The organism is Schaalia georgiae DSM 6843, assembly GCF_000429245.1.
GTDB classification, from domain to species: Bacteria; Actinomycetota; Actinomycetes; order Actinomycetales; family Actinomycetaceae; genus Pauljensenia; species Pauljensenia georgiae.
Genome location: NZ_AUBM01000009.1, coordinates 115,344 through 218,980, shown reverse-complemented (window position 1 = coordinate 218,980; position 103,637 = coordinate 115,344). Strand labels below are relative to the sequence as shown.

The 103,637-nt window shown below is 70.0% G+C and carries 88 protein-coding genes, 2 tRNA genes, 1 other RNA gene and 2 pseudogenes; 59 read left to right on the top strand and 34 right to left on the bottom strand.

Annotation, left to right across the window (positions count from 1 at the left end; translation table 11 throughout):
* Positions 1-168: 168 nt before the first annotated feature.
* Positions 169-1,482 (bottom strand): tRNA adenosine(34) deaminase TadA, encoded by a 1,314-nt coding sequence (gene tadA, locus G447_RS12015; RefSeq protein WP_243442310.1) that lies wholly within the window; start codon positions 1,480-1,482, stop codon positions 169-171.
* Positions 1,483-1,547: 65 nt separating this feature from the next.
* Between tadA and upp the strand changes: the two genes are divergently transcribed.
* The 3 genes and pseudogenes from upp to G447_RS12870 all read left to right on the top strand — a co-directional run bounded on the left by upp (position 1,548) and on the right by G447_RS12870 (position 3,224).
* A complete protein-coding gene (gene upp, locus G447_RS0105495) occupies positions 1,548-2,186 on the top strand; it encodes a uracil phosphoribosyltransferase (protein WP_026430341.1) in 639 nt (212 codons plus the stop codon).
* Between the two features lie 754 nt (positions 2,187-2,940).
* A pseudogene (locus G447_RS12875) lies at positions 2,941-3,000 on the top strand (YagU family protein); the annotation flags it as partial.
* An 80-nt stretch (positions 3,001-3,080) separates the two neighbouring features.
* Positions 3,081-3,224 (top strand): hypothetical protein, encoded by a 144-nt coding sequence (locus G447_RS12870; protein ID WP_424141091.1) that lies wholly within the window; start codon positions 3,081-3,083, stop codon positions 3,222-3,224.
* 157 nt (positions 3,225-3,381) lie between these two features.
* Here the strand turns inward: G447_RS12870 and G447_RS0105485 are convergent, their stop codons facing one another.
* The 5 genes from G447_RS0105485 to G447_RS0105465 form a co-directional block, all read right to left on the bottom strand.
* Positions 3,382-4,227, bottom strand: coding sequence for a MetQ/NlpA family ABC transporter substrate-binding protein (locus G447_RS0105485; protein WP_026430340.1), 846 nt, complete (start codon positions 4,225-4,227; stop codon positions 3,382-3,384).
* Positions 4,228-4,304: 77 nt separating this feature from the next.
* On the bottom strand, positions 4,305-5,018 hold the full coding sequence (locus G447_RS0105480; protein ID WP_005869823.1) for a methionine ABC transporter permease: 714 nt from the start codon (positions 5,016-5,018) through the stop codon (positions 4,305-4,307).
* A complete protein-coding gene (locus G447_RS0105475) occupies positions 5,015-6,034 on the bottom strand; it encodes a methionine ABC transporter ATP-binding protein (protein ID WP_026430339.1) in 1,020 nt (339 codons plus the stop codon). The genes G447_RS0105480 and G447_RS0105475 overlap by 4 nt, the downstream gene beginning before the upstream one ends.
* Before the next feature lie 110 nt (positions 6,035-6,144).
* A complete protein-coding gene (locus G447_RS0105470) occupies positions 6,145-6,531 on the bottom strand; it encodes a fluoride efflux transporter FluC (RefSeq protein ID WP_026430338.1) in 387 nt (128 codons plus the stop codon).
* Positions 6,528-6,968: a CrcB family protein gene (locus G447_RS0105465; RefSeq protein WP_026430337.1), complete on the bottom strand. Its 441-nt coding sequence runs from the start codon at positions 6,966-6,968 to the stop codon at positions 6,528-6,530. Before G447_RS0105465 ends, G447_RS0105470 begins: the two co-directional genes overlap by 4 nt.
* A gap of 247 nt (positions 6,969-7,215) precedes the next feature.
* On the opposite strand from G447_RS0105465, the gene gluQRS reads away from it, so the two are divergent.
* On the top strand, positions 7,216-8,145 hold the full coding sequence (gluQRS, locus tag G447_RS0105460) for a tRNA glutamyl-Q(34) synthetase GluQRS (RefSeq protein WP_026430336.1): 930 nt from the start codon (positions 7,216-7,218) through the stop codon (positions 8,143-8,145).
* A gap of 147 nt (positions 8,146-8,292) precedes the next feature.
* Here the strand turns inward: gluQRS and G447_RS0105455 are convergent.
* Positions 8,293-8,365 (bottom strand) — tRNA-Arg (locus G447_RS0105455).
* 184 nt (positions 8,366-8,549) lie between these two features.
* On the opposite strand from G447_RS0105455, the gene G447_RS0105450 reads away from it, so the two are divergent.
* Complete coding sequence (locus tag G447_RS0105450) at positions 8,550-9,116, top strand: YbaK/EbsC family protein (protein WP_026430335.1); 567 nt, start codon at positions 8,550-8,552, stop codon at positions 9,114-9,116.
* 209 nt (positions 9,117-9,325) lie between these two features.
* Here G447_RS0105450 and ffs read toward each other — a convergent pair.
* The 3 genes from ffs to G447_RS0105440 all read right to left on the bottom strand — a co-directional run bounded on the left by ffs (position 9,326) and on the right by G447_RS0105440 (position 10,414).
* Positions 9,326-9,421: signal recognition particle sRNA small type (ffs, locus tag G447_RS12005), an RNA gene on the bottom strand.
* 372 nt (positions 9,422-9,793) lie between these two features.
* Positions 9,794-9,878, bottom strand: a tRNA-Ser gene (locus G447_RS0105445).
* A 110-nt stretch (positions 9,879-9,988) separates the two neighbouring features.
* The gene (locus G447_RS0105440) at positions 9,989-10,414 is read right to left on the bottom strand and encodes a hypothetical protein (RefSeq protein ID WP_005872628.1); all 426 of its coding nucleotides are present in this window, start codon (positions 10,412-10,414) and stop codon (positions 9,989-9,991) included.
* Positions 10,415-10,574: 160 nt separating this feature from the next.
* Here G447_RS0105440 and G447_RS0105435 point away from each other — a divergent pair, with 160 nt between their 5' ends.
* Positions 10,575-11,936, top strand: coding sequence for a uracil-xanthine permease family protein (locus G447_RS0105435; RefSeq protein WP_026430334.1), 1,362 nt, complete (start codon positions 10,575-10,577; stop codon positions 11,934-11,936).
* 91 nt (positions 11,937-12,027) lie between these two features.
* Here the strand turns inward: G447_RS0105435 and G447_RS12260 are convergent, their stop codons facing one another.
* Entirely contained in the window at positions 12,028-12,228 is a 201-nt protein-coding gene (locus tag G447_RS12260) for a hypothetical protein (protein WP_131295693.1), read from the bottom strand.
* Between the two features lie 1,196 nt (positions 12,229-13,424).
* Between G447_RS12260 and G447_RS0105430 the strand changes: the two genes are divergently transcribed.
* The 13 genes from G447_RS0105430 (at position 13,425) to G447_RS0105370 (ending at position 26,745) form a co-directional block, all read left to right on the top strand.
* Positions 13,425-13,874 (top strand): MarR family winged helix-turn-helix transcriptional regulator, encoded by a 450-nt coding sequence (locus G447_RS0105430; RefSeq protein ID WP_026430333.1) that lies wholly within the window; start codon positions 13,425-13,427, stop codon positions 13,872-13,874.
* On the top strand, positions 13,871-14,701 hold the full coding sequence (locus tag G447_RS0105425; RefSeq protein WP_005872647.1) for an ABC transporter ATP-binding protein: 831 nt from the start codon (positions 13,871-13,873) through the stop codon (positions 14,699-14,701). The genes G447_RS0105430 and G447_RS0105425 overlap by 4 nt, the downstream gene beginning before the upstream one ends.
* On the top strand, positions 14,698-15,366 hold the full coding sequence (locus tag G447_RS0105420; RefSeq protein WP_026430332.1) for an ABC transporter permease: 669 nt from the start codon (positions 14,698-14,700) through the stop codon (positions 15,364-15,366). The genes G447_RS0105425 and G447_RS0105420 overlap by 4 nt, the downstream gene beginning before the upstream one ends.
* Complete coding sequence (locus G447_RS0105415) at positions 15,363-16,064, top strand: ABC transporter permease (protein WP_026430331.1); 702 nt, start codon at positions 15,363-15,365, stop codon at positions 16,062-16,064. The genes G447_RS0105420 and G447_RS0105415 overlap by 4 nt, the downstream gene beginning before the upstream one ends.
* Positions 16,061-16,960 (top strand): ABC transporter substrate-binding protein, encoded by a 900-nt coding sequence (locus G447_RS0105410; RefSeq protein ID WP_026430330.1) that lies wholly within the window; start codon positions 16,061-16,063, stop codon positions 16,958-16,960. Before G447_RS0105415 ends, G447_RS0105410 begins: the two co-directional genes overlap by 4 nt.
* A 196-nt stretch (positions 16,961-17,156) precedes the next feature.
* The gene (locus G447_RS0105405; protein WP_026430329.1) at positions 17,157-18,755 is read left to right on the top strand and encodes a peptide ABC transporter substrate-binding protein; all 1,599 of its coding nucleotides are present in this window, start codon (positions 17,157-17,159) and stop codon (positions 18,753-18,755) included.
* Between the two features lie 294 nt (positions 18,756-19,049).
* Entirely contained in the window at positions 19,050-19,976 is a 927-nt protein-coding gene (locus G447_RS0105400) for an ABC transporter permease (RefSeq protein WP_005872680.1), read from the top strand.
* A complete protein-coding gene (locus G447_RS0105395) occupies positions 19,969-20,937 on the top strand; it encodes an ABC transporter permease (protein ID WP_026430328.1) in 969 nt (322 codons plus the stop codon). The genes G447_RS0105400 and G447_RS0105395 overlap by 8 nt, the downstream gene beginning before the upstream one ends.
* Positions 20,938-20,978: 41 nt before the next feature.
* Entirely contained in the window at positions 20,979-22,868 is a 1,890-nt protein-coding gene (locus G447_RS0105390) for a dipeptide ABC transporter ATP-binding protein (RefSeq protein WP_051226258.1), read from the top strand.
* A 186-nt stretch (positions 22,869-23,054) separates the two neighbouring features.
* On the top strand, positions 23,055-23,948 hold the full coding sequence (locus G447_RS0105385; protein ID WP_026430326.1) for an ABC transporter ATP-binding protein: 894 nt from the start codon (positions 23,055-23,057) through the stop codon (positions 23,946-23,948).
* Between the two features lie 25 nt (positions 23,949-23,973).
* The gene (locus G447_RS0105380) at positions 23,974-24,753 is read left to right on the top strand and encodes an ABC transporter permease (protein ID WP_005872665.1); all 780 of its coding nucleotides are present in this window, start codon (positions 23,974-23,976) and stop codon (positions 24,751-24,753) included.
* 112 nt (positions 24,754-24,865) lie between these two features.
* A complete protein-coding gene (locus G447_RS0105375; protein WP_026430325.1) occupies positions 24,866-26,107 on the top strand; it encodes a histidine kinase in 1,242 nt (413 codons plus the stop codon).
* A complete protein-coding gene (locus tag G447_RS0105370; RefSeq protein WP_026430324.1) occupies positions 26,104-26,745 on the top strand; it encodes a response regulator transcription factor in 642 nt (213 codons plus the stop codon). Before G447_RS0105375 ends, G447_RS0105370 begins: the two co-directional genes overlap by 4 nt.
* A gap of 209 nt (positions 26,746-26,954) precedes the next feature.
* Here the strand turns inward: G447_RS0105370 and G447_RS0105365 are convergent, their stop codons facing one another.
* From G447_RS0105365 to G447_RS12470, 6 genes and pseudogenes are all read right to left on the bottom strand, one after another.
* Complete coding sequence (locus G447_RS0105365; RefSeq protein ID WP_026430323.1) at positions 26,955-27,692, bottom strand: VanZ family protein; 738 nt, start codon at positions 27,690-27,692, stop codon at positions 26,955-26,957.
* Between the two features lie 292 nt (positions 27,693-27,984).
* Entirely contained in the window at positions 27,985-28,704 is a 720-nt protein-coding gene (locus tag G447_RS0105360) for an HNH endonuclease family protein (protein ID WP_026430322.1), read from the bottom strand.
* A 171-nt stretch (positions 28,705-28,875) separates the two neighbouring features.
* On the bottom strand, positions 28,876-30,435 hold the full coding sequence (locus G447_RS0105355) for an amino acid permease (RefSeq protein ID WP_341532731.1): 1,560 nt from the start codon (positions 30,433-30,435) through the stop codon (positions 28,876-28,878).
* A gap of 193 nt (positions 30,436-30,628) precedes the next feature.
* Positions 30,629-31,330, bottom strand: a complete 702-nt coding sequence (locus G447_RS0105350; protein WP_005872672.1) for a trimeric intracellular cation channel family protein — start codon at positions 31,328-31,330, stop codon at positions 30,629-30,631.
* Between the two features lie 348 nt (positions 31,331-31,678).
* On the bottom strand, positions 31,679-32,821 hold the full coding sequence (locus tag G447_RS0105345) for a VIT1/CCC1 transporter family protein (RefSeq protein WP_026430320.1): 1,143 nt from the start codon (positions 32,819-32,821) through the stop codon (positions 31,679-31,681).
* Positions 32,822-32,934: 113 nt separating this feature from the next.
* A pseudogene (locus G447_RS12470) lies at positions 32,935-33,201 on the bottom strand (YtxH domain-containing protein); the annotation flags it as partial.
* 300 nt (positions 33,202-33,501) lie between these two features.
* Between G447_RS12470 and G447_RS11140 the strand changes: the two are divergent.
* A complete protein-coding gene (locus tag G447_RS11140) occupies positions 33,502-34,239 on the top strand; it encodes an alpha/beta hydrolase (RefSeq protein ID WP_026430319.1) in 738 nt (245 codons plus the stop codon).
* Positions 34,240-35,671: 1,432 nt separating this feature from the next.
* Here G447_RS11140 and G447_RS0105330 read toward each other — a convergent pair.
* Positions 35,672-36,802 (bottom strand): PfkB family carbohydrate kinase, encoded by a 1,131-nt coding sequence (locus G447_RS0105330; RefSeq protein WP_051226257.1) that lies wholly within the window; start codon positions 36,800-36,802, stop codon positions 35,672-35,674.
* Between the two features lie 171 nt (positions 36,803-36,973).
* Between G447_RS0105330 and G447_RS11135 the strand changes: the two genes are divergently transcribed.
* The 4 genes from G447_RS11135 to G447_RS0105310 all read left to right on the top strand — a co-directional run bounded on the left by G447_RS11135 (position 36,974) and on the right by G447_RS0105310 (position 43,725).
* Complete coding sequence (locus G447_RS11135; protein WP_081697866.1) at positions 36,974-41,899, top strand: DUF3418 domain-containing protein; 4,926 nt, start codon at positions 36,974-36,976, stop codon at positions 41,897-41,899.
* Positions 41,896-42,408: a SprT-like domain-containing protein gene (locus tag G447_RS0105320; protein WP_026430317.1), complete on the top strand. Its 513-nt coding sequence runs from the start codon at positions 41,896-41,898 to the stop codon at positions 42,406-42,408. The genes G447_RS11135 and G447_RS0105320 overlap by 4 nt, the downstream gene beginning before the upstream one ends.
* 65 nt (positions 42,409-42,473) lie before the next feature.
* Positions 42,474-43,010, top strand: a complete 537-nt coding sequence (locus G447_RS0105315; RefSeq protein ID WP_005867705.1) for a phosphoribosyltransferase — start codon at positions 42,474-42,476, stop codon at positions 43,008-43,010.
* Between the two features lie 10 nt (positions 43,011-43,020).
* The gene (locus G447_RS0105310) at positions 43,021-43,725 is read left to right on the top strand and encodes a nucleoside/nucleotide kinase family protein (RefSeq protein ID WP_026430316.1); all 705 of its coding nucleotides are present in this window, start codon (positions 43,021-43,023) and stop codon (positions 43,723-43,725) included.
* Positions 43,726-43,776: 51 nt separating this feature from the next.
* Here the strand turns inward: G447_RS0105310 and G447_RS0105305 are convergent, their stop codons facing one another.
* Positions 43,777-45,444, bottom strand: coding sequence for a VirD4-like conjugal transfer protein, CD1115 family (locus tag G447_RS0105305; protein WP_026430315.1), 1,668 nt, complete (start codon positions 45,442-45,444; stop codon positions 43,777-43,779).
* 386 nt (positions 45,445-45,830) lie between these two features.
* Here G447_RS0105305 and G447_RS0105300 point away from each other — a divergent pair, with 386 nt between their 5' ends.
* The 9 genes from G447_RS0105300 to G447_RS0105260 all read left to right on the top strand — a co-directional run bounded on the left by G447_RS0105300 (position 45,831) and on the right by G447_RS0105260 (position 55,261).
* Positions 45,831-46,724, top strand: coding sequence for a hypothetical protein (locus tag G447_RS0105300; protein WP_026430314.1), 894 nt, complete (start codon positions 45,831-45,833; stop codon positions 46,722-46,724).
* A gap of 30 nt (positions 46,725-46,754) precedes the next feature.
* On the top strand, positions 46,755-46,967 hold the full coding sequence (locus G447_RS0105295; protein WP_005867694.1) for a hypothetical protein: 213 nt from the start codon (positions 46,755-46,757) through the stop codon (positions 46,965-46,967).
* 69 nt (positions 46,968-47,036) lie between these two features.
* Positions 47,037-47,453 carry a PrgI family protein gene (locus tag G447_RS0105290; protein ID WP_005867688.1) on the top strand — a complete coding sequence of 139 codons (417 nt, stop codon included), beginning with the start codon at positions 47,037-47,039 and terminating at the stop codon, positions 47,451-47,453.
* Positions 47,446-49,833 (top strand): VirB4-like conjugal transfer ATPase, CD1110 family, encoded by a 2,388-nt coding sequence (locus G447_RS0105285; RefSeq protein ID WP_005867686.1) that lies wholly within the window; start codon positions 47,446-47,448, stop codon positions 49,831-49,833. The genes G447_RS0105290 and G447_RS0105285 overlap by 8 nt, the downstream gene beginning before the upstream one ends.
* Positions 49,834-49,845: 12 nt before the next feature.
* Complete coding sequence (locus G447_RS0105280) at positions 49,846-51,414, top strand: C40 family peptidase (protein WP_026430313.1); 1,569 nt, start codon at positions 49,846-49,848, stop codon at positions 51,412-51,414.
* Between the two features lie 58 nt (positions 51,415-51,472).
* Positions 51,473-52,717 carry an RCC1 domain-containing protein gene (locus tag G447_RS0105275; protein ID WP_005867702.1) on the top strand — a complete coding sequence of 415 codons (1,245 nt, stop codon included), beginning with the start codon at positions 51,473-51,475 and terminating at the stop codon, positions 52,715-52,717.
* Between the two features lie 6 nt (positions 52,718-52,723).
* Positions 52,724-53,593 (top strand): VirB6/TrbL-like conjugal transfer protein, CD1112 family, encoded by an 870-nt coding sequence (locus G447_RS0105270; protein WP_026430312.1) that lies wholly within the window; start codon positions 52,724-52,726, stop codon positions 53,591-53,593.
* 68 nt (positions 53,594-53,661) lie between these two features.
* Positions 53,662-54,396, top strand: coding sequence for an NAD-dependent protein deacylase (locus G447_RS0105265; protein WP_026430311.1), 735 nt, complete (start codon positions 53,662-53,664; stop codon positions 54,394-54,396).
* A gap of 316 nt (positions 54,397-54,712) precedes the next feature.
* Positions 54,713-55,261, top strand: coding sequence for a GA module-containing protein (locus G447_RS0105260; protein WP_165569168.1), 549 nt, complete (start codon positions 54,713-54,715; stop codon positions 55,259-55,261).
* Between the two features lie 304 nt (positions 55,262-55,565).
* Here G447_RS0105260 and G447_RS0105255 read toward each other — a convergent pair whose 3' ends face one another.
* Positions 55,566-55,886 carry a hypothetical protein gene (locus G447_RS0105255; RefSeq protein WP_026430309.1) on the bottom strand — a complete coding sequence of 107 codons (321 nt, stop codon included), beginning with the start codon at positions 55,884-55,886 and terminating at the stop codon, positions 55,566-55,568.
* 169 nt (positions 55,887-56,055) lie between these two features.
* Between G447_RS0105255 and G447_RS0105250 the strand changes: the two genes are divergently transcribed.
* From G447_RS0105250 to G447_RS0105240, 3 genes are all read left to right on the top strand, one after another.
* Positions 56,056-57,795: a cytochrome c biogenesis protein CcdA gene (locus G447_RS0105250; RefSeq protein WP_026430308.1), complete on the top strand. Its 1,740-nt coding sequence runs from the start codon at positions 56,056-56,058 to the stop codon at positions 57,793-57,795.
* A gap of 103 nt (positions 57,796-57,898) precedes the next feature.
* Positions 57,899-58,459 carry a sigma-70 family RNA polymerase sigma factor gene (locus G447_RS0105245; protein ID WP_034476482.1) on the top strand — a complete coding sequence of 187 codons (561 nt, stop codon included), beginning with the start codon at positions 57,899-57,901 and terminating at the stop codon, positions 58,457-58,459.
* Positions 58,456-59,205: an anti-sigma factor gene (locus tag G447_RS0105240; protein ID WP_026430306.1), complete on the top strand. Its 750-nt coding sequence runs from the start codon at positions 58,456-58,458 to the stop codon at positions 59,203-59,205. Before G447_RS0105245 ends, G447_RS0105240 begins: the two co-directional genes overlap by 4 nt.
* A gap of 657 nt (positions 59,206-59,862) precedes the next feature.
* On the opposite strand, the gene G447_RS0105235 is transcribed toward G447_RS0105240, so the two are convergent.
* The 3 genes from G447_RS0105235 to G447_RS0105225 are packed head-to-tail and all read right to left on the bottom strand — an operon-like array spanning position 59,863 to position 62,468.
* A complete protein-coding gene (locus G447_RS0105235) occupies positions 59,863-60,360 on the bottom strand; it encodes a low molecular weight protein-tyrosine-phosphatase (protein ID WP_026430305.1) in 498 nt (165 codons plus the stop codon).
* 13 nt (positions 60,361-60,373) lie between these two features.
* Positions 60,374-61,129 (bottom strand): 5'-methylthioadenosine/S-adenosylhomocysteine nucleosidase, encoded by a 756-nt coding sequence (gene mtnN / locus G447_RS0105230; RefSeq protein ID WP_026430304.1) that lies wholly within the window; start codon positions 61,127-61,129, stop codon positions 60,374-60,376.
* A gap of 52 nt (positions 61,130-61,181) precedes the next feature.
* Complete coding sequence (locus G447_RS0105225; protein WP_026430303.1) at positions 61,182-62,468, bottom strand: hypothetical protein; 1,287 nt, start codon at positions 62,466-62,468, stop codon at positions 61,182-61,184.
* A 109-nt stretch (positions 62,469-62,577) separates the two neighbouring features.
* Between G447_RS0105225 and G447_RS0105220 the strand changes: the two genes are divergently transcribed.
* The 10 genes from G447_RS0105220 to G447_RS0105170 all read left to right on the top strand — a co-directional run bounded on the left by G447_RS0105220 (position 62,578) and on the right by G447_RS0105170 (position 76,697).
* Positions 62,578-64,242 (top strand): L-serine ammonia-lyase, iron-sulfur-dependent, subunit alpha, encoded by a 1,665-nt coding sequence (locus G447_RS0105220; RefSeq protein WP_026430302.1) that lies wholly within the window; start codon positions 62,578-62,580, stop codon positions 64,240-64,242.
* A gap of 1,454 nt (positions 64,243-65,696) precedes the next feature.
* The gene (nrdH, locus tag G447_RS0105215; protein WP_005870597.1) at positions 65,697-65,948 is read left to right on the top strand and encodes a glutaredoxin-like protein NrdH; all 252 of its coding nucleotides are present in this window, start codon (positions 65,697-65,699) and stop codon (positions 65,946-65,948) included.
* 153 nt (positions 65,949-66,101) lie between these two features.
* A complete protein-coding gene (gene nrdI, locus G447_RS0105210) occupies positions 66,102-66,518 on the top strand; it encodes a class Ib ribonucleoside-diphosphate reductase assembly flavoprotein NrdI (RefSeq protein WP_026430301.1) in 417 nt (138 codons plus the stop codon).
* Positions 66,488-68,644, top strand: coding sequence for a class 1b ribonucleoside-diphosphate reductase subunit alpha (gene nrdE, locus G447_RS0105205; RefSeq protein WP_026430300.1), 2,157 nt, complete (start codon positions 66,488-66,490; stop codon positions 68,642-68,644). Before nrdI ends, nrdE begins: the two co-directional genes overlap by 31 nt.
* Positions 68,645-68,829: 185 nt before the next feature.
* Positions 68,830-69,342, top strand: coding sequence for a 4-hydroxybenzoate polyprenyltransferase (locus tag G447_RS0105200; RefSeq protein WP_243442309.1), 513 nt, complete (start codon positions 68,830-68,832; stop codon positions 69,340-69,342).
* A 37-nt stretch (positions 69,343-69,379) separates the two neighbouring features.
* Positions 69,380-71,233: a P-loop domain-containing protein gene (locus G447_RS0105195; protein WP_026430298.1), complete on the top strand. Its 1,854-nt coding sequence runs from the start codon at positions 69,380-69,382 to the stop codon at positions 71,231-71,233.
* A gap of 272 nt (positions 71,234-71,505) precedes the next feature.
* Positions 71,506-72,222, top strand: coding sequence for an ABC transporter ATP-binding protein (locus G447_RS0105185; protein WP_026430297.1), 717 nt, complete (start codon positions 71,506-71,508; stop codon positions 72,220-72,222).
* A 16-nt stretch (positions 72,223-72,238) separates the two neighbouring features.
* A complete protein-coding gene (locus tag G447_RS0105180) occupies positions 72,239-74,779 on the top strand; it encodes an ABC transporter permease (protein WP_026430296.1) in 2,541 nt (846 codons plus the stop codon).
* Between the two features lie 245 nt (positions 74,780-75,024).
* Positions 75,025-75,777: a response regulator transcription factor gene (locus tag G447_RS0105175; protein ID WP_005870589.1), complete on the top strand. Its 753-nt coding sequence runs from the start codon at positions 75,025-75,027 to the stop codon at positions 75,775-75,777.
* The gene (locus tag G447_RS0105170; RefSeq protein ID WP_026430295.1) at positions 75,774-76,697 is read left to right on the top strand and encodes a sensor histidine kinase; all 924 of its coding nucleotides are present in this window, start codon (positions 75,774-75,776) and stop codon (positions 76,695-76,697) included. Before G447_RS0105175 ends, G447_RS0105170 begins: the two co-directional genes overlap by 4 nt.
* Positions 76,698-76,746: 49 nt before the next feature.
* Here the strand turns inward: G447_RS0105170 and G447_RS0105165 are convergent, their stop codons facing one another.
* The 4 genes from G447_RS0105165 to G447_RS0105150 form a co-directional block, all read right to left on the bottom strand.
* Positions 76,747-77,268, bottom strand: coding sequence for an OmpA family protein (locus tag G447_RS0105165; RefSeq protein WP_026430294.1), 522 nt, complete (start codon positions 77,266-77,268; stop codon positions 76,747-76,749).
* Between the two features lie 5 nt (positions 77,269-77,273).
* The gene (locus G447_RS0105160) at positions 77,274-77,879 is read right to left on the bottom strand and encodes a hypothetical protein (protein ID WP_026430293.1); all 606 of its coding nucleotides are present in this window, start codon (positions 77,877-77,879) and stop codon (positions 77,274-77,276) included.
* 182 nt (positions 77,880-78,061) lie between these two features.
* Complete coding sequence (locus G447_RS0105155; RefSeq protein WP_051025745.1) at positions 78,062-78,943, bottom strand: patatin-like phospholipase family protein; 882 nt, start codon at positions 78,941-78,943, stop codon at positions 78,062-78,064.
* Between the two features lie 184 nt (positions 78,944-79,127).
* On the bottom strand, positions 79,128-79,679 hold the full coding sequence (locus tag G447_RS0105150; RefSeq protein ID WP_026430291.1) for a GtrA family protein: 552 nt from the start codon (positions 79,677-79,679) through the stop codon (positions 79,128-79,130).
* Positions 79,680-79,912: 233 nt separating this feature from the next.
* Between G447_RS0105150 and G447_RS0105145 the strand changes: the two genes are divergently transcribed.
* From G447_RS0105145 to G447_RS0105130, 4 genes are all read left to right on the top strand, one after another.
* On the top strand, positions 79,913-82,228 hold the full coding sequence (locus G447_RS0105145) for a S9 family peptidase (protein ID WP_026430290.1): 2,316 nt from the start codon (positions 79,913-79,915) through the stop codon (positions 82,226-82,228).
* Between the two features lie 149 nt (positions 82,229-82,377).
* Positions 82,378-83,595: a ribonuclease H family protein gene (locus G447_RS0105140; protein WP_026430289.1), complete on the top strand. Its 1,218-nt coding sequence runs from the start codon at positions 82,378-82,380 to the stop codon at positions 83,593-83,595.
* 224 nt (positions 83,596-83,819) lie between these two features.
* Positions 83,820-85,127, top strand: a complete 1,308-nt coding sequence (locus tag G447_RS0105135) for an alpha/beta fold hydrolase (RefSeq protein WP_026430288.1) — start codon at positions 83,820-83,822, stop codon at positions 85,125-85,127.
* Between the two features lie 19 nt (positions 85,128-85,146).
* The gene (locus G447_RS0105130; RefSeq protein ID WP_026430287.1) at positions 85,147-85,686 is read left to right on the top strand and encodes a hypothetical protein; all 540 of its coding nucleotides are present in this window, start codon (positions 85,147-85,149) and stop codon (positions 85,684-85,686) included.
* A gap of 100 nt (positions 85,687-85,786) precedes the next feature.
* Here G447_RS0105130 and G447_RS0105125 read toward each other — a convergent pair whose 3' ends face one another.
* The 3 genes from G447_RS0105125 to G447_RS11710 form a co-directional block, all read right to left on the bottom strand.
* A complete protein-coding gene (locus G447_RS0105125) occupies positions 85,787-86,884 on the bottom strand; it encodes a tetratricopeptide repeat protein (protein ID WP_026430286.1) in 1,098 nt (365 codons plus the stop codon).
* Between the two features lie 191 nt (positions 86,885-87,075).
* Entirely contained in the window at positions 87,076-88,572 is a 1,497-nt protein-coding gene (locus G447_RS0105120) for an AAA family ATPase (protein WP_026430285.1), read from the bottom strand.
* A 46-nt stretch (positions 88,573-88,618) separates the two neighbouring features.
* On the bottom strand, positions 88,619-89,296 hold the full coding sequence (locus G447_RS11710; protein WP_026430284.1) for a hypothetical protein: 678 nt from the start codon (positions 89,294-89,296) through the stop codon (positions 88,619-88,621).
* Positions 89,297-89,507: 211 nt separating this feature from the next.
* On the opposite strand from G447_RS11710, the gene nrdF reads away from it, so the two are divergent.
* The 8 genes from nrdF (at position 89,508) to pknB (ending at position 100,368) form a co-directional block, all read left to right on the top strand.
* The gene (gene nrdF, locus G447_RS0105110; protein WP_005870425.1) at positions 89,508-90,467 is read left to right on the top strand and encodes a class 1b ribonucleoside-diphosphate reductase subunit beta; all 960 of its coding nucleotides are present in this window, start codon (positions 89,508-89,510) and stop codon (positions 90,465-90,467) included.
* Positions 90,468-90,691: 224 nt separating this feature from the next.
* Positions 90,692-91,396 carry an FhaA domain-containing protein gene (locus G447_RS0105105; protein ID WP_005870423.1) on the top strand — a complete coding sequence of 235 codons (705 nt, stop codon included), beginning with the start codon at positions 90,692-90,694 and terminating at the stop codon, positions 91,394-91,396.
* A complete protein-coding gene (locus G447_RS0105100) occupies positions 91,393-91,899 on the top strand; it encodes an FHA domain-containing protein FhaB/FipA (RefSeq protein ID WP_005870431.1) in 507 nt (168 codons plus the stop codon). Before G447_RS0105105 ends, G447_RS0105100 begins: the two co-directional genes overlap by 4 nt.
* A 1-nt stretch (position 91,900) precedes the next feature.
* Complete coding sequence (locus tag G447_RS0105095; RefSeq protein WP_026430283.1) at positions 91,901-93,226, top strand: PP2C family protein-serine/threonine phosphatase; 1,326 nt, start codon at positions 91,901-91,903, stop codon at positions 93,224-93,226.
* Positions 93,226-94,623: an FtsW/RodA/SpoVE family cell cycle protein gene (locus tag G447_RS0105090; RefSeq protein WP_026430282.1), complete on the top strand. Its 1,398-nt coding sequence runs from the start codon at positions 93,226-93,228 to the stop codon at positions 94,621-94,623. Before G447_RS0105095 ends, G447_RS0105090 begins: the two co-directional genes overlap by 1 nt.
* Positions 94,620-96,074: a peptidoglycan D,D-transpeptidase FtsI family protein gene (locus G447_RS0105085; protein ID WP_005870421.1), complete on the top strand. Its 1,455-nt coding sequence runs from the start codon at positions 94,620-94,622 to the stop codon at positions 96,072-96,074. Before G447_RS0105090 ends, G447_RS0105085 begins: the two co-directional genes overlap by 4 nt.
* Positions 96,071-98,389, top strand: coding sequence for a serine/threonine-protein kinase (locus tag G447_RS11705; RefSeq protein ID WP_243442308.1), 2,319 nt, complete (start codon positions 96,071-96,073; stop codon positions 98,387-98,389). Before G447_RS0105085 ends, G447_RS11705 begins: the two co-directional genes overlap by 4 nt.
* Positions 98,362-100,368 carry a Stk1 family PASTA domain-containing Ser/Thr kinase gene (gene pknB, locus G447_RS0105075; RefSeq protein ID WP_026430281.1) on the top strand — a complete coding sequence of 669 codons (2,007 nt, stop codon included), beginning with the start codon at positions 98,362-98,364 and terminating at the stop codon, positions 100,366-100,368. Before G447_RS11705 ends, pknB begins: the two co-directional genes overlap by 28 nt.
* Positions 100,369-100,532: 164 nt before the next feature.
* Here pknB and G447_RS0105070 read toward each other — a convergent pair whose 3' ends face one another.
* From G447_RS0105070 to G447_RS0105055, 4 genes are all read right to left on the bottom strand, one after another.
* On the bottom strand, positions 100,533-101,171 hold the full coding sequence (locus G447_RS0105070; protein WP_026430280.1) for an anthranilate synthase component II: 639 nt from the start codon (positions 101,169-101,171) through the stop codon (positions 100,533-100,535).
* Positions 101,172-101,430: 259 nt separating this feature from the next.
* Positions 101,431-101,586, bottom strand: a complete 156-nt coding sequence (locus G447_RS12365; RefSeq protein WP_005871744.1) for a hypothetical protein — start codon at positions 101,584-101,586, stop codon at positions 101,431-101,433.
* Between the two features lie 15 nt (positions 101,587-101,601).
* Positions 101,602-102,363 (bottom strand): class E sortase, encoded by a 762-nt coding sequence (locus G447_RS0105060; RefSeq protein ID WP_026430279.1) that lies wholly within the window; start codon positions 102,361-102,363, stop codon positions 101,602-101,604.
* Positions 102,356-103,057: a DUF881 domain-containing protein gene (locus G447_RS0105055; RefSeq protein WP_026430278.1), complete on the bottom strand. Its 702-nt coding sequence runs from the start codon at positions 103,055-103,057 to the stop codon at positions 102,356-102,358. The genes G447_RS0105060 and G447_RS0105055 overlap by 8 nt, the downstream gene beginning before the upstream one ends.
* A gap of 165 nt (positions 103,058-103,222) precedes the next feature.
* On the opposite strand from G447_RS0105055, the gene G447_RS0105050 reads away from it, so the two are divergent.
* Positions 103,223-103,486: a cell division protein CrgA gene (locus tag G447_RS0105050; RefSeq protein WP_026430277.1), complete on the top strand. Its 264-nt coding sequence runs from the start codon at positions 103,223-103,225 to the stop codon at positions 103,484-103,486.
* Positions 103,487-103,637 lie beyond the last annotated feature (151 nt).

The following is a 103,637-nucleotide window of genomic DNA, read 5'->3' as shown; positions in this document are numbered from 1 at the left end:
CGCTGCGGATTGCTGCCCGGATCGCGGGGATATCGTCGGGCACCAGCACCAAGTCCGCGCTTATCCCGTGCCCGGCCAGCAGGGAGAGGGCGAGGGGGCCGGAGCGGTCCTCGGCCTCGCCCCTGGCGCACCGGTCGGAGACGGTGATGACGCGGGCGGCAAGACCCATCAGTGACGCGCGTTGGACGCGTCGCGGGGCTTGCGGACGGGGCGCCTCACCCGGATGCCGGCTGTCACGGGATCGGCGTCGGAGAACTGGCGGCTCGACAGCTCGTACTCGATGCGCTGGGGGCGTTGGGGGCGCTCGGGCTGGAACGCCTGCGGAAGCGGGCGGTCCTGGGCGCGCGTGGGGCGGGGCGAGCGCACGGCGCGCTGGGCGAAGCTCGGCGGCTCGGGCGCCTCCTGGCGCGACTGGGGAGCCGCGGGCGGGCGCGGGGGCTCGGCGACTCGGGACCGCTGCGCGGAAGCCGGCGGACGGGGAGGCGCGGGGACGTCCTCCGCTTTCCCCGACGCGGGGGCTCCACCGACCGGCGCCTTGGCTGCGGATTGTTCGGGAGCCTCGTTCGGACGCGGGGCGGTACCCTCGCCGCTGGTTTGCCGGGACGCGGCGGACGCGCTGGCGCGCCCCGACGGGAGGTCGTCACCGAGGGACAACGACTTCGGCTGCGCGGGCGTGTGCAGGCCCGCGGGCACGGAGGCAACGGGCTGTACGCGCACGGGCCTGATCGCGGGCACGGAACGCGTGACGGGACCAAGGGCGGCAGGGGCAGAACTGGGCGAGGACGCCCTGTGCGCGCCGCCGCTCCTGCCCTGGCCGGCGCGCCGGTGCTCAGCGCCCTCAGCGCGGCGCGAGTCCGCCCGGCGCGGTGCCGACGGGGCCCCGGGGACTTGAAGGACGGGGGGCGCCCCGTTGGCGCGAGTGTCGGCGCCCTCCTCGGGGGCCACCGCCTCAACGGCGGGCTCATCGACCCCGGGCTCAGCCACGCGCGAGGGGGCCGACATGACGGGCATCTGCGCAGCGGAGCGCTTGCCCGCGAAGAAGGAGCGGAGCTGCATCGCGGCCTCGTGGCCGAGCACGCCGCCTACGACCTCGACCTGGTGGTTGAGGCGGGAGTCGCGCAGGACATCGCGCACGGAGCCCGCGGCCCCGGCCTTGGGGTCCCAGGCGCCGAAGACGACGCGGTCGACGCGGGCGGACACGATCGCCCCCGCGCACATGGTGCACGGCTCCAGGGAGACGACCAGCGTGCAACCGACCAGGTTCCAGCGCTTGAGGGTGCGGGCGGCGTCGCGCAGGGCGACGATCTCGGCGTGCCCGGCGGGGTCGCGGTCCTTCTCGCGGCAGTTCCAGCCCTTGCCGACGACCCTGCCCAGCGTGTCGAGCACGACGGCCCCGACGGGCACGTCGCCGGTTTCACGGGCGCGGTCCGCCAGGTAGAGGGCCTTGCCCATGGCCTCACGGTAGCGGTCAGTCAATGTCACATGTCCTAGCGTAGCGGCAATGCGCGCTATCTGGAACTTCAAGTGCTATGAGGTAGCCTTGAACCATGCGCATTCACGTTGCGGACCATCCGCTCATCGCCCACAAACTCACCGTTCTGCGCGACCGCCAGACCCCCTCCGCCACTTTCAGGCAACTGGTGGACGAACTCGTCACGCTGCTGGCCTACGAGGCGACGCGCGAGGTGGCGGTCACCGAGACCGCGATCAACACCCCCGTCGCGCCCACCGTCGGCCGCAAGCTCTCCGAACCCCGACCGATCGTCGTTCCCGTGCTGCGCGCGGGCCTGGGCATGCTCGAGGGAATGACCCGCCTGCTGCCCACTGCCGAGGTCGGGTTCCTGGGCATGCGCCGCGATGACGACACCTTGGAGATCGAGACCTACGCCAACCGCCTGCCCGATGACCTGTCGGGCCGCCAGTGCTACGTGCTGGACCCGATGCTCGCCACCGGACACACGATGGTCGCCGCCACGAACTACCTCTTCGAGCGGGGGGCCCGCGACGTGACCTGCGTGTGCATCCTGGCCGCCCCCGAGGGCATCGAGACCCTGGAGAAAGCCGTCGGCGACCGCGCCGACGTCACCGTGGTGGTCGCCGCCGTCGACGAGCGCCTCAACGACAAGTCCTACATCGTCCCGGGCCTGGGGGACGCGGGCGACCGCCTTTACGGCATCGTCGACTGACGTGCCGGGCCCACCCGCCACGGCTGGGACGGGCGGGCCCCAATATGCGGCCGTTCGCCGCGCCTGGCTGGGACACGGGATGCGGCCGCGGGCTGCGCAAGCCCCCTGGTCGGGACGGCCGCACGGGCACACTCCCTGGTGCCGGGCCCACCTTGGTCGGGACGGAGGACGCGGCGGCAGGCTGCGCCAGCGCGGAACGCCCACCGGGTTCGTGCCCTGTCGGTGGCGGAGCCCGTCAGACCGCATAATCAGAACTCGCGTGTCCACATCGGGATAGGCAACAGGTCATCGGGGTAGTCGCGGACCCGCATTGGGGTAGGCAACAGGTCATTGGGGCAGGAAACGGTGCATTGGGGCAGGTTAATAACCTGCCCCAATGCGGGCTAACCTGCCCCAATGCAACTCGCGGCACCCGGAAGGGCGCTGCTGGAGGCACGGCTGCACCTGGCCCCTCAGGCGCTGCATGCCGCGCGCCAGTTTTCACAGCGATACCTCCACTTTCACAGCAATACCACACTTTGCAAGCGTTATAACACTTGCAAAGTGACGGTATCCCTTTGAAAACTCAACTTCGCTTGCAAAGTGACCCGAGTGCCACCCGACCGCCTGAGGGCCGAGACTCCCCTTTGAAACCGCGGCATCGCTTGCAAAACAACCCAAGCATCCCACCCCATGCCCTCCTCGAATTGCTCGGGATGACTCCCCACCACGCACGCCTCGTGCACCATTCAACGGGAACGAGGGCCTGCCGTGGATGCCCTTCCTGGTCCACTTCGCCTTCTCCACCGGCTTCGCAGTCGTCTACCGCGTGCTGGCCGAGCGCTTCCCGCAGGTCAAGCTGTGGCAGGGCGTGGCCTTCGGCGTCCTGGTCCCGTCGGGCCGCACGTCGTGTTCGTGCCCGCCACAGGCATCGTCCCTGCCCCCTGGAACCAGCTCCACCACCGCAAGGGAAGGCGAACCCACTTCCGCATCGTCCCTGCCCCCTGGAACCAGCCCTTCGCCGAGCGCTTCTCGGAGTCCTTCGGCCACATCATCTAGATGTGGGTGATCGAGGTCTTCCGCCGCGACCCGTGCGGCCCGAGCCCGCCACCGGGGAACAGGCCAACCGCGCGAACGCCCCCGCTGGGAATCCCAGCGGGGGCGCCCTCACCTGCACCGCGCCCGCTGCCCCGAATCCCACGGGCCGGAGCGGAGATCAGAAGGCGGGGATGACGGAGCCGTCAGTCCACGTCTGCTCGATGTACTGCTTGACCTCGTCGGAGTGGAGCAGCTGCTCCAGTTTGTCGATGGCCTCCTGCTTGTCGTTCGCAGTCTTCCACACGAGGACGTTCACGGCGGGGTTGTTCTCGGGGGATTCGACGACCAGGGCCTGGTCGGCGATATTGAGGCCGCCCTCCTGCGCGAAGTTGCCGTTGATGACGGCGAAGTCGAAGTCGTCCAGGGAGCGCACCAGCTGCGGGCCCTCGACCTCCTTGAAGGTGAAGTTCTTCAGGGGCGTCACATTGACGACACTGGCTTCGGAGCCGTCGGCGGGCAGCTGGACGAGGCCCTGCTTGGCCAGCAGCTCCAGGGCGCGCGTCTGGTTGGAGGCGTCGGAGATGACGGCGATGGTACCGCCGTCGGGCAGTTCGGAAAGGCTCTTGTGCTTGTTCGAGAAGACTGCGAGGGGCTCCAAGTGGATGCCCGCCCCGGCGGTGAAGTCGTAGTCGAACTCGCGCTCGGCGTTCTCCAGGTAGGGGACGGTCTGGAAGAAGTTCGCGTCGAGCTCGCCGTCGTTGAGGGCGCGGTTGGGCTGGTTGTAGTCGGTGTACTCGACGATGTCCAGCTTGATGCCCGCCCCGGCGGCCAGGTTGTCGTTGATGTAGGTGAGGATCTTCGCGTGGGGGGCGGGCGTGGCGCCCACCTTGAGGGTAATGGCGCCGGAGGAGTCGGAGCCCGACCCGTTCGATCCGCCGTTCTGGCCGGATCCCCCGCAGGCGGCGAGGCCGACGGCCACGACGGCCGTGAGGCCCGTGGCGAGGATGGTGCGCAGAGTTCGCATGGCTGTCCTGTCTTTCTGTGTTGGGATTGGGGTCGAGGCGCGCGCCTCGAAGCGGGAGGCGCCGGAGGGCCCGGCGCTCAGCGGTGGTCCACGAGGCGGCTGACGGCGTCGCCGATCATCTGGAACACCTGGACGATGACGATGATCGCCAGGACCGTGGAGATCATGACGTCGTCCTGCCAGCGGTTGTACCCGTAGCTGATGGCCATCTGCCCTAGGCCGCCGCCGCCCACGGCTCCCGCCATCGCCGAGTAGCCGATGAGCGTGATCGCCAGGGTCGTGATCGACTGGACCAGGGAGGGCAGGGCCTCGCGCACCAGGACGCCCCAGCGGATCTGCCGGTTCGAGGCGCCCATCATCTGCGCGGCCTCGATCTTGCCGTGGTCGACGGCCAGCAGGTTGGTCTCCACCAGGCGCGCGAAGAAGGGTGCGGAGAGGATGATCAGGGGCACTACGGTGGCCATCGACCCCGACGACTTGCCGACCAGGGCCTTCGTGAGGGGGATCAGCATGATGATGCCGATGATGAAGGGCAACGAGCGGATGACGTTGACCACGACCGACACGCCCTGGTAGACGGGCTTGTTCGGGGTGAGGCCGTTCTTGCCCGTTTGGACCAGGAGCAGGCCGATTCCCATGCCGATGATGACCGAGCACAGGGTGGACAGCCCCACCATGAACAGGGTCTCCCAGATCGCGGGGAGGAACTGCGTGGTCAGGGCCGGGTTGTCCAGCCACGTGGGGTCGCCTTTGCCCGCGGGGAGCACGGCCAGGTGCGCGACGGCGTTCATCGGTCCCTCACTTCCGCGTGGATGCTGTTCTTGCGCAGTTGCTCGATGATGGAGGCCGCGTGGTACGCCGGGACCGTGAGCGCCAGGCGGCCCACTTGGATGTCGCCGATGGACTCGAAGGTCCCCGCCGTCACGTCTGCGCCCATGGAGGACGCCAGGTGCAGCACTGTGGCCCCCGTGGGAACGCCCGGGTGCGAGGTGAAGACCACGTCGAGCAGGACCGTCCCGGAGGCCCCGGGGTCCGGGGAGCCGTCCGCGCCCGGGGGCGCGTGGTCGACTGCGGGAGTGGGGACCAGTTCGCGGGCGAGGGGGCTGGCGGGGTCGGATACGACCTCGGCGATCGTCCCCGTCTGGGTGACGGTCCCGTGGTCCAGCAGGGTCACCGAGTCGCAGATCTCGCGCACGACCGCCATCTCATGAGTGATGACGACCACGGTGACGCCGGCGATCTCACGCACCTGTTTGAGCAGCGCGAGGATCTGGGCCGTCGACTCGGTGTCGAGGGCGCTCGTGGGTTCGTCGCAGAGCAGTACTGCGGGGTCGTCGGCGAGCGCGCGGGCGATCCCGACGCGCTGGCGCTGCCCGCCCGACAACTGGGAGGGGTAGGAGTCCCCCCGCCCCGCCAGGCCGACCAGGTCGAGCAGTTCCTCGACGCGCTCGCGCCTCTGCTCCTTGGGGACGCCCGCGAGTTTGAGGGGGTAGCCGATGTTGTCGGAGGCGGTGCGCGCGTCCAGGAGGTTCGCCGCTTGGAAGACCATGCCGATGCGGCGCCGGGCGTCGCGCAGCGCCTTGCCGCTCAGCGTCGCCAAGTCGAGGCCGTCGACGACGATACTGCCCTCGGTCGGCCTCTCGAGGGCCGTCAGACAGCGGATGAGTGTGGACTTGCCCGCGCCGGAGCGACCGACGATCCCATGGATGGATCCCCGGGTGACGTGGAGGTTGACGCCGTCGAGCGCGACCACGGTGTTGCCGCCTTTGACGGGGTAGGCCTTGCGCACCCCTGTCAGGTGGATCATGTGTTGCCTCCGTAATCGTTGGCCCTGATGAACGCAGCATATGGGGGCGCACCAGGGCGGCCAAATTCTCCGTTACAAAACTCCACAGTGCGGGCACGCGGAGAGCGGCCTCACACCCCTGGCGTCCCCGGCCACGCGGCCCACACCGCTGCTGCTGCGGCGGCGACCGACGCCGCCCACGTGCCCACGGCGAGGGCCACGGCGCTCGCGCGCCTGCCGCCGCGCCACAGGTCGACGGCATCGACCAGAGCCGTCGAGAACGTCGTGAACCCGCCGAGGAAGCCCGTGGAGGCGACGTGGGCGGCCGGCGAGGCGCTCCACGCCAGCAGCAGTCCCGCTGCGGCCGACCCCACGACGTTGACCGCGACGATGCCGCACTTGCCCAGGACCGGCGCCGCGTCCGCCGTGGCACTACGCGCCCAGCCGTCGAGGCGCCACCTGGCGAGCGCCCCGAGCGCACCAGCACACGCCAGGGCCGCGCACATCGCCGGGCTCACCGCTGTGCCCCCGACACGAGGCGGTGGCCCGCCCATGCGACCGCCGCCCCCACCGCGAGCAGCCCCGCCGACTGCGCGAGGGCCAGCGCCGCCCCGTGGGCGCGCGTGCTCCACTGGGCGGCGGAGGACACCGTCCACGCCGCGTAGCCCCCGTAGGTGGTGAACGCCCCGGCGAAACCCGTGCCCGCGAAGAGCCTGAGACGAGCGAGAGCCCGGGCCCTTTCCGGGAACGCGGCGGAGCGCGCGCCCGTGAACGCCGCGAGCGCCCCCAGTGCGAAAGCCCCGACCACGTTGACCACCAGGATCGACCAGGGGGCGAAGAGCCCTCCCACAGGGCGCGCGGCGGCCGCGCAGTCCAGTCCCGCCCGCGCAAGCGTGCCCAGCGCGCCACCCGCTGCGACGCACACCCATTCGGGAACCGTCCGATGCTCGTCCATGCGCCCAGGATAGGCCGACGGGCCCCGGCAGCGGAGCAGTAGCCGCAGCCTCCGCCCGGTGCCGCCGCCGCCCGGCGCGGCCTGCTCCGCCTGCCAGGCGCGCGGGATGAGGGCGCCCGCCTCCCGGCTCGCGGGCCGAGCCCTCCGGCCCGCAGACCGGCCGCGGGGCTGCGCGCACAGCGGCGCCGTTCCACGGAACACGCGGCGCCCGGGCGGCGCTCCGGCCCCCGCCTCGTACACTGGCGCCATGACCACACCCGCAGGACGATTCGCCCCCTCCCCCACGGGGGACCTCCATTTGGGGAACCTGCGCACCGCGATCCTTGCGTGGGCGGCGGCGCGTCTGAGCGGACGGCGCTTCGTGATGCGCATCGAGGACATCGACCGGGAGCGCGCGGGCTCGGCGCAGCGCCAGCTGGACGACCTGGAGGCCATAGGCGTCGATTGGGACGGCGAGCCCCTCATCCAGTCCCAGCGCGCCCACGCCCACCGCGCCGCGTTGGAGGAGCTGGCGTCGCGGGGCCTCGTCTTCGAGTGCTACTGCTCGCGCCGCGATATCCGTGAGGCCGCGTCGGCGCCGCATGTCCCGCCCGGCCATTACCCGGGCACCTGCGCGCGCCTGAGCGGGGCCGAGCGCGCCTCCCGCCGCGAGGCCCTGGCCGCCCTGGGCCGGGCCCCCGCGCTGCGGCTGGCGGCCCCCCGGGCGCAGTGGACCGTCACCGATGCCCTCCACGGCCAGTACACGGGGCCCGTCGACCAGTTCGTGGTGCGGCGCGCGGACGGCGTGCCCGCCTACAACCTGGCCTCCGTGGTCGATGACGCCTTCCAGGGCGTCGACCAGGTGGTGCGCGGTGACGACCTGCTGGCACAAGCGCCCGGGCAGGCGCAGTTGGCGTCCCTGCTGGGACTCGCCCAACCCACCTACGCGCACGTGCCCCTGGCGGTGTCGGAGTCGGGTGCGCGCTTGGCGAAGCGCGACGGCGCGGTCACACTGGCGGACCTGGCGGACCTGGGCTGGGGGCCGGCCGACGTGGTCGGCCTCATCGGGGAGTCCCTGGGGGTTCGAGGCGCGCGCCGGGCAGCGGACATCGCCGACGCCCTGGGGGACCGGGGGCTGGAGGGGATCCCCGCACATCCGTGGGTCGTCGTCCCGCCGACCGGGCGCAGGCCGCACTGAACCGTGAGACGCTGAACGGGCATTCCCTCTAATGGGGCCGCGCGCCTCAACTGTGAGATTCTTCAGCTATGCGCCCGGCTATGCCGGGACCATTCGCGTAAGATAAGCAGAACCCCCGCCGGTGGATCGCACCGAGGGGGGCCGCTGCGCGCTCGAAGGGACTCGAACCCCCAACCTTCTGATCCGTAGTCAGATGCTCTATCCATTGAGCTACGAGCGCTTCGCCGTTTGGCTGGGTACAAGGTTACACGGAAGGCCCGGGAAAGCCAAAACGAGAGCCTGGGCTATGAGTCACACGCGCACCAGCCACAGAACCGCGGAGCTCCCCGCCGGGCGGGCCGTCGCATTGGCCCGCGATGCGGCCGCCCTCCCGGAGTGGTGCCGCGAGGGCGTAGCGTAGCGCCATGACGGATCACACTGACATCCCCGGCATCGGGACCCTGCGCCCCGTGCCCGCCCTCGACCACCTCGACCTGGTCGGCCAGCCCGTGGCGCGCGCGCTCGCCGCGCTGGCCGACCAGGACCCAGCCCTCGCCTCGTCGGCGCTCGTCGCGCCGATCGACCCGGATCTGGCCGACACCGAGACGATGACGCGGGCCTTCGGAATGGACTTAGCGCTGTCCTCCAACTGCATCCTGGTCGCGGGCAAGCGCGCGGGCGAGGAACGGGTGGCCGCGTGCGTCGTGCGAGCCACGACCAGCGCCGACGTCAACCACGTCGTCAAGAAGCTCCTCGACGTGCGCAAGGCGAGTTTTTGGCCCCAGGACCGCGCCGTCGAGGCCTCCGGCATGGAGTACGGGGGCATCACGCCTGTGGGCGTCCCCCCTCAGTGGCGCCTCCTCATCGACTCGAGCTGCGCCAGCGGATGGAGCTGCATCGGATCGGGCCTGCGCGCCTCGAAGCTCTTCGTGCCGGGGGAGCTGCTGGCCGCACTGCCCGCAGCGGAGGTCATCGACGGCTTGGGCGCCTGAGCGCGCCGCGCGCGCGAGCACTGCGGACCGGGACCGTCAAGGGGACGGGCCTTGGCCCGTGGCACTCGGCAGCACAAACGCTGGAAACTGCGCCACTGGCGGACCCTCGCGGGGGGGGGCGCGGGCGACGGAAGGACGCGCGACGAGGCGGGGATCTCGGGAAGCACTCCGAAGGGCACGGGCAGCGGAGTGGAGTGCCCGTCCGGGAATACGAGGATCCTCCGCGCACCCGGCAGCGCACCCTTATCCTTGCTGCATTCCTGCCCTGGGGAGGTTCGGATGATACCGTCACGCGGAGGACCGGGCTCCAGTGTACACGCTCCCCGGAGCGCGCGCTCCACCCCGGGGGACAGCGGCGGCCCCACGGAACGCGGTCCCTCACGACGACGGGCAGGCGCAGGGCGCGCGGGGAAACGGCGGCGGCCCACGGAACGCGGTCCCCAAGCACCATGCACACCCCACCCCCGGACCACCCGGGACCACCAACAAGGTAACGGGAACGGCTCCCGCCTCGACGGCGCTCCACGTGCGCCGTCGAGGCGCGCCCACAAAAGAAAACCCCGGGGCTCCAACGAGTCCCGGGCTGCCGCCCACAGAGCGCCCGATGTTGACACAGGGTGTTGACGCAAGAAAGCCCCGGAACCGCAACGATAAGCAGTTCCGGGGCTAAACACCTGCGGAGGATGGGGGATTCGAACCCCCGAGGGCTTGCACCCAACACGCTTTCCAAGCGTGCGCCATAGGCCACTAGGCGAATCCTCCGTGCACATCGTGCCGGACAATGATAAACGGAAACGGCCGTCGAAAGCGAATCCGCGCAGGAGCACGGCCGGTGGCATCAGTCACGGGGGGCAGCGCCCTCACCATTGCCCTCACCATTCGAACACGATCGCGTACATGACGACCCACCAGGCCAGCGCACCCCCCGATAGGACGAGCGCCGCTGCGGACTCGTGGCGGCCCACCTGCCCCGGCAAACTGTGGGAACGGTTCAGGCCGATAATTCCGAGCACCAAGGGGACCGGGCAGAAAAACCCCAGCAGCGGCATCGCCAGGACCGACAGCCACAGGGCAACAGTCGCCACCGGGTTCGCGATCGGCTTGGGCGCGGTGTAGCCGCCCATCGCGAAGACCGCCGCAGCGTCGATCCGCTCCGTCCCGGGGAACACCTCCCCCAGGGCGGCGGGCCCGCCCCCGGGCGCCCCGGTGTACGACCCGTAGGGGTCCGAGGCGGCCCCCGCCCCATGAGAACCGGGGTAGTCGGGGGGCGCGGCGATGGGGGCGTTCGGAGTGCTCACTCCTCAAGGGTCCCACAGCTCGGCCCGGATCACGAGGGTTCCAGGGAAACCCGTCACATAATCCCCAGATGTGACGTGCGCCCCCTTGGGGCGAAGTATCCTGGTGTTCCGACCGGCTGACCGGCCACACGCCCATCACCTGATCGGAGACAGCTCACTCATGAGCGCACAAAAGTCCAGCATTTTCACATGGCGGACCCACGGGGACGGCACTTCCATCCAACCGGGCGATGTCGTCCTGCCCGGCGAGCGCCTCTCATGGCCCCGAACGATCGGCATCGGCGCCCAGCACGTCATCGCGATGTTCGGCGCGACGTTCCTGGTCCCCCTGCTCACCGGCTTCCCCCCGTCGACGACCCTGTTCTTCACGGCCGCGGGGACTCTGCTCTTCTTCCTCATCACTGCGGGGCGCCTGCCCTCGTACCTGGGCTCCTCATTCGCCCTCATCTCGCCGATCCTGGCGGTCTCGCAGACCCACGGCGCCGACTACGCCCTCGGCGGCATCATCGCCACCGGCGCGACGCTGGCCCTGGTGGGCGCGGTCGTCCACTTCGCCGGAGTGCGGTGGATCGACGCGATCATGCCGCCCGTGGTCACGGGGGCGATCGTGGCGCTCATCGGTTTGAACCTGGCGCCCGCCGCATGGAACTGGGTGAAGGAGGGGCCCGTCACGGCAGTCGTGACGATCGTGGCGGTCTGCCTGGTGACGGTGCTGTTCAAGGGCATTATCGGGCGCCTGTCGATCCTCATCGGCGTGCTCGTCGGCTACGCGGCGGCCGTCGTCCAAGGCGAGGTCGACTTCACCGCCGTCGGTTCCGCCGGGTGGATCGGGCTGCCGCAGTTCCACGCCCCCGCTTTCGCGGTCTCGACGCTGGGCCTGTTCGTCCCCGTGGTCTTCGTACTGGTCGCCGAGAACGTCGGCCACGTGAAGTCGGTGTCCGCCATGACGGGCGAGAACCTGGACGGTCTGACGGGCCGCGCCCTGGTCGCCGACGGCGTTTCGACGATGCTCGCTGGGGCCGGAGGCGGCTCGGGCACGACGACCTACGCGGAGAACATCGGGGTCATGGCCGCCACTCGCGTGTACTCGACCGCGGCTTACGTGATCGCCGCGCTCTTCGCCTTCGCACTGTCCCTCATGCCGAAGTTCGGCGCCCTGATCGCCACCATCCCCCACGGGGTGCTCGGCGGCGCGGGCACAGTGCTCTACGGGATGATCGGGATGCTGGGCGTGCGCATCTGGGTGCAGAACCGCGTGGACTTCTCCAACCCCGTCAACCTCAACACCGCGGCTGTGTCACTCATCGTCGCGATCGCCGATTTCACGTGGACCGTGTCTGGCATGACCTTCGGCGGGATCGCCCTGGGGTCGGCCGCCGCGATCCTCGTCTACCACACCATGCGCACCGTCTCGAAGCTGCGCGGAACGAACCTGGAGGCCGCGACCCCGGCCTCGGCCCCCTCCGGCTCCGAGTTGGAGGGCGAGGCCTACGCGAAGAGGCACCGCGCCACCTCGGACTGATCCCTTTCCGACGAGGCGGGGGCCGGTCCGGTGGAACCACTGCGGGACCGCCGGTCCCGGCCCCGCCGCGCGTCCGAAGGTGGTGGTGCCCTCAGGCCAATGCGCCCAGGGCGAGGATGACCACCGCGATCAGGGGCAGGACGCCCTGCTTAGCTGCGGCGGAGTGCTTGGCGGGCGAGGTGGCGAAGAGGAGGAGGAGCGGCAGCCATACGACTCGGCGTTTTCGGCGGAGTTCCGTATTGGAGAATCTGACGACAAGGCGCCCGGGTGGGTCGTTTTGCAAGCGCTGCACCGCATCGGGGCAGGAAACGGTGCATTGGGGTAGGCAATGGGAGCAGCTTCTCCGCAGCCGGGCACTGCTGGAGTGGGCGGGGCTCCGCATTGGGGTAGGTTACGGTGCATTGGGGCAGGTTATTAACCTGCCCCAATGGGGGTTGTCCTGCCCCAGTAGGTGGTTTCGTGCCCCGATGCTGTTCGTTGGGTTCGGGAGGGTTCCGTGGTGGGGGTGGCGGCTGGTCGGCTCGCTAATTTGGGTATGGTTTCGGCTTGGTCGCTGGGAATGGGGCCGCTTGTGGCGGCTGTGGGCACGCCGTTGGTGGACTCAGTCAACTCTCTGCCCCGCCCGGCGCGCCCAGGGAGGGGACTGAGGCGGCGCTGGTCTGCGCCTCGGGCGCCGGAGGGCGCAGTGCTTGTCCGTCAGGATCGGTGTTCCGCAGTGGGAACACTTTGCCGGCGAGCGTTTGAGTCCGGGTGTTGCGCGCCGTGGGCTGTTTTCACAGCGGTACCGACACGACGGGTCCCGTTTTCACAGCGATGCCTCCGCTTTCACAGGGATACCACGCTTTGCAAGCGTTATAACACTTGCAAAGTGACGGTATCCCTTTGAGAACTCCACTTCGCTTGCAAAACAACCCCTGCGCCCGCCCCAGGGGCGGGGCTCCCCTCCGAGAACACAACATCGTTCGCAATGAGACGCCCAACAGCCCCACGGGCGCGGAGAGGCGTGGATGTCCACTAGCCTCCGTTCAGGTGCGCCCAACAGCCCCGCGGGCAGGGAGAAGCGTCCCGCGTAGTGGCCCAGCGCTCAACGAAAGGCGCCCACCACAGCGGCCCAACTGCTTGACGGTCGGCCCTGCTGGTGGATACGGGTGCGACTGCCGTATTTTCCCATCCGGGGACGAGTCCGCATCAGGACAGGGCGGACACAGACCCACATCAGGACAGGCAACGGGTCGCTGGGGCAGACAACCGCCCATGAGCCCACACCACCCACACCACTTCCTCAGTGGCCACCTGGGCCAGGCCCCCAACACCACCTCCACACCCATCCACACGCCCACAAGCCCCACACCCACAAACCCCACACCCACAAACCCCACACCCACAAACCCCCAGATTCAGTGACATCCGCCACTCTATGCAGTCTATTCTGCGTCACGCATCACAATAACATTACATGTCATTAGTTTCCATGGCAGGGTATTTCCCATGTCCGAGCCGGAAGAACTCGACGCCTCTGTGATGGCCTCGCTCGTGATCGCGCAGATCGCGGCGTGGAACGCCATGGAGCGCGCCCTTTCGACCTCGAGGGTCCCCCTCAGCTACGGGCGCTACCTGGTGCTCCTCACGATCACCGGCGCCCTGGGGCGCGCCCGCATCCACGACGTCGCCACCAGTCAGCGCATCACGGTCGGAGCCGCCTCGCGCCTCGTCGACCGCCTGTGCGCGGACGGCCTCGTCCAGCGCCACCCCTCGCCCACCGACCGCCGCGTCGCCCTGCTCTCCGTCACCGACGAGGGGGCGCGCAGACTCAGGGACGCCCAGGGTGTCGTCAAGGCCGAGACGCGGCGCGTCTTCTCGCCCCTGGATCCCGACCAGCGCGCCTCGCTGTCGGCGATGCTCACGAAAGTCACACTCACCGCGGAGGCCACCCGATGATCCGATTCGACGCAGTCTCGAAGACCTACCCCGGGGGCACCACTGCCGTCGAGGACTTCTCCCTGCAGATCCCCGAGCACACGACCACCGTTTTCCTGGGCACCTCGGGCTGCGGGAAGACGACCCTCATGCGGATGGTGAACGCAATGGTGGCCCCCACCTCGGGCCGCGTGCTCGTGCGCGGCCAGGACGTGGCGGAGCAGGACCCCGTGGCATTGCGCCGCTCCATCGGCTACGTCCTGCAGGAGGGCGGCCTCTTCCCCCACCGCACCATCGCCGACAACATCGCCACCGTCCCCCTTCTGGAGGGGGTGCCCCGCCGCCAGGCCCGGGCGCGGGCGCTGGAGCTCATGGACCTGGTCGGCCTGGACCGCGACATGGCGGGGCGCTACCCCGCCCAGCTCTCGGGCGGCCAACGCCAGCGCGTGGGAGTCGCCCGCGCACTGGCGAACGAGGCGGACATCCTGCTCATGGACGAGCCCTTCGGCGCCCTGGACCCCCTGGTGCGCGCCGACCTGCAGGCCGAGCTCATCCGCATCCGCGAACAACTGGGCACGACCATCCTCTTCGTCACCCACGACATCGACGAAGCGTTCCTGCTGGGCGACCAGATCGCAGTGCTGCGCACCGGAGGCCGCGCCGCCCAGGTCGGCACCGCCCAGGAACTGCTCTCCCACCCCGCTGACGACTTCGTCGCGGACTTCGTCGGCGCCTCGCGCGCCGCCCGGCCGGTCCGCATCGACCACCGGCGCGGGGACCTGGTGGTCGACGAGGCGGGGACCCCCGTGGGCACCCTGTGCGAACCCGACCGGGGGGCGCGCCCATGACATGGCTGATGTCGAACTGGAGCCTGGTCGGCGAGCTCGCACTCACGCACCTGGCCATCGCGGTGCCCGCCATCGCGTGCTCGGTCCTGATCGCGGTCCCCATCGGGTGGTTCGCAGCGCGCTCCAAGCGGGTCGGCCCGGCCCTGCTGGCGGTCCTGTCGGCGATGTACGCCGTGCCCTCCCTGCCGCTCCTGGTGATCGTCCCCGTCGTGGTGGGCATCTCCTACCGATCACCCGTCAACATGGTGCTCATCCTCACCCTGTACGGCGTGGCCGTGCTGGTGCGCCAGAGCGCGGAGGGGTTCTCCGCCATCGAGCGCGCCACACTGCGCAGCGCCACCGCCTGCGGTTTCGGCACGGCGCGCCGGTTCTGGCAAGTGGAACTCCCCCTGGCCGCCCCCGTCATCGTGGCGGGAACCCGAGTGGTCGTGACATCGACCGTCTCACTGGTGACGATCGGGGCCTTCGTGGGCGTGCGCTCTCTGGGGACCCTGTTCACCGACGGCTTCCAGCGGGGCCTGGCCGCCGAGGTCCTCACGGGCCTGGCCGCCACCATCGCCCTGGCACTCGGAGTCGACGCCCTGGTCGCCTGGATCGGCAGGGCCGCGACGCCGTGGGCCCGCATAGGCGCCGACGCGGACGACGAACAGGGGGCCCGGGCATGAGCATCCTCATCGAGGCCCTGCGGTGGCTCGCCGATCCGGCGCACTGGGGCGGGGAGACGGGCATCGCATGGCGTACCGCGCAGCACCTGGGGATCACCGCGCTCGTCGTCGCCCTGGCCGTGGCGGTGGCCGTTCCCGTGGGCACGTGGATCGGGCACACCGGCCGGGGGCGGTGGCTCGTGTCCGCCACCGGCGCAGCCCGCGCCGTGCCGACGCTCGGGGTCCTCACCCTGGCCGGCCTCGCCCTGGGAATCGGTTTGGCGGCGCCCGCGGTGGCGCTGCTGGTGCTGGCGCTGCCGCCAATGCTGGCGGGCACGTACTCCGGCATCGCCTCGACCGACCGCACCACTGTGGACGCCGCGCGAGCGATCGGGCTCACCGAGTGGCAGGTGGTCACCCAGGTGGAGATCCCCCATGCGATGGCGATCATCATGGCCGGCGTGCGCGGCGCCGTCCTGCAAGTGATCGCGACGGCGACCCTGGCCGCCTACACCGCCGACTACGGGCTGGGGCGCTTCCTCTACTCGGGCCTGAAGACCCGTGACTACGCCCAGATGATCGGCGGCTCACTGGTGGTCGTCGTGCTGGCGCTCGTCGTGGACGCCGCCCTGGGCGCCCTCCAGCGCCGCATCGACTCGCGCGACACGGCCGCCCCCGAACCCGCACCGACCCCACACCCCACCAAGGAGACACCATGAGAAAGAAACACGCCGCCCTGGCCATCGCCGCCGCGGGCGCCCTGGCACTGTCGGCCTGCGGATCGGCCTCATCGCTGGAGGGCTCCGCGTCCTCGGGGGAGGCGCTGACCATCGGCTCGCAGGACTACTACTCGAACGAGATCATCGCCGAGGCCTACGCCCAGGCCCTGGAGGGCGCCGGTTTCACTGTGAACAGGCAGTTGCGCATCGGGCAGCGCGAAGTCTCCATGCCCGAGGTCGCCAAGGGCGCGATCGACGTGTTCCCCGAGTACACGGGGAACCTGTTGCAGTACCTCAAGGCCGACGCCACCGAGACCACTTCCAAGGACGTGTACCACGCGCTCGCCGAGGCCCTGCCCGAGGGCCTGCGCGCCCTGGACCAGGCGGGCGCCACCGACCAGGACTCCTACGTGGTCTCGGAGGAGTTCGCCCAACTCCACTCCCTCACCTCCATCGGGGATCTGGCGGGAGTGGGCACCGTCGTGCTGGGCGGGAACTCGGAGCTCGAGACGCGCCCCTACGGGCCCGAGGGCCTCGCCTCCGTCTACGGCGTCACGGCCACGTTCACGCCCATCGAGGACTCGGGCGGGCGCCTGGCGGCCAAGGCGCTGCGGGACGGCACCGTGCAGGTGGCGGACATCTACTCGTCGAACCCGGTCCTGGCCGAGGGCGGGTTGAGGGCGCTGGAGGATCCCCAGGGGCTCCTCCTGGCCTCGCACGTGGTGCCCATCGTGTCGTCGAAGGTGGACGAACGGGCGGCGGCGGTCATCAACTCCGTGAGCGCGGCGCTCACGCCCGAGGCGCTCGTCGAGATGAACCGCCAGTCCACTGCGGAGCAGAAGTCCGCCGCCGACATCGCCCGCGCGTGGTTGTCCGCCCAGGGGCTCGCTGGCTGAAGCGCCCCTCACCGCTCGGGCCCGCACCAACACATGTGTTCTATTACATAATTTTACTTAGATTTTACAATTGTGACCGAAATGTAATGCACACATGATGGACACCCATCGTTTCGACCACGCCGGTGGCGATACCCTCATCACGTCACTGGCGGTCTCACGTCAGATCGTCCCATCTACATAGGAGGGCATCTCCATGAACCTCAAGAATGCCTGGCTGGCGGTCCCCGCAGCCGCGGCGCTCGCACTGACCGCATGCAGCGGCGGCGGCTCCAACACAACGGGCGGCTCCAGTGACGGGATCATCACCGTCAACGGCTCCGAGCCCCAGAACACCCTGCTGCCCGGCATGACCAGCGAGAACGGCGGCGGGCGCATCCTCGCCGCCCTCTTCTCCGGGCTGGTCCGCTACGACAACAACGGCAAGACCGTGCTCGACGTGGCCGAGTCCATCGAGCCCAACGAGGACAACACCGTGTGGACCGTCAAGCTCCACAACGACCGCAAGTTCTCCGACGGCACCCCCGTCAAGGCGTCCAACTTCGTCGAGGCGTGGAAGCTCATCACCTCCAAGAACCAGGTCCAGGCCGCGTTCTTCGACTTCTTCCAGGGAACCGGCGAGGACGGCAGCGGCGACATCACCGGCCTGGACGTGACCGACGACTACTCCTTCACCGCCACCCTCAAGCAGCCCACCGCGGACTTCCGCGACCGCCTCGGCTACACGGCCTACTCCCCCCTGCCCGACTCGACCCTGGCCGACCCCGACAACGGCGGCGAGCACCCGGTCGGCAACGGCCCCTACAAGGTCGATGGCGACAACGCCTGGGAGCACAACGTCCAGATCAAGATGGTCCCGAACGATAAATACGTGGGCGACACCCCCGCGAAGAACAACGGGCTCACCATGGTGTTCTACAACTCCCTGGACGCCGCCTACCAGGACCTGCTCTCCAACAACCTCGACGTCCTCGACGCCGTGCCCAACGCCGCTTTCAGCACCTACGAGTCGGAGCTGAAGGGCCGCTCGGTCAACCAGGCATACGCCGGCGTGCAGTACTTCACGATCCCGCAGTGGCTGCCCCACTTCTCGGGTGAGGAGGGCCGCCTGCGCCGCCAGGCCATCTCCCTGGCGGTCGATCGCGACTCCATCACGAAGACCATCTTCAACGGCGCCCGCACGCCCGCGACGGACTTCACCTCCACCACGCTGCCGACCTACTCCGACAAGCTGAGCGGCAACGACGTCCTCGCCTACAACCCCACGAAGGCCAAGGAGCTGTGGGCCCAGGCCGACGCCATCGCCGCGTGGGACGGCACCTTCAAGATCTCCTACAACTCCGACGGCGGCCACAAGGAATGGGTCGACGCCACCGTGAACTCCATCAAGAACGCGCTGGGGATCAGCGCCGAGGGCAACCCGTACCCCGACTTCAAGTCCCTGCTGGCGGCCGAGGACGACCAGTCCATCACCGGCGCCTTCCGCGCCGGGTGGATGGCCGACTACCCCAACGCCTACAACTTCCTGCAGCCCCAGTTCCAGACGAAGGCCGCCTCCAACAAGGGCGACTACTCGAACACCGAGTTCGACTCCCTCATGACCCAGGCCTCCTCGGCCGCCACGTCCGAGGACGCCACCAAGTTCCTCCAGCAGGCGCAGGAGATCCTGCTCACCGACATGCCCTCCGTGCCCCTGTGGTACTCCAACGTGAACGGCGGCTGGTCGGCGAACGTCGATAACGTCGCCTTCGACTGGCACGGGCAGGCCGTCTACCAGGACATCACCAAGAAGTGACCACTTCGACGTGACGCGGTAACGGATCCGACGATCCACCGCAGGGGGCGTGGCGAGCGGTTACCCCGCTCGCCACGCCCCCTGTTTCCACCGCAAGAACCCCTCTGCCGTGCCAGGCGCCCACGACCACCGCCCCCGGGCCGCAGCCGAGCGGCCCGGGAGAGGATCTCGCGATATCCCGTTTGCGCCCCCTTTACCCTATGATGAAAGCAAAGGCCCCCTTTTGACCAGGGGCCGGGCCCCGGGCCGCGCCCCGAGGGCCGCACGACCGATTAGAACTTCAAAGGAATGTCCATGCTCCGATACATCGGACGGAGGCTCCTGCAGACCATCCCGGTCTTCTTCGGCGCCACCTTTCTGATCTTCGCGATGGTCTACCTGATGCCAGGTGACCCAGTCGCCGCCCTCGGCGGCGACCGCGGCCTCTCCGAGGCCGCCGCCGCCCAGATCCGCGCCCAGTACAACCTGGACAAGCCCTTCTGGATGCAGTACCTGCTCTACCTCAAGGGAGTCTTCACCCTCGACTTCGGAAAGGCGTTCAACGGACAGCAAGTCATCGACGTCATCGCCGGGGCCTTCCCCGTCACGATCCGATTGGCGCTGTACGCCATGGCCATCGAGACGGTCCTGGGCATCACCCTGGGCGTCATCGCCGGCGTCAAGAGGGGCGGCTGGTTCGACTCGACGGTCCTCGTCCTGTCCCTGGCCCTCATCTCCGTTCCCACGTTCGTCCTCGGCTTCGTCCTCCAGTTCTTCCTGGGCGTCAAACTCGGCTGGCTGCCCACGACCGCCTCGAACGCCGTGACCCTCGAGTCCCTGACGATGCCCGCGATGGTGCTCGGCGGTGTGTCCCTGGCCTACGTCATCCGCCTCACGCGCCAATCGGTCTCGCAGAACGTCTCCGCCGACTACGTGCGCACCGCCCGGGCCAAGGGCCTGCCCGGCGGAGTCGTCATGACCCGGCACATCCTGCGCAACTCCCTCATCCCCGTCGCCACCTTCCTCGGCGGCGACCTCGGCGCCCTCATGGGCGGCGCGATCATCACCGAGGGCATCTTCAACATCCACGGCGTCGGCGGAACCCTGTGGAACGCCATCATCAAGGGCGAGCCCCAGACGGTCGTGTCCGTCACCACGGTCCTGGTGCTGGTCTACATCGTCGCCAACCTGCTCGTCGACCTGCTCTACGCCGTACTCGACCCGAGGATCCGTTATGAGTGACATGATTCCCTCTGCGAACATCACGCGCACCCGCGCCAACCAGGAGCACTACGTCTCCGACATCGACGAGACCGGCCTGGGCGCAGTCGACGCCGTTCCCGACGACGGCGCCCCCTCCTCGATGTGGGGCGAGGCGTGGAAGCGCCTGCGCAGGCGGCCCATCTTCTGGTTCGCCGCCATCATCATCGTGGCCACCATCCTCATCTCGCTCTTCCCCGGGCTGTTCACCGGCCAGGACCCCGCGTACTGCGTCCTCGAACGCCACAACGGCGCCGCCACCAGCGGCCACCCCTTCGGTTTCGACAAGCAGGGCTGCGACATCTACGCCCGTGTCATCTACGGGGCGCGCGCCTCGGTGTCCGTCGGCATCCTCACCACGATCGCCGTCGTCATCATCGGGGGCACGATTGGCGCGCTGGCCGGCTACTTCGGCGGGTGGCTCGACGCGCTGCTCTCGCGCATCACCGACGTGTTCTTCGCCGTCCCGTTGCTGCTGGCCGCCATCGTCTTCATGCAGATGTTCAAGGAGTCCCGCTCCATCATGATGGTCGTCACCGTGCTGGCGGCCTTCGGATGGACGCAGATCGCCCGCATCACCAGGGGCGCCGTCATGACCGCGAAGAACGAGGAGTTCGTCACCGCGGCCAGGGCGACCGGCGCCTCCCGCGGGCGCATCCTCGTCTCCCACATCATCCCGAACTCGATGGCGCCCATCATCGTCTACGCCACAGTCGCACTGGGCACCTTCATCGTGTCCGAGGCGTCCCTGTCCTTCATGGGCATCGGCCTTCCGTCCTCCGTGATCTCCTGGGGCGCCGACATCTCGGCCGCCCAGGGGTCCCTGCGCGACGCGCCGATGAACCTCTTCTACCCGGGCATGGCGCTGGCGCTGACCGTCCTCAGCTTCATCATGATGGGCGACGCCGTGCGCGAAGCCCTCGACCCGAAGGCACGTAAGTGAGCGACAACACGAACAACACCCAGCCACTCACCGACGAGCAGATGGAGGCCGCCGTCGAGCGCGCCGTCCAAGCGCGCCCCGCCGACGAGGCGGGGGCAGCAACCGCTCCGTCGGACATCCACCCCGACGACGCGAACCCACTGCTGAAGATCACCGACCTCGAAGTGGCCTTCACGTCCTCGACGGGCGTCGTCCCCGCCGTGCGCGGCGCCAACCTGACGATCTACCCCGGCCAGACCGTCGCGATCGTCGGCGAGTCCGGCTCCGGCAAGTCCACGACGGCCGCAGCCGTCATCGGCCTGCTCCCGGGCACCGGGAAGGTCACGGGCGGCACCATCGAGTTCGACGGGCAGGACATCACGCACCTGAGCACCAAGGAATGGGTGAGGCTGCGCGGCTCCGGCATCGGCCTGGTCCCCCAGGACCCCATGACCAACCTCAACCCCGTCCTGCGCATCGGCACCCAGGTGAAAGAGGCCCTCAAAGCCAACAACGTGGTGCCGAACTCCGAGATCGGCGCGCGCGTCGCCGCGCTGCTGGAGGAGGCGGGCCTGCCCGACGCGGAGCGCCGCGCCAAGCAGTACCCGCACGAGTTCTCCGGCGGCATGCGCCAACGCGCCCTCATCGCCATCGGCATGGCCGCCCACCCGAAGCTGCTCATCGCCGACGAGCCCACCAGCGCCCTCGACGTCACCGTCCAGCGCCGGATCCTCGACCACCTCGGCAAACTCACCGCCGAGATGGGCACCGCGGTCCTCTTCATCACCCACGACCTCGGCCTGGCCGCTGAGCGCGCCGAGCAACTGGTCGTCATGCACCGCGGGCGCATCGTCGAGTCCGGCCCCGCCCTGGAGATCCTCCAGCACCCCCAGCACCCCTACACCAAGCGCCTCGTCTCCGCGGCCCCGTCGCTGGCCTCGGCCCGCATCGAGTCCGCCCACAAGCGCGGCGTCCAGGTCACGGAGGAGGAGCTCACCGGCGCGGGCATGGGATCGACCTCCACGGAGGAGATCATCCGCGTCGAACACCTGTCCAAGGAGTTCGACATCCGCGGCGCCAAGGGCGAGGCGAAGATCCTCAAGGCCGTCGATGACGTCTCCTTCACCCTGCGGCGCGGCACCACCCTGGCCGTCGTCGGCGAATCCGGCTCCGGCAAGTCCACCGCTGCGAACATGGTGCTCCAACTGCTCACCCCCACCTCGGGGAAGATCTTCTTCGACGGTCAGGACACCGCGAACATGAGCGAAGGCGAGCTCTTCCGCCTGCGCCGCCGCCTCCAGGCGGTGTTCCAGAACCCCTACGGGTCGCTGGACCCCATGTTCTCCATCTACCGCCTCATCGAGGAGCCCCTGAAGATCCACGGCTACGGCACACCCGCCTACGCCAAACAGGAGTACGACCGCGCCCAGGCGACCGGGCGCGAGCCCGAGGAGTGGATCTCCAAGCTCATGGACGCCTCCTCCGGCGGGACGATGTCCAGCGCGGCCAAGCAGGAGCTCAACCCCAAGAGGCTGCGTATCGCGCGCGTCTCGGAGCTTCTCGAGATGGTGGCGCTGCCCCGTTCGGCGATGCGCCGCTACCCCAACGAGCTGTCGGGCGGGCAGCGCCAGCGCGTCGCCGTCGCGCGCGCCCTGGCGCTCAACCCCGAGGTCATCGTCCTCGACGAGGCGGTGTCCGCCCTGGACGTGCTCGTGCAGAACCAGATCCTGTACCTGCTCAACGACCTGCAGGCGCAGCTGGGCCTGTCCTACCTGTTCATCACCCACGACCTGGCGGTCGTCCGCCAGATCGCCGACGACGTGATCGTCATGGAGAAGGGCAAGCTGGTCGAGGCCAACACGACGGACGAGCTCTTCCACAACCCGGTCGAGGACTACACGCGCGAGCTCATCGAAGCAGTGCCCGGCCGCAACATCCAGCTCAACCTGTAACGGCGCCGCGCCCCGGGCACTCCCGGGGCGCCCGGCTCCAAGCAACGCCCCCGGGCCCGGACGCACCTCCGGGCCCGGGGGCGTTCCTCGCCCGCACCCACCCACTGTGGCACATGACACCTGTCATGGAACGTACCGCGCTGAAACACACTTGCCCCCCACCCCCTCCCTGCGCACACTGATGCTATGAGAACAAGCACAGCAATCAACGCCCGGGGTCTCACGCGGCGCTTCGGGAGCGTCACAGCCGTCGATGACATTTCCCTCACGGTCCCCGTCGGCCAGATCGTCGCCCTCCTGGGCGCCAACGGCGCCGGGAAGACCACCCTCATCGACATGCTCCTCGGCATGACACCCCCCACCAAGGGAAACTCGACCCTCTTCGACCTGACCGCCCGCGACGCCATGCGCCGCTCCCTGATCGGCGTCGTCCACCAGAGCGGCGCACTCCCCATGGACTACACCGTGAAGGAGGCTGTGGGCCTCTTCGCGCGCACCCACCCCCACCACCTGCCCGTCGACCAGATCCTCAACGAGACCAAACTCAGTGCCCTCGCCCCCCGCCCCATCCGCAAACTCTCCGGGGGCGAGTGCCAGCGGGTGCGCCTCGCGCTCGCACTGCTTCCCGACCCCTACCTGCTGGTCCTCGACGAGCCCACCGCCGGGATGGACGCCACCGCCCGCCGCGAGTTCTGGGAGCTCATGCGCGCCCAGGCCGCCGAAGGGCGCACGATCCTCTTCGCCACCCACTACCTCGCCGAGGCGCAGGACTTCGCCCAGCGCACCATCATCCTCAAAGCGGGCCGCATCGTCGCCGATGCCCCCACCGACGAGCTGCGCCAGCGCGGGCGCACCACCCACATGTCCATCGCCGTCCCCGAGGATTCCGGCCCCGGCCTCGTCGAGGAACTCCGCAACGCCAACCCCCAGTGGCAGGCCTCCTACGAGGCCGGGCACGTCCACGCCACCGGGAAGGACATGGACGACGCAGCCCGCATCGCGCTGGCCCACCCCGGGGCGCACGACATCTCAGTGACGGCCTCCACCCTGGAGGACGTCTTCACCGAACTCACCGCCTGAGCCCCACAAGTCGAAAGAAACGGCAATGACCACGATCACCATCTCCCGAGAACCCGCATCCGGCTGGAACGGAGCGGCACTGCTGGGCTGGTACGCCTTCTGGAAGAACCTCACCAACCCCTTCTCCATCGGTTTCGCCATCCTGCTGCCCATCGGCATGTACTTCATGTTCGGCACCGGCCAGTCCTACTCCGGCGAATGGACGGTCAACGGGAACGTCGCGGCCACCGTCCTCGTGTCGATGACCCTCTACGGCGTCTTCCTGACAGTCGCGTCCCTGGCCACCAACACCGCCCTGGAGAGGACATCGGGCATCTCCCGCCTCTACGCGACCACTCCGCTGAGCCCCCTCGCCAACACCTGCGCGCGCATCTGCGCCTCCATGGGCATCGCCCTGGTCGTCACGGCCATCACCTACGGCGTCGGCGCGGCGACGGGGTCCAAGATGTACGCCTCGGCGTGGATCCAAACCCCCCTGCTGATCCTGGCGTCCTCCATCCTGGCCTCCGCGCAGGGCCTGGCGATGGCCTTCGCGGTGCGCTCCGACGGCGCGTTCGCCGCGTCCAGCGCGGTCACCGTCTTCAGCGGGTTCCTGTCCGGCATGTTCATCCCCATCGACCAGATGGGCTCCTTCTTCCAGACCATCGCCCCCTACGCGCCCATGTACGGCATCGCGAACCTCACGCTACTGCCCGTCTACGGGTGGGAGACCTTCAAATGGTCCTACGTGGCGAACCTGGTCGTGTGGATCCTGTTCTTCGTGGTCCTGGCCGCATGGGCGCAGCGCCGCGACACCGCGCGATAAGGCCGCCGGCGCCGGTGGGCCGCCCCGCCCGGAGCCCCCGGCGCCGCGCAGTGCCCCCTGCCAACCCCCTCCCACACCCGTGGCCGAACCCCGGCCGTGGAACAATGCCACCATGACGACCACCAGCACCCCCCGCGCCGCAGTGCGCCCGATCAACGCCCGCGCGCTCCGCGACTTCATGGCGCGCCACCCCACCGTCCACTCGCTCGCGTGGGCGCTGCCCTTCCTCGTCTTCCTCGCCTTCCCCATCGGCTCCGCCCTCGACGAGGGGCTGGACACCCTGCGGGGCGCCGGCATGCTCGCCACCTCCGTCCTCATAGGCTGCGCCTACCTGGCCACGTGGATCGTCAACCCCGTCCCCCGCCAGAGCGAGCGCCTGACGACCAGGTTCACCGTCACCCACTGCGTCCTGCTGGGCGCGGAACTGGCGGCCTTCGCATTCAACCACGTCATGGGTCTGCCCGGGACATTCCCCATGCTGTCGTACCAGGCCAGCGCGTGGGTCCTGCAATCGCCCCGCCGCATCTACCCGTCGGGGACCGCCGCATTGGTGGCACTGGCGTGCGCCCAGGCGTCCGCCGACGGCTACCCCTTCTACTACGGCCTCTACGTGCTCTTCCCCGTCATCGTGACCACCATGGCGCGCCACGCCATCGACAGGGACAACGAGGAGCGCCTCGTCCACCAGCAGGCCCTCCTGGTGGCCAAGGACCGCGAGCGCCTGCGCCTGTCCGGGGACCTCCACGACATCCTCGGCCACTCGTTGACCGCGATCCACATAAAAGCGCAACTGGCAGCCCGCTTCCTGGACGCGGGGCGCGCCGAGGAGGCCGCCGCGCAGGTGGACGACCTGATCGACATGTCCCAGTCCGCCCTCTCCGACGTGCGCGCGATCGTCGCCGAGAACCGCCGCCTGTCGCCCCGCGAGGAGCTGGAGTCCGCACGCAGCCTGCTGGAGGTCGCCCGCATCGACGTGATCATCACCAACACCGGGGAGCCCCCCGCGGGCATCCGCTCCTCCCTGGCGGGGCACGTGATCCGCGAGGGCGTCACGAATGCCATCGCGCACGCCCACCCCACGCGCGTGTGGATCGCCCTGTCCCCCACCGGGGTCTCCGTCGCGAACGACGGGTACTCCGCCTCGTTCTCCCGGTCCTCCTCCGGTTCGGGCACGGGGCTCGAGGGGCTGCGGGAACGCGCCGCGACGGAGGGGACCGTCACGTGGGGGCCGACCGGGTCCACCTGGTGCGTGGCCCTCGCCTTCCACGGGGCCGAGGCCGACAAGCCCCCAGCTGCCCATGAGAGTTTTGCTATCGTTGACGCACCGCAGCCGACCGTGAAGGGCAACCTATGAGTATCCGCGTCCTTGTAGCCGACGACCAGGCCATGATCTGCGGCGCCCTGGCCTCGTTGCTCGACTTGGAACCGGACATCACGGTCGTCGCCCAGGCGTCGAATGGGCGCGAGGCCGTCGAGGCGCTCGCCCCGGCAGCGCAGAGCACGGACAAGGGCGGCGGTGAGGACCGCGTCGATGTGGCGATCCTCGACATCGAGATGCCCATCATGGACGGGATCACCGCCACCGAGACGATTCGCCGCCGTTTCCCGGCGACGCGCGTGCTCATGGTGACCACTTTCGGCCGGCCCGGCTACCTGCAGCGGGCGCTCGACGCGGGCGCCACCGGTTTCATGGTCAAGGACGCGCCCGTGGACCAGCTGGCGGACGCCGTGCGCCGCGTGGCCCAGGGGCTGCGGGTCGTGGATCCGACGCTCGCCGTGGAGACCCTGTCACGCGGGACGTCCCCACTGACCGAACGCGAGTCCGATGTGCTGCGCGCGGTGTCCACCGGCGGCACCATCGCCGACATCGCCCGGGAGATGCGACTGTCCCAGGGGACCGTTCGCAACCACGTGTCCTCCGCAATGCTCAAGACCGAGGCGCGCACCCGCGCGGAGGCGGTGCGCATCGCCACCGAGTCCGGCTGGCTCTGACGCCGACGCGCGTTGTCGACACCAGCGCGCGTTGTCGACATCGACGCGCGTTATATCCCCCTCGTCGTGTCGACAACCCCCTCGCGGCGTCGACAACCCCCTCACAGTGTCGACACCCCCAGGGACAGGGAGCACTCCACGATCTCCACTGTCGACAACGCGCACCCACAACCCCATTGGAGCCACACCCTCTCCTTTGGAGCCACACCCTAGCCGCGCATGAACCACGACCTGCGCACGAGGCGGGGCAAGAGCCACGCGCCCAGGTAAGTGCCGAGCGTATTCGTGATGACGTCGTCGATGTCGACGACGCGGTACGTGCACGGCACGACGCCGAACAGGCCCGTCCACTGAGCGAACTCAATGAGGCACGACAGCGCGCAACCGAGCCCGGCCCACACCCAAAGGCGCCGCGCGCCGGACGCGCCATGGGCCCCGTCACCTGGGCGACTCGCCTCTCCCAGCGCACCCAAGGGCATGAAGAGGAGAACGTTGAGCCCTATGGACAGGCCGTAGAGCACGGCGCGCAGGGTCTGGCCGTCCTGGAACTGCTGGGCCACGGCCGCCAACGACCCGAAGGGGACGTAGTTGTCCCAGTGGATGATGGACGCGCACGCCCGCGCGGGATCGCGGGGCAGGGGCAGGAGCGTGAAGATCAACAGCCCCGGCACGTACAGCGCCCACAGCAGCGGCAACAGCCGCCGCCCCCTCCACGTCCACGGGGCCGGGGCAGCACCGCCCCCGGCACTACGGACGGAGCGGAAAGGTTGGGCGGGGTGGACGGGCTGTGAGGATTGGGCGGATCGGACAGGCTGGGCGGATCGGACAGGTCGGGCGGACTGGGTGAGGGGCGCGCGGGCCCCCCACAACCACCACGCGCCGACGACCACCACCGCCACCGCGCCGAAGAGCAGGCAGTCCTGCGCCCAGTGGATGGCTGTATTCACGTGTCCTCCTCCAAACCGTTCCCATTCGAGACTAGCCCCGATGACCTGGCGGAGGCGCCCGGGCGTTGGGAACACCACGAAGACGGCGCGGCTGCGCCCACCCTGTGGCGCCACCCGGGACGGCCCCAGCCGCCCACGCCGTTGATCGGGCCCTCTAACGGATACGTGGATGGCGCCACCCGGGACGGCCCCAGCCGCCCACGCCGAGCCGGGCGGCGCGTTCCACGAGGCTGCCGCACTGCCCCAGGAAGGACCGGGGCGGCCGAGCAGCCGCCACCGGCACGCGTCGGACCTAGGAGCACCCCCCGAGCACGGCCGCCATCGCATCCCGCTCCGCCTGTGTCACCGACAGGCCGTAAGCGGTCTTCACATTGATCTGGCGCTGCACGTACTCGCAGCGGAACGCCTTGTTCGGCGGCAACCACTGGTCAGCCGACGCGGCGGACTTGCGCTCATTGGCCGCGCCATCGACCGCCAACAGGTTGTCCATGTCGTTGGCGAACTCCTGGCGCTCACCGCCGTCCCACTGCCATGCGCCCGAGCGCCACGCGTCGGCGAGCGCCACCACGTGGTCGATCTGGACCAGTTGCGACGTGTCCTGGCCGCGTTCGAACTCCACCGTGGCGCCCGTGTAGGGCTCGGCCAGGGTGCCGGAGAGGACGACGCAGTCGTGCGTGCCCGGTTTGAAGACCGGACGCGCCAAGTCCCTCGCCAGCACGTCGTTGCGGGTATCGCAGCCGTTGTGGTCCGTGTCCGCCCACCGCTGCCCGAACTCATCGCGGGAGTACTCGGGCACCGACGCCTCGTCGGAGGGGCCGCGCACGGGGAGCGCCCTCAGCCGCTGGAACCAGGCGCCGTCCGACTGAGCGGCGCCGCCGCCCGACTGGCCGCCGAGGTCGAACAGGTCCCACCCCACGCCCGGGGAGAACGCCCACACGAGCACGCCGACCACCACGGCCAGCGCCGCCCAGTCCCCCGCCCGCGCGCGCCTGCGTCTGCGCCGCCTCGCCATCTCGTCCTCCTCCTCGCACTGTGCGCCCCGATGCGGGCGCGCTTCCATCATGCTCCAGGGCGCACTCGTCTGCGTCCCCCACGGAGGGGCTGTGGATCCCCCGCGCCCCATCGGCCGCAGCTGGGGACGAGCGGCCAGTGGAGCCCGCCTGTGGATCCCGGTGCGCCGGGCTCAGCGCCTGGTGGACCAGAGCTGGCGGACGAAGTACACGACGACGATGATCAGCGTCAGCCCGCCCATCGCGACCAACTGCTGGCGCCCAGTCTCGCTCCACGCCATCAGGCCCGCGACGAAGGCCAGGCCGGCCAGCACCACCCATCCCAGCCACGGCCACCCGGGCATGCGGATGGTGATTCGGCCCGCGGCGTCCAAGGATCGGTGCAGGCGCATCTGCGCGACCAGGATGAAGGTCCACACGATCAGCAGCACCATTCCGACCGCGTTGATGAGCAGTGACAGAGCCGTTTCGGGCAGATACCAGTTCAGCGCCACGGAGATCAGCGACAGCGCGATAATGAGTCCGACGGCGCGTCGGGGCGTGCGCCCTTGAGCGATGTCCCCGTGGTCCTCGTCGGCCAGGACCTCCTCGATCCCGGCCAGCCCCGCCTCCTCGGGGCCCTGAGGGGCGCCCGCGGCCTCCTCCCCGTCAGGGGCGGCGCCTCCCGGCCCGGCAGGGCCGTCCGCGCGGGTGGCCCCCGCCTCGTCCGCGGTCCCCTGCCCGTCCCTGGTGGAAGCTCCGGGAACCGCTGCGGAGCGCGCCTCGTCGGCCGCGATGATCGCCGAGGCGGAGACCCGAGGGGCGCCGAGGAGCCAGCGCCAGCCCATCCCCCTGGCGGACAGGGAGTAGGCCATGCGGCTCGAGGCGTACACATTCGCCGAATAGGCGGAGATGAGCGCCATGAAGATGATGACCTCCATGACGGTGCCGACGTAGGGGACGCCGGCCATCGACAGGATCGCGGCGAACGCCCCCGTCCGCATCTCCTGGCCGTCCCACGGCAGCAGGGCGATCATGAGGATCACGGATCCGACGTAGAACACCAGGATCCGCATGATGACGGAGCGGATGGCGCTGGACATCGCGGCCTGGGCGTCGTCGGCCTCAGCGGCGGCGATCGTGATGATCTCGATACCGCCGAACGACGTGATCACGGCCAGCAGCCCGACGGCGATGCCGCCCATGTGCTTGGGGGCGAAGCCCCCGTGCCCGAAGACGGTGGTCCAGATGGGCTCGTGCCCGGGCAGCGGGCCGAGGACGAGGGAACGGCCCACCAGCACGACGCCGACGACCAGGAAGGCGACGATGGCGACGACCTTCACCATGGACAGCCATGCCTCGACCTCCCCGTAGCGCCCAGCGGCCATGAGGTTGACGGCGCCCAGGACGACGACGACCGCCAGGGCGACCAGCCACCGGGGGGCGGAGGGGAACCAGCGGACGAAGATCTCCGCGGCCCCGCTGATCTCGATGCCGGTGACCATGATGAGCATGATCCAGTAGAGCCACCCGATGGTGAAGCCCGCCCACCGGCCGATCCCGGCCTCGGCGTAGGTGGAGAAGGAACCGGTCGAGGGCAGGGCGGAAGCGAGCTCGGCCAGGGCGAACATGACGGAGACGACGATGAGGGCCGCGAGCGCGTAGGACACGAGCACCGCGGGCCCGGCCTCGGCGATGGCCTGCCCGGTCCCCAGGAAGAAGCCGGCGCCGATGGCCAGGCCGAGCGCCATCATCGACAGGTGGCGCGTCTTGAAGCGGCTGCCGCTGGGGGCGGCCGGAGCGGGGGCCGCGCCTCGTTGGTCGGGAGTGGTCGTCACTGTGCGCCTTTCGTCCGGCCCGCGGGCCGCTTGTCCAACACCCATTAGGGTAACGAGGCGGGGGCGGGCCCGCGCGCACCGCCCATTCCGCGGTTCGAGCGGCCGCGCCCTACCTCACTCTGCGGCGTGTCATTGCCTTGAGCTGGGAGTAGGTGAGGGTGAGCGTCCACTCCCCCGTCTGCGGCAACTGCCAGCGCTTCCAATGCGCCAGGCCCGTGAACGCCAAGCCGATCAGGATCGAGCACCCCATCCCGATGGTGGGATGGCCGAGGTACCAGAAAACCACTGTGGCGCCCGCGGAAGCGAATGCGGGCGTCGCGTAGAGGTTGTTGCCCCCGAAGACCCGGGGCACCAGGCCGGCGGAGATATCACGGACCATCCCCCCGCCGACCGCGGTAATGATGCCGAGCAGGATCGCGGGGGTGACGCCGAACCCGTTGTCGAGGGTCTTGATGGCCCCGGTGGCCGCCCAGCATCCCAGCACCATCCCGTCGGCGACGACCAGCAGAAGCCGCCACGGCCTCGAGTCCATCTTCCACATCATGGCGACCGCTGCGCCGACGAGGGCGACACCGAGGTAGTACGGGTCCGTGATCGCCACCGGTGGGCCGGCTTCGGCGCCGAGCAGGACATCGCGGATCATCCCGCCGGCCAGCGCGGTCATGATCGCGAGGATCGCGAACCCCACCGCGTCGAAGTTCCGTTCCCTGGCCACTTTCCCCCCGAGGATCCCATTGAGCAGGACCCCCATGAGGTCGATGGCGCGGAAGACCTCGGGGAGGGAGGCGTTGAGGGCGTCGAGCACGTGCACAGGTCAGGGTCCTCGGGATAGATAGGATCGCGGAGTACGGTCATGCTATCGCCAGCGCGCTTCTTCTTTCCACCACAAGAAGCCCGCCTCGCGACAAGTAACTGGCCCGCAATTCCCATCAACATCGCATTCAGCAGCGGACTGGGCGATCGGGCCGGACTCGGGTCGCTGCTCTGCTCTCCATTTGAACAATCCACGGACCACCACTGTCGCCCCCGTCCAGAACACAAGCAATCATCATGTCAGAACTGAATAACACCTTTGACGTATTGTCGACGCAGTAGTACGGGGTCTCTCTGTCGTTACGTAGAACTTCACACTCCACAATAGGGGCAATCCCCTCGCCCCTCATCCCGCCGTCGTGCCGAAAGCGAGGCCGAGCAGGTAGGTGACGGCGGCGGCCCCGTAACCGATGGCGAGTTGGCGGAGCGCCCTGGGAGCCGGGGCCTGCCCCGACAGCACTCCGACGACGCCGCCGGTCCCCAGCAGCGCGCACCCGACGACCGCGGCGGCGCACACGATCGCGGTGACGCCGCTGAGCCCCGCGATGTAGGGGATCAACGGGATGAGGGCGCCGACGGAGAAGAACACGAAGGATGACAGGGCCGCCTTCGCGGGCGTGCCGATCTGCTCCCCGGCCCCGGCCTCGGCCTGCGACCCGGCGAATACCGCGCGCACCGCGATGGACCCGGACTCGCCCGTGGCGGGGGCGGAGATCCTCGCGAAGACCTGCGCGGCGTGGGCGTCGGCCTCTTCGGGACTTTCGCCCCGGGCGCGGAACACGAGGGCGAGCTCGTTGGCATCGACGTCCAAGTCGGACACGGCCCGGTTGGCACCTGGGTCGGGGATCGAAGCGTCCAGGAGCTCGCGCTGGCTCATGACGGACACCCACTCCCCGGCAGCCATCGACAGCGCGCCGGCGAGCAGGCCCGCGACACCGGTCGTCAGCACCAGTCCGGGCGCCATTCCGGTCGCCGCCACGCCGAGCACGAGTGCGAGGTTGGACACCAGCCCGTCATTGGCGCCGAAGACCGCAGCACGGAAGGTGCCCGCGAGGGTCTCGCGGGACCTGGCGGCCAGGGAGCGGATGACCTCGGCGTGGATGTGCTCGTCGGCCTGCATGTGGGCGGGCACGTCGTCGGCGTCGCGGAAGGAACGTTGCTCGGCCCGCTGGGCCATCGCCAAGATGAAGATCGTGCCGAAGAGGTGGGCCAGAACGGCTGCCGCACGCGTGCGCAGGGGCGGCTTGGGGGCGGGCAGAGCGCGCTCGCCCAGGCGCGCGAGCCAGTACTCCTCGTGGCGCCGCTCAGCGTCCTCCAGCGCGAGGAGGACGGCGCGCTCCTCGCCCGTGCGCCTCTCAGAGAGGTCGCGGTAGGTGCGCGCCTCCATGCGCTCCTCGGCCAAGTGTTTGCGCCAGCGGCGGATCTGGGCGCGCGAGGGGACCGCCGCCCCGTCCTGGGACGGCCCGGGCGGCGGCTGGGACGACGCCATCAGCGGGAGCGGGGGACGGAGGAGGCGGGCGCCCCGGCTCCCGGGACCGCCCCCCCGTTGACCTGCGCGCCGTGCGAGGCGGGGGCAGTACCGCTCTGCGGCGCGGGGGCAGCGGCGTCGCCCGCGCCATCCGCCGAGGCGGGCGCGCCGAAGAGGCGCTCCTTGACGGCGTCAGCGACCTTGTCAGTGACGTGCTCGCCGCCCGCGCGAACGATATCGGAGACCCTTTGCCCGGCAGCGTCCAGCGGACGGGCGACCACGGGTGCGCGGCGCAGCCGGGACGCCGTCGCACGTATCTGCTCGTAGCGCTCGCGCCCGGCCCGTGCGCCCAGGACGTACCCGACGCCGAATCCGAGCACGATCCCAATCTTCATTCCCATACGTTTCCCTCACGTGCGAGTTGTTCTGCTGGGTTCAAGGGTAAAGGGGCGCGGAGCGGACGGCGATCTTTTCGGGTGTGCGAATGCGCCCAGTTGAGCACGCGGCCCGTGGCGCGACATCCTGGGGACCAGCCCGCGCCTCGGCGCCCCCAGGGACCGGCCTGTGCCTCGGCGCCCTCTCCGTCACAAACGCGCGAGGAGCGGGCACCCCCCTTTATTTCGGAGCGCCGGACGGATAGCGTTGGAGGCGTGAGTGACGTGACAATCGAAACCCCTCGCGGCGTAGTGCTATCGGGGACGATGATCGACCCCGTTGACAGCCGCGACGCGGCAGTCCTGTTTTCGCACACTTTCCTCGCGGACCGCAGGTCCTCGGCCTTCTTCGACGACATCGCCAGGGCCTTCCGGGGCGCGGGCTACGCGACGCTCGCCTTCGACTACTCGGGGCACGGGCGTTCGGGCGACGAGATCATCACTCTATCCGCGATGATCGAGGACCTCAGAGCGGCCTCGGGGTGGCTGGCGGACCATGGCCATCCCCGGCAGATCGTGCACGCCCACGAGTTCGGGGCGACCGTCGCCCTTGAGGCGCGCCCTCCCTCGGCGGTCACCTACATCCTGTCCTCCCCGGCGCTGGGACCCCTGTCTTACGACTGGACGACGATCTTCTCCGAGGTGCAGCTCTCCGACCTCGAGCGCTACGGGACGACGACCATTCCCGACGACTCTCCCTCCGTGCGACGCCACTTCACCATCTCGAAGCAGACTCTGGCGGACCTGTCAATGGCGGATGCGAAGAAACTCCTCACCGGCCTGGAGGTCCCGACCCTCATCACGCACGACGCAGTGGACGAGGAGACCGGGTTGCTGGACCTCACGCGCGCCGCATTCCCCCTGCTGCCGGACGGGTCGCGCGTCGAGATCACCTCCGACGACGGGCACATCGAGGGAGCCGACCCCGCGCCTGGAGTGCTTCCCCCGAAGACGACGCTGCGCTCGGCGTGCCTGGAGTGGGCGCACAGGTGGATGCCCCGGTAGGGGAACCGGCACGCAGACGGATGCCCCAGTAGGGAGACCGGCACGCAGGCGGATGCCCCAGCAGGGGAACCGGCACGCAGGCGGATGCCCCGAATGCTGGACCGGCGACTCAAAGGCCCACGCAGGACAGCCCCATTGTAGGACGAGGCGGGAGCCCATTGCCGCGTCAGCCACCTGTGGGCGGCGCGCGGATCATTTTGCAAGTGATGTGGCGTTTCCAAAGGGAAGTCCCGCCCCTTGGGCGGGAGTGGGGCTGTTTTGCAAGCGGTGCCGCGTTTTCAAAGGGGTGTCTCACCCCCCGGCCGGACGCTCGGGCTGTTTTGCAAGTGATGTCTCGTTTTCAAAGGGAAGTCTCACCCCTTGGTCGGGTGTGGGGGTTTGTTTTGCAAGCGAAGTGGAGTTCTCAAAGGGAAACCGACGCTTTGCAAGTGTTATAACGCTTGCAAAGCGTGGTATCCCCGTGAAAGCGGAGGCATCGCTGTGAAAACGGGACCCGCCGTGTCGGTACCGCTGTGAAAACAGCCCACGGTGCGCAACACCCGGACTCAAACACTCGCCGACAAGGTGTTCCCACTGCGGAACACCGATCCTGACGGACAAGCACTGCGCCCTCCGGCGCCCGAGGCGCAGACCAGCGCCGCCTCAGTCCCCTCCCTGGGAGCACCGGGCAGGGCAGAAAGCTGACCGAATCCACCAACAGCATGCCCACAGCCTCCACAAGCGGCCCCATTCCCAGCAACCAAGCCAAAACCATACCCAAATTAGCGAGCCGACCAGCCGCCACCCCCACCACGGAACCCTCCCGAACCCAACGAACAGCACTGGGGCACGAAACCACCTACTGGGGCAGGACAACCCCCACTGGGGCAGGTTAATAACCTGCCCCAATACACCGTAACCTACCCCAATGCGGGCGCACGCCCGCCCGCTGCACATTCGGCGCCCCGACTCCTTCGGGCTCCACTGCGAATCCGGGTGGCGACGGGCGGGAGTGGTCCAAAAAGCGTCCGAGTTTCGGGCGAGAACGGGGGCTTGGCGGGCATGTGGTCCAAAAAGCGTCTGAGTCCCACCGAATCCACCCGAATCCGGCCAAAACCATCAAACCCAGACGCATTTCGGACCACCCACGCGCGGAACCCGCCGAACACAGCGAAACCCAGACGCATTTCGGACCACCAGACCACCAGACCACTGGACCACGAGCAGCGCACCACCACCGCACACGGAAACCAGCCCTACCGAGCAGGTAACGGGAACGGTGGATATGACCATCACGCGCAACACCCATATCCTCCCTTCCCCCCGGACTCAGCGGGAGCGGCGTACCAGCCAGATCCACAGACCCGCCCCAACACACTCCAACCCGCCCTATCAATGACCCGGAACCCCCGTCTCGAAACTCTGGTAGAGAGCGACGAAGGCACCCGCCCTATCAATGACCCGGAACACCCCCAGGCCCACCGGGTTCTGCGGCGAGATCTGCCTCGAAGCGCCCCACGCAGCGCTCCAGCTCCGGACTCGACAGCCACCCCCTCGTCCCGAAAGAGGCCACGGAGACGCGCGCCACTGCCGAAGCGAAACGGATGAGCCCCCTCGGGTCGCTGATCGGGGCACCGACCCTCCTGTAACGAGCGCACCCCCATGCGAACGCCCCGTGGAAGGCGTCGCCCGCACCCAGGGTGGACGCACCGTCCACGGGTTCCACCTCCACTTCCCCCGACCGCTCGTCCCACCAGAACTGAATGGGTCCGGGCCCTTGGGTTCGCACCGTCCGGGTGATGCCGAATCCGCGCAAGAACCCGGCGACTTGAGCGCCGTCGGGCGCGCGCAGCAGGGGCGGGACGAAATCGGCGGACACGACTGCCACGTCGACGAGGCCGAGCAGCGGGGTGAACCAGTCCTTCCAGGAGCCGCCGTCGAGGACGCGCAGATGCGCGGGCTTCGCCTCGAGCTCCGCGAAGGGGTCGTCGGAGCCGGCGGCGGGAGGCGTCGCCGCAGTGAGCGCCGACTGGGCGAGCCCGGGGTTGTGCCCGTCGACCAGGACGACGTCCAGGGGCTGCGCGGACTCCAGCGCCCGGCGGGCGAGGGCCGGATCCACCTCGACCCTGGCGTTCGTGGAGGCCACCATCCGGCCCCCGGGGTGCTCGATGATGCCCGAGACCGCGGGCCCACTGCTGTTTGAGGCGGCGGTCGCGTCGACGAGGCGCACGCCCGCCTCCGCCAGGTCGGCGCGCAGGAACTCGGCCGCGGCGCCCACCCCGAGGGCGCTGAGCAGGACGGCCCGGGACTGGCCGGATCCGCCCGCGCCCGCTTCTAGGGAGTCTGATCCTGGCGTACCCGCCCCGTCGCCGCCATTGGCATTACCCGCATCGGCCGCCGCGGTACTGGCGCGCAGGCTCCCCGCCGCGCGCTCGAGGGCCGCGAAGGCGATGGCGGCGTTGGTCGCGGGCCCTCCGGCTGCCATGACGTGGTCGGTCGAGGTCACTTTCACCGTCGGGTCCGGCACGTGGTCCAGCGCATGAATGACATCCAACGTGGTCAGCCCTGCGAAGAGTCCGTTCATGGACTCATTATCCATCGGCACCCCGACGACGGCGGGCACCACCCCGACGACGGCGGACACGGCACCACCCCGACGACGGCGGGCGCAGCCCCGACAGCGGCGGGCACAGGCGCCACCCCAACAGCGGCGGGCGCGGGCGCCACCGCCGGTACTCGTTACACTGGGCGCATCATGCCCGGTGAACACGACAACAGGACCCCCGCCCGCCCAGAACCCGCCCGGGGGGCGAAGGGGCGCCGGAGGGGCCGGTCCGGCGCCCGCCGCGAGCGCGCCCACGTCCACAGGCCCTTCACCCCCCAGCAACTGGCCCAGCGCGCCGCCGCGATCCCGGTGGTGGTTTTCCCGGATCTGCCGGTGTCCGCGCGCCGTGACGAGATCGCCGAGGCGATCCGGGACCACCAGGTGGTGATCGTGTCGGGCGAGACGGGCTCGGGAAAGACGACGCAGCTGCCGAAGATCTGCTTGCAGTTGGGGCGCGGCGTGACGGGGATGATCGGGCACACCCAGCCCAGGCGCCTCGCGGCCCGTTCCGTGGCCGACCGCATCGCCGCCGAACTGGGGCAGACCGTGGGCCGTGCTCCGGGACAGGTGGTCGGCTACCAGGTGCGTTTCACCGACGAGGTGGGCCCCACCACACTGGTCAAGCTGATGACCGACGGCATCCTACTGGCGGAGATCCAGTCGGATCCGATGCTGGAGCGCTACGACACGCTCATCATCGACGAGGCCCACGAGCGCAGTCTCAACATCGACTTCATCCTGGGGTACCTGGCGCGCCTTCTGCCCGCCCGCCCGGACCTGAAGGTCATTATCACGTCGGCGACGATCGATTCGGCGCGTTTCGCCGAGCACTTCGGCCGGTGGGACGGCCCCGTGGGCAGGGGGCGCCCCATCGAGCCCGCACCCGTCATCGAGGTGTCGGGGCGCACTTTCCCCGTGGAGATCCGCTACCGCCCCCTGGCCGCGGACCTGGCTCCGTCGCACTCCTCCGCGCTGGACGGGGCCGACGGGGCGGGAGCCGGCACCGGCCCGGGAAGCGGGGGAAGCGGGGCCGCGCCGGACGGCGCCGACGGGGCGGGGGCTTTCGAGCAACTGGTCCTGGAGGACCCAGACGACGACCTGCCGACACTGGGCTACGGCCTGGGCGAGGACATCGACGTGGAGACGGCGATCTGCCACGCGGTGGACGAGTTGAGCGCGGAGGGCGACGGCGACATCCTGGTTTTCCTGCCGGGCGAACGCGACATCCGGGACACCGAGTCGGCGCTCTTGGACCACTTGGGCGCGCGCGGGGTGCGCGCGGGCGAGGACAGGGGCGCGCTGCCGGGTTCCATCGAGATCCTGCCCCTCTACGCGCGCCTGACCGCCGCCGAGCAGCACCGGGTGTTCGAGCCGCACCGCCTGCGCCGGGTGGTCCTGGCGACGAACGTCGCGGAGACCTCGTTGACCGTCCCGGGCATCCGCTACGTGGTGGACCCGGGCCTGGCGCGCATCTCCCGCTACTCGAACCGGACGAAGGTGCAGCGTCTGCCGATCGAGCCGGTCAGCCAGGCGAGCGCGAACCAGAGGGCGGGCCGGTGCGGGCGCGTGGCTGACGGGATCGCGATCCGCCTGTACTCCCAGCGGGACTACGAGGCGCGCCCCCGTTTCACGGAGCCGGAGATCCTGCGCACGTCCCTGGCCAGCGTGATCCTGCAGATGGCGTCGCTGGGCCTGGGGCCGGTCGAGGACTTCCCCTTCGTGGACGCGCCCGAGCGGCGGGCGGTGCGCGACGGCGTGAACCTGCTGGTCGAGATCGGCGCCCTGGCCCCGGACGGCCCCTCCAACGCGGGCTCCGGGAGGGCCGGGCACCGTCTCACCCGCATCGGCCGCGATCTGGCGCGGCTGCCGATCGACCCGCGCCTGGGCAGGATGCTGCTGGAGGCGGACGCGAACGGGTGCGCCTCGGAGGTGCTCGTCATCGTGGCGGCCCTGTCCATCCAGGACGTGCGCGAGCGCCCCACCGAGCACCAGGCGGCGGCCGACGCCGCCCACGCGCGCCTGGCGGACCCCCATTCGGACTTCATCACCTACGTGAACCTGTGGCGCTACCTCAACGTGCAGGCGCGGGACCTGTCGGGGTCCGCGTTCAGGCGCTTGTGCCGCGCCGAGTTCCTCCACTACCTGCGTTTCCGCGAGTGGCGCGACGTGGTGAACCAGTTGCGCCAGATGGCCCGCCCCCTGGGCATCAGCGCCGGCCCTGTGGGGGAGCCCCCGCACCGCGATGTCGTCGAGGCGGCGGCCTCGGGGGGCGCCGCAGACGCGGCGGCGCGCGCTGTCGTGGCCTTCACGCAGGGCACGGCGACGGTGGACGCGGACCAGATCCACCGCTCGCTGCTGGTGGGCCTGCTGTCCAACCTGGGCAGTTGGGACGAGTCGAAACGCGATTACGAGGGCGCGCGGGGCACCCATTTCACGATCTGGCCGGGTTCGGGCGTGGGCGGGCGCCCGGCGTGGGTGATGGCCGCGGAGCTGGTGGAGACCTCGCGCCTCTTCGCCCGCACGGTGGCGCGCATCCGCCCCGAGTGGGTCGGGCCCGCCGCCGGCGCCCTGGTCAAACGCGTCCACTCCGAGCCCTACTGGTCCTCGTCCAAGGGCGCGGCGATGGTCAAGGAGAAGGTCCTGCTCTACGGCCTCACCCTGTCGGCGGACCGCCCGGTGCTGCTGGGCGGGCTTGGCGACACGGTGATCGACGAGGCGGGGGCGTCCTCGTCGGGGCTGCTGGGCGCGGCGCCGGGAGCTGGGGCGCTGGGCGCGGGGCCCCTGACGGCGAGGGCTTTGGCGCGGGAGATGTTCATCCGCCACGCGCTGGTGGAGGGGGAGTGGCGCGAGCGCCACGCCTTCCAGCGCGCCAACGAGGAACTGGTGGAGCAGGCCAGGGAGGTGGAGCGGCGCAGCCGCACCCACGGGCTCGTGGCAGACGAGGAGGCGCGCTTCGCCTTCTTCGACGACCTGGTCCCCGAGGACGTCGTGTCGGCCGCCCACTTCAACCGCTGGTGGAAGGGGGCTCGCCGCTCGCGCCCGGACCTGCTCACCTACCCGCGCGCCCTGCTGCTGCCGCGCGGAGCGGGCGAGGGGGACGGCTTCCCCGACCACTGGGTGGGCGGAGGGGTGCGCCTGCCCGTGTCCTACGAGTTCTCGCCCGGGTCCCCGCGGGACGGGGTGAGCGTGCGCGTACCGGTCGAGGCTCTGGCCCGCGTGAGCGATGAGGGCGCGGACTGGCTGGTGCCGGGGATGGTGGAGGAGCTGATCACAGGGACGATCCGCGCCCTTCCCAAGGCGAAGCGGCGCCTGCTGGCCCCCGCGCCCGAAGCCGCCTCCCGCATCGCACAATGGTTGGCGGACAATCCATCGGGTGCAGCCCCGGCTCGCGACCGGACCGCCCCCACCCGCGCCGATGACCGCGAAGACCCCGCTTCCCTGTCCGCGGCGATGGACCGTCTGGCCCGGTGGGGGGCGTCGACGGGCACGGCGCGCACCGACCGCCCCCGCTCCGGGGCCAAGGGCAGGGAGAGCGCCCGGGGCGCGGCGCGCGCCGACCGCCCTCGGGGGCCCGCCACTGCGGACCCCCAGGAGGCTGCGACCACGCCTGCCCAGGGCGCCCCTGGGGGGACGCCCCCGGCTGGCAACCAGGCGCCGACGACGGGCGCCGCGCCCCGGCGCCCCCCTTTCGCGACCGCCTTCGCCTCCGCCGTGCGCGAATTGCGGGGTGTGGACCTGTCCGAGGCGGACCTCGCCCACGCCGCCGAGCACCTGCCCGACCACCTTCGGATGACTTTCGTCGTCGTCGACTCCCGGGGGCGCGAGCTCGGGGCGGGGAAGGACCTCGCCCACCTGCAGCACTCGCTGGCCGGGGCCGCCGACCAGGCCGTGCGCCGCGCCGTCCGCGGCGCCATCGCCCAGGCGATGGAGGACGCGCAGGCCGGCCGCAACCGCAGGGGGAAGGCAGCGGAGGGCACAGGAAGAGCCGCAGGAAGCAGGAAGAAGAGCGGATCCGCCAGGGGCCGGGGAACCGGGGCAGACGGACGAACGGCCGGGACCACCGGCGCCCGGGCCGACGGGCGAAGGGACGCATCCGCCGGCGCCTCCCCCTCCCGCGCCGGGGGCGGGGCGGACGCCGCGGCGCTGAGCGCCCTCAACGAGGACTCCATCACTGCGATGCCCGCGCTCCCGCGCGCGGTGGTCTCCCGGGCGGACGGCCTGTCCCTGAGGGCCTTCCCCGCCCTGGTGCCCCAGGGCAGCGCCGACGACCCCCGCGCGGGCGTCCGCGTCATGGCCAACGCCGCCGAGGCCGCCAGGGAGCACCGCCTCGGCCTTGCCCGCCTGCTGCTCCAGCGGGTGCGGTTGGCGACGGCCCGCGTCACCACGCGGTGGACCGGCCGCGAGGCGCTGATGCTGGCCGCCTCCCCCTACAGGGGGACGGACGCCCTGGTGGCGGACGCGCAGCTGGCCTCCGCCCTGTCCCTGGTGGACCAGCTCTGCGCGCCCGACTCGGTCCGCGGCCCTGAGGACTTCGAGTGCCTCGTCGCAGCGGCCCGCGGGCGCCACGAGGACCGGGTCCACGAGATCCTCGGGCACGTCGTGCGCGCCATGGAGGCCCACAGCGAAGCCGAGGGCGCCGTGGCCGCCCACCCGCAGGCCTCGTTGCGCGAGGTCGTCGACGACGTAAGGGAGAACACGCGGCGCCTGGTCCACGCGGGTTTCCTCGCCGACACCCCATTCGAGGCGCTGCCCCACCTGGCGCGCTATTTGCGCGCTGGGGCCGTTCGCATCGACCGGGCCTCCCAGTCCGCGCCGGCCCTGGAGCGCGACCTGGCGGACATGGACCGCCTCGAGGACGCGGCCAAGCGCCTGGACCGGGCGCGCCAGGCAGCGGGTAGGCGCCCCTACGACGCGGAAACCGCCCGCCTGCTCTCGCAGGCGCAGTGGATGGCCCAGGAACTGCGGGTCTCGCTCTTCGCACAGAGACTGGGCACGCCGAACAAGGTGTCCTTCAAGCGCCTGCTCGGGGTCATCGCCGACGCGGAGGCGGCCGTGCGCCCCGGGGGGCGGTCGTGAGGCGCGAGGAGGCCCGCGTCCTCGCGCGCGCCCTGATGGACGACGCGGGCCTGGGGCAGTGGGGTTTGCGCTTCGACCGAGCCAAGCGGCGCGCGGGCTCCTGCACTCACGCCACCCGCACGATCTCCCTGTCGGGGCCCCTCACTGACATCTACGACGAGGCCACGGTGAGGGCGGTCGTCCTCCACGAGATCGCCCACGCCCTGGTGGGCCCCAGCGAGGGGCACGGCGCGCGGTGGCGGGAGGCGGCCAGGGCGCTCGGCGCACCGGACTCGGCGACACTGCCCGGCGCCCTTCCCGCCCCCGATGCCCCGTGGGTGGGGACCTGCCCGGCGTGCGGGGCGCAGCGCCGCCTTTTCCGCGCGCCCAGGAGGGTCGCCTCGTGCGGCGCGTGCGCCCGGGTGTTCGACGCGGACCGCATCCTCACGTGGACCCGCGACGGGGCGCCCGCCTCGCCGGGCGGCGCCTACGCCCGGGAGCTGGCGCGGGTGCGACGCTCCCGGCGCTGAGTGCGCATCGGGCGGTTCCGGCGGCTAAAATCAACGCAACACCGCCTGGAGCGAAAGAAGGAACCATGGCCGAGGCCTCCGCCAGTCCAGACGCAACCGACGCCCCCGACCGCGAGGTCCTCACATGGCAGGGGTTCGGGGACGCGTCGCGCGAGCTCGCCACCCGGATCGCTGATTCCGGGTGGGTGCCCGACCTGATCGTCGCGATCGCCCGGGGCGGCCTCATCCCCGCCGGGGCGATCGCCTATGCCATGGACGTCAAGGCGATGGGGACGATGAACGTGGAGTTCTACTCCAGCGTCGGGCAAACCCTGGCCGAGCCGGTGCTGCTGCCCCCGCTCATGGACGTGTCGGCGATGGACGGCAAACGCGTGCTCGTCGTCGACGACGTCGCCGACTCGGGGAAGACGCTGAAGATGGTGATGGACTTGATCGCCGAGCACGGGCTCACCCTGGACGGCGGCGCCCCCGTGCGGGTCGATGCCCGCAGCGCGGTGGTCTACAAGAAGCCGGTGTCCATTATCGAACCCGACTACGTGTGGCGCCACACCTCCCAGTGGATCAACTTCCCGTGGTCGACGCTGCCCCTCATCAAGCCCTGAGGCGGGCGCCATGGCCAGCACTCCCCCCGCCGCCCGCGACTCCTCGGGAGTCCCGCATTTCCCGTCTCCGCCGGACTCCGCCTCGTTGGAGTCCTCGGCCCGGATCGCGCGCCGCGTCGTCGAGGAGGTGGCCGACCGCGTCGGCAACGGCGGGCGCGTGCGCGTCCTGGGGCTGACGGGCCCACCGGGGACCGGCAAGTCGACGGTGGCCGCGCTCGTGGCGGACCTGCTGCCCAAGGCGGGGATCCCGCTGGCCGGGATGGCGCCGATGGATGGCTTCCACATGTCGAACCGGGTGCTCGCCGAGGCGGGGATCGCCGACCACAAGGGGGCGCCCGACACATTCGACGTGGGGGGTTTCGTCGCGCTGCTGGAAAGGATCCAGCGCGCCGAGGCGACGGTGCTGGCGCCCGACTACCGCAGGGAACTGCACGAGCCGGTCGCCGCGTCACTGCGGGTCGCGCCCGAAGGCGTGGCGGTCACGGAGGGCAACTACCTGGGCCTGGACCTGCCGGGCTGGTCGCAGGTGCGCGGGCTAGTCGATGTCCTGGTCTACGTGGACACGCCCGAGAACGAGGTGCTGCGGCGCTTGGTCGCCCGCCACGAGGCGTTCGGGCGCGACCGCGCGGCCGCCGCCCACTGGGTGCGCACCGTGGATCTGGCGAACATCCGCCTGGTCGCCTCCACGCGCCCGCGCGCGGACCTGGTGGTCTAGGGCGTGCGGGCGGGCGGCGCGCTGCTCCGTTCCCCCCTCCACGCGCGGCGCTCACGGTTCCCGGGCGGGCAGTTTGTCCGAGAGGAACGGCGGCAGTCCCCGCAGGGCGAAGACACAGCGGCCGGGGTCCAGCCCCGCGAGCTCGTCGGCGGTGAGCAGTTCGCGCCCGAGGCGCCTCCACGACTGCGAGAAGGCGCCCACCGACCCCTTGACGGTGGCGGAGTCCACGGTGTCGATGGTCTCCCTGCCCAGGCGGCCCACGATCCACCGCAGGGTCGTCTCCTCGTCGCCGCCCATGAAGAGCTTGGAGTCGCAGTTGCCGACGATGCCCTCCCAATCGTCCCCGTAGAGCGCCCTGCCCTGCGAGTAGGTCTGGACTATGACGCAGGCGGATATCCCCCGTTTCCCCATGACCCCCAGTTTCGCCTCGAATCCGGGAATCCTGCCCACTGTGGCGAAGTCGTCCATGAAGCACTGGACGGGCACGGGCAGGCGCCCGCCCGGACTGCGGTCGGCGGCGGCGCTGTTGACCCGGACCACGAGGTCGTAGAACAGGCTGACGAGGAAGTCCAAGGACCTGTGCGAGTCGGGGACGACCAGGAACACGGCGGTCTTGCGCTGCCCGATCAGCTCCGTGCCGATCGTGTCCGAGGACAGGGCCCGCCGGATGGACACGATGCGCAGGGGGGCCAGCCGCGATCCCAGCGAGGCGCGGACCGCCAGCCGGGTGGAGTCGGGTCCCTGGGAGTAGGCGGCGTACTGGGAGCGGGCGAACTCACGGATCTGCTCCCTGCGGACGGCCGCCTCGTCGGCGAGGAGCCATTCGGGGCCACCGGGGTCGGGGTTGGCGCCTCCGGCGAACAAGGCCCCCCCGTCGCCGCCGGCGGCGTCCAACTGGGCGAGGAGGTCCGCGACCGCGCCGAGGGAGGCGCCGTGGGGGTCGGAGGCGTAGGCCTGTGCGCACAGCGCGGCCAGGAGCGCGCGCTCAGCGTTGTCGCTGAGGGCGTCGTGGAGCGCCCCCGGCATGGGCGCGGTGTTCGCCAGGAGCGCATCGACCAGGATCAGGAGCTCGACCTCGGCGTTGCCCGCGTCGATGTGGGCGAAGGGGTTGAAGGAGTCCCCGTGGGCGGCGGGGTTGACCAGGTCGAGGGTCCGGATCTCGTACCCGTTGGCGCGCAGGTGGCCCTCGGTCGCTGCCTTGACACGGCCGCCGGGGTCGGTGACCACGTAGGAGGTCGATGCCTGGAGCAGGTTGGGGACGACGAAGCGGCTGGTCTTGCCGGTCCCCGACGCCCCGACGACGAGCGTGTTGAGGTTGCGCCGGGTGGCGCGCGTGTCGAGGCTGAGGCACTCGGTGCGGGTGAGCAGCAGGTTCCGGGCGGGGTCCGGGTCCACCATCGGCCGGATGTCACGGGGGCCGCCCCACCGCGCGGAGCCGTGCTCCTGGTGGGCCCGGATGTTGGTGCGCGCCCCGATGCGGTAGACGACGGCGAGGAGCATCAATGCGGAAGTGATCACACCTGCGAGCACGTCGGGGCCGTCGAAGGAGAAGTGCGTGAGGACGGGCAGGTCCTTCCAGAAGCCGTCGAGCACATCGCCCACCGTTCCGCCCCCCCGGACGATGGAACGCACCTGGTAGCTGATCTTGTCGCCAACGGCCCAGGCAAGAAGGCACAGGGCGCCGACGACCACTGGGGCCCGCACGCGCGACTTGTCCACTGGAGTCCGCCTTCCGCTCGTGGGCGCCTCCGCGGCGAGGAGGGGCCCGCCACCCGCCGTCAGCGCGGCGCCCCTTCGGAGCGCACCGCCTCATGGCCGATCAGGAGAATACTACCGGGTGCGCGTGCTGGAAGCCGGTCGGGAGCCCATCGGCCATCCCCATGCAATATCGTCTGACCACTTCAGCGGTCTTTGAGCACATCCACCACACGCCCCACTCCCACCCCGCCGATCCCAACGGATGGCGTCTTTCAATGCGGTCAGCGTTGTTTGACCTGGATGCCAATCGGTACCACAATGGGGGGCGAGGAAAATACCCATCGACTCGGCTGGTCCCCGTCGGCTCTCGCGCCGACCTATCCCGCCAACTCTTGAAAGGAAGGGTCATGAGGCGAACATTCATCGCTCTGGCCGCCGCGGCCACCATCGGTGTGCCCACCCTCTACTCGGGTGGCGCCCAAGCCGAGCCCGCGACCACCGGAACCATCAACGGCGACGGGCACACCCAGGCTCTCCACACGACGCGCGGCGTGCTCGCACCCACGGCGCCCATGCTGGAGATCCACTGGGCACTGAACGACGACAAGAATCCACCGGCGCCCGACGGGCCCACCGACCCCAAGCCGCCGACGCCCAGCCCCTCGGAGCCGGGCGAACCCGACATCCCCGCGCCCAACCCGGGGCCCACCACGCCCCCGGCGCCTACGCCCACGCCGGAGGATCCGCCCACGCCCGACGACCCGAACCCCGGGCCCACTCAGCCGCCGGCCCCGGGCAACCCGGATCCGACGCCCGGGAACCCCGATCCGACCCCCGGCCCCGGCGTCCCCACGCCGGACGACCCGGCCAAGCCCTCGCCCGGGCCGACTACCCCCAACCCGGGGCCGACCGCGCCCAACCCGGGGCCCACCACGCCCCCGGCGCCCGGTACCAATCCGACCAACCCGCCCGCGCCGACGCCCGGGCACACCCCGTCCAAGCCCGGACCCCGGTACAAGGCGTCCGACCGTGGAACGCCCCCACTGCCCGCGGGACAGGTCCCCTCGGGCCTCCCGCCCGCGCCCAACGGCATCGGCGACGTCTCGACTTTGGCCGGCGGCGCCCCCGGCCCCGAGGCCGCGCAGGCGCCCGCACCCAGCGTGAACACCCAGCGCCCGAGCGCTTCCGAACTCGCGCAGACCGGTGCGAGTTCCAGCGCACTCACCTCGGCGGCCTTCGGCGCCACCGGTCTCGCGCTCATCGCCATGCGCCGCAGGGCCCGCAAGCGCTCCCGCGCCTGAAACCGCCCAGTCGAACACCCCGGAGGAAATATGGACGCTAATGTCGTCAACGAAGCTCTTCATCTGCTCGTCAGGTTCGCCACCATCGGTGGTGGCCTGTGGGCGATCTGGGGCGTTGTCGTTCTGGCGGGCGGACTCAAGGACCACAACGGGCCCGGCATCCAGTCCGGCGTGTGGCAGCTGGTTGGCGGCGGCATGATCGTCGCGGCTGCGCAGTTGTTCGGGCAGATCAGCCTCCACTAACCGAATGGCCCGCGGTGGGGCGCCGCTGAGGACGCGCCGCCCCACCGCCGGTCCCGCACAAGGACACACATGGCGATAGAGATCCAGGTACCACGCGAAATCACCGCGTATCAGGCCAAAGTGGTCATGGGGATGTCATGGCGGCAGCTCGCGTGCGCTGCCGCCATGACCATCCTCGGTTTCGCGACGGTCTTCATCGGCTACCTCGCGGACTTCGTCGAAACGAGCCAGTACATAGTGATCGCGATCATCATCCCCTTCGCGGCCCTGGGCTGGTACCGGCCGCGCGGCCTCCCCTTCGAGAAGTACGCCGGGTACATCATCAACCACCAGCGCAGCCGCCAGTTGTACGTGTACGGGATGATCTCCCAAGTCCAGCCATCCGCAGACGGCGGGCCGGTTCCGCGCAAAGCCAAGCGGAACCACAAGAAGACCAAATCCCGCCGCAAAGGCAGCCTGCCCGTGGAGCGTGACTCGTATGTTTAAGTCGAAGAAAGAAACAGACAAGCCGAAGAAGAAGAAGAAAGTCTCGCGGCGCCAGATCCTGCGTGCTCAGGACGTCCTCGACTACGAGGCGCTCATGGACTCGGGGATCTGCGTCCTCGACGACCAGCACTTCTCCATCACGCTCCGCCTGTCCGACGTCAACTACGTGATCGCCCCGCCCCACCAGCAGGAATCGATCATCGAGCAGTACGCGAAGTTCCTCAACAGCTTCGACTCCGCCCACCACCTGCAGGTCAGCGTCGTCAACAGGGTCATGGACCAGGAGACGGTCGAGGAGGCCGCCTTCATGCCCTACCGGCCCGACTCGCACAACGCCCTGCGCCGCGAGTTCAACCGGGTCATCCACGACCGCCTTGCCACCGGCAGGAACAACACGGTGACCGACAAGTACTTCACGATCACCGTGGAAGCCGAGGACTACGCGGACGGACGGGCGCGCCTGATGCGCGTCGCCACCGAGAGCATCAGCCACCTGCGCAGCGTCGGCGGCTGCACCGCGGACGTGGTCACTGGGCAGGCGCGCGCCCGCGTCATCCACTCCTTCACGCGCCCCGGCGAGCGCTTCGACTTCGACTACGCCCAGCTGGTGGATCCGGGGAAGTCGTCGAAGGACTTCCTTGCGCCGGCGGTCTTCGACTTCTCCAACGCGCGCCACGTGCGGATCGAGAACGAGGCGGTCTCCTACCTGCGGGTCCTATGGCTGGAGGAGCTGCCCGCCTGGCTCTCGGACAGGCTCATCAAAGAGCTCACCGACCTCAATATGAACCTGGGCGTCTCACTGCACATCAGCCCCATCGACCAGGGCGAGGGCCTGGACCTGGTCAAGCGCCGCCTCGCCGACATGTCGATCCAGCGCGCCAACGAGACGCGCAAGCTCACCAAGCAGGGCCTGCCCTACGACCTCATGCCCCACGAGCTCGAGGCGTCCTACGAGGCGGGCGTCGACCTGCGCCACGAGTTGGAGACGTCGAACCAGAAACTCTTCACCACGACCCTGCTGGTGGGCGTGGCGGCGAGCAGCATCGAGGAACTCGACTCCCGTTGCGAGCGGGTCATCCAGGTGGGCAACCGCCAGTCCTGCCGCTTCTCGACGGCCCGCTACATGCAGGAGGCCGCCTTCAACGCCTTCCTGCCACTGGGCAGGTGCAGGCTGCCCCTGTTCCGCACCCTGACAACCGGCACCACTGCGGTCATGATCCCCTTCACCTCCCAGGAGCTCTTCGAGGAGGACGGCATCTGCTATGGGGTGAACGCCCTGTCGAAGAACCTGATCCTCGCCTCCCGCTCCACACTGATGAACGGCAATGCCTTCTTCCTGGGCACCTCCGGATCCGGCAAGTCGATGTACGGGAAGTCAGAGATCCACCAGGTCCTGCTCAACCGCCCCGAGGACGAGGTCATCATTATCGACCCCGACCGGGAGTACGCGCCCGTCGGGTACGAACTGGGCGCGACCACGGTGGAGATCCACGCGGGTTCCCAGCACTGCGTGAACCCGATGGACATCGTGCGCGATTCGACGGAGGGCGACCTGGTGCGCCTCAAGTCCGAGTTCGTCCTGTCGATGTGCGAGTTGCTGATCGGCGGCACGACGGGCCTGTCGCCCTCGCAGCGCTCGATCATCGACCGCTGCGTCACCGCGATCTACAACACCTTCTTCTCCAAGCGCAGAGCGACCATGCCCACCCTGGCCACGTTGACCGACATGATCCGACGGCAGGACGACGCCGAGGCGCCGCAGCTGGCGACCAGCCTCGAGCTGTACTCGACCGGCTCGTTCTCAGGGTTCTCGCAGCAGACGAACGTCGACACCTCCAACAGGTTCGTCATCTACGACATCTCCCAGCTCGGCCAGTCGCTGCGCTCGTTCGGCATGCTCATCATCCTCGAGCAGATCTGGAACCGCGTCATCAAGAACCGCGCGAAGGGCATCCGCACGTGGCTGTACATCGACGAGTTCCACCTGCTGTTCTCCAACGACTACGCGGCCGCCTACTTCCAGTCGATCTTCAAGCGGGCCCGCAAGTACGGCCTGAACCCGACGGGGCTCACGCAGAACATCGAGGAGCTGCTCATGTCCGAGCGCGCGCGCCTGATGCTGGCCAACTGCGACATGCTGGCCCTGCTCAACCAGACGCCCACCGACGCGGAGTCCCTGCAGGAGCTCTTCCAGTTCTCGGACGAGCAGCGCGGCTACTACTCCCACGTCCCCGCGGGACAGGGCCTGCTGAAGATGGGCCAGGTCGTCATCCCCTTCGACAACTCGATCCCGGTCGATACACGGATGTACAAGGTCTTCTCGACGAAGCCCGGTGAGATGATCGACGCCCAGCAGTACCGACAACCGATGAGCAGGTGAGGGGAGAACGCCATGAAGTTCCAGCAGCAAGCCGGCCCGACGATCAAGTACGCCAAGACGGAGCTGAAAACGCGCGTCGCCTCGATCACGCAATCGTCGGGATCCGCCCTGCACGAGGGCGCTCATGGCGTTCCGCAAACAACCGGCGGGACCGCCCTGCACGAGGGCGCCCGCGGCGCCACCCACCAGGTCGGCGCCGCCCAGGCGAACGGGTTCGACGCCGCGTCCATCCACTCCGATCCGGTCGGAGCGGTTGGCTCCAACGCCTCGAGCCTGATCCCCAAGGAGTCGATACGGGCTGTCGGGGACAACCTTCTGGTCGTGGGCAAGAAGGGCGCGGCGACTGCCGCCAAGGGGGGCATGGTCGGCGGGAAGCTGGTCAGCGGAGGCTCCAAGTCCCTCCTGCTCAAAACGCGCGGGCTGGGCGACGCCCTGTCCTCCCTGGGCGGGATGACCGGCAAGATGTCCGCAGCCATCAAGGCGTCCAAGCCCATGATGCTGCTGGGGGCGATCAACGGGACCAAGGCCGCCAGCATTGCGGCGCACGCCGCCCAGGCTGTCTCGCATTTCATCGTCGTCGCGTCGAAAGCGATCGGCAGCCTCGTCGCCACAGCGCTGATGGCGGCGAAGAACCTGTCCCTGCTGGGCATGGTCACGGTCCTCGCCACATTCCTGTCCTCCTTCCTCGGCTCCCTGGGGATCGAGATCGCTCAGCAGGAGAGGACCGTGGGCAGAAGCGTGGCTGCGAACGTGCCCCCCGAGTACGCCCAGTACGTCAACCAAGCGGGATCCATGTGCCCCGAGATCACGGCCCCCCTGATCGCCGCGCAGATCGAAGCGGAGTCCGGGTGGAACCCGAACGCGACCTCGCCCGTCGGAGCCCAGGGCATCAGCCAGTTCATGCCGGGCACCTGGGCGACGCAGGGCGGGGACTACAACGGCGACGGGCGCGCCGATCCCCTGGACCCCGCGGACGCGATCCCCTCACAGGGGCATTTCATGTGCTCGATCGTGGCGACGCTCAACCCCTACGTCGCCTCCGGCGCGGTGGCGGGCAGCATCCAGGAGGTCGCCCTGGCCGGTTACAACGCCGGCCCCGGAGCGGTGATCAGCAACGGCGGGATCCCGCCCTACGCCGAGACCCAGAACTACGTCTCGAAGATCCTCTCCCTCATGGTCAAGTACCAGGCAGCGCAGGACGTCGCCCCTGTGGGCGGTTCGCTCGGAGACGCGCTCGAGTGGGCGAAGTCCATCGCCATGGACGACACGAACCACTACGTTCTGGGCAGCCAGGGCCCCACGGCCTGGGACTGCTCGGGCCTGACGGGCGCGTTCATGGCGCGCTTGGGCGTGTCCCTGCCCCGCACGGCCAGGGAGCAGTCCACCGCGCCCGGCGGCGTCGATGTCCCCTACGACCAGATGCAGCCCGGGGATCTGATCTTCTGGGACTGGGGGGACGGCAGTTGGCACACGGCCATCGCACTGGGCGGCGGCCAGATGGTGAGCGCGGACTCACCGGAGAGCGGCATCAATATCGAGCCCATCTTCCCCGGTGTGCGCAACGTCCGCCGCTTCTTGTGACGCCCCCGCGCACCCCGCGCCCGTTCTGCTATGAAGTCCGCTATGAGGAGAATCCCCAATGTCCATTGACCCCCGCGTGACCGTCGTCGAGCTCTACGAACTCGCCTGTAACCGTAGCCTGTGGAGCTACGCGTTCTTCGACGACCTGGAGTCCCACGGATCGTCGTGGCTCCAGCTGCGCGACTGGTGTCTGTTCGCCAGGGGCGTCCAGAACTTCGCGGAGATCCCCGACCCGCCCGCCCCACCCGCCGAGCTGGTCGAGGGGAGCCGGTCGCGCGGCATCTTCTCGCGCAAGCGCAAACCCCCCCGCAACCCGGTCATCGACGGCTCCGCGCCCCCTCCCCCGCGCAAGGCGCCGAAGAAGAAGCAGGGCTTCGTGGCCCCCACCTCGACCGGGGGAACGCTGAGCTCCTCGGTCCCCCTCCCCGCGATCATCGCGGGGGTCGTGGTGATCATCCTGTGCCTGGGCCTGCTCGTGTTCCAGCTGGTGAGGAACCAGAAGCCCGCGACGGACCCCACTGCGGGGGGCGAGGTCGGACCCGCGTCGGGCGCCCAGCAGAGCGCCGCGATGTCGGGGACTTCGGCGACGAAGGCCTCGAGCAGCGCGGGGACCACGGCTGGCGGCGCCGTCCTCACAGCCGGCGGCCAGGCGTTCTCGTGCATCGCCGAGGACAAGGAGGTCACGTGCTCAGGCGAGAACTCGATGGGCCAGCTCGGCACGGCCGACTTGGCGACCGCGCGCACTTTCACCTTCTCACTGCCCACTGCGGTGCGCTCCCTGGTGGCCGGCGACGACTTCGCCTGCGCCGCGACCTCGTCGGAGGTGTGGTGCTGGGGGGACAACCGCTGGAGCCAGACCGGCCACGGCAACAGCGAGGTCACATCCCCCAGCGCGGTCGTGGGGGTCCCTGGCGGCGCCATCAAGGACATCGCGGCGGGCAGGGCCCACGCCTGCGCACTCACGGACCAGGGCGTGTGGTGCTGGGGGGTGAACACCGCCCACCAGGTCAAGGACAGCGACGACACGTACCTGTCCCCGACGAAGGTGGAGGGCCTCGACGGCCTCGAGATCACGGGCATCGAGGCGTCGAACTTCACGACCTTCGTCCGCGCGACGCGCGGCGTGTGGGCGTGGGGCGACAACACGCGCCACCAGATCACCAGCACTGACAGCGCGTACCTGCCGCCGACCCAGATCAGCGAGCCGACGGAGGGCACGGGGAACCCCGGGGGCACGGGGGCCACCCAGGCGCCGTCTCAGAACGGGGCGCCCGCCAACCCGTCGAATCAGCGGGCCCAGTGACGCACCATGAAAGACGCGCTCAAGAAGCTGGTCGAGTTCCTCTTCAACGGCTATGCATCATCAGTCGAAAGTGTGACTAAAGACATATTGGACTTTAGTAACGGCACCAGCAAAGTAGTGTCTGATATCGCAACTTTTGCGGTGATGCCCGTCGCCCTCACAGTCCTCGCGATCGTGATGATGGTGGAGCTCAACCGGAAGGCATCCCACATCGAAGCCGACCACCAGACGGGCGTGAAACTCATCGCCGCCGTGATCTTCAAGTACATCATCCTGGTGATGGCCGTGAAGAACTCGGGCATCCTGCTCAACGCCATCCGCGCCCTCATCACCGGCGTGATGGACGACTCACATGTAGACCCAGAGGGCACGGGCGTTTCCGTGAACGAGAACAGAGCAGCGGTCGACGCCTTCCACGCGAGCATCGACAAGGCCTCGTCGGTGGACCAGGTGGGCATGCTCATCTTCCTCCTCATCCCCTTCCTGGTCACCCTGGCAGCCAAGGCGACGCTCATGATCGTCGTGCTGCTGCGCTTCGCGGAACTGTACATGCTCACCGCCTTCTCCCCCCTGCCCTTCGCCTTCCTGGGCAACGACGAGACCAAATCCTTCGGCACTTCCTTCCTGAGGAAGTACGTCGAAGTGTGCATACACGGCGTGTGCATCATCGTCAGCATCCACATCTACAAAGGCATCATCAGCGTGGCCTCCAAGGCCGAGAACGGCTCCTTCCTGGAAGTGAGCCCGCTCGGCTCGGACGACCCCCTGGCGTGGCTGGTGGGCAACTACCTTCCGATCCTCGTGACCCCGGTGATCCTCATGATGGTGGTCCTGGGGTCGGGCAAGATCGCGAAAGCGATAGCTGGGAACAGCTGATGCGCCGCTGGCGCGCCCGGACGGTGCTACCGTTGCCGTAGGCGGCAGCATGTCCGAAGGGGGTCATCATGGGTGACGACGCGTCCACCCTGGCGCAATGGATCGCCGAGGCGCACGATATCGTGTTCTTCGGAGGCGCGGGGGTGTCGACGGAGTCCGGGATCCCCGACTTCCGGGGCGCGACGGGCTTCTACCACCAGGACCGCGAGATCCCCCTCGAGCGGGTGCTGTCCATAGACTTCTTCTCCGCCTGCCCCGATGCCTACTACGCGTGGTTCGCCGAGGAGACCGCCCGCGAGGGGGTCGCCCCGAACGCCGCCCACCGTTGCCTCGCCGACCTCGAGCGCGCCGGGAAGCTGAAGGCGGTGGTCACCCAGAACATCGACGGCCTCCACCAGGCCGCGGGCTCGAAGCGGGTGTTCGAGCTCCACGGGAACTGGACGAGGCTGGAGTGCACGGGGTGCGGCGCGCGCTCCACCATCGATGACTTCGACGAGGTCCGGGCCGGGCGCGTGCCCCACTGCCCGTCGTGCTCCGCCGTGGTGCGCCCGGACATCGTGTTCTACGGCGAGGCGCTGGACCCTGCGACGCTGGAGGGGGCCGTCCTGGCCATCGCGGGGGCGGACATGCTGATCGTGGGCGGGACATCGTTGGCGGTCTACCCGGCGGCCGGGCTCATCGACTACTACCGGGGTGGACGCCTCGTCCTCATGAACGCGACGCCCACCCCCTATGACGGGCGCGCCGACCTCATCATCCGCGAACCAATCGGGCGCGTGTTCACACAGATCCAGGGCCGCTAGCGCGCCGCTCCAAGTAGGAGTGCTCGTATTGGCATACCCGAGGGTTCCGCGGACTCCAGATCTGCACCGGTCGCAGCCCGGTCCTCCGCACTCAAAGGCCGACGACAGCCCACAACGCGTAGGGCAGCAGACTTATGAACAGCGCTAGTTCTCCAGGCCCCTTCCGGTTTCATCCCGTGCGTGGTTGAATTATCACGTCTCATTAATCGCGAAGCCGCATGGCTCCGCTTCAACAGATAGAGGAGAAGCGATCCTAATGAATCTTCATAGGATTGGCCGCTCGCTTGTGGTCGCCATTGCCGCTTGTGTTGTGTCTATGAGCACACTCACCGGGTGTGGCCCGTCGGTGTCGGACGCCAAGGCCGAGGCCTACCAGAAGCTCGACAGCCTCTCCGACCTGGACACGACCGACCGCGAGGAGTTCAAGCCCCGGCTCGACAGCGCAACGGACAAGACCACCATCGACCAGGTCGTAGCCGAAGCGGAGGCGCGCAATCAGGAGAAAGCGAACGACAAAGCATCCAAGGCGTCTGCGGGACAAGCAGAAGTGGACAAGGTCAAGAGCCTCAACCTGAGCGGGAAGACCATGACCTATGAGGGGCCGAATCAGCAGTCATGCATAGGATTGAGCCTGCGCTTCAACGAGGATGGCAGCATTACACAAGTGGAGGAGAAACGCGGCTGTTCAGCTCCCCGATCCTGGAAGATCCAAGAAACGCCCGATTGGAACGGGAACGCGGGCCTGTATTTCGACAACGATATGTCTGATAACGTGGACTTCGACATCCTGGACGACGGGAAAATCCAGTTCACGCATACCCCGTGGGGGAGCGCCATTCTACTGGGGACTTGGAGCCTCAGCTAGGGTCCGCGTACGGGGTCACCGAACTGGTGACCCCGTGGGAGCACTGAGCACTGCATGGTTTGATGGCCCTTCAGAGTTGGGTGTGGGTGGAGACGCGTAGTTCTGCGGCGGTGAGGAGCATTCGGAGGCAGCCGCAAGGCGCTCGCTCCGGCCAGTCGCAACTCCCTCAGCCGGGGCACCCGGTCACCCACACCCAACCCTGAAATACCGCAAGCGCCCACAGATGGGCCAAGGGCGGCGGGACATCATATGGATTAGCCCGCCGCCCTTGGGACTCTAGGACGCCCCGAGCCGCGGCCTACTGCTACCCCTTCTTCCCGTCATCCATCTTCCCGTCGTCCATCTTCCCATTATCCGTCTTCCCATCGTTCATCTTCCCGTCGTCCATCTTCCCGTCATCTGTCTTCCCATCATTCATCTTCCCGTCATCCGTCTTCCCGTCGTGCATCTTCCCGTCATCTGTCTTCCCATCGTCCATCTTCCCGTCATCCGTCTTCGTGCCCTGCGTCATTGACGGCGACGACGGGTTCTCCATCTTGTCGTTGGCGGAGTTCCCGCAGGCCGCCAAACCAGCGGCGAAGACGACGGAGAGAGCGGCTGCCAGAGCCGCGCGGCGAATACTCATTGCGTGATTCCTTCTGTTGACGGGCGCTCCGTTAGCGCCTTCACCCTCCTATTCGGCGCGAACAGCGCCACGGATCACCTAGTCATCAGTGACATACGGCACACGACATCCGCTGATCCACGACTGCGACCGCGACGAATCAGGAGTAGCACCACACGAAAGGAGCATCATGACAACCCTGGTCCTCATCGGATTCCTCGGTGGCCTCATCACGGGCATCTCCCCGTGCATCCTCCCCGTCCTCCCCGTCATCTTCCTGGCGGGTGGCGCCGCTTCAGCGCGCCCCTCCCCTTCCTTCGCTGTTGCACCGGGCACCGGTATCTCCCTCGGGGGGACTCCCGGCGCACAGGAAGACCACCGCGCGACCCGGCCAGTGCCCCGTGCCCCCTCGAAATGGCGCCCCTACCAGGTCGTCGCGGGACTGGTCCTCAGCTTCACAGCATTCACACTGCTCGGCTCGACACTGCTCACAGCGCTCCACCTGCCCCAGGACTTCATCCGGTGGGCCGGAGTGGTCCTACTGGTCCTCATCGGCGTGGGCATGATCGTCCCACGGTTCATGCACGTCCTGGAGAAGCCCTTCGCCGCATTCTCCAAGGCCGGTAAGCACACGGGGGCCAACGGCTTCGGCCTGGGCATCGTCCTCGGCGCCGCCTACGTGCCCTGCGCGGGGCCCGTACTGGCGGCGGTGAGCGTCGCCGGCTCCACCGGCCGCATCGGGGCCGACACCGTGGCCCTGGCGCTCTCCTTCGCCGCGGGCACAGCGATCCCCCTCCTGGTCTTCGCCCTAGCGGGGCGCCGCCTCACCGAGCGCGTCTCCGCGTTCAGCCGCCACCAGCGGCGCGTGCGCATCGCCGCGGGCGCCACCGTCCTGGCGTTGGCCGCCGGGATCGTCACCGACTTGCCCGCCGTCCTCCAAAGGGCACTGCCCGACTACACGTCAGGACTGCAGCGCAGCGCCGATCCGGGACTGAGCAGGGGCGGAGGCCAGCGCTCAGCCTGCGTCGACGGCGCGACGACCCTGGCGGACTGCGGCGCGCTCCCCTCCTTGAAACCCACCGCGTGGCTCAACACGGACGGCGAGGAGGCCCCCCAGGGCAGTGGAGCGACCCTGGTCGACTTCTGGGCGTACTCGTGCATCAACTGCCAGCGCTCCATCCCCGGGATCGAAAAGCTGTACGAGGCGTACCGCCCCTACGGGCTCCAAGTCATCGGCGTCCACTCCCCCGAGTACGCCTTCGAGAAGGAGACCGCGAACGTCCAATCCGGGGGCGACAAGCTGGGCATCACCTACCCGATCGCCGTCGACTCCGACCTGGAGACCTGGACGAATTTCGACAACCACTACTGGCCCGCCCAGTACCTGGCCGACGCGCACGGGCAACTGCGCTACACGCACTTCGGAGAGGGCGGTGAGGCGACCCTGGAGTCACTGATCCGCCAGCTCCTGGCCGACCAGGGCAACGCACTGCCCGACCCGCTCTTCACCAACGACGGCGTCAAAGGAGTGGCCTTTCACCGCACGCCCGAAACCTACTTGGGCCATGAACGCGCTGCGCGCTTCGCGGGCACGGAGGCCTACTCCGCCGGGACGCGCGACTACGCGGCCCCGGCCTCGCTAGGCGCGGACCGCTTCGCCCTGCAGGGGCGGTGGAGCATCGGCGCCCAGTCGATCAGCCCCGCCGACGACGAGGCGGAACTGCGCCTCATGTGGCGCGGGCGCCGCGTGGACCTGGTGGTCTCAGGCGAGGGCGACCTCACCTGGGAGATGGACGGCCAGACCCACACCCAGCATGTGAGCGGCACCCCGAACTCGATGACGCTGGTGAACGGGGACACCGATACCTCAGGGCTGCTCACCGTCACGGCCAGCAAGGGCTTGGCGCTCTACTCCTTCACCTTCGGGTGACGGCGTGGCCGCGGAGGAACAGGTGGCCTTGGCAGCGCCGCCCCGGCGGAGACCCCGCCCGGCGCCGGGCGCCCCCCGGCGCCGGGCGCCACGGCCCTCTACCATGAGCACCGTGACTGACACCGCCGCACGCGACCTGGGCCGCGAAGAACTGCAGCTGGTCGCCGAAGGGGACAAGCGGGCGTTCGCGAGGCTCTACGACACCTGGGCGCCCACGCTCTTCGCGCTCATCCGCTGCGTCCTCAAGGACCGCGCCCAAGCAGAAGAGGTCCTGCAGGACACGTTCCTCCACGTGTGGAGGCGCGCCCCCTCCTACGATCCCAGTCGCGGCAGCGTCCGCGTCTGGCTCACCACCATTGCCCGCAGGCGGGCCATCGACCGGGTGCGCTCGGCCCAGGCGGCGCGCGACCGCGAACTCGCCTCGCCCCCGGACGTGGACTGGGACCAGACGGCGGAGGAGGCGGAGTCCCGTATCGCGGGCGGAGCCGTCCGCCGCGCCCTCAACTGCCTGGGGGAGCCGCACAAGACCGTCATCCTCCTGTCGTATTTCGGGGGACTGAGCCATTCGAGGATCGCCGATGCGACGGGACTGCCGCTCGGCACCGTGAAAAGCACGATCCGCCAGGCCCTCGCCCGCCTGCGCGCCTTCTTGGAGGAACGATGAGCGACCACATCTTCGACGACGACGAGACCGCTGCCCGCCTCGCCGCCTCCCTCGCCCCCATTGAACCGCCTGCACACGTGCGCGACGACCTCCTCGCCGCGATCGAGGAGGTCGAGCAGGAACAGTGGCCGCAGGCCCCCGAGGAGGCTTCCGCGCGCGACCGGAGGGTCATCCCCTTGTTCGCGCGCGTCCTCACTGCGGCGGCTGCGGCGGTCGTGCTCTTCGCAGCGGGGATAGGCGTGGGCCGGTGGACCACGATGACCTCAATGGAGTCCACCAGCCACTACGCCGCCCTCAACCAGGCGCAAGACGTGCGGCGCTCCACCGACACCATGCCCGACGGGCACGTTGTCACCCTCACCTGGTCGCCGGAAATGGGGATGGCTGCGATCACCACGCCCTCGGCGCTGCGGGCACCCGAGGGACAGGTGATGCAGGTGTGGGCGCGCCACGGAAACACCGTCGAGTCCCTGGGCATTTACGAACGGAGGGGCGGGGACTACTCCTTCGTGGACATCATGCCCCAGCCGGGCAGTGAGATCTTCTTGACCTTCGAGCCCGGTAGCGGCTCCGCCCAGCCGACAGGCGAGCCCCTGGTGGTCCTGCGCGTCGGGGCCGCGGACCCGGCCCCCGCCCCGAGCGCCGCCACACCGGACAGCGGGCCCACCTCGGACGGGGCCTCCCCCACAACCGCGCCCACCTGGGACGGGGGACGCTCGCCTGGCGGACAATCGGGCGCAGTCTAGATGGCGCCGCGCAGCCCCGTTTTACGCACACAAGGACCGGAATTACGCAACATGCGACCGCACACAAGGGCGGAATCAAGCCGTTGTGTGCGCAGTGTGTTTCGTAAATCATCTCCCTTGTGTGCGTGCCCGACTAGGCCGTGTTGTCTGATTCCGGTTCCTTGTGTGCGCGGTTGAAGGAGAGGGCTGCGCGTGCGGCTCGTTGTCGGTGCTTTGAGAGGCTTCGCGCGCGCTGCACCACTTAGCCTGCGGTTCCACTACTTAGCGCGCCGCTGCGCCACTTAGGCCCAAGTGAACCCTGGTTATCCCGGCGTGTCGGGAGCCTAAGTGGTGCGGGCAATGCCTAAGTGGTGCAGGCGCGGGGTATGTTGTGCGAGTCGTTCAAGCCGGTGGCCGGTGCCGACTGTGCGGGCCGCGCCTTGGTGCCGGGCGGGGCCTTTGGTCCGCCGACTGGTTGCCTGGTCGGCTCGTCAGGGGCCGTGGCCCTGGCATGGCGGGCGCGCGGCCGGGCGCAGCCTAGACTGTGCTGCACAGCACATAGGAATGGGGCGAAGGCGGCCAAAAATGCGGATGCGGTCGCCCCCGCCGGGAGTGGGCCTTGTCGGGAGCGCGATACCCCAAAGGCCCCACCCACACCCACCAAGAACACACCACGCCCTAGGGGCGCACGTAGTCGACCAGCGCCGGTGTGGAGCGCTCGATGACGACCAGGGCGTCCACGAAATCCCCGTAGTCCCCGTACCAGGGGTCGGGCAGGTCCTTGTCCCGGCCGGGCCCTTCGGGCAAGTGAGCGCACCGGGGGTCGAAGTCGCGGAACATGCGGATCTCCGGTGTCCTCCCGCCGGAACGGGCGTGGTCGCGCAGCCGGGACAGCGCCGCGTAGTGCGCCGATGTCATGGCCAAGACCAGGTCCCAGTCGGCCAGCTCGTCTGCGCGCACCTGCCTGGCGCGGTGGTCGGGGACGCCGTGCCCGTGGGCACGCAGTACGCGGGCGGCACGGGGGTCGATGGGGTTGCCGTGCTCCTCGTCGGACACGCCCGCGGAGTCCACGCGGACGGCGCCGGAGAGTCCGGCGGCCGCCACGGCCTCGTCGAGCACCTGGTGGGCCATCGTCGACCGGCAGATGTTGCCGGTGCACACCATGAGAACGCGCATCACACCCGCCTCCTCACAGAAGTGCCAGGTAGGCGCGGACGGCCTCGGCGCTGTGAGCGGCCGCGCGCCCGGCGTCCATGTGGAAGGCCTGGCCGGCGCCCGGGCCGCACAGGTCGGACACCGCGCGCAGAGAGATCCAATCGACACCGCAGCTCCACGCGACCTGGGCGATCGCGCACGTCTCCATGTCCGCGCCCATGGCGTCGGGGAAGCGCTGGCGCATCGGCTCGGCCACTTCCTCGGTGCAGAAGGAGTCCGATGAGACAACCCCCCCAACCCGCACCGGGTGCGCGACGAGGCCGGCCAGGTCCGCGCACCTGGCGGCAGCGCGCTCGGAGGAGGAGTAGTCAACGGGCATCTGGGGGACCTGTCCCGGCGCGTAGCCGAAGGCCGTGGCGTCGGCCTGCCCGTAGACGGCGCTCACCCCGGCTGCGATGTCCCCGACGTTGATGTCGCTCGCGAGGCCGCCCGTGGTCCCTGCGGCGATCACGATCGGCGCGTCGACGAGCACCAGCGCCCGCGCAGCGGCCGCCGCGGCGTTCGCCTGACCGATCCCGGAGGTGACGACCAGGACCGTGCGCCCGTCGATGAGGCCGAGGGCGAAGCGCTGCACGTGGTGCCCGTGGGCGCCCGCGTGGACCGCGCGGGGCGTCTCCTCGTCACCCACGGGCTCGAGGACGTGGAGCAGCGGCGCGGCCTCCATGTCCATGGCGCACTGGATGACGGCGTCGGCACGGCCGCGCCCGGGGAAACTCAGGTTCTCGCTCATGGGCCCAGTCTACGGGGCAGGGAACGCCGAGGCGCCCCTGGACCCTCTCCCGTCAAGCGGGCTGCGCCCCGGGGGCGTCCCACCGCCCCGACCGGATGATCGCGTCGCACTGGGCGACGACCTCGTCACGCGAGTCCGCGCCGGGCCTGGTGAACACGACCCGCGCCGCGGAGGCGGGGTCGCCCGGCACCTCGATCCAATAGTCGATGAGGAGCATCTCCTGCTCGGGAGCCGCGCCCCCGCGCCGGGCGGCGGGCCTCACGCGGACGGAGCGCAGGAGCCGGCGCGCCCGCGTCTCGATGATCGCGATCTCGTCGTCATCGTCGGCTGTTTCCCCGAGGAAGTCGCGCACGTGGACCAGCGGCCCATCGGCGGTCCTCGGAAGGGCGAGCCAGTAGTTGACGAGGGTCAGCGTCGGTTCCCTGCTCTTCGTCGAGTTCATGAGAACGGCGAACTCCACGCCCCCGCTGGACTTGGCCTGGAGGCAGGTGCGCTGGAGCCAGCCGCGTGTGCGCTCCCGCAGCCACCCCATCGTGGTCGGCCATTGCCGCGTCTGCTCGGCGATGAGGCCGTCCACACTGGTCTTGAGCGCCTCCGCGCCCACTGTGAGGTCGACGCGCACCCAGTCGTCGGACAGGTCGAGCACGAACCCGGTGGGAGGCGCGCCCTCCTCCGATGCGGCGCCGGCCCCCCAGGCGGAGTCCTCCTCCCGCCGGTCCGTGCGGCGCGGCGGGGGCATTGTGGCGAAGTACTGGGGCAGGCTGGCCGGGAACTCGATCGGTCGGAGGCAGGAGGCGGGGTCCACGGTGACGAAGAGGATCCGCTCGGAGTGCTCGTCGAGGAACCTGATGACGCTGGCCCCGTGCCTGATGATGAACAGCGGCCCGGCCTGCTGGAGGTCGGCGTGGACGGCCGCAGAGGTGGAGTAGACGCTGAGCCGCAGGAAGTCCTCGTCTTCCCTGCGGTGGGCGACCAGGCGGAGGCGCCCGTAGTCGTCGAAGGCGACGGGCAGGGCGACCGGGTTCTCGGCCAGGGCCCTGACGGTGGCGTTGAAGTCGTCCGTCACTTCCGCCAGTTCCTGGGAGCCGAACCCCTCCGAAGGGAGCACGGGGACCACCCGGTGGTCGCCCACGCGCGTGCCCCCGCCGCCGGGCACCCCACTGTGCGCCAGGGAGAACACCGTGCCCTGGTCGGCGTCCTCGTCCCCCCAGGCGCTCTTCCAGTCGAGGGGCGCCTCCGGTGGTGCCCCTGTGAGCGCGTCGGCCCGGAACCCGGCGCCCCCGGGCAGGTGCACGTAGAGGACGCGCTCGGGGGCGGCGGGGCTGTTCGCGTCATCCATGGGACCACCTTACGTTCGGGGCAGCCCGGGCGCATCCCTTCCGGGGCCTCCGACGCCCGTCCAGCGGAGGCGTGGCCCCGCCCCCACCGCCTCCGGCACAATAGTGGTCATGGACCCGCACCCCGTCCCCCTCGACTCCCCCCTCGGCCAGTACCGCGCGGGCCGCCCCACGGCGGCCGCCATCGTATCGGGCGAGATCCCCGCCACCGACGCGCCCCACCCCCTGTCCGTCTTCGACATGTTCCGCATCGGCATCGGCCCTTCCTCCTCCCACACAGTCGGCCCCATGCGCGCGGGACTGGCCTTCACCACGGAGTTGGCCGCCCTCGCCCAACCCGCCCGGATCGCCGTCGACCTCTACGGGTCCCTGGGGGCAACCGGGCGCGGCCACTCCACCGACCGGGCGGTCCTGCTCGGCCTGGCCGGTCACGACCCCGAGACCGTCGCCATCGACGTCGTCGACGCCCTGCTGCCCGCCCTGGCCGCCACCGGCTCCCTCACCCTGCCCGGCGGCACGGCGGTCCCCCTCGACCTGGCCGCCGACGTGCGGTTCGCCCCCCGCACGGTCCTGCCCTACCACGTCAACGCCCTCACGATCACCGCCTCGGACCACTGCGGCCGGACCGTCCTGCAACGCACCTACTACTCCGTCGGGGGCGGATTCGTCATGGTGCAGACCAACGACGACGCCTCGGATCCTCAGGTCGCGTCTCTGGCCACCAGCCAGTCCGGCGTCGGCATTGACGTGCCCGCGCCGCACCCCTTCGCCACTGCGGCCCAGCTGCTCGCCGCCTGCGCAGAAACCGGCCTGTCGATCGCCGAACTGGTCCGCGCCAACGAGGAGGCCATGCGTCCCCGCGCCACCGTCGACGCCCACCTGGACCGTATCGCGAACACCATGTTCGACTGCGTGGACGCCGGGACCAGCGCCCAGGGGATCCTCCCCGGCGGCCTCGACGTGCCGCGCCGGGCCAGGGCGCTCGCCGCCAAGCTCGCCCAGCGCTCCGGCTCGCGCGTCGCCGACGGCCCGAGGCCGTGGGTGTCCACGCCCGCCGACCCCATGCGCGCCATGGACTGGGTGAACCTCTTCGCCCTCGCGGTCAACGAGGAGAACGCCGCGGGCCACCGCGTCGTCACCGCCCCCACCAACGGGGCGGCCGGCGTCATCCCCGCGGTCCTGGGCTACCTGGTCACTCACTGCCCCGAGGCGGGAGCCTCCCCGGGCGCGGGCCCCGACACCAGCGACAGCGCCCGCGCGCCACTGTCACGAGTCCGACTGGCCCCCATCGCCGAGGCGGAGTCCGGACCATCGGCCGCCCGGGCGCGCGACAGGCGCGCCACCGCCCACTCCTTCCTGCTGGCCGCGACCGCCATCGGTGCCCTCATTAAGACCAACGCCTCCATCGCGGGGGCCGAGGTCGGCTGCCAGGGCGAGGTCGGCTCCGCCTCGGCGATGGCCGCCGCGGGCCTCGCCCAAGCGCTGGGTGGCAGCCCCGAGCAGGTCGAGAATGCCGCCGAGATCGCCATGGAGCACTCGCTGGGGCTGACTTGCGACCCCGTCGGCGGCCTCGTGCAGGTCCCCTGCATCGAGCGCAACGCCATCGCCGCCGTCAAGGCCATCAACGCCGCGCGCATGGCCCTGTGGGGGGACGGGCGGCACACGGTCTCCCTGGACGCGGTCATCGAGACCATGCGCCAGACCGGCAACGACATGCTCTCGAAGTACAAGGAGACCTCCGAGGGCGGCCTGGCCGTCAACGTTGTGGAGTGCTAGAACCGCGGCTCGGGGGAACAGTTGGTCGGGACGCAAGCAGTCGGTCGGACGACCATGGCGGAGTCGCGTAAACGGCCGGGACACGAGCAGCCAGTCGGAAGACCATAGCCGAGTCGCACAATCGGAAAGTGGCCACTCAGAGGAGCGCCCGATCGGCTCCCTCCTGGCGGAGTTGCGTTTCACGAAGCGGGCCGGTTGGGCGGGCACTCGGGTCACTTTGCAAGCGAAGTGGAGTTTTCAAAGGGATACCACGCTTTGCAAGTGTTATAACGCTTGCAAAGCGTGGTAGCGCTGTAAAAGCGGAGGTATCGCTGTGAGAACAGCCCACCGCACGCCCCTCCAAGTGAGGCAGGCCACCGACCACCGGAGGTGTCGCTGTGAGAACAGCCCACTGCGCGCCCCGCGTCGCCCGGCGGGGTGCATTGGGGCAGGAAACCACCTACTGGGGCAGGTTAACCCCCATTGGGGCAGGTTATTAACCTGCCCCAATGCACCGTAACCTACCCCAATGCGGGCGCGCGCCCGCCTGCGGCGCTTTCGGTGCTCCGGTTTCTGCGGGCTTCGCCGGGAATCCGGGTGGCGGTGGGCGCGGGTGGTCCGAAACGCGTCTGGGTTTCGCTGTTTTCGGCGGGCTCCGCGCGGGGGTGGTCCAAAATGCGTCTGGGTTTGATGGTTTTGGCCGGATTCGGGTGGATTCGGTGAGACTCAGACGCTTTTTGGACCAAATGCCCGCCAAGCCCCCGTTCCCGCCCGAGACTCAGACGCATTTCGGACCACCGAACCACTGAGGCACCGGGCCACTGGGCGTATGAGGGCGCGACGTCGTTTGGCGGGGGCGGGGAGGCGGCTGACGGGTGCCGGGGGGACGGGATTGGAACCACCACCGCACACAGAAGCCAGCCTTACCGGGCGGGTGACGGGGACAGGGTTGAGGCCAACGCCGCACGCGGAAGGCGACCACCACCCCTACATCTAGGGAGCCCATGCGCCACCACCCCTAGATGCAGTGTTCCGGAGCCCGCAACACGCCAAGAAACACTAGTGATGAGCATTACATTCCATCGCATGAAGACAGGGTTTCCACAGGGTGTTCACACAGCACCACACCCACTCCACAATCCCCATGCACCACACCAGCACCACCCATATCCACCGCACGACCCTTGGTACCATGCGCCCCAGCCCTCCCCCACCCGATCCGCGCCCGCCCCATCCCCAGTCCTGGGCACACCCCCCATCAACACCCCGCCCACACCCCTGTCCACAGACCACGTCGCGAACACTACATATAGGGGTCGCACACGGATGCCACCACGAGGTGTAGTGTTGTGCTCGAACACGGGGCACCGGGCCGCGAACGCGCCGGAGCCCAGCACCACCCACGCGACGCAGTGAGCGCCCGTGGCGCGCGGGAACCCGCGCGGACCGCACACGATTCCACCGAGGAGCCCCCGATGACGATCACCGTCTACTCCAAGCCCCGCTGCCCCCAGTGCGACGCGACCTACCGCGCGCTCGACAAGCAGGGCGTCGACTACACGACGATCGACGTCACCGAGGACGCGGCCTCCCTGGACTACATCAAGGGACTCGGCTACCAGCAGGCGCCCGTCGTCATCGCCGGGGAAGACCACTGGTCCGGGTTCCGGCCCGACCGCATCAAGGCCGCAGCGGCCCTGGCGGCCCCCCTGGCCCTGCAGGCCTGAGCACAGGTCCCGACCCCCATGGGCCGGGGCCTCTTCGCGCCGCGCGGACCCGCGGCAGCGCCCGCCGCCATCCAGCTCCAGCATCCCCGCCGCTATCCAGCGGCAACGCCCCCGCCGCCGTCCAGCGCCCGCAGCCGCAACGGAAGGACACGCATGAGCATCGTCGTCTACTTCTCATCGGCGACGGGCAACACCCGCCGTTTCGTCGAGAAACTCGGCCTCCCGGCTGCGCGGATCCCCCTGCGGCCCAAAGATCCGCACCTCAATGTCGATGACGACTACGTCCTCGTCGTCCCCACCTACGGCGGCGGCAATACCAGAGGCGCCGTCCCCAAGCAGGTCATCAGATTCCTCAACGACCCGACCAACCGCGCCCACTGCAAAGGTGTGATCTCTTCCGGCAACACGAACTTCGGCCGCGCCTACTGCCTGGCGGGAGACATCATCGCCGCTAAGCTGGGAGTCCCGCACATGTACAAGTTCGAGCTACTCGGCACCCCCGAGGACGTCTCCAGAGTTCGCGAAGGACTGGAAAAGTTTTGGCAGAAAACTTCACCGACACAGGCGTAGAGGAGTCCCCCTCGCCCGAGCTGGACTACCACGCGCTCAACGCCCAGCTCAACCTCTACGACGCCGACGGCAGGATCCAGTTCGACGCCGACCGCGCTGCGGCCCGCCAGTACTTCCTCCAGCACGTCAACCAGAACACGGTGTTCTTCCACGACCTGGAGGAGAAACTGGAGTACCTGGTAGACGAGGGCTACTACGAGAAACACGTCCTGGACCAGTACGCGATGGAGGACATCAAGGCCCTCTACAAGCAGGCCTACGCCCACAAGTTCCGCTTCCCCACTTTCCTGGGCGCCTTCAAGTACTACACGTCGTACACGCTCAAGACCTTCGACGGCAAGCGCTACCTGGAGCGCTTCGAGGACCGCGTGGTGATGGTGTCGATGTACCTGGCGCGCGGCGACGTGGACCTGGCCGCCAGTTTCGTCGATGAGATCATGACCGGGCGCTTCCAGCCCGCCACCCCCACCTTCCTCAACGCGGGCAAAGCGGCGCGCGGCGAGCTGGTCAGCTGCTTCCTGCTGCGCGTCGAGGACAATATGGAGTCCATCGCGCGCGGCATCAACTCGGCGCTGCAGCTGTCCAAGCGCGGCGGCGGCGTCGCCCTGCAGCTGACGAACCTGCGCGAGGCCGGGGCGCCCATCAAGAAGATCCAGAACCAGTCCAGCGGCGTCGTCCCGGTTATGAAGCTGCTCGAGGACTCCTTCTCCTACGCGAACCAGCTGGGCGCGCGCCAGGGAGCGGGCGCCGTGTACCTGCACGCCCACCACCCCGACATCATGGCGTTCTTGGACACCAAGCGCGAGAACGCGGACGAGAAGATCCGCATCAAGACCCTGTCCCTGGGCGTCGTCATCCCGGACATCACCTTCGAGCTGGCGCGCAAGAACGAGGACATGTACCTGTTCAGCCCCTACGACGTGGAGCGCGTGTACGGGGTGCCCTTCTCCGAGATCCCGGTGACGGAGAAGTACCACGAGATGGTGGACGACGGCCGCATCCACAAGAAGAAGGTCAACGCCCGCCGGTTCTTCCAGACACTGGCCGAGATCCAGTTCGAGTCGGGCTACCCGTACATCGTCTTCGAGGACACAGTGAACCGCGCGAACCCCATCAAGGGGCGCGTCACCATGTCGAACCTGTGCTCGGAGATCCTGCAGGTCTCCGAGGCCTCCACCTACAACGAGGACCTGTCCTACGCGCACGTGGGCAAGGACATCTCCTGCAACCTCGGGTCGCTGAACATCGCCAAGACCATGGACTCCCCGGACTTCTCCAAAACGATCGAGACGGCCATCCGGGGGCTGACGGCCGTGTCGGACCTGTCGGACATCGGCGCGGTCCCGTCGATCGCCCGCGGCAACGCGATGAGCCACGCCATCGGCCTGGGGCAGATGAACCTGCACGGCTACCTGGCCCGCGAGCACGTGCACTACGGGAGCGAGGAAGCCCTCGACTTCACGAACATGTACTTCATGACGGTGCTCTTCGAGGCGGTCAAAGCCTCGTGCGCGATCGCCCGCGAGCGCGGGGAGCGCTTCGAGGGGTTCGAGGACTCGTCGTACGCCTCCGGCGAGTTCTTCCGCAAGTACATCGACGAGGCGTGGGAGCCGACCACGGATAAGTGCCGCGAGTTGCTGGCCGCCTCGTCCATCCGGGTCCCCACGCGGGACGACTGGAGGGCACTGGCTGCGGACGTGGCACGCTACGGCATGTACAACCAGAACCTGCAGGCGGTTCCCCCGACGGGCTCGATCTCCTACATCAACAACTCGACCTCGTCGATCCACCCGATCGTCTCCCGCGTGGAGATCCGCAAGGAGGGCAAGATCGGCCGCGTCTACTACCCGGCGCCGTACATGACGAACGAGAACCTGGAGTACTACCGGGACGCCTACGAGATCGGCCCGGAGAAGATCATCGACACCTACGCGGTGGCCACCCAGCACGTCGACCAGGGCCTTTCGCTCACCCTGTTCTATCCGGACACGGTGACGACGCGTGACCTGAACAGGTCCTACATCTACGCGTGGAGGAAGGGGATCAAGACCCTGTACTACATGCGCCTGCGCCAGATGGCCCTGGAGGGAACGGCGGTCGAGGGCTGCGTGTCCTGCATGCTGTGACCCTCCGGCCGTCGCGTCGCCCGGCAGCGACCACATTACTTATCTAGTAAATGCGCGTTCGCGATCTCACGCGTATGGACGCCGCGCCCCGCGTCGCACTATGATCCTTCCAGAACCACGTCGCCGGGCCCCGCAGGGGGTCGGCTCCCATCCCCGTGGTCGTGGAACTCGACCGAGAGACGAAAATGAGCGATCCCTACAACCCTTACGCGCAACCGCAACAGCCCACCGGCCCGTCCTACACGCCCGACCCGGGTTACGGCCAGCCCGGTTACGGCCAGCCCCAGCCCGGTTATGGCCAGCCCCAGCCCGGTTACGGCCAGCCCGGTTACGGCCAGCCGCAGCCCATGTACGGCCAGCCCCTAGCGTCCTTCGGACCCGAGTACGAGCTGCGGTCCAAGGCCGGCACGGTCTTCGGCCTCGGCCTCGCGTCCCTGATCTGCGCCTTCTGCAACTTCATCCCCTACCTCAGCTGGCTGTTCCTCTTCGCCTCCGTCGGCATGGGGATCGCCGCCTGGGTCATGGGCCAGAGCCTGCAGACCCAAGCGACCTCCATGGGGATCCCCGCCACATCGATCCCCAACGCGGGAACCGGGAAAATCCTGGGGATCGTCGGCCTCGGCGTCGACGTCGTGGCAGTGGTGCTGTGGGTCCTGGTCCTCATCGGGATCTGGGGCAGCTGGGGCCGCTTCTTCTAAGCGGCCGACAACGCCCCGCAGGCGCTAACCTGAGAGTATGAGCCTGCGCACCGGAACCGACCGCGACCTCCTGGACGAACTGTCCCGCATGGACGGGCGCCCCTACGGGGCATACCGCTCCCTGGCGGGGACATGGGACTACGGGGACTTCACGATCGCGATCGACCGGGTCCAGTCGGACCCCTACGCGCCGCCGTCGGTGCTGCGCGCGTGGACGACGCCGTCGGGCATGGGCCTGCCGGGCGAGGCTCTCGCCTCGTCCAAGGCCCGCCTGGCGGCCGCCGACTACCTGGCCCGCGTTTTCTACGACGCCGCCCACGCCCGCGCCGGCCGCGACGTCCAGATTCCACGCCCCCGCCAAGAGGTGCTCCAGCGCTCTTACGCCGTCGTGCTCCCCGACAGGGTCGAGGTGCGCTTCCAGGTGCGCCTCCCCGCCAGGGGGCGCACTATCCTCGGGCGCACTGCGGCCCGCCTCTTCGACGTCGACGTGCCGAACATCATCATGGACTGCTTCGACTTCGTGACCGACGACGAGGCGACGAACACGAAGCGCCGCGGCCTGCTCACCCACATCGCGGCTTACGAGGACTACTGCGCCCTGCGCGGGGCCCTCGACGACAACGGGTGGATGGCCTTCGTCGCCGACGGCGCGGTGCTGGCCCGCCGCTCCGGCGTCTCCCAACTGCCCCTCGCCGACGCAGTCCCCTTCATCTCGCCCGCCGCGCTGCGCGCCTCGGTCGTCCTGCCCCACGCGGGCACGGTCACAGGACTGGCCATCCCCCCAGGGATCACCCTGATCGCCGGGGGCGGCTACCACGGCAAATCGACACTGCTGTCCGCCATCGCCCGCGGCGTCTACGCGCACATCCCCGGCGACGGCAGGGAATTGGTCGCGACCACACCGAACGCCATGAAGATCCGGGCAGCCGACGGGCGCTCCATCACCGACGTGGACATCTCCCCCTTCATCGGCGACCTTCCCGGCGGCGCGGACACCACCGCCTTCTCCACTGCGAACGCCTCGGGCTCCACATCCCAGGCGGCCGCCATCAGCGAAGCAGTGGAACTCGGCTCCCCGCTGCTGCTGATCGACGAGGACACCTCCGCGACGAACCTGCTGATCCGGGACGCGCGCATGCGTTCCCTGGTCGCCCACGAGCCCATCACGCCCCTGGTTGATCGAGCGCGCGGCCTCGCCGAGGGGGGGACCTCCCTCATCATGGTGGTCGGCGGCTCCGGCGACTACCTGGACGTGGCCGACCGCGTCCTCCTCATGGACGAGTACCTCTGCCACGACGCCACGGCGCGGGCGCGCGCCATCGTGGCCGAGCAGCCCCGGCCCCTGCCCGGCGATGACGGCGGCGCCCCCGTGGACGGGACGGCCGCCCCCGCCCCGGACGAGGGGGCTGATGGCACTGCGGGCGCGTCCGCGGTCCCGGCGCCTGGCCAAGACGCCAACAGCACGACTGCGCAGGCCGCTCGGAGTGCTCCCACGGAACCCGGGCAGACCGCCGCTCCCTCGGGCGCGGACGCTGGCGCCATCGGGCGCTCCTGGCCGGCGGACCGCGTCCCCGCGCGCAAACCCGCAGTGGACCGCCCCAAGACGAAGGCACTCGACTCCGGGTTCCTCATCGACCGGCAGACGGTCGACCTGTCCGACGTGGAGCAGATCGTCGACCAGGGCCAGACCGAGGCCGTCGCGTGGTTGGTGCGCGGCGCCCTGGAGCACTTCGCCGGGCGCGCACCCCTCCGCGACGTGCTGGCGCGCCTGGAGCGCCAGCTCAACTCGGAGGGCCTCGACACGATCACTAAGTTCGGCGCGCGACCGGGTTTCGTCGCCCGGCCCCGCATGATCGACGTGGGCGCCGCCATCAACCGCTACCGCTGGTAGGGTCGGCGCCCCGCCCGAGCGAGCCGCCCCCGTCAGGGCCCTCCGCACCGCTGGCCCCGCCCGAGCGAGCCGCCTCCCGCGCTGCGTGGCGCGCTCGTCCAGGCGGCCGGTCCCCGCTCGTCCGCGCTGCGGTCCCCCTCCCCGCGCCCCGATCCGCGCTCGCCCGGGCGGCCACTGGGGTCCACCCCCTCCGCGCGCCCAGGGTGCGATCAGGGTTCTTCCAGGGTGGACGCCCATAGACCCCACCTCGGCGGCCCGCCACCATAGTGTGTATGGAAAACAACATCGTCCACCTCGAGCACGTGTCCAAGATCTACGGCAGCGGAGACACGGAGGTCCGCGCACTCGACGACGTGACCGTCGACTTCGGCGAAGCCGAGTTCACGGCCATCATGGGGCCATCCGGCTCCGGCAAGTCCACCATGATGCACATCCTGTCCGGCCTGGACACGGCGACCTCGGGAGCGGTCTTCGTCGGCGGGCGCAATATCTCGATCCTGCGCGACACGGAGCTGACGCGGCTGCGCCGCGACCGGATCGGCTTCATCTTCCAGTCCTTCAACCTGGTGCCCACGCTGGACGCCCGCTCCAACATCGTTCTGCCCATGCAACTGGCCGGCCGCAAGCCCGACAAGGACTGGTTCGACCTGATCGTCACCTCCCTGGGGATCGGGGACCGCCTCGGCCACCGCCCCTCCGAGATGTCCGGCGGCCAGCAGCAGCGCGTCGCCGTCGCCCGCGCCCTCATGAGCCGCCCCACCGTCATCGTCGCCGACGAGCCCACCGGCAACCTCGACTCCCACTCCTCCGCCGAAGTCCTCGACCTGCTGCGCCGTGCGGTGGACGAACTGGACCAGTCCGTCATCATGGTCACCCACGACACCGGGGCCGCCGAACACGCCGACCGGGTCCTCGTGTGCCGCGACGGGCGCATCGTCGCCGACCTGCGCGGAGCCGACCAGGACGCCCTGGCCGCCGCCCTGCGCTGACACCCAGGAGCCCGCAATGACCACGAACACCATGCTCGTGCGCGCCAACCTGCGCGCCCACGGCCGCCGCTTCATCTCCACCGGCCTGGCCGTCGCCATCTCCACCGCTTTCATCGCGATCACCATGGTCGTCATGGGCGGCCTCGTCTCCCAACTCGGAGCCGGGGTCACCGACAGGTACACCAACGTCACCACCGTCGTCTCCTTCAACTCCAACCAGGCCGGAGGGGCCTCCCTGTCCGACCTCACCGACCAGGCGCGCACCAGGCTCCACGCCATCCCCGGGGTGCGGGCCGTCGGCACCTACGCCCAGTGGCCCGCCGAGGCCCAGGCGAACGGCGCCCGCACCACCGTCTTCGTCGCCCCCCTCATGGACGAGCCCCTGCGCAGACCGGCCCTCGACTCGGGCGACTACCCCACAGGGCCCGGCCAGCTCCTCCTTCCCGACTCCACCGCCGCCCTCCTGGGCGTCAAAGCGGGCGACACCGTGAGCACCCGCCCCCAGTTCGACGAGCTCACCGCCCAGGACCTCACCGTCACCGGCGTCTCCTCCTCCCCCTCGCTGAGTACCGGCATGGCCACCGCTTACACGACCGAAGCGGGGTTCACCGCCCTCATGGGCTCGGCGCCCTCGGGCACGCTCATGGTCGCCACGAACGAGGCGGGAGACGACAACGGGAACCCGCCGGCCGCGGAGCAGGAGCGCTGGGCCTCCACCATCACTGACTCCCTCAGCGGCCTCGACGGCGTCAAGGCCACCACGGCGAAGGCAGCGATGGAATCCGACCTGGAACAGGCCCACCTCGGCGGCGCGGCCATGACCGCGATGCTCATGATCTTCCCCGCAGTGGCGGCCCTGGTCGCCTCGATCGTCGTCTCCTCGACCTTCCGGGTGGTCCTGCAGCAGCGCAGGCGCGAACTCGCACTGCTGCGCACCCTGGGCGCCACCCGCAGGCAGGTCCGCCGCCTCGTGACCCTGGAGGCGCTGGCCATCGGCGCCATCTCCTCCCTGATCGGCACGGCAACGGGCACATTGCTCGGGGCGGGCGCCCTGACCCTCGTGGACCACAGCACCAGTTACGCCGGGGCCCTGGCGGCCACCGACTACACCCAGCTCGCCCTCGTGTGGGCGGTGGCCACCATCTTCACTGCCGCTGTCGGCCTCTTCCCCGCGCTGTCCGCCTCGCGAGTGCCGCCGATCGCCGCGCTCGCGCCCGTCAACGAGGCGGGGGCCGGGGCGCGCAAGTCCCACACCGTGCGCCTCGTCATCGGCGCGCTGATCGCCGTGGGCGCCCTGGCGGGCGTCTGGGCGGCCTCGGGCACCGCCGACACCACCACCCGATTCCTCGCCATGTTCGGCCTGTCCCTGCTGGCCTTCTTCGGCCTGATCCTGGCGTTCTCCGTGGTCCTGCCGCCCCTGACGCGCCTGCTGGGGGCCGCGTGGCCGGGAATGCTCGCCCGCATGGCCCGTGAGAACACGATGCGCAACCCGGGGCGCACCTCGGCGACCGGCAGCGCCATCGTCATCGGCGTGGCCCTGGTGGTCACCATGATGGTCGGGGCCGCCTCCCTGCGCGAGACGCTGACGACGGCGGTCGATGACGCGAGGCCCTTCGACCTGGGCATCGCCTCCAACTCGGGCGGCCCCCTGGCACAGGACGTCGAGGCGAAGGTCGCCGCGACGAACGGCGTCGCCGCCACGGTCCCCGAGTACGCGGCATCCGGGTCCGCCACCCTCCCCGACGGCTCCCCCGCCCTCGCGTCCTCCTCGGCCCCGGGCTCCGCCGACGCCCAACTGGTCGGGCAACCCGACTACACGGCCGTGGCCCACTCCCACGTGGAGCAACTGGACGACCAGAGCGCCCGGGTCGGTGTCGCGGGCCTGGACGGCACGCGTCTCACCGTGTGCGGATCAGCGGGATCCTGCCTGTCCCTCACCGCCTCGTACAGCGACAAGGCCGACCCCGACCAGGTCATGGTCTCCGCCTCGAACCTGGCTGCGATCGCCCCCGACCGCTCCCTGGTGCTGGTCATCGCGAAGCTCTCCGACGGCGCCGACGCGCAGGAGGTGCAAAGCGCCCTGCTCACGCTCGACCCGACCCTGAGGGTGGACGGCAGCGCCCTGGAGCGCCAGATGTACATGCGGGTCATCGACCAGGTCCTCATGGCGGTCGTCGCCCTGCTGGGGGTGTCCGTCGTCGTCTCCCTGGTGGGCGTGGCCAACACCCTGTCCCTGTCCGTCGTCGAGCGCACGCGCGAGAACGGCCTGCTGCGGGCACTGGGCCTGACCAAGCGCCAGATGAAGCGGCTGCTCGCGCTGGAGGCGCTGTGCCTGTCGGTGACGGGGGCGCTGGTCGGCCTGGGCATAGGCGTGCTCTTCGGGTGGTTGGGCCTGCTGTCCATCCCCCTCAGCGACGCCACCCCCGTCCTGGTGGTCCCGTGGGCGCAGATCGGCGCTGTCCTGGTCATCGCGGTGCTCAGCGCCCTGGTGGCGTCGTGGCTGCCCGGAAGGCGGGCCGCTCGCGTGAGCCCGGCGGAGGCTCTCGCCACCGAGTAGCCGCCCGCGACCGGACGGGCACGTTGGGCCGCGCGTTGGGGGACTGCCCCGGCGCGCGGCCCAGTCCGCTGCGGGCTCTCCGGATAACGCGCGGGGACGAGCACCCGGCAACGGGCTGGACCTGTCGGCCCGCAGCGGACCTGCGTGGACAAGCAGCGGGCGCGTCGCCTACCCTGAAAAACGGCGCGCCCGTCTGCCGTCGTCGACGCGCACCTGATCGGAACCGGAACCCGAGGAGAACAGCCGTGACAACGCGCACCGGGACGCCTCCCCCAGCGGAGCCCGCAGGAGGCGCGACGGCCACCGTCCTGCTGGTCGACGACGAGGCGGCGATCATCGACGGCCTCGCGCCCTTCCTGCGCCGCTCGGGGTTCGCAGTCCACACCGCCCGCGACGGCGAGGAGGGACTGGCCGCCCACAGCAGGCTCCACCCCGACATCGTCGTCTCCGACATCATGATGCCCCACATGGATGGGCGCGAGATGGTGCGCCGCATCCGCGCGGGCGGCACGTGGACCCCCGTCATCCTCCTCACGCAGATCGACACCTCCTTCGAGCGCTCAGCCGCACTGGACGAGGGCGCCGACGACTACCTGTCCAAACCCTTCGACCCCCAGGAGCTGGTCTCGCGCATCCGCGCCGTGCTGCGCCGCTCCCTGCACACGCCGCGCCCCCTGTCGGCCGCCGAGCGCGTCACGAGCGGCGACCTGGTGCTCGACCGCCTCGCCAGGCGCGCCTTCCTGGCCGATAGGGAACTCGAGCTGACCCCCAAGGCGATGGGGCTCCTGGACTACCTGATGACGCACCCCGGCGAGCTCCACACCCGTGAGCGCCTGCTGTCGGTGCTGTGGGGGATCGACTTCGCCTCGTCCACGCGCGCGGTCGACCACCGGATCCGCGAGATCCGGGCGGCCCTGGGCGAGGATCCCGCCGACCCGGTGTTCATCGAGACTGTTCCCTCCGTGGGGTACCGCTTCATCGGAAAGGTCGGACAATGAGGAACCGGATCCTGCTGTGCTTGGCGCCCGCCGCCCTCGCCATCCCCTGCGCCCTGGTGTGGTGGTTTATCGGCTCGGGTCTGGAGGTGTGGGCGTCCGTGCCCCTGCACACCGTCCTGGCAATCGTCGGTGTCCTGGTGTCGGCCGTGGCAGTGGGGATGGTGCTCGTCTCCTCCGCTCTCTCGCAGGCGCGCCTGGCTGGGATCGCCGAGACGGACGCGCGCCGCGACCTCGAGCACAGGCAGTTCCTGGCGCGCCTGGACCACGAGTTGAAGAACCCCCTGACGGCGATCCTTGCGGCCACCGCCCCGGGTGAGGACGAGGCGTCGGCACTGGTGGCGGCGCAGGCCCGGCGGATGGGCGTGCTCGTGACGGATCTGCGCAAGCTGGCCGACCTGTCGTCGGCGCCCCTGGAGCGCGAGCTGGTGGACCTGGAGGAGGCGGCGCGCGACGCGGTGGAGGCGGCGCGCTCCAGCGTGGGGGACTCGCGGAGCTTCACCCTGGTGTTCCCGACCGCTCCGTGGCCGCTGCCGCGCGTCGTCGGGGACGCGGACCTGCTGTACTCCGCCATCCAGAACGTCGTGTTCAACGCGGTGAAGTACTCGAGCGAGGGTGACAGCATCGAGGTGCGCGCCAGCCAGTCGGAAAGCAGCGTGAGCATCGAGGTGGCCGACACGGGGATCGGGATCCCCGTGTCGGAGCGCCAGAGTGTGTGGGCGGAGCTGGCGCGCGGGTCGAACGCGGCCGGGCGCTCCGGGTCGGGACTCGGCCTGCCGCTCGTGCGCCTCGTCATCGAGAGGCACGGCGGGAACGTGCGCCTCACATCGCGCGAAGGCGTGGGCACCAGCGTCGTCCTCACCCTGCCGCTGCCCGCCGAGGCGGGCGCCGCGTCGACGAGGATTCCCCCGCCCCCGCAGTGAACACCCCGCCCCCACCAGTGCGTGCTGGTGGGGGCGGGGTGCGGCGGTCTCACTTCTGCGCGCGGATCTCAACGCGCCGGTTCTGAAAACGCCCCTCGTCGGTCGCGTTGTCGCCGATGGGATCGGCCTCGCCCTTCCCATCGGTCGTGATCGACAGGCCGGAGACCTTGCCCTTCAGGTAGTCGCCCACGGCCTTCGCCCGCCGCTTCGACAGGTCGAGGTTGTAGGCGTCGTCGGCCACCGAGTCCGTGTACCCCGTCACGGTGACCGTGGAGGGCTTGGCCTTGGACCAATCGGCCGCCAGGGAGTCGAGGATCTCCTTGGCCCTGGCCGTGAGCTGGTCGGAGTCGACCTCGAAGTTCACATCCCCCGACAGGGTCGTGACCGTGGCATTCTTCTGCTCCGCCGTCGACACCGCACCGTCGATGGCACCAACCGAGTAGATCACTTCAACAGGGTCGGGGTATACGACCTGTGGTTTGTCCTCCGCACGGGCGGGACTCACGCCGAGGGCAACGACGAGCGCGAGAGCCGCGGTACCGACCCATCCGATTCTCTTCACCGCGATCATGGCTCTCACTCCCTCGTCACCGGAACGTTCTCAAAGGGCTTGCCGACGCCTTTGATCTCCACATCGACCGTGGTGAGATCCCCAGGAAGCCCCTTATACGTGGTGTACACCGTCCGGCTGTCTCCTTCGTCTATACCGCCCTTCTGGTAGCCACTGCAGATGCAGGTTCCGTCCTCGGCCTTCCCCGGCGAGTAGACGAGGTGCCGCGAATAGTCAATGAGCTTCACCTCTTTGGTGAGCATGTCCTCTCCCCCAAAGGGTCCCATCCACGAGACATACGTTTTCCCTCCTTTATTGGTGAAGGTCATGGTCAGGGTCGTCACGTCATCCTTGACGACCACCGAGTTGATGTCGACCTGGTAGCTATGACTATTGCTGACCTTTCCTTCCCAGGTGCTCAGAACCTGGGAGGAACGCGCCCTGGGGTTGCCACTCGCCTGCGATGAGGGGTCCGCCGTCCCGCTCGATTCAGAGGCCGCCGGGGAGGGGTTGGACCCCTCGGCGCCCAAGCCGATCCGGCAGGCGCTCATTGCGAACGCCAGGGGGAGCGCGGTCAGGGCCGCGAGCGCCCTGCGCGCCGTTCCGCTCCGTTGTGCCTTCATGTCGATCATCCTCCGGTGTTGTTCCGTTGTGCTCACTCCGGCGCTCCGTGCGCCGATGTGTGAACTCTAACGGGGGCGTTTGACCATATGGTCGCAGGCGTGTCGCAATCCCGCGACACCAAGTACCAGGGCGGGACCGCGGCGGGAGCACCTGGAACGCGCGGCACGACGCAGCGGACGCCGGGCGGGGCCTACATGCCCAGGAACGCCTTGATCGCCGGCATCTCCCTGCGGATCTGCACCAGGCCCGCGCGGTAGGTGGCCTCCAGGCGCTCGCGGTGGGACTCCGTGTTCGTGATCCACAGGTTGTCGGGGCAGAACACGTAGGCGCGGCCCCGCTCCTCCAAGCCGAAGAGGCAGCGGCGGCCCGCGTTGTAACGGGAGGCGCGCAGGGCGACTCCCTGGTGGACGCTGGGGAAACGGCGGTACGCCATGCGCAGCAGTGCGCTCACACTGGGCGTGAGCGGGGGCTTGACGTAGTCGCGGGGGCGTGTGAGGACCACCAGCAGTTTGCGGTAGCCGTCGCGTAGGGGCGCGTCGAAGGGCAGCCCGCCGTTGGGGCCGAGCGCACCGTCCACGTAGGTGTCCCCTTCGATGATGGTGGGGGGCATGAGGATCGGCAGGGTCGACGAGGCGCGGATCACCGGGCCCAGGGTGTCCAGGGTGGAGATCTCGTCCTTGGTGAACCACCGCACCTCCCCCCGCGAAGCGTTGAAGGCGGCGACGTTCGTGCGCGCGGGGTTGCGCAGGAAGGCCCCCAGGTCGAAGGGCATCGCGCCGTCGGGGTAGCAGATGCGCTCATAGATGTACTCGGCGTTGAAGTAGCCCTGGCCCCGCCGGAAGTGTCCCACACCCCCGAACTCGGGGTCGTCGACGAGGTCCACGAAGGTCGAGTGGGAGCGGGCGGCGTCCCTGGACACGAAGTTGCACAGGTGGGAGGCCCCCGCGGACACGCCGGACACGTGGGGGAAGTTGATGCCCTCGGCGATGAGCTCGCTCACCACGGCCGCCGTGTAGGCGTTGCGCATACCGCCGCCCTCGAAGACGATCGCCGTGTCGTCGATGGTCGTCATTGTGGCGATCGAATCGGCGGGCGCGGGGAAGGGGTCGCCAGTGGGGACGGCCCCCTCGGGGCCGTGGGGCACAACGGACCGCTCGTCACTCATACTCCGAGCCTAGGGCCTGGCGCGCAGACGGGTGGAGCCGGATCGGACGAATGAAGCGTCCCCCACATCATGGCGAAGGGGATCGGCCCGCTCAGCGCTCCCCGGTGAACACGACGTAGTGGTAGAAGAAGAAGCGGAAGGCCGTGCCCAGGGCGAATCCCACGACGTAGACCGCGACGTTGTCCGCCAGCGCCGAGGCCAGCCCGAGGATGTGGTGCGCGAAGAGCAGGCAGAACTGGCTGATGCCGATCCCGCAGGCGTTGGCGAAGAAGAAGAGCAGGGCCTCGCGGGAGGCGCAGGCCCTTGTGCGCCCGCGGTAGGTCCACAGGCGGTTGGCGACCCACGCGTACAGGGTCGCGGTGGCGGCGGCGCAGAACTGCGCGGTGTTGGGGTGCCCGGCCAGGAGCCCCAGCGGCCCGTGCTGCAGCAGGTTGAACAGCCCCCAGTCGACGACGAAGGCCGTTGCCCCGACCATGCCGAACTGGATGAACTCGCGGATCCAGGCGACCAGTCGGCCTTTGAGGGAGGCGCGGACCGGAGCGGGCGCCCCTGGGGACCGCCCCGCCCGGTCGGGCCCCCCGGTGGGGGCGGTGGAGCACGGGATCGTGCTCCCGCGCCTGGGCGTTCCTTCAATCACGCCCATCAGGATAGCCTCAGCGGCCCGCCGGCCTCCACGGGAGGGAGCGCCGGGGCGGGCCCAGCACTGCCCCGGGCACGGGGCGCGCGGCGTCGGGGGGAACGCTGGGCGACCGCCCGGTCCGGCGCCGTGCGCCCGCGTAAGAACCGGGCCCACCCCCATGAGTGACGACGCGCAGACGAGCAGCCCCGCGCGCCCGCGCGAGGAGCGCGAGGCCGCGGCGCCCCTATGATTGGGGCATGAGACCGCCCATCGCCCCCAAACGTTATGGCTTCCGCGTCCGGGACACCCACGGCCAGCACTTCGACGACCCGTGGGACTGGCTGCGCGACGCCGACGACCCGGAGGTGATCGCGCTCCTGGAGGCCGAGAACGCCTGGGCGGACTCCGTCACCTCCGCGACGCGGCCCCTGGCCGAGGCGATCGTGGGCGAGGTCCGCGGCCACACCGCGCTCACCGACGCCTCCGTGCCCGTGCGCCACGCAGACCACTGGTACTTCAGCCGCACCCACGAGGACAGCGACTACGCGACGCACCACCGGGTGCCGGCCTCGTCGGACGCGGACGCCCCTCCCCTTCCCGAACCGGGGCGCCCCCTGCCCGGCGAGCAGTTGCTCATCGACGAGAACCGGGAGGCCGCCAGGCACGAGTTCTTCCGCCTGGCCGACCTGGTCCCCAGCCCCGACGGGCGCCTCATCGCCTCGGCGCGCGACACCCGCGGGGACGAGCGGTACACGTGGGTCGTCCAGGACGCGGCGACGGGCGAGGTCGTGGACAGGGCCGTGGTGGGCGCGGGCTACGGCCTCGCCTGGTCCGCGGACTCGCGCTGGTTCGTCTACACGGGCCTGGACGAGGCGTGGCGCTCGTGCGAGGTGTGGGCGCACCGCGTGGGGACCGGCGCCCCGCAGGACCTCCTGCTGCTGGCCGAACCGGACGGGGCCTTCGACCTGGTCATCGCCCCCTCCGGGTTCCCCGGGCACGTCATCATCCACTCGGCCGCGTCGACGACCGGGGGCGCGTGGCTGTGGCTGCCCGACCACCCCACGCGCCTGCCGATCCCACTGGTGGGCGCAGCCCCCGGCGCGCTGATCGGCGCCGAGTCCGCCGGGGACCACCTGCTCGTCGTCCACACCGCGACCAGCGCGGAGGGCGAGCTGGCGGCCGCGCCCCTGCCCCCGGACGGGGCGCTCGCCTCGTTGGCCCCCGAGGCGGGGCCGGGCCGCTCCCGCGCCGCACTGGGCGCCCGGGACCCCGGTTCCCAGCCCGGGGGCGCGCCGGACCTGGAGCCCATCGCGCCCCCGTCGACGTGGGTGGCGCTGCGCGGCGCCAGAGCGGGTGAGCGCATCGCGCACGTGGAGGCGCACGCCTCGTTCCTGGCGCTCACAATGCGCTCGGGGTCGCTCACCCAGGTGGAGGTGCGCCTGCGCCGGTCCGGGGCGCCGCGCGCCGAGCGCGCCAGCGGGACGGGCCGCGCGCGATGGGGGGCGGATGGAGCTGCGCTGCGGGGCGCGTGGGAGGACGCGGGCCGCTTCGTCGACGCCCCCGGCCCCGTCCGCACGCTCTCGGCGGAGGAGGGCCGCTACTGGGACACAGTGCTCCGAGTGGAGTACCAATCCCTGGTGGTCCCTCCCACGACGGCTCTGGTGGAGCCCGCCTCTGGGGCGGTCACGCCGATCAAGACGCAGGACGCGCCCGGATGGGACCCCCACGAGTTCGTCGAGGAGCGCGTGTGGGTGGCGGCCCGCGACGGGGCGACGCGCATCCCCGTCACCCTGGTCCGCCACCGCGACGCGCGCCCCGACGGGACGAACCCGGGCTGGCTGACGGGATACGGCGCCTACGAGGTGTCCTACGACCCCGAGTTCGACACCCTGCGCCTGCCGCTCCTGCGGCGCTGCGTCTTCGCGATCGCCCACGTGCGCGGCGGCGGCGAGATGGGGCGCGCCTGGTACGAGGACGGAAAGGGGCTGGCCAAGGAGCACACGTTCACCGACTTCATCGACGTGGCCGAGTGGCTGGCCTCGTCGGGGTGGGTGGACCCGGCCCGTCTGGTCGCCGAGGGGCGCAGCGCGGGCGGCCTCCTCATGGGCGCCGTCGTCAACAAGGCGCCCGACCGGTTCCGGGCGGTGCTGGCGGGGGTGCCCTTCATCGATGCCCTCACCACCATCCTCGACCCGTCACTGCCGCTGACCGTCGGCGAGTGGCAGGAGTGGGGCGATCCCATCACGGATCCCGCCGTCTTCGCGGCGATGCGCGCCTACACCCCCTACGAGAACGTTCCCGAGGGGGTGGCGCTGCCCGCCGTCATGGCGACGACGTCCCTCAATGACACGCGCGTCGAGTTCGTCGAGCCCGCCAAATGGGTGCAGCGCCTGCGCGAGGCGTCGGGCGCGGCCGGGCGCGGCGACGAGGGAGGGCCCGCCGGGGAGCGCCCGGTCGTCCTGCGCACCGAGATGGTCGCGGGGCACGGCGGCCCGTCGGGGCGCGAGGGGCGCTGGGCGGCGCGGGCCGAGGAGTTCGCCTTCGCCCTGGGCCAGGTGGGCGTGGCGCAGTAGGCGCCGCAGTGCGGGCCCGGGCGCTAAGGCCGCTGGCCCCCGCTGCTCCCCGGGCGGCCGCCCGGGACGCTGGACGCGGCACCGGAGCGACGGCTCCACTGTGCGGGAACCGGGGCCGGGGCGCCCGCGCCAACGCTACCATTGGGCGCATGACGATCACGGTTGCTGTTGACGGCTCCTCCTTGGGCAACCCCGGCCCCGCGGGCTGGGCATGGGTGGTGGACCGCGACTGCTGGGACGCGGGCGGCTGGCCCGAGGGCACGAACAACATCGGCGAGCTCACCGCTTTGCTCGAAGCGCTCGAGGCGACCGCCGCGGCGGGGCTGTCCGACCAGGGGCTCCACGTCCTGGCCGACTCCCAGTACGCCATCAACGTCGCCAGCAAGTGGCGGATCGGCTGGAAGAAGCGGGGGTGGACGAAGGCCGACAAGAAACCTATCAAGAACCTGGCGCTCATCCAGCGGATCGACCGCGCCATGGAGGGCCGGACCGTCACCTTCGAATGGGTGAAGGGCCACGCGGGGCACCCTTTGAACGAACTCGCCGACGACTTGGCGCGGGCGTGCGCGCAAACCTACCAGGAGGGCGGCACTCCGGCTCCCGGCCCCGGTTTCCGGTCCCGCGGGGAGGACGAGGCGGACGGCGCGCAAAGGCCCGCCGGGAGCGCCGGGAGCGCCGGGACCCCGGGGGGAACGGACCCGGACGGCACGGCGACGGGACAAGAGCCCCCGGGATCCGGCCCGGACGGCAAGGAGGGCGGGCAGGAACACCCGGGATCCGGCACGGAGCCAACAGACAGTGGCCCCGCGGACGGGGCTGCGTCCAGCACGGCTGCGGAGCCGCGGGGCGGGCGCGGGCGCAGGAGCGCACGCGGGGAGCGCCCCTTCTCGCCCCACCCCTCCGTCGGCGGGGCCCCCGAACCCGCTACAGCGGTCGGCCCCGAGCCGACTGAGGCCGCGGATCCAAGCCCCGGGGAGCCCGTAGGCCCCGAGTCGGCCCCGTCCTGGCCCGCAGGCCCCGGGGCATCCGCTGCTGGCGACCCATCGGCTCTGGAGCCGGAGCCCGCCCCCGACCCCATCGACTGGGAGAAGCGCTTCCTCGTCGCGTGGACCGGTGGCGACGACGAGGCCCTGGCGCGGATCACCGGTCCCCAGACCACCCGGATCTGGCCCGGCGGGCAGGCGACGACCACACTGGCGGGCCCCGTCCCCCCGAAGGCGAGCATCGGGCGTTTCAACGTGCAAAGAGCGGGCGAGGCATTCCTGGTGCGCTACACGCTGCGCTGGGAGGGCGGGTCGTCCGTGGAGTCCAGCGTCTGGCTGCCCGGCCCCGTCCTGGTGCACCACCAGTCCACCGAGAGGGGCTGAGGCCCAGAGGGGAACGGCACCTGGTTCCGGGGCGCGGGGAGGACGAGTCATCGAGGACCCCTCCCAACGGCTGCCCCGGTGTTCCACGTGAAACAGATCCGGGGACGCGCTCGCAGGCAGCGCCCGCACAGAGCGCGCTGCCACGGCCGACGGAAGCGCCCCCGCCCCCAGTCGGAGGGCCCGAACGCCCGTCCCCCCTCGCGCCGCGCGCTAGAATCGAGCCCATGCGCACGGAGTCGTACCGCCAACATGGCCACACCATCTACGAGCACCGCCTCGAGGTCCCCCTCGACCATCGCGAGCGCGGCCCCCACGCCCCCATGATCGACCTCTTCGCCCGCGAGATCGTGCGCGAAGGCGGCGAGGACCTGCCGCGCGCGGTGTTCCTGCAGGGGGGACCCGGATACCCGGCACCCCGTTTCGGGCGCTTCGACAGCGGCTGGATCGCGCGCCTGCTCAAGGACTACCGGGTCGTGCTGCTCGACCAGCGCGGCACAGGGCAGTCGACGCGCCTCGACGCCCAGGCCCTGGCGGAGCTCCCCTCGGACCGCGAGAGGGCGGACCGGCTCAAGCTGTTCCGCCAGGACCAGATCGTCTTCGACGCCGAGGCGCTGCGCCGCGAGTTGTGCGGCGACGCCAAGTGGACGACGGTGGGCCAGTCCTTCGGTGGTTTCATCACGACCGCGTACCTGTCGCTGGCGCCCGAGGGCGTGGAGGCCAGCCTCATCACGGGCGGCCTGCCCGGCCTGGTCCACGTGGACGAGATCTACGCCCTCACCTACGAGCGCACGGCGGCGCGCAACCGCGCCTACTTCCACCGCCATCCCGGCGACAAGAGGACGGTCCGCGAGGTCGCCGCGCATTTGGCCGGCACCGAGGAACTGCTGCCCACCGGGGAGCGCCTGAGCCCCGCGCGCCTGCGCATGATCGGCATGATGCTGGGCGGCCAGGGGCGCACCGACCAGCTGCACTACCTGCTGGAGGGGCCGTGGGTGAGCGTGCGGGGGCAGCGCCGCCTGTCCTCGCAGTTCCTCCAGGCGGTCGCGGCCGCCGTGGAGGTCTCCCCCGTTTACGCGCTCCTCCAGGAGGGCATCTACGCGTGCGCGACGCCCGCGCTGGCGACAGGGGCGACGAACTGGTCCGCGGACCGCCTCGCCGAGGAGATCCCCGGTTTCGCCAAGGACGCGGACCCCCTGGACGCCTCCGAGCCCTACTACTTGACGGGCGAGCACTTCATGCGCCGCGTCTACGACGAGGACCCGGGCCTGGCCCCCCTGGCCGGCGCGGCGGACCTGCTGGCCTCGGACACGGACTGGCCCCCCGTGTACGCGCCCGAGGTCCTGGCCCAGAACACGGTTCCCGTAGCCGCGGCGGTCTACTACGACGACATGTTCGTGCCCCGTGAGCTGTCGCTCGACACGGCGGAGCTCATGGGCGCGCGCCCCTGCATCACGAACGCGTTCCAGCACGACGGAAGCGCCTACTCGGGCGGGAGGGTCCTCTCCCACCTGCTCGATCTGATCCACGACTGACCCCAGAGAGGACCCCACTATGACTTCCCCAGTTCTCGTCGAAAGCCGCTCCGACCGCACGTGCGGATGCGCGCTGGTCAATGTCCGCCACGCGCTGGAGGATCCGAAGAAACGCCTGGGCACTGCCGTCGGTGTGGCAGCGACCGCCGCCTGGTACGCGCTGCCCGACGTGGTGCGCCGCCGGGGTGTCCGCGCGGTCATCAAGGCGGGCCTGCTCGCCGCCGTCATATGGTCCGCGACCGCCCAGATGCCCCCCGCCGCCCCGGTGCCCCCCTACCCGGATGAGGAATCCGACTGCGATGGGACCCCCGCGCCGGAGGACGACGACCCCCTCGAGGGCGCCACGGAGGCAGCCCCCGGCGAGCTGGCACTGCTGGCCGGCGCCGGGATCGGCACCGTCTGCCTGACGGTAGCGGTCGAGAAATGGCTCTTCCGCCGGGGCGAGCGCCGCCGCGCCGCAGGAGTGCGCATGGCGCACACACGCCAGGGCCTGGTGATCGGGGCGCTGACGGGGGCCGCCTCGGCGCTCCAGTTCGCGGTCGCCGCCCGCGCGGACTGAGCGCCGCCCCTGGCCAGGACCTAGAAGCCCCTGGGAGCGCTCCCTTCCGCGCCCCAGGGGCTTCGTCGCGCCCTGGCCGTCACGGCCTGGCCCGGTCGTCCTACCCGCGCCGTTGCCTGAGCATGCGCACCACCATCGCCACGAACCAGACGAGGGGGGCGGTGATCCACGCGGAGACGATGATGACCACGGGGACGCCCACCGCCGACCACCACGACGGGGCGGGCGCGAAGAGCCCCCAGGCCCCCCACAAGGCGGGAGTGGCCCCAACGGTCACGAGTGAGGCCATCGCGATGAGCGAGCTGACGGGCCTCCTCCTGAACGCCGCCGCGACTACCTCCCGGGAACTCGTTTCCGTCCCCTCGGCGATCTTGGCGACGTTCTCCTTGAATCCAGAGCGCAAGCCGAGGATCATCATCAGCGACCACACTGTTCCGCACACGACGGCCGCCGTCCGCCAGCCGAGGGTGTAGGGCACGGCCATGGCGAGCCAACCCGCCGCGTTCAACAGCGACGTCCCGATAGTGAGTCTGAGGGGATTGACGAACACCATCCAAAGGAGCATGTCCTCGTAGTGCCCCCGATCCGGGTTCGTCTCCAGGAGGCCGCGGTAGAGGCGGCTGCTCTCGTCGACCTCGTGGACCCTCTTCAACTTGGCGATGCCCTCCCGGGCGTCCGTGTCCTCGGGGTCGATCTCAAGGATGCGGCTGTAGGCCTCCAACGCCTCGTCCGGATGGGAGCTGCGCAGCACGAAACCGAATGTGTTGAGCACGAACACGTCATCGGGCGCGAGGCGCACGGCCTCGCGCGCCTCGCGTTCCGCCTCCTCCGACCGGCCGTTCCTCCTGAGCACGCGGGCGTGGAGGGCGCGGTAGGGGCCCCACTGCGGTTCGAGCTCGATGAGCCGGGACGCGTGCTCCAGCGCCAGCGCGGCATCGGACTCGGTGCCGGCCAGCCAGTACAGCGCCTCGGTGCTGTCGGGCACGGCTTGGACGGCGCGCTCGGCGCAGGCGTGGGCCTCGGCGCGTTGGCTCAACCTCAGGTGGGCGAAGGCGAGGGCGCAGTTCACGCCGACGACCAGTTCCGGATCGGTCTGGGGGACGGTCGCGAGCAGTTCGATGGCCTGCTCCTCCCGTCCGAGGGCAATCAGCGCCTCGGCGCGTTCGATCTGAGCGCGGGCGGCGTCATCGGCTGGCATCGGTCCTCCTCGGGGTGGTTGGGCGGCGCTGGTCAGCGGGGGCCGGGCGGGCCCGCCCGGCTCGGCCCACGGCGGGGGTTCCGGCACCGAGCGGGTGCGCGGCACCGGGCCCGCCGGAAGGCGCCAGTGCGGGTGCCGCGCTGTTGATCAGCGGGGGCGCTGCGGGCGCGCGGCGTTCCCGCGCACCGTGCTCACAGCAGTTTCTTGGCTCTCATGTAGGCGGCGAGGTCGTCGTACTGTCCGTCGCGGTTGCCGTAGGCGACGATATTGCGGGCCGTGGAGAACCAGGGGCCGGCGCTGGGCCGCACCTGCTTCAGGGCGTTCTTGAAGTCCTTCATGGTCACCATGCGCACAGAGCCCGAGCGCATGGAGTCCATCATCGCGTACTCGACGGCGCTGTCGGCCAGGTGCGCCAGGTCGGCACCGGTGAACCCGTCGGTTTGGCGCGCCAGTTGGGCGAGATCAATGCCTTCCACGGGCCGCGAGCGCAGGTGGTGGTAGAGGATCGCGTGGCGGGCGGGCTCGTCGGGGGGCAGCACCACGACGGAACGGTCGAAGCGCCCGGGCCTGCGCAGGGCCGGGTCCACGTCCCACGGGACGTTCGTGGCGGCCAGGATGAACACCCCCTCGTTTGTGCCGTCGATGCCGTCCATCTCGGTGAGCAGTTGGTTGGTCACGCCCCTCCACCCGGAGCTGGTCGCCTGGCTGCGCTTCTGGCCGATCGCGTCGATCTCGTCGAGGAAGAGGACGACGGGCGCGTGCGCCCGGGCGGTCTCGAAGAGGGAGTGGAGGTTCGCCTCCGAGTTGCCGATGTACTGGTCGAGGATGTCGGTGAGGGTGATGTTCATGAAGGAGGCGCCCATCTCGCCGGCGAGGGCTCGCGCGATGTAGGTCTTGCCGCAGCCCGGGGGGCCGTAGAGCATGAGGCCGCCCTTGAGGCTCTTGCCGTAGAGCCTGCGCATGTCGGGATTGCGCAGGGGTGCCAGGAACGCCATATTGAGGCGGTCCTTGACTGCCTGCATGCCGCTGATGTCGGCGAGGGTGACGGTGGAGGCCTCGACGTCCCACACGTCGTCTCCTCCCCCATCAGTCCCGTCGTTCAGCTCGGGCTCGCCTCCCTGGACGAAGGCGGGCGCGGGACCACCGACTTGCTCCTCGGCGCTGTCCCAGTCGAAGCCGCCCGAGCGGCTGCCATCCACCGGCGCCTCTTCCCGGGAGCCCTGCGGGGCGGGCTCAGCGTCCGGCTGCCCGCTGTCGTCCGTGCCCGCCGGCGCGCCGTCCACCGGGGCGGGTCCGACCGGAGTCGAACCCACTGGGGAGTGCCCGGCGCCCTGCGGGGCGGGCGAGTCCTCCTCGGGGACCGGGCTGTGCCCGCCAGTCGACGAGGCCGGAGCCCCACTGGGCGCGCCGTCGGAGGAGGCCGGGGCGGAGCGTGAGGATCCGGGATCGACGGGGTCGGCCGCTCCACCGGTGCCCGTCGGCTCCCCGGGCACTCCGAGGGCGCGCCGCATGAGGGCTGCGGCGGGCTCGTTGGCCGGGTCGGCGGCCAGGACCGCGCCCAAGTGGGGGACGGCCTCCGGGCCCCGCCCGTCGGCGACGAGCAATTCGGCCAGGTGTACGCGCAACGGCAAGTCCTCCGGCCGTTCTGCGACAACGGCCACGAGGGAGTCGATCAGCGGATTCGTCATGCGCCCAGCCTACCGACTGGCAAGGCCGGGACGATTCCGGGCGCCCTCAGGTGTGCGCGGCCCCACTGGGTGCTGCCCCGCCCGGAGAACCACCGCTCAGCACGGGCCCGCTCAGGGAATCGCTGTCCGGCGCAGCCCACCGCGAGGGCGCGGACGGGGCCCCCTCCGGCCCTTCCCAGTCGTGCGCGGCTTCGTCCAGGCCCTCCGGGGCCTCCCCGCCGTGCGCGGCATCCACAGGACCGGCAGCAGTGGCCGCTTCCCCCGAGCCGCCGCCCGTGGTTCCGCCGTCAGCCGGGCCGCTCGCATCCACTGGACCGCCCTGGGACGCTCCAGCGGAGTCCGCGCCGCCCGCCCCCGCCTCGTCGGCGCCGGGCCGGAACGCCTCATCCACTGAACCGCCTTCGGGTTCGGGCATGTCCGAGTATGGCTGGGCGGGCTCGTCCTCGACAGGCGCATCGGGATCGAAGGACACGACTTTGGGCGTTGAGTCCGGGTCGGTCGCCCCCGCGTCGGCCTCGTCGAAAACAGGGAGCACCGGGGCGGGGGGCTGCCAGTCGACGTCCTCCTGGGAGAACTCGGGGATCACGGGGGCATCGGGGTCGCCCGGCGCGTCGGGGTCCTCGTCGAAGGACCGCATGGCCGCGGGCCGCACCGGCTGGGGCATCTGCTCGGCGGGGGAAACCGGCTCTTCCTCGCCGCCCGGAATCCAGCGTTCGTCGCTCATGCCGCTACCCTACCCCAGCGCCCCGCAGGAGGACGCCAACGACCCGGATCCGCGCCGCACCCGCCCACAGCGCCCATCGGCACGGGCCCGCGCGAGGCCCCGGGGATGACGAACGGCACCGCGTTGCGCGTGTGAGCCCGGCGCGGCACCCGGGTACCCTGGTCACCATGCGCGGTAACCCACGCGCACCCGTCGACAGCAGGAGGACTCCGTGACCGAACCGGTATTCGAGGCCATCAACTGGAACAGGATCCAGGACGACAAGGACCTGGAGGTCTGGGACCGCCTGACCGGGAACTTCTGGCTGCCCGAGAAGGTGCCGCTGAGCAACGACCTGCCCTCCTGGCAGACCCTGAACAAGGACGAGCAGACCATGACGAACCGCGTGTTCACGGGCCTGACCCTGCTCGACACCCTCCAGGGAACCGTGGGCGCCGTCTCACTGATCCCCGACGCGCGCACGCCCCACGAGGAGGCCGTGTACACCAACATCGCCTTCATGGAGTCCGTCCACGCGAAGTCCTACTCGTCGATCTTCTCCACTCTGCTGTCGACCGAGGAGATCAACGAGTCCTTCCGCTGGTCCAACGAGAACGAGGCCCTGCAGCGCAAGGCCCAGATCATCAAGTCCTACTACGACGGGAACGACGCGGAGAAGCGCAAGGTCGCCTCCACGATGCTCGAGTCCTTCCTCTTCTACTCGGGCTTCTACGCGCCCATGTACTGGAGCGCGCACGCGAAGCTGACCAACACGGCCGACCTGATCCGCCTCATCATCCGCGACGAGGCGGTCCACGGCTACTACATCGGCTACAAGTACCAGCTGGCTGTGGGCGAATCCACGCAGGAGCGGCGCGACGACCTCAAGGACTACACCTACTCCCTGCTCTACGAGCTCTACGAGAACGAGGAGCAGTACACCGAGGACCTCTACGACCCCCTCGGCCTGACCGAGGACGTGAAGAAGTTCCTGCGCTACAACGCGAACAAGGCGCTCATGAACCTGGGTTACGAGGCGCTCTTCCCCCATGACGCCACCGATGTGAACCCGGCGATCCTGGCGGCCCTGTCGCCCAACGCCGACGAGAACCACGACTTCTTCTCCGGCTCCGGCTCCTCCTACGTGATGGGCGAGGTCGTGGACACCGAGGACGAGGACTGGGACTTCTGAGCCCGACCGCCCGGTGCCGGGGCGACGGGATCGCGCGGCCCCGGCGGCCGCGCCACCCGGACCCCGCGGGCGGGCCCCGCCCGCGACAAGGCTCCCCGCAGGTCGGGCGCGCCCCGCGCCACCGCCTCATTTGGCAACGGCGGTTAGACTATCCCCGAGGGGGTGCGACCCGGACCCCCAAGGCCAGCACGCACTGAGTACCGCAGGGCGACAAGGAGACACCAATGAGCATCTTCGACCGCTTTGAGAGCGCCGTCGAGCGCGGCGTCAATGGCGCCTTCTCGCGCGTGTTCCGGTCGGGGATCAAGCCTGTCGACATCACCACGGCGATCCGCCGCGCCATGGACGACCACGTCCAGGCCGTCACTGCCGAGCGGATCATCACGGCGAACCACTTCACCGTCCACGCCTCGAACGCCGACCTCGACTCCCTCGAGGCCAGCCTCGACGTCCTCGCTGACGAGTTCGCCCAGCAGGCCACAGAGCACGCGATGACCAACGGGTACGCGCTGCTGGGGCCCGTCGTCATCGAGTTCGTCGCCGACCCCACCGCGTCCTCGGGCACCCTCAGCGTCGACGCCGAGAAGCGCCGCGGCCCGGCCGCCCCGGCCACCGCCTCGTCGGCCTCCCCCGAGCACCCCATCATCGACGTCGACGGCGACAAGTGGCTGCTCACCGAGCCGATCACTGTCATCGGCCGCGGCTCCGAGGCGGACATCGTCGTGTCCGACTCCGGTGTCTCCAGGCGCCACCTCGAACTGCGCATCACCCCTACGGGCGTGATCGCCACCGACCTCGGTTCCACGAACGGCACATTCGTCGAGGGGCACCGCATCGACGCTGCGACGCTGCTCGATGGCAACCAGATCGTCATCGGACGCACGAAGATCCTCTTCTGGACACATCCCGACCAGGGCGGAGCTCTATGACCACCGACCTCGCATTCACCGTATTCCGCATCAGCTTCCTGGTCCTGCTGTGGCTGCTGGTGCTCGCCGCCGTCAACACCCTGCGGCGCGATATCTACGGCACTGTCGTGACCCCCAGGGGCAAGGGCCGCTCCAAGGCGGACGAACGTCGCCGCCAGTCGAAGAAGAAGCGCAAGGAGAACAGCAAGCGCCCGACCACGGGGGCCCCCCAGGCGCCCAAGGACCTACTGCTCACCGGCGGGCCCCTGGTGGGGACGATGCTGCCCTTGGGGGACGCCCCCATCGTCATCGGGCGCTCCCCCGCCTGCACCCTGGTCCTCGAGGACGAGTACGCGTCCAGCCGCCACGCCGCGTTGAGCCCCCAGGCCGACGGGTGGTGGATCGAAGACCTCTCCAGCAGGAACGGCACGTTCATTGACGACGAGCGCCTCACGAGCCCGCACCAGTTGAAGGTGGGCGACGTCATCCGTATCGGCCAGACGACCCTCGAATTGGTTGGGTGAAATGTCCGCACACGCAGTTCAATTCCACTACGCGGCGCGTTCCGACGTCGGCCTGGTGCGCTCCAACAACCAGGACTCCGGGTACGCGGGGGCCAACCTGCTCATCCTGGCGGACGGCATGGGCGGCCCGGCCGGCGGGGACATCGCCTCCTCCGTGGCCCTCGCCCACCTGGTGCCCCTCGACACGGACTCCCACCCGGCGGACTCGATGCTGCCGCTGCTGCGCGAAGCGCTCATGGACGCCCACGACGAGCTCACCGACCGCTCGAGCCGCGACCGCGACCTGGAAGGGCTCGGCACCACGTGCATCGCCCTCATGCGCAGCGGAAACCGGCTGGCGATGGTCCACATCGGCGACTCGCGCGCCTACGTGCTGCGCGGGGACACCCTCACGCAGGTCACCACCGACCACTCCTTCGTGCAGTACTTGGTCGACACGGGCCAGATCACGCCCGAGGAGGCCGAACACCACCCCAACCGCAACGTTGTGCTGAAGATCCTCGGCGACGCCCAGGCTGACGTCTCCCCCGACGAGACCGTGCGCGAAGCGGTGGTCGGCGACCGGTGGATGCTGTGCTCCGACGGGTTGTCGGGCCTGGTCTCCCCTGAGACCATTGGCCAGGTCATGGCCGAGCGCGAGGACCCGGGCGAATGCGCGGAGGAGCTCATCGATTTGGCCCTGCGCGCCGGCGGCACTGACAACGTCACGTGCGTCATCGCCGACATCGTCCCGGCCGGCGAGTTCCCGCCCACGCCGCCCGAGATCGTGGGCGCGGCCGCGGCCGACCGCCACGCGAAGTCCCGGGGCGGCAAGGGCGCGGCGGCACGCGCGGCGGGGCTGGGCTCCCACGCCGCGGGCCTGGACGACGAGGACGACGAGGCTGAGGGCCATGGCCGCTCGGCCTGGTGGACGCCGGTCTTCGTGTCACTGGTGACAGTGCTGGTCATTGCCGCGGGCTGGTTGTCGTGGGCGTGGAGCCAGAGCCAGTACTACGCGATCGGCGAGAACGGGTACGTCGTCATCTACCAGGGCATCCCCCAGTCCATCGGCCCGTGGAAGCTCTCCCACGCCGCCGAGGTCACGGAGATCAGCCTGTCCGACCTCGCTCCCGTCGACCAACAGCGCCTCACCTCGCCAGTGATGCGCTCCTCCCGGGCCGCGATCGACGAGTACCTGGCGGGCCTGCGGCGCACCGCTGAGGACGCGCGCGCCGCCCAGGACGCCCACAGTGCTCAGTCGGGCCAACCCCAGTCCGGTGCGTCCCAGTCGGGCGCGCCGCCCCAGACGGACGGCGGCACCCAGAGCGGCGACGGGGGCGCGTCCTGATGGCAACGGTGTCGATCGCCCCCGCCCGCTCGCGCAGGCTCGTGGAGGTCTTGCTCCTGCTCCTCGCGCTCGCCGTCGGCGTCGGCGGCTACGTCCTGGCCACGTTGAACTACACGGGCGCACTGCCCACGAACCCGCGCGCCAACGTGACCGTGGCCGTCCTGGTCGCACTCGCGATCATCGCCGAGGTCGGCGTCCACTTCCTGGCGCCCCACGCCGACCCCCTGATCCTGCCGGTCGCCGTCGCCCTGACGGGCCTCGGGCTCGCCATGATATACAGGCTCGACCTGTCCTACGAGCGCCTCGGCGCGGACACCGTCGGCATACGCCAGGGGATTTACGTCGCCGCCTCCATCGTCCTGGCGGCGCTCCTCCTGGTCGCGGTGCGCGACCACCGCACGCTGCGGCGCTACACCTACACCTTCGGCGCCCTGTCGCTGGTCCTGCTGCTGCTCCCAATGATTCCCGGCCTGGGCACCGAGACCTACGGCGCCCGCGTGTGGATACACCTGGGCCCCGTGAGCGTGCAGCCCGGCGAGCTGGTCAAGATCACCCTCGCCCTGTTCTTCGCGGGCTACCTGGTGACCAACCGCGACAACCTGGCCATCGGGGGCCCCAAGTTCCTGGGCCTGCGCCTGCCGCGCGGGCGCGACCTGGGCCCCATCATGGTGGTGTGGCTGATCGGCATCGCGATCCTGGTCCTCCAGCGCGACCTGGGGACTTCGCTGCTGTTCTTCAGCCTCTTCGTCGCCACCCTCTACGTGGCGACGAACCGCCCGTCGTGGCTGCTCATCGGCTTCGTCCTCTTCGTCCCCGCCGTCGCGGTGGCCGTGCGGGCGTTCCCGCACGTCGCGAACCGTTTCAACGTGTGGCTCAACGCCTTCGACCCTGCGGTGTACTCGGAGGACGGGGGCTCCTACCAGGTCGTCCAGGGCCTTTTCGGGCAGGCCTCGGGCGGGCTCATGGGCTCCGGGTGGGGCCGCGGGTACCCGCAACTGGTCCCCCTGGCCAACTCCGACTTCATCCTCTCCTCCCTCGCCGAAGAGCTGGGCCTGACCGGGTTGGCGGCGATCCTGGTCCTCTACCTGGTCCTCATCCAGCGCGGCCTGCGGGCGGCCCTCACCGTCCGCGACGGATTCGGGAAGCTACTGGCCACTGGCCTGAGCTTCTCGCTGGCCATCCAGCTGTTCGTCGTCCTGGGCGGCATCACCCGGCTGATCCCGTTGACCGGCCTGACGGCGCCGTTCCTGGCGGCGGGGGGCTCGTCCATGGTGTCCTCGTGGCTCACCGTCGCCCTGTTGATCCGCGTGTCCGACGCCGCGCGCCGCCCCGCCTCGACCCCCGCGCCGTGGAACTCGGGGGTCCATGAGCCCATGAAAGCAGGTGACGCCCAGTGAACAACCAGATCCGACGGATCTTCATCGTCGTCCTCATCATGTTCGCACTGCTGGGCGCGGGCATGACGAACTCGCAGTTCGTAGCCGCCCCCGCCCTCAACGCCGACGAGCGCAACCAGCGCACCATCCTCCACTCCGCCGAGATCGACCGCGGCCCGATCATCGTCAACGGGAGCGCAGTCGCCTCGTCCACCAAGCAGGACGACAGCCGGCGCTTCGAGCGCTCCTACTCCCAGGGCCCCCTCTACGCGTCCGTGACCGGCTACTTCTCCTCCGTGATCTCCCAGTCGACGGGGCTCGAGTCGGCGGCCGAGGAGGTGCTCGACGGCCAGTCCCAGTCCCTGTTCGCCCAGCGCCTGCGCAACCTGTTCACCGGGGCGGGCCGCCAGGGCGGCGGCGTCGTGCTGACCCTCAACGACAAGATGCAGCAGGTCGCGGCCGAGAAACTCGGCGACCGCCGTGGGGCGGTCGTGGCCCTCAACGCGAAGACGGGAGCCGTCCTGGCCCTGTACTCCTCGCCCAGCTACGACCCGAACTCGTTGGCGGTCTTCGACTCCCAGTCTGTGAACAAAGCCCACGCGGACCTCCTGGCCGACCCTAACAGGCCCCTGGTGAACAGGGCCATCGGCGGGGACCGCTACGCCCCCGGTTCCACCTTCAAGATCCTCACCACGATCGCCCTGCTGGAGAACGGGACCGCCACCCCGGACACGCGAATGGACTCCCCGGTCTCCACGACCCTGCCCGGCTCGTCCACCCAGGTGGAGAACATCGAGTCCTCGCAGTGCGGCGATGGGAAGCCGACGCTCACCGAGGCCTTCGCGCGCTCGTGCAACACGACTTTCGTGCTCGCCTCCAAGTCGCTGACGAACCAGCAGCTCTCCGACGTGGCGGCCCGTTTCGGCTTCGGCAAGGAGCAGACAATCCCCTTGCCCGTGACCCCTTCCGTCTTCCCCTCCGACACCGACGCCGCGCAGCTGGCGATGAGCTCCATCGGCCAGTACACGGTGCAGACGACGCCCTTGCAGATGGCCGAGGTGGCGCAGGCCATCGCCAACAAGGGGACCATGATGGCGCCCTACTTGATCGACCAGGTCGTGGACGCCGACCTGCAGACCCGTTCGACCACCGATCCCGCGCAGCTGGGCAAACCGGTCACTCCCGAGATCGCGGACCAAATCACCACGATGATGCGGGCCGTCGTCTCGCAGCCCTACGGCTCGGGCTCGTCGATGGCGATCCCGAACGTCGCGGTCGCCGCGAAGACCGGCACTGCGGAAACCGGCAACGGCGCCCGCGCGAACGCCTGGGCCGTGGGTTTCGCGCCCGTGGACGACCCGCAAATCGCTTTCGCCGTCGTCGTAGAGGGCGATGAGAAGGTTCCGACGCCGCATGGCGGCACCGTCGCGGGCCCCATCGCCCGCGCCCTCCTGGAAGCGGGGCTCCAGTGACCCCCACTCAGAAGATGACATCCGGGGCGGGACGCGTCCTCGGCGGCCGCTACACCCTGCTTACCCCAATCGCCCAGGGCGGCATGGGCGAGGTCTGGAAGGCGCGCGACCGCGTCAGCGGGCACATCGTCGCCGCGAAGGTGCTGCGCCCGGAGCTCAGCGGCGAGGAGCTGTCCTTGTCGCGCCTGCGCCTCGAGGCGCGCAATTCGATGAGCATCTCCCACCCGAACATCGCGAACGTGCAGGACTCCGGCGAGGAGGACGGCATCGGGTGGATCATCATGGAGCTGGTGGAGGGGTTCCCCCTCACCGACTACCTGCGCGGCGGGACCCGCTTGGAGCCCGAGTACCTCATGCCGGTGCTCGTGCAGGTCGCGATGGCCCTGGGGGCGGCGTCGCGCGCTGGCGTCGTCCACCGCGACATCAAACCCGCGAACATACTCGTGCGCCCCGATGGCGTGATCAAACTCACTGATTTTGGTATTTCCCGGGCGACCGGCCAAGTGAACCTGACCGCAGTGGGGATGGTCATGGGGACGGCCCAGTACCTGCCGCCCGAGCAGGCGATGGGCGAGGTGGCCACCCCCATCGGCGACCTCTACGCCCTGGGGGTGATCGCCTACGAGGCGGCCACGGGCAGACGCCCCTTCACGGGCGAGACCCAGGTGGACATCGCTTTCGCGCACGTCAACGACCCCGTGCCGCCCCTGCCGGACTTCGTGCCCGCGCCCCTGGCGGACGTGATCCTGCACCTGCTGGAGAAGGATCCCGCCAAGCGCCCCGAGTCCGGTTCCGCCGCCGTGCGCGAACTGGCCGGCGCGGCGAAGGCGATGGGCATCCCAGTGACCCCCATTCCGCTGCCGGTACCGAAGTCCGTGTCCCGGTCCAACGTCCCACGCACCCCGGTCCAGCCCTCCGTCCCCATTGTGGCCCCTGTGCGCCACAAGCCGAGGCGGACACTGCCCGAGGAGCTGCTGCGCCCGCCGGAGGGCCTCGTCGCGCGCCCGCGCCCCGCATCGGACCCGCAGGTGCGCATCTTCGACGAGGTGGACCCCGCGCCCCCGTCGTCCGGTCCGCCGCAGATGCTCTCCCAGCAGCTTCCCGCGGCGGCCCCCCTGCCGATGCGCACTCCCCTCCCCCCTGCCGTCGGCCAGGGCACCGCAGTGGCGGCGGTGGCGCCCGCCGTGTCCTCCGCCGTTGCGGCCGCGGAGCCGGGGACGACGACCGCGCGCTCGGCCATGCCCGCCCAGTTGCGCGCCTCGGTCGGCGTCGAGGCGCCCACCGACCCGGCTGTGGAGACCAAGCCCTCGCCCCGCACCCGCGCGAAACGGGCACCCGGGGACCAGCCCCCGCTCACCGTCCCCGACCTCACCAACCCCGACACCACCACAACCGGCCGCCACACCCGCACCACCGACACCGGGACGGACCAGCCCCCGCTCACCGTCCCCGACCTCACCAACCCCGACACAACCACACACGACACCACCACAACCGGCCGCCACACCCGCACCACCGACACCGGGACGGACCAGCCCCCACTCACCGTCCCCGACCTCACCAACCCCGACACCACCACAACCGGCCGCCACACCCGCACCACCGACACGGGGATGACCAGGTCCGAAGCGGAGGAGGCACTGCGCCTCGAAGCGCTGACCCGCAGGCTCAGGGAGCGCCAGAAGGCGCGCGACCGGGAGGATGCGGCGGAGGAGGCCAGGCGCGCCCGCGAGGAGGAGCGCAGGGCGGAAGAGGAGCGCCATCGCGCTGCGGCTGAAGCCGCCGCCAGGGAGGAGCGCGAGCGCAGGGAACGCGCCGAAGCGGAGGAGCGCAGGCGCGAGGAGGCCCGCCGTGAGCGCCGTGAACGGCGTGAGCGCAGCGAGGACGACGGAGGCGTTATCACACGCAAATCGCCGTCGGTGGCGCGCATCCTCGGGACGGTGCCCCCACCCCGTCCCGCTCCGAAGAAGAAGCCGGGCACTCCCGCCGCGCCCGTCCGCCCCCGCCGCTCGGTGTTCGAGCAGCGCGCCGAACCCGATCCGAACAAGCCCCGCTGGCACGCCCTGGACGCCAGGGCGGCGCACTCGGCGCAGCCCCCGAAGGGGACCAAGTACAATCGTTCCGTCGTCTCCCCGCCCGTTCCCCCGGGCAAGCGCATTCTCAGGGCTGTGATCGTCACCCTCGTCGTTCTGGCGCTCGTCGTCCTCGCAGCCGTTACGATCAAGCACATGATCGGTTCCCTGCTGTCCGCGCACGCAGGGACTACCCCTACCGAGGAGGTCAGGACATGGCAGAGCCCGTGGCCCGCCGTTTAGCCGGACGCTATGAGGTCCGCTCCCTGATTGGGCGCGGCGGCATGGCGGAGGTGCACCTGGGATTCGACACCCGCCTGTCGCGTGTGATCGCCATCAAGATGCTGCGCCGCGACCTGGCACTGGACTCGATCTTCCAGGCGCGCTTCCGCCGGGAAGCGCAGTCGGCCGCCTCGCTGAACCATCCGAACATCGTCGCCGTCTACGACACCGGCGAGGAGATGGTCGAGGACGCCCAGGGGCGGACCATCTCGATCCCCTTCATCGTCATGGAGTACGTGGAGGGGCACACCGTCAAGGAGCTCATCTCCGACGGGATGCCGGTCCCCATCAACGAGGCCATCGAGATCGTCGGGGGCGTGCTCCAGGCCCTCGAGTACTCCCACACCGCCCACTTGGTCCACCGGGACATCAAGCCCGGGAACATCATGCTGACCAACGACGGCAAGGTGAAGGTGATGGACTTCGGCATCGCCCGGGCCCTCACGGACTCGCAGGCGACCATGACCCAGACGAACGCGGTCGTCGGGACCGCGCAGTACCTGTCGCCGGAACAGGCGCGCGGCGAGTCCGTGGACGCCAGGTCCGACCTGTACTCGACGGGCGTCGTCCTCTTCGAGCTCCTCACCGGGCGCCCGCCCTTCAAGGGGGATTCGGCAGTCGCGGTCGCCTACCAGCACGTGGGGCAGATGCCCCCCGTCCCCTCGTCGATCACCGCGGACATCCCCGATGCCCTCGACCGCGTCGTCATGAAGGCGCTGGCGAAGGACCGCGATCAGCGCTACGCCAGCGCCGACGCGATGCTGGCCGACCTCATGCGGGTCTCGCGCGGCCTCGGCGTCTCAGCCCCGGAGACCTCCGCGTGGATGGGGCAGACGCCCCGGCAGGATCAGACTGCCGCAACGATCCCGCTTTCGGCGGCCACGTCGCCCACCTCCACGGTGATCGCGAACCCCTCCAGGCAGGGGCAGGGCGCCCAGACCTCCCCGACGAACAAGGCGAACGAGGAGGACGAGGCGCGCGCGCGCAAGCGCCGTGCCGTGCTCATCGGCTCGCTCATCGCCCTGGCGCTGCTCGTCATCGGAACCTCCGTGTACGCGCTGGCGAATTGGAAGACCACGCCGACCACTGCGGCAGTCCCCAACGTGGTCGGCTACACGCAGGCGGACGCGAAGGCGCAGGTCGAGTCCGCCGGCTTCACGTGGGCGATCGCGGCCGACAGGGTGGCCTCCGACAGCGTCGCCGAGGGGTCGGTCGTCTCGACGAACCCCCCTGGCGGCGAGCAGGCCGAGGAGGGGTCGACCATCACGGCGACGCTGTCCAGCGGCCCCGACTCGGTCGTGGTCCCCGACTCCCTGGTGGGGATGAGCCCCGACGAGGCCAAGAGGGCGGTGGAGGCCGTTGGCCTCAAATGGGAGGTCTCGAGCGACCGGGTCGCCTCCGATGAGATCAGCGAGGGCAAGGTTGCGAAGGTCAACCCCTCATCGGCCTCGAAGGTCAAGGCCGGTTCGACGGTCACCGGGTACCTGTCGTCTGGCTCCAGCACCGTTACCGTGCCAGACCTGACCGGCATGAAGCAGGAGCAGGCCCGCACCGCGCTGGAGAACGTCGGCCTCAAGCTCGGAACCGTCGATTTCACCGACGACTCCGATCAGCCGAAGGACCAGATCGTGTTCTCGGATCCGGCGGCCGGGTCCTCCGCGCAGAAGGGCGCGAAGGTGAATGTGACCATCTCCAGCGGAAACAACCAGGTCACCATCCCCACTGTGGTCGGCACATCCGCGGAGGACGCGAAAGCCACTCTGGAGAACGTGGGCCTGAAGCCGAACATGACCGAGGTGGACTCGGACAAGCCGAAGGGTCAAGTGCTGAGCATCGACCCCGCCGAAGGGCAGAAGGTCAACAAGGGGACCCAGGTGAATGTGAAGGTCTCCAAGGGGAAGGGCAACGGCACGCCCACTCCCACGCCCACTAGCCATTAGCGCGGGGTCCCACAGGGGCCGGGCAGGGGGTCGAGCGCCCGCCGCCCGGCCCCTTCGCCGTGGGAGCAGCAGGTGGGGGGAAGCAGACGCGGGTTGGCGCCGTGGGGCCCGGTAGGGGTCGGGACGGCCCGCGTCGTCATCCGTGCGGGCGCGGCCCCCGCGCCTCAAAGGCCGGAGCGCCGGGCGACCACTGGCGCCATGGTCGCCGCACGGGCGGGCGCGCCCCCGTCGCCGCAGACTGCCAGCCAGTTGGCGAACATGAGGTGCCCGGACTGGGTCATGACGGACTCGGGGTGGAACTGCACGCCCTCCAGGGGCAGTTCGCGGTGGCGCAGACCCATGACGATCCCGGAGCTGGTGGAGGCGCTGACCTCCAGTGCGCCGGGAACGCTGGCCGGGTCGACCGCCAGCGAATGGTAGCGCGTGACGGTCAGGGGCGAGGGGATGCCCGCGAACACGCCCTTCCCGTCGTGGGTGATGACCGAGGTCTTCCCGTGCATGAGTTCGGGGGCGTGCCCGACGGCGCCGCCGTAGAGTTCGCCGAGCGCCTGCATGCCGAGGCAGACCCCCAGCATGGGGATCGCGTGCTCGGCGCACTCGGCGATGGTCCGCAAGGTGGCGCCCGCGCCGGCGGGGGCGCCGGGTCCGGGCGAGACGAGGACGCCGTCGTAGGGGCTGCCGTGCCACTGGGGGTCCACCGCGTCATTGCGGACGACGTCGACGCAGGCGCCGAGGTGGCGCAGGTACCCGACGATCGTGTACACGAAGGAGTCGTAGTTGTCGATGCACAGGATGCGCGTCATCTGTTCCTCCACGGTGCTGGGCCCCGGTCGGGGCGGGTGCGTTCGGGGGCGCGGCGCCGGGCGGGCGCTGACAGGACCCACGGTACACGCCCGATGGGGCGCCGGGCGTCCGCGCGGCCGCCCCGGGGCGCAGCAGGAGTCTGGGGCGGGGTGCGCCATCCGCCTGCGCCCCGTCGTCGGAGCCGGCGCAGCAGGAGTCCGGATCCGGGGCAGGCCGCCCCATGTGCCCCGGGCGGCTGGCGGCCGGTAGTGCTGGGGCTCAGCCCACCGAGGCGTCCCCGAGCTCCAAGTAGGTCTGGACCCATGGGTACACCCAGGTGAACAGGGCAGCGACGACGAGTCCGATGAGGACCAGGGATTCTATGACCTTGAACCACGTGGGTCCGGGCAGGTGGCGGAATATCCAGGCGTACATGTGCTTCCGTTCGGGTCAGGACTGGGGCTCGTCGAGCAGTTCGGCGGGGACGCCGGAGGACTTGGGCGTCCACGACTGGAACTTGAGGTGGACGATGTAGCGCTCCCAGTTGCCGTACTCGGGGTTGCAGGTGGTCATCGTCATCCACCGTTCGGTGGGCTCCTTGTTGAAAGTGAGGTCGTCGATGACGGGCGCGATGACGCGGACCTGGTCCGGGTCGTCGGCGCTAATGATCTCCCAGGTCTGCACGGAGTAGACGACGTAGAAGTCGTCGACCTCGGCGACGACCTTGTCCCCCTGCCCGAGGCGGTCGATCCAGCGGAAGTTGTTGCCGTAGGTGCGGCGGTGCCCGGCTACGGAGAAGTTGCCGAGCTGGCCGGGTTGGGCGGTGTTGCCGTAGTGGCCGGCCCACCCGTTGTCGAGGACGGCCGTCGAGGTCCCCTCGGCGAGGGGGATCTTCATCCAGTCCCAGCTGGGCACGTGGATGAGCCCGTAGACCTCCCCGTCGGACACCTCGCGCGTGAAGGCCGGCGGGGCGTCGGTGCGCGCCTCGCCCGCTTGCCGTGCCGCCGGGGCGTGGTCCTCCTCGTAGGCGGTGATGGTCTGGGCGACCTGGCCCTGGACCTGGAACGTCGTCCAGTACAACTGCCACACGGCGAACAGTCCGATCACGAAGCTCGCGGTGATGAGGAGTTCGCCGATGACGCCGACGGTGCTCCAGAAGATTCTGCGGCCCCTGCCCCTTGGCGGGCGGGCGTGGGCGATGTGTTCACCCATTCGTTGGTGCCTCCACGTGTGCGTAGTTCAGGGTCGTGTCGGTTGCGGCGGGTGGAAAACGCAGCTCCTCTTTCTCCCGCATGTCCCATCCGAGGCCGTAGCGGGCCACGTAGGCCTGGTAGTTAACGATACGTGGATTTGCCATGACCGTCTCGCGCAGGGCGCCCGGATCGCCTATCGCCTGGACGACGTAGGGCGGGGAGTAGCTGGTCCCGTCGACCAGGATGACGTTGCCGATGCAGCGGATGACGGTCCTGCTGGTGATGCGCGCCCCTTGGACGGTCATGGCCTCGGCACCGCCGGACCACAGGGCGTTCATGACGTCCTCGATGTCCTGCTGGTGGATGACGAGGTCATTGGGGCTGGCGCCCTCGGGGGCCTGGTCGGCGGGCGCGTCCGTGAGGGTGATTTCCACCCCGGGTCCAACGACCGGTGAGGCCGCCAGGGCGGGGACGGTCGTCGAGGCGGCCCGCGCCCCGGATTGACCGGCGTACTGGTCGATCTGGCCCTGCAGGTCCCGGTTCTGCGCCTCCAGGGAGGCCACGGAGTCCTGGCGGGCGCGCACGAGGTCCCCGAGCCCTCCCCCGGAGGCGGGGTTGCGTCTGTTGTTGAGGAAGGAGACGGAGAAGAGCGCCCCAGCGGCGATGGTGACTGCGAGGATCGCCGCGGAGGCGCGCGGTGGACGGCGGCTCATGGCTCTCCTTCCGGTGGTTGTGGCGCGGCCGGATCCAGCGGGCCGAGCCCGCTCGGAGCGCCCCGCTTTTCCTGTGCCCTGCTCCGAGACTACGCTATGTGCAGTGCCGTTATCTCGGCGCGAAGCCGAGGCGGCGAGTCCGCCTTCCCTGGAGAAAGGAAAGATGTGGCCGAGTCGAAGAAGCGGAAGAAGAACGGCAGGGATGCTGCCGACGACACCGAGATCCACCCGTGGACCGAGGGGATTCCACTGAGCCCGGTGTGGTGGGCGCCGTTGTTCTGCGGCCTTCTGCTCATCGGCCTGGTGTGGTTGATGGTGTACTACATCTCCTCCGGCGCCTACCCGGTTCCCGGGATCTCCTGGTGGAACATCATCATCGGCCTGGGCATTATGATGGTCGGTTTCCTCATGACCCTGTGGTGGCGCTAACCCTCACAGGAATCAGAGCGCTGCGCGGCCCCGGTGACGACCGGGGCCGCGTTCGTCGCACGGGGATGGCGGGGCGCGCCCGCACCACTTAGACACCGCCCGCACCACTTAGACACCGCCCGCACCACTTAGGCCCCCGACACGCCAGGAG

What these genes read in the sequence shown, in the direction of transcription:
- upp (WP_026430341.1), top strand. Translation starts at nt 1,548, where the DNA reads ATGCGCATTCACGTTGCGGACCATCCGCTCATCGCCCACAAACTCACC.
- G447_RS0105485 (WP_026430340.1), bottom strand. Translation starts at nt 4,227, where the DNA reads ATGCGAACTCTGCGCACCATCCTCGCCACGGGCCTCACGGCCGTCGTG.
- G447_RS0105480 (WP_005869823.1), bottom strand. Translation starts at nt 5,018, where the DNA reads ATGAACGCCGTCGCGCACCTGGCCGTGCTCCCCGCGGGCAAAGGCGAC.
- G447_RS0105475 (WP_026430339.1), bottom strand. Translation starts at nt 6,034, where the DNA reads ATGATCCACCTGACAGGGGTGCGCAAGGCCTACCCCGTCAAAGGCGGC.
- G447_RS0105465 (WP_026430337.1), bottom strand. Translation starts at nt 6,968, where the DNA reads ATGGACGAGCATCGGACGGTTCCCGAATGGGTGTGCGTCGCAGCGGGT.
- gluQRS (WP_026430336.1), top strand. Translation starts at nt 7,216, where the DNA reads ATGACCACACCCGCAGGACGATTCGCCCCCTCCCCCACGGGGGACCTC.
- G447_RS0105450 (WP_026430335.1), top strand. Translation starts at nt 8,550, where the DNA reads ATGACGGATCACACTGACATCCCCGGCATCGGGACCCTGCGCCCCGTG.
- G447_RS0105435 (WP_026430334.1), top strand. Translation starts at nt 10,575, where the DNA reads ATGAGCGCACAAAAGTCCAGCATTTTCACATGGCGGACCCACGGGGAC.
- G447_RS0105430 (WP_026430333.1), top strand. Translation starts at nt 13,425, where the DNA reads ATGTCCGAGCCGGAAGAACTCGACGCCTCTGTGATGGCCTCGCTCGTG.
- G447_RS0105425 (WP_005872647.1), top strand. Translation starts at nt 13,871, where the DNA reads ATGATCCGATTCGACGCAGTCTCGAAGACCTACCCCGGGGGCACCACT.
- G447_RS0105420 (WP_026430332.1), top strand. Translation starts at nt 14,698, where the DNA reads ATGACATGGCTGATGTCGAACTGGAGCCTGGTCGGCGAGCTCGCACTC.
- G447_RS0105415 (WP_026430331.1), top strand. Translation starts at nt 15,363, where the DNA reads ATGAGCATCCTCATCGAGGCCCTGCGGTGGCTCGCCGATCCGGCGCAC.
- G447_RS0105410 (WP_026430330.1), top strand. Translation starts at nt 16,061, where the DNA reads ATGAGAAAGAAACACGCCGCCCTGGCCATCGCCGCCGCGGGCGCCCTG.
- G447_RS0105405 (WP_026430329.1), top strand. Translation starts at nt 17,157, where the DNA reads ATGAACCTCAAGAATGCCTGGCTGGCGGTCCCCGCAGCCGCGGCGCTC.
- G447_RS0105400 (WP_005872680.1), top strand. Translation starts at nt 19,050, where the DNA reads ATGCTCCGATACATCGGACGGAGGCTCCTGCAGACCATCCCGGTCTTC.
- G447_RS0105395 (WP_026430328.1), top strand. Translation starts at nt 19,969, where the DNA reads ATGAGTGACATGATTCCCTCTGCGAACATCACGCGCACCCGCGCCAAC.
- G447_RS0105390 (WP_051226258.1), top strand. Translation starts at nt 20,979, where the DNA reads ATGGAGGCCGCCGTCGAGCGCGCCGTCCAAGCGCGCCCCGCCGACGAG.
- G447_RS0105385 (WP_026430326.1), top strand. Translation starts at nt 23,055, where the DNA reads ATGAGAACAAGCACAGCAATCAACGCCCGGGGTCTCACGCGGCGCTTC.
- G447_RS0105380 (WP_005872665.1), top strand. Translation starts at nt 23,974, where the DNA reads ATGACCACGATCACCATCTCCCGAGAACCCGCATCCGGCTGGAACGGA.
- G447_RS0105375 (WP_026430325.1), top strand. Translation starts at nt 24,866, where the DNA reads ATGACGACCACCAGCACCCCCCGCGCCGCAGTGCGCCCGATCAACGCC.
- G447_RS0105370 (WP_026430324.1), top strand. Translation starts at nt 26,104, where the DNA reads ATGAGTATCCGCGTCCTTGTAGCCGACGACCAGGCCATGATCTGCGGC.
- G447_RS0105360 (WP_026430322.1), bottom strand. Translation starts at nt 28,704, where the DNA reads ATGGCGAGGCGGCGCAGACGCAGGCGCGCGCGGGCGGGGGACTGGGCG.
- G447_RS0105355 (WP_341532731.1), bottom strand. Translation starts at nt 30,435, where the DNA reads ATGATGGCGCTCGGCCTGGCCATCGGCGCCGGCTTCTTCCTGGGGACC.
- G447_RS0105345 (WP_026430320.1), bottom strand. Translation starts at nt 32,821, where the DNA reads ATGGCGTCGTCCCAGCCGCCGCCCGGGCCGTCCCAGGACGGGGCGGCG.
- G447_RS11140 (WP_026430319.1), top strand. Translation starts at nt 33,502, where the DNA reads ATGATCGACCCCGTTGACAGCCGCGACGCGGCAGTCCTGTTTTCGCAC.
- G447_RS0105330 (WP_051226257.1), bottom strand. Translation starts at nt 36,802, where the DNA reads ATGAACGGACTCTTCGCAGGGCTGACCACGTTGGATGTCATTCATGCG.
- G447_RS11135 (WP_081697866.1), top strand. Translation starts at nt 36,974, where the DNA reads ATGCCCGGTGAACACGACAACAGGACCCCCGCCCGCCCAGAACCCGCC.
- G447_RS0105315 (WP_005867705.1), top strand. Translation starts at nt 42,474, where the DNA reads ATGGCCGAGGCCTCCGCCAGTCCAGACGCAACCGACGCCCCCGACCGC.
- G447_RS0105310 (WP_026430316.1), top strand. Translation starts at nt 43,021, where the DNA reads ATGGCCAGCACTCCCCCCGCCGCCCGCGACTCCTCGGGAGTCCCGCAT.
- G447_RS0105300 (WP_026430314.1), top strand. Translation starts at nt 45,831, where the DNA reads ATGAGGCGAACATTCATCGCTCTGGCCGCCGCGGCCACCATCGGTGTG.
- G447_RS0105295 (WP_005867694.1), top strand. Translation starts at nt 46,755, where the DNA reads ATGGACGCTAATGTCGTCAACGAAGCTCTTCATCTGCTCGTCAGGTTC.
- G447_RS0105290 (WP_005867688.1), top strand. Translation starts at nt 47,037, where the DNA reads ATGGCGATAGAGATCCAGGTACCACGCGAAATCACCGCGTATCAGGCC.
- G447_RS0105285 (WP_005867686.1), top strand. Translation starts at nt 47,446, where the DNA reads ATGTTTAAGTCGAAGAAAGAAACAGACAAGCCGAAGAAGAAGAAGAAA.
- G447_RS0105280 (WP_026430313.1), top strand. Translation starts at nt 49,846, where the DNA reads ATGAAGTTCCAGCAGCAAGCCGGCCCGACGATCAAGTACGCCAAGACG.
- G447_RS0105275 (WP_005867702.1), top strand. Translation starts at nt 51,473, where the DNA reads ATGTCCATTGACCCCCGCGTGACCGTCGTCGAGCTCTACGAACTCGCC.
- G447_RS0105270 (WP_026430312.1), top strand. Translation starts at nt 52,724, where the DNA reads ATGAAAGACGCGCTCAAGAAGCTGGTCGAGTTCCTCTTCAACGGCTAT.
- G447_RS0105265 (WP_026430311.1), top strand. Translation starts at nt 53,662, where the DNA reads ATGGGTGACGACGCGTCCACCCTGGCGCAATGGATCGCCGAGGCGCAC.
- G447_RS0105260 (WP_165569168.1), top strand. Translation starts at nt 54,713, where the DNA reads ATGAGCACACTCACCGGGTGTGGCCCGTCGGTGTCGGACGCCAAGGCC.
- G447_RS0105255 (WP_026430309.1), bottom strand. Translation starts at nt 55,886, where the DNA reads ATGAGTATTCGCCGCGCGGCTCTGGCAGCCGCTCTCTCCGTCGTCTTC.
- G447_RS0105250 (WP_026430308.1), top strand. Translation starts at nt 56,056, where the DNA reads ATGACAACCCTGGTCCTCATCGGATTCCTCGGTGGCCTCATCACGGGC.
- G447_RS0105245 (WP_034476482.1), top strand. Translation starts at nt 57,899, where the DNA reads ATGAGCACCGTGACTGACACCGCCGCACGCGACCTGGGCCGCGAAGAA.
- G447_RS0105240 (WP_026430306.1), top strand. Translation starts at nt 58,456, where the DNA reads ATGAGCGACCACATCTTCGACGACGACGAGACCGCTGCCCGCCTCGCC.
- G447_RS0105235 (WP_026430305.1), bottom strand. Translation starts at nt 60,360, where the DNA reads ATGCGCGTTCTCATGGTGTGCACCGGCAACATCTGCCGGTCGACGATG.
- mtnN (WP_026430304.1), bottom strand. Translation starts at nt 61,129, where the DNA reads ATGAGCGAGAACCTGAGTTTCCCCGGGCGCGGCCGTGCCGACGCCGTC.
- G447_RS0105225 (WP_026430303.1), bottom strand. Translation starts at nt 62,468, where the DNA reads ATGGATGACGCGAACAGCCCCGCCGCCCCCGAGCGCGTCCTCTACGTG.
- G447_RS0105220 (WP_026430302.1), top strand. Translation starts at nt 62,578, where the DNA reads ATGGACCCGCACCCCGTCCCCCTCGACTCCCCCCTCGGCCAGTACCGC.
- nrdH (WP_005870597.1), top strand. Translation starts at nt 65,697, where the DNA reads ATGACGATCACCGTCTACTCCAAGCCCCGCTGCCCCCAGTGCGACGCG.
- nrdI (WP_026430301.1), top strand. Translation starts at nt 66,102, where the DNA reads ATGAGCATCGTCGTCTACTTCTCATCGGCGACGGGCAACACCCGCCGT.
- G447_RS0105200 (WP_243442309.1), top strand. Translation starts at nt 68,830, where the DNA reads ATGAGCGATCCCTACAACCCTTACGCGCAACCGCAACAGCCCACCGGC.
- G447_RS0105195 (WP_026430298.1), top strand. Translation starts at nt 69,380, where the DNA reads ATGAGCCTGCGCACCGGAACCGACCGCGACCTCCTGGACGAACTGTCC.
- G447_RS0105185 (WP_026430297.1), top strand. Translation starts at nt 71,506, where the DNA reads ATGGAAAACAACATCGTCCACCTCGAGCACGTGTCCAAGATCTACGGC.
- G447_RS0105180 (WP_026430296.1), top strand. Translation starts at nt 72,239, where the DNA reads ATGACCACGAACACCATGCTCGTGCGCGCCAACCTGCGCGCCCACGGC.
- G447_RS0105170 (WP_026430295.1), top strand. Translation starts at nt 75,774, where the DNA reads ATGAGGAACCGGATCCTGCTGTGCTTGGCGCCCGCCGCCCTCGCCATC.
- G447_RS0105165 (WP_026430294.1), bottom strand. Translation starts at nt 77,268, where the DNA reads ATGATCGCGGTGAAGAGAATCGGATGGGTCGGTACCGCGGCTCTCGCG.
- G447_RS0105160 (WP_026430293.1), bottom strand. Translation starts at nt 77,879, where the DNA reads ATGATCGACATGAAGGCACAACGGAGCGGAACGGCGCGCAGGGCGCTC.
- G447_RS0105155 (WP_051025745.1), bottom strand. Translation starts at nt 78,943, where the DNA reads ATGACGACCATCGACGACACGGCGATCGTCTTCGAGGGCGGCGGTATG.
- G447_RS0105150 (WP_026430291.1), bottom strand. Translation starts at nt 79,679, where the DNA reads ATGGGCGTGATTGAAGGAACGCCCAGGCGCGGGAGCACGATCCCGTGC.
- G447_RS0105145 (WP_026430290.1), top strand. Translation starts at nt 79,913, where the DNA reads ATGAGACCGCCCATCGCCCCCAAACGTTATGGCTTCCGCGTCCGGGAC.
- G447_RS0105140 (WP_026430289.1), top strand. Translation starts at nt 82,378, where the DNA reads ATGACGATCACGGTTGCTGTTGACGGCTCCTCCTTGGGCAACCCCGGC.
- G447_RS0105135 (WP_026430288.1), top strand. Translation starts at nt 83,820, where the DNA reads ATGCGCACGGAGTCGTACCGCCAACATGGCCACACCATCTACGAGCAC.
- G447_RS0105130 (WP_026430287.1), top strand. Translation starts at nt 85,147, where the DNA reads ATGACTTCCCCAGTTCTCGTCGAAAGCCGCTCCGACCGCACGTGCGGA.
- G447_RS0105125 (WP_026430286.1), bottom strand. Translation starts at nt 86,884, where the DNA reads ATGCCAGCCGATGACGCCGCCCGCGCTCAGATCGAACGCGCCGAGGCG.
- G447_RS0105120 (WP_026430285.1), bottom strand. Translation starts at nt 88,572, where the DNA reads ATGACGAATCCGCTGATCGACTCCCTCGTGGCCGTTGTCGCAGAACGG.
- G447_RS11710 (WP_026430284.1), bottom strand. Translation starts at nt 89,296, where the DNA reads ATGAGCGACGAACGCTGGATTCCGGGCGGCGAGGAAGAGCCGGTTTCC.
- G447_RS0105105 (WP_005870423.1), top strand. Translation starts at nt 90,692, where the DNA reads ATGAGCATCTTCGACCGCTTTGAGAGCGCCGTCGAGCGCGGCGTCAAT.
- G447_RS0105100 (WP_005870431.1), top strand. Translation starts at nt 91,393, where the DNA reads ATGACCACCGACCTCGCATTCACCGTATTCCGCATCAGCTTCCTGGTC.
- G447_RS0105095 (WP_026430283.1), top strand. Translation starts at nt 91,901, where the DNA reads ATGTCCGCACACGCAGTTCAATTCCACTACGCGGCGCGTTCCGACGTC.
- G447_RS0105090 (WP_026430282.1), top strand. Translation starts at nt 93,226, where the DNA reads ATGGCAACGGTGTCGATCGCCCCCGCCCGCTCGCGCAGGCTCGTGGAG.
- pknB (WP_026430281.1), top strand. Translation starts at nt 98,362, where the DNA reads ATGGCAGAGCCCGTGGCCCGCCGTTTAGCCGGACGCTATGAGGTCCGC.
- G447_RS0105070 (WP_026430280.1), bottom strand. Translation starts at nt 101,171, where the DNA reads ATGACGCGCATCCTGTGCATCGACAACTACGACTCCTTCGTGTACACG.
- G447_RS12365 (WP_005871744.1), bottom strand. Translation starts at nt 101,586, where the DNA reads ATGTACGCCTGGATATTCCGCCACCTGCCCGGACCCACGTGGTTCAAG.
- G447_RS0105060 (WP_026430279.1), bottom strand. Translation starts at nt 102,363, where the DNA reads ATGGGTGAACACATCGCCCACGCCCGCCCGCCAAGGGGCAGGGGCCGC.
- G447_RS0105055 (WP_026430278.1), bottom strand. Translation starts at nt 103,057, where the DNA reads ATGAGCCGCCGTCCACCGCGCGCCTCCGCGGCGATCCTCGCAGTCACC.